The 112544-nt window shown below is 55.8% G+C and carries 117 protein-coding genes (1 of these 117 running past the window's edge); 55 read left to right on the plus strand and 62 right to left on the minus strand.

Translation table 11 applies throughout. The features are described 5' to 3' along the window. On the plus strand, window positions 1–203 hold a 203-nt coding region (locus tag D6851_RS17920), incomplete at its 5' end, for a hypothetical protein (RefSeq protein ID WP_210210359.1). Between the two features lie 71 nt (window positions 204–274). On the opposite strand, the gene D6851_RS13310 is transcribed toward D6851_RS17920, so the two are convergent. The 5 genes from D6851_RS13310 to xseA form a co-directional block, all read right to left on the minus strand. Then, window positions 275–1357, minus strand: coding sequence for a transposase (locus tag D6851_RS13310; RefSeq protein WP_210210360.1), 1083 nt, complete (start codon window positions 1355–1357; stop codon window positions 275–277). A gap of 226 nt (window positions 1358–1583) precedes the next feature. Then, on the minus strand, window positions 1584–4649 hold the full coding sequence (locus D6851_RS13315) for a TonB-dependent receptor domain-containing protein (RefSeq protein ID WP_120325396.1): 3066 nt from the start codon (window positions 4647–4649) through the stop codon (window positions 1584–1586). A 379-nt stretch (window positions 4650–5028) separates the two neighbouring features. Further along, the gene (locus D6851_RS13320) at window positions 5029–5985 is read right to left on the minus strand and encodes a M23 family metallopeptidase (protein WP_238474101.1); all 957 of its coding nucleotides are present in this window, start codon (window positions 5983–5985) and stop codon (window positions 5029–5031) included. Next, window positions 5985–6191 (minus strand): DUF2093 domain-containing protein, encoded by a 207-nt coding sequence (locus D6851_RS13325; RefSeq protein WP_120325397.1) that lies wholly within the window; start codon window positions 6189–6191, stop codon window positions 5985–5987. Before D6851_RS13325 ends, D6851_RS13320 begins: the two co-directional genes overlap by 1 nt. Window positions 6192–6238: 47 nt before the next feature. Beyond that, a complete protein-coding gene (gene xseA, locus D6851_RS13330) occupies window positions 6239–7768 on the minus strand; it encodes an exodeoxyribonuclease VII large subunit (protein ID WP_120325398.1) in 1530 nt (509 codons plus the stop codon). On the opposite strand from xseA, the gene purD reads away from it, so the two are divergent. Then, window positions 7767–9056 carry a phosphoribosylamine--glycine ligase gene (gene purD, locus D6851_RS13335; protein ID WP_120325399.1) on the plus strand — a complete coding sequence of 430 codons (1290 nt, stop codon included), beginning with the start codon at window positions 7767–7769 and terminating at the stop codon, window positions 9054–9056. The genes xseA and purD overlap by 2 nt on opposite strands. A 67-nt stretch (window positions 9057–9123) precedes the next feature. Here the strand turns inward: purD and D6851_RS13340 are convergent, their stop codons facing one another. Continuing rightward, complete coding sequence (locus tag D6851_RS13340; RefSeq protein WP_120325400.1) at window positions 9124–10119, minus strand: adenosine kinase; 996 nt, start codon at window positions 10117–10119, stop codon at window positions 9124–9126. Between the two features lie 71 nt (window positions 10120–10190). Here D6851_RS13340 and D6851_RS13345 point away from each other — a divergent pair, with 71 nt between their 5' ends. Both D6851_RS13345 and D6851_RS13350 read left to right on the plus strand, forming a co-directional pair. Further along, window positions 10191–10895 (plus strand): EI24 domain-containing protein, encoded by a 705-nt coding sequence (locus D6851_RS13345; protein ID WP_120325401.1) that lies wholly within the window; start codon window positions 10191–10193, stop codon window positions 10893–10895. After that, window positions 10885–11316, plus strand: a complete 432-nt coding sequence (locus D6851_RS13350; RefSeq protein ID WP_120325402.1) for a hypothetical protein — start codon at window positions 10885–10887, stop codon at window positions 11314–11316. Before D6851_RS13345 ends, D6851_RS13350 begins: the two co-directional genes overlap by 11 nt. 6 nt (window positions 11317–11322) lie before the next feature. Here D6851_RS13350 and D6851_RS13355 read toward each other — a convergent pair whose 3' ends face one another. Beyond that, window positions 11323–11784, minus strand: a complete 462-nt coding sequence (locus D6851_RS13355; RefSeq protein WP_183030098.1) for a cupin domain-containing protein — start codon at window positions 11782–11784, stop codon at window positions 11323–11325. A gap of 96 nt (window positions 11785–11880) precedes the next feature. On the opposite strand from D6851_RS13355, the gene D6851_RS13360 reads away from it, so the two are divergent. After that, window positions 11881–12777 (plus strand): LysR family transcriptional regulator, encoded by an 897-nt coding sequence (locus tag D6851_RS13360; RefSeq protein WP_120325404.1) that lies wholly within the window; start codon window positions 11881–11883, stop codon window positions 12775–12777. 67 nt (window positions 12778–12844) lie between these two features. After that, complete coding sequence (locus D6851_RS13365; RefSeq protein WP_147395483.1) at window positions 12845–13780, plus strand: hypothetical protein; 936 nt, start codon at window positions 12845–12847, stop codon at window positions 13778–13780. A 27-nt stretch (window positions 13781–13807) separates the two neighbouring features. On the opposite strand, the gene D6851_RS13370 is transcribed toward D6851_RS13365, so the two are convergent. The 8 genes from D6851_RS13370 to D6851_RS13405 are packed head-to-tail and all read right to left on the minus strand — an operon-like array spanning window position 13808 to window position 19720. Continuing rightward, the gene (locus D6851_RS13370) at window positions 13808–14167 is read right to left on the minus strand and encodes a HesB/IscA family protein (RefSeq protein ID WP_120325406.1); all 360 of its coding nucleotides are present in this window, start codon (window positions 14165–14167) and stop codon (window positions 13808–13810) included. Further along, complete coding sequence (locus D6851_RS13375; protein WP_120325407.1) at window positions 14164–14673, minus strand: SUF system Fe-S cluster assembly protein; 510 nt, start codon at window positions 14671–14673, stop codon at window positions 14164–14166. Before D6851_RS13375 ends, D6851_RS13370 begins: the two co-directional genes overlap by 4 nt. After that, entirely contained in the window at window positions 14670–15884 is a 1215-nt protein-coding gene (locus D6851_RS13380; RefSeq protein ID WP_120325408.1) for an aminotransferase class V-fold PLP-dependent enzyme, read from the minus strand. Before D6851_RS13380 ends, D6851_RS13375 begins: the two co-directional genes overlap by 4 nt. Then, window positions 15881–16639, minus strand: a complete 759-nt coding sequence (locus D6851_RS13385; protein WP_120325409.1) for a SufD family Fe-S cluster assembly protein — start codon at window positions 16637–16639, stop codon at window positions 15881–15883. The genes D6851_RS13380 and D6851_RS13385 overlap by 4 nt, the downstream gene beginning before the upstream one ends. After that, complete coding sequence (sufC, locus tag D6851_RS13390) at window positions 16639–17382, minus strand: Fe-S cluster assembly ATPase SufC (protein ID WP_120325410.1); 744 nt, start codon at window positions 17380–17382, stop codon at window positions 16639–16641. Before sufC ends, D6851_RS13385 begins: the two co-directional genes overlap by 1 nt. 30 nt (window positions 17383–17412) lie before the next feature. After that, window positions 17413–17784: a hypothetical protein gene (locus tag D6851_RS13395; RefSeq protein WP_120325411.1), complete on the minus strand. Its 372-nt coding sequence runs from the start codon at window positions 17782–17784 to the stop codon at window positions 17413–17415. Next, a complete protein-coding gene (sufB, locus tag D6851_RS13400) occupies window positions 17781–19292 on the minus strand; it encodes a Fe-S cluster assembly protein SufB (RefSeq protein ID WP_238474102.1) in 1512 nt (503 codons plus the stop codon). The genes D6851_RS13395 and sufB overlap by 4 nt, the downstream gene beginning before the upstream one ends. Then, window positions 19289–19720, minus strand: coding sequence for an SUF system Fe-S cluster assembly regulator (locus D6851_RS13405; RefSeq protein ID WP_120325412.1), 432 nt, complete (start codon window positions 19718–19720; stop codon window positions 19289–19291). The genes sufB and D6851_RS13405 overlap by 4 nt, the downstream gene beginning before the upstream one ends. 487 nt (window positions 19721–20207) lie before the next feature. Between D6851_RS13405 and D6851_RS13415 the strand changes: the two genes are divergently transcribed. Both D6851_RS13415 and D6851_RS13420 read left to right on the plus strand, forming a co-directional pair. Beyond that, entirely contained in the window at window positions 20208–21239 is a 1032-nt protein-coding gene (locus tag D6851_RS13415; RefSeq protein ID WP_183030099.1) for a quinone-dependent dihydroorotate dehydrogenase, read from the plus strand. 136 nt (window positions 21240–21375) lie between these two features. Next, window positions 21376–23178, plus strand: a complete 1803-nt coding sequence (locus tag D6851_RS13420) for an AMP-dependent synthetase/ligase (protein ID WP_120325415.1) — start codon at window positions 21376–21378, stop codon at window positions 23176–23178. Between the two features lie 32 nt (window positions 23179–23210). On the opposite strand, the gene D6851_RS13425 is transcribed toward D6851_RS13420, so the two are convergent. From D6851_RS13425 to D6851_RS13435, 3 genes are all read right to left on the minus strand, one after another. After that, the gene (locus tag D6851_RS13425; RefSeq protein ID WP_120325416.1) at window positions 23211–23744 is read right to left on the minus strand and encodes a hypothetical protein; all 534 of its coding nucleotides are present in this window, start codon (window positions 23742–23744) and stop codon (window positions 23211–23213) included. A 95-nt stretch (window positions 23745–23839) separates the two neighbouring features. Continuing rightward, window positions 23840–24832, minus strand: coding sequence for a sulfur carrier protein ThiS (gene thiS / locus D6851_RS13430; RefSeq protein WP_120325417.1), 993 nt, complete (start codon window positions 24830–24832; stop codon window positions 23840–23842). A gap of 20 nt (window positions 24833–24852) precedes the next feature. Further along, window positions 24853–25221: a MerC domain-containing protein gene (locus tag D6851_RS13435; protein WP_120325418.1), complete on the minus strand. Its 369-nt coding sequence runs from the start codon at window positions 25219–25221 to the stop codon at window positions 24853–24855. A gap of 136 nt (window positions 25222–25357) precedes the next feature. On the opposite strand from D6851_RS13435, the gene D6851_RS13440 reads away from it, so the two are divergent. The 3 genes from D6851_RS13440 (at window position 25358) to rpsI (ending at window position 27695) form a co-directional block, all read left to right on the plus strand. Next, complete coding sequence (locus D6851_RS13440; RefSeq protein WP_120325419.1) at window positions 25358–26446, plus strand: COX15/CtaA family protein; 1089 nt, start codon at window positions 25358–25360, stop codon at window positions 26444–26446. Between the two features lie 230 nt (window positions 26447–26676). Next, window positions 26677–27156, plus strand: coding sequence for a 50S ribosomal protein L13 (gene rplM, locus D6851_RS13445; protein WP_120325420.1), 480 nt, complete (start codon window positions 26677–26679; stop codon window positions 27154–27156). After that, a complete protein-coding gene (gene rpsI, locus D6851_RS13450) occupies window positions 27156–27695 on the plus strand; it encodes a 30S ribosomal protein S9 (protein ID WP_120325421.1) in 540 nt (179 codons plus the stop codon). Before rplM ends, rpsI begins: the two co-directional genes overlap by 1 nt. An 84-nt stretch (window positions 27696–27779) precedes the next feature. Here the strand turns inward: rpsI and D6851_RS13455 are convergent, their stop codons facing one another. Genes D6851_RS13455 through D6851_RS13470 form a run of 4 tightly spaced genes read right to left on the minus strand, consistent with a single transcriptional unit; the run spans window position 27780 to window position 30808 of the window. Next, on the minus strand, window positions 27780–28784 hold the full coding sequence (locus D6851_RS13455) for a tetratricopeptide repeat protein (RefSeq protein WP_147395484.1): 1005 nt from the start codon (window positions 28782–28784) through the stop codon (window positions 27780–27782). Window positions 28785–28791: 7 nt separating this feature from the next. Then, window positions 28792–29649, minus strand: coding sequence for a metallophosphoesterase family protein (locus D6851_RS13460; protein ID WP_120325423.1), 858 nt, complete (start codon window positions 29647–29649; stop codon window positions 28792–28794). Next, on the minus strand, window positions 29646–30500 hold the full coding sequence (locus D6851_RS13465; protein WP_183030100.1) for a diacylglycerol kinase family protein: 855 nt from the start codon (window positions 30498–30500) through the stop codon (window positions 29646–29648). Before D6851_RS13465 ends, D6851_RS13460 begins: the two co-directional genes overlap by 4 nt. Before the next feature lie 41 nt (window positions 30501–30541). After that, window positions 30542–30808, minus strand: coding sequence for a hypothetical protein (locus tag D6851_RS13470; RefSeq protein WP_120325425.1), 267 nt, complete (start codon window positions 30806–30808; stop codon window positions 30542–30544). Between the two features lie 218 nt (window positions 30809–31026). On the opposite strand from D6851_RS13470, the gene D6851_RS13475 reads away from it, so the two are divergent. Further along, complete coding sequence (locus tag D6851_RS13475) at window positions 31027–31335, plus strand: UrcA family protein (protein WP_120325426.1); 309 nt, start codon at window positions 31027–31029, stop codon at window positions 31333–31335. Between the two features lie 74 nt (window positions 31336–31409). On the opposite strand, the gene D6851_RS13480 is transcribed toward D6851_RS13475, so the two are convergent. From D6851_RS13480 to D6851_RS13495, 4 genes are all read right to left on the minus strand, one after another. After that, window positions 31410–31724, minus strand: a complete 315-nt coding sequence (locus tag D6851_RS13480; protein WP_120325427.1) for a hypothetical protein — start codon at window positions 31722–31724, stop codon at window positions 31410–31412. Beyond that, window positions 31721–32461, minus strand: a complete 741-nt coding sequence (locus D6851_RS13485; RefSeq protein ID WP_238474103.1) for a LytR/AlgR family response regulator transcription factor — start codon at window positions 32459–32461, stop codon at window positions 31721–31723. The genes D6851_RS13480 and D6851_RS13485 overlap by 4 nt, the downstream gene beginning before the upstream one ends. Further along, window positions 32461–33720, minus strand: a complete 1260-nt coding sequence (locus D6851_RS13490; protein WP_120325428.1) for a sensor histidine kinase — start codon at window positions 33718–33720, stop codon at window positions 32461–32463. Before D6851_RS13490 ends, D6851_RS13485 begins: the two co-directional genes overlap by 1 nt. Window positions 33721–33817: 97 nt before the next feature. Then, the gene (locus D6851_RS13495; protein WP_120325429.1) at window positions 33818–35344 is read right to left on the minus strand and encodes a fumarate hydratase; all 1527 of its coding nucleotides are present in this window, start codon (window positions 35342–35344) and stop codon (window positions 33818–33820) included. Window positions 35345–35471: 127 nt separating this feature from the next. Here D6851_RS13495 and D6851_RS13500 point away from each other — a divergent pair, with 127 nt between their 5' ends. The 5 genes from D6851_RS13500 to D6851_RS13520 all read left to right on the plus strand — a co-directional run bounded on the left by D6851_RS13500 (window position 35472) and on the right by D6851_RS13520 (window position 40774). Continuing rightward, entirely contained in the window at window positions 35472–36080 is a 609-nt protein-coding gene (locus tag D6851_RS13500; protein ID WP_238474104.1) for a protein-L-isoaspartate O-methyltransferase family protein, read from the plus strand. Window positions 36081–36162: 82 nt separating this feature from the next. After that, window positions 36163–37566, plus strand: coding sequence for a TolC family outer membrane protein (locus D6851_RS13505; protein ID WP_238474105.1), 1404 nt, complete (start codon window positions 36163–36165; stop codon window positions 37564–37566). 31 nt (window positions 37567–37597) lie between these two features. Then, window positions 37598–38137: a DUF2497 domain-containing protein gene (locus D6851_RS13510; protein WP_120325430.1), complete on the plus strand. Its 540-nt coding sequence runs from the start codon at window positions 37598–37600 to the stop codon at window positions 38135–38137. Between the two features lie 109 nt (window positions 38138–38246). Beyond that, on the plus strand, window positions 38247–40397 hold the full coding sequence (locus tag D6851_RS13515) for a S9 family peptidase (RefSeq protein ID WP_120325431.1): 2151 nt from the start codon (window positions 38247–38249) through the stop codon (window positions 40395–40397). Further along, the gene (locus D6851_RS13520) at window positions 40382–40774 is read left to right on the plus strand and encodes a (2Fe-2S) ferredoxin domain-containing protein (RefSeq protein ID WP_120325514.1); all 393 of its coding nucleotides are present in this window, start codon (window positions 40382–40384) and stop codon (window positions 40772–40774) included. Before D6851_RS13515 ends, D6851_RS13520 begins: the two co-directional genes overlap by 16 nt. A gap of 6 nt (window positions 40775–40780) precedes the next feature. Here the strand turns inward: D6851_RS13520 and D6851_RS13525 are convergent, their stop codons facing one another. After that, window positions 40781–41065, minus strand: coding sequence for a hypothetical protein (locus D6851_RS13525; RefSeq protein ID WP_120325432.1), 285 nt, complete (start codon window positions 41063–41065; stop codon window positions 40781–40783). 131 nt (window positions 41066–41196) lie between these two features. On the opposite strand from D6851_RS13525, the gene D6851_RS13530 reads away from it, so the two are divergent. The 3 genes from D6851_RS13530 to xth all read left to right on the plus strand — a co-directional run bounded on the left by D6851_RS13530 (window position 41197) and on the right by xth (window position 42828). Then, the gene (locus D6851_RS13530; protein WP_120325433.1) at window positions 41197–41628 is read left to right on the plus strand and encodes a CBS domain-containing protein; all 432 of its coding nucleotides are present in this window, start codon (window positions 41197–41199) and stop codon (window positions 41626–41628) included. A 31-nt stretch (window positions 41629–41659) separates the two neighbouring features. After that, complete coding sequence (gene erpA / locus D6851_RS13535; protein WP_120325434.1) at window positions 41660–41989, plus strand: iron-sulfur cluster insertion protein ErpA; 330 nt, start codon at window positions 41660–41662, stop codon at window positions 41987–41989. 65 nt (window positions 41990–42054) lie between these two features. After that, window positions 42055–42828 carry an exodeoxyribonuclease III gene (gene xth / locus D6851_RS13540; protein ID WP_120325435.1) on the plus strand — a complete coding sequence of 258 codons (774 nt, stop codon included), beginning with the start codon at window positions 42055–42057 and terminating at the stop codon, window positions 42826–42828. Between the two features lie 53 nt (window positions 42829–42881). Here the strand turns inward: xth and D6851_RS13545 are convergent, their stop codons facing one another. The 10 genes from D6851_RS13545 to D6851_RS13590 form a co-directional block, all read right to left on the minus strand. Continuing rightward, window positions 42882–43583 (minus strand): cell wall hydrolase, encoded by a 702-nt coding sequence (locus tag D6851_RS13545; protein ID WP_120325436.1) that lies wholly within the window; start codon window positions 43581–43583, stop codon window positions 42882–42884. 212 nt (window positions 43584–43795) lie between these two features. Then, the gene (locus D6851_RS13550; protein WP_120325437.1) at window positions 43796–44128 is read right to left on the minus strand and encodes a DUF1491 family protein; all 333 of its coding nucleotides are present in this window, start codon (window positions 44126–44128) and stop codon (window positions 43796–43798) included. A 2-nt stretch (window positions 44129–44130) separates the two neighbouring features. Then, window positions 44131–44610, minus strand: coding sequence for a PaaI family thioesterase (locus D6851_RS13555; protein WP_120325438.1), 480 nt, complete (start codon window positions 44608–44610; stop codon window positions 44131–44133). Next, window positions 44597–45058 (minus strand): PTS sugar transporter subunit IIA, encoded by a 462-nt coding sequence (locus D6851_RS13560; RefSeq protein ID WP_120325439.1) that lies wholly within the window; start codon window positions 45056–45058, stop codon window positions 44597–44599. Before D6851_RS13560 ends, D6851_RS13555 begins: the two co-directional genes overlap by 14 nt. A 118-nt stretch (window positions 45059–45176) precedes the next feature. Continuing rightward, window positions 45177–45743, minus strand: a complete 567-nt coding sequence (gene hpf, locus D6851_RS13565; RefSeq protein ID WP_120325440.1) for a ribosome hibernation-promoting factor, HPF/YfiA family — start codon at window positions 45741–45743, stop codon at window positions 45177–45179. 55 nt (window positions 45744–45798) lie between these two features. Further along, a complete protein-coding gene (dnaQ, locus tag D6851_RS13570; RefSeq protein ID WP_120325441.1) occupies window positions 45799–46485 on the minus strand; it encodes a DNA polymerase III subunit epsilon in 687 nt (228 codons plus the stop codon). 50 nt (window positions 46486–46535) lie between these two features. Further along, window positions 46536–47126, minus strand: a complete 591-nt coding sequence (gene coaE / locus D6851_RS13575; protein ID WP_120325442.1) for a dephospho-CoA kinase — start codon at window positions 47124–47126, stop codon at window positions 46536–46538. Further along, entirely contained in the window at window positions 47123–47995 is an 873-nt protein-coding gene (gene aroE, locus D6851_RS13580) for a shikimate dehydrogenase (protein ID WP_120325443.1), read from the minus strand. Before aroE ends, coaE begins: the two co-directional genes overlap by 4 nt. Then, entirely contained in the window at window positions 47992–48576 is a 585-nt protein-coding gene (locus tag D6851_RS13585; protein ID WP_120325444.1) for a Maf family protein, read from the minus strand. The genes aroE and D6851_RS13585 overlap by 4 nt, the downstream gene beginning before the upstream one ends. Next, window positions 48573–49418 carry a pyruvate, water dikinase regulatory protein gene (locus tag D6851_RS13590; protein WP_120325445.1) on the minus strand — a complete coding sequence of 282 codons (846 nt, stop codon included), beginning with the start codon at window positions 49416–49418 and terminating at the stop codon, window positions 48573–48575. Before D6851_RS13590 ends, D6851_RS13585 begins: the two co-directional genes overlap by 4 nt. A gap of 320 nt (window positions 49419–49738) precedes the next feature. On the opposite strand from D6851_RS13590, the gene hemE reads away from it, so the two are divergent. The 3 genes from hemE to rho all read left to right on the plus strand — a co-directional run bounded on the left by hemE (window position 49739) and on the right by rho (window position 52722). Next, window positions 49739–50764, plus strand: coding sequence for a uroporphyrinogen decarboxylase (gene hemE / locus D6851_RS13595; protein ID WP_120325446.1), 1026 nt, complete (start codon window positions 49739–49741; stop codon window positions 50762–50764). Window positions 50765–50796: 32 nt separating this feature from the next. Then, a complete protein-coding gene (locus D6851_RS13600) occupies window positions 50797–51240 on the plus strand; it encodes a CopD family protein (RefSeq protein WP_120325447.1) in 444 nt (147 codons plus the stop codon). A 225-nt stretch (window positions 51241–51465) separates the two neighbouring features. Next, window positions 51466–52722, plus strand: coding sequence for a transcription termination factor Rho (rho, locus tag D6851_RS13605; RefSeq protein WP_120325448.1), 1257 nt, complete (start codon window positions 51466–51468; stop codon window positions 52720–52722). Window positions 52723–52829: 107 nt separating this feature from the next. On the opposite strand, the gene D6851_RS13610 is transcribed toward rho, so the two are convergent. Together D6851_RS13610 and D6851_RS13615 are read right to left on the minus strand one after the other, a co-directional pair. Then, on the minus strand, window positions 52830–54452 hold the full coding sequence (locus tag D6851_RS13610; protein ID WP_120325449.1) for an FMN-binding glutamate synthase family protein: 1623 nt from the start codon (window positions 54450–54452) through the stop codon (window positions 52830–52832). An 18-nt stretch (window positions 54453–54470) separates the two neighbouring features. Next, on the minus strand, window positions 54471–55169 hold the full coding sequence (locus D6851_RS13615) for a dienelactone hydrolase family protein (protein ID WP_120325515.1): 699 nt from the start codon (window positions 55167–55169) through the stop codon (window positions 54471–54473). A 102-nt stretch (window positions 55170–55271) separates the two neighbouring features. On the opposite strand from D6851_RS13615, the gene D6851_RS13620 reads away from it, so the two are divergent. From D6851_RS13620 to D6851_RS13645, 6 genes are all read left to right on the plus strand, one after another. After that, entirely contained in the window at window positions 55272–55565 is a 294-nt protein-coding gene (locus D6851_RS13620; protein WP_120325450.1) for a DUF6489 family protein, read from the plus strand. Window positions 55566–55602: 37 nt separating this feature from the next. After that, on the plus strand, window positions 55603–56877 hold the full coding sequence (gene mnmE, locus D6851_RS13625; RefSeq protein ID WP_120325451.1) for a tRNA uridine-5-carboxymethylaminomethyl(34) synthesis GTPase MnmE: 1275 nt from the start codon (window positions 55603–55605) through the stop codon (window positions 56875–56877). An 88-nt stretch (window positions 56878–56965) separates the two neighbouring features. Then, window positions 56966–58828: a tRNA uridine-5-carboxymethylaminomethyl(34) synthesis enzyme MnmG gene (mnmG, locus tag D6851_RS13630; RefSeq protein ID WP_120325452.1), complete on the plus strand. Its 1863-nt coding sequence runs from the start codon at window positions 56966–56968 to the stop codon at window positions 58826–58828. After that, a complete protein-coding gene (gene rsmG, locus D6851_RS13635) occupies window positions 58825–59463 on the plus strand; it encodes a 16S rRNA (guanine(527)-N(7))-methyltransferase RsmG (RefSeq protein ID WP_238474106.1) in 639 nt (212 codons plus the stop codon). The genes mnmG and rsmG overlap by 4 nt, the downstream gene beginning before the upstream one ends. Next, the gene (locus tag D6851_RS13640) at window positions 59460–60239 is read left to right on the plus strand and encodes a ParA family protein (RefSeq protein WP_120325453.1); all 780 of its coding nucleotides are present in this window, start codon (window positions 59460–59462) and stop codon (window positions 60237–60239) included. Before rsmG ends, D6851_RS13640 begins: the two co-directional genes overlap by 4 nt. Next, the gene (locus D6851_RS13645) at window positions 60236–61255 is read left to right on the plus strand and encodes a ParB/RepB/Spo0J family partition protein (protein ID WP_120325454.1); all 1020 of its coding nucleotides are present in this window, start codon (window positions 60236–60238) and stop codon (window positions 61253–61255) included. Before D6851_RS13640 ends, D6851_RS13645 begins: the two co-directional genes overlap by 4 nt. A 51-nt stretch (window positions 61256–61306) precedes the next feature. Here the strand turns inward: D6851_RS13645 and D6851_RS13650 are convergent, their stop codons facing one another. Then, entirely contained in the window at window positions 61307–61855 is a 549-nt protein-coding gene (locus D6851_RS13650) for a hypothetical protein (protein WP_120325455.1), read from the minus strand. Window positions 61856–61927: 72 nt separating this feature from the next. Continuing rightward, on the minus strand, window positions 61928–62410 hold the full coding sequence (locus D6851_RS13655) for a GAF domain-containing protein (RefSeq protein WP_120325456.1): 483 nt from the start codon (window positions 62408–62410) through the stop codon (window positions 61928–61930). 63 nt (window positions 62411–62473) lie between these two features. Here D6851_RS13655 and D6851_RS13660 point away from each other — a divergent pair, with 63 nt between their 5' ends. Next, window positions 62474–63940 carry a PQQ-dependent sugar dehydrogenase gene (locus D6851_RS13660; RefSeq protein ID WP_120325457.1) on the plus strand — a complete coding sequence of 489 codons (1467 nt, stop codon included), beginning with the start codon at window positions 62474–62476 and terminating at the stop codon, window positions 63938–63940. 48 nt (window positions 63941–63988) lie between these two features. Here the strand turns inward: D6851_RS13660 and D6851_RS13665 are convergent, their stop codons facing one another. Next, window positions 63989–64816 carry a DUF815 domain-containing protein gene (locus D6851_RS13665; protein ID WP_120325458.1) on the minus strand — a complete coding sequence of 276 codons (828 nt, stop codon included), beginning with the start codon at window positions 64814–64816 and terminating at the stop codon, window positions 63989–63991. Between the two features lie 26 nt (window positions 64817–64842). Here D6851_RS13665 and D6851_RS13670 point away from each other — a divergent pair, with 26 nt between their 5' ends. Then, window positions 64843–65784 carry an L-threonylcarbamoyladenylate synthase gene (locus tag D6851_RS13670; RefSeq protein ID WP_120325459.1) on the plus strand — a complete coding sequence of 314 codons (942 nt, stop codon included), beginning with the start codon at window positions 64843–64845 and terminating at the stop codon, window positions 65782–65784. 6 nt (window positions 65785–65790) lie between these two features. Here D6851_RS13670 and D6851_RS13675 read toward each other — a convergent pair whose 3' ends face one another. From D6851_RS13675 to D6851_RS13700, 6 genes are all read right to left on the minus strand, one after another. Next, window positions 65791–66429 carry a head GIN domain-containing protein gene (locus D6851_RS13675; RefSeq protein ID WP_183030101.1) on the minus strand — a complete coding sequence of 213 codons (639 nt, stop codon included), beginning with the start codon at window positions 66427–66429 and terminating at the stop codon, window positions 65791–65793. A gap of 231 nt (window positions 66430–66660) precedes the next feature. Then, window positions 66661–67194: a CarD family transcriptional regulator gene (locus D6851_RS13680; RefSeq protein ID WP_120325461.1), complete on the minus strand. Its 534-nt coding sequence runs from the start codon at window positions 67192–67194 to the stop codon at window positions 66661–66663. 240 nt (window positions 67195–67434) lie between these two features. Beyond that, window positions 67435–68313 carry a YihY/virulence factor BrkB family protein gene (locus tag D6851_RS13685; RefSeq protein ID WP_238474107.1) on the minus strand — a complete coding sequence of 293 codons (879 nt, stop codon included), beginning with the start codon at window positions 68311–68313 and terminating at the stop codon, window positions 67435–67437. Between the two features lie 45 nt (window positions 68314–68358). Beyond that, entirely contained in the window at window positions 68359–68697 is a 339-nt protein-coding gene (gene fdxA, locus D6851_RS13690; protein WP_120325462.1) for a ferredoxin FdxA, read from the minus strand. A gap of 26 nt (window positions 68698–68723) precedes the next feature. Then, window positions 68724–69014 carry a S4 domain-containing protein gene (locus tag D6851_RS13695; RefSeq protein ID WP_120325463.1) on the minus strand — a complete coding sequence of 97 codons (291 nt, stop codon included), beginning with the start codon at window positions 69012–69014 and terminating at the stop codon, window positions 68724–68726. Beyond that, window positions 69014–71524 carry a helicase-related protein gene (locus tag D6851_RS13700; RefSeq protein WP_120325518.1) on the minus strand — a complete coding sequence of 837 codons (2511 nt, stop codon included), beginning with the start codon at window positions 71522–71524 and terminating at the stop codon, window positions 69014–69016. Before D6851_RS13700 ends, D6851_RS13695 begins: the two co-directional genes overlap by 1 nt. 235 nt (window positions 71525–71759) lie before the next feature. Between D6851_RS13700 and D6851_RS13705 the strand changes: the two genes are divergently transcribed. The 5 genes from D6851_RS13705 to D6851_RS13725 are packed head-to-tail and all read left to right on the plus strand — an operon-like array spanning window position 71760 to window position 75907. Beyond that, a complete protein-coding gene (locus D6851_RS13705; protein WP_120325464.1) occupies window positions 71760–73427 on the plus strand; it encodes a M23 family metallopeptidase in 1668 nt (555 codons plus the stop codon). A gap of 50 nt (window positions 73428–73477) precedes the next feature. Further along, window positions 73478–74473, plus strand: a complete 996-nt coding sequence (gene hemB / locus D6851_RS13710) for a porphobilinogen synthase (RefSeq protein ID WP_120325465.1) — start codon at window positions 73478–73480, stop codon at window positions 74471–74473. Continuing rightward, entirely contained in the window at window positions 74466–75053 is a 588-nt protein-coding gene (locus D6851_RS13715) for a GNAT family N-acetyltransferase (protein ID WP_120325466.1), read from the plus strand. The genes hemB and D6851_RS13715 overlap by 8 nt, the downstream gene beginning before the upstream one ends. A 28-nt stretch (window positions 75054–75081) precedes the next feature. Beyond that, complete coding sequence (locus D6851_RS13720) at window positions 75082–75648, plus strand: gamma carbonic anhydrase family protein (RefSeq protein ID WP_120325467.1); 567 nt, start codon at window positions 75082–75084, stop codon at window positions 75646–75648. Beyond that, window positions 75629–75907: a DUF167 domain-containing protein gene (locus D6851_RS13725; RefSeq protein WP_120325468.1), complete on the plus strand. Its 279-nt coding sequence runs from the start codon at window positions 75629–75631 to the stop codon at window positions 75905–75907. The genes D6851_RS13720 and D6851_RS13725 overlap by 20 nt, the downstream gene beginning before the upstream one ends. Before the next feature lie 64 nt (window positions 75908–75971). On the opposite strand, the gene D6851_RS13730 is transcribed toward D6851_RS13725, so the two are convergent. Continuing rightward, on the minus strand, window positions 75972–76631 hold the full coding sequence (locus D6851_RS13730; protein WP_120325469.1) for a YoaK family protein: 660 nt from the start codon (window positions 76629–76631) through the stop codon (window positions 75972–75974). 285 nt (window positions 76632–76916) lie between these two features. Here D6851_RS13730 and D6851_RS13735 point away from each other — a divergent pair, with 285 nt between their 5' ends. Further along, window positions 76917–78047 carry a Fic family protein gene (locus D6851_RS13735; protein WP_120325470.1) on the plus strand — a complete coding sequence of 377 codons (1131 nt, stop codon included), beginning with the start codon at window positions 76917–76919 and terminating at the stop codon, window positions 78045–78047. Window positions 78048–78120: 73 nt separating this feature from the next. On the opposite strand, the gene D6851_RS13740 is transcribed toward D6851_RS13735, so the two are convergent. From D6851_RS13740 to D6851_RS13760, 5 genes are all read right to left on the minus strand, one after another. After that, on the minus strand, window positions 78121–79716 hold the full coding sequence (locus tag D6851_RS13740; protein ID WP_120325471.1) for a cisplatin damage response ATP-dependent DNA ligase: 1596 nt from the start codon (window positions 79714–79716) through the stop codon (window positions 78121–78123). Continuing rightward, window positions 79716–80720 carry a ligase-associated DNA damage response exonuclease gene (locus tag D6851_RS13745; RefSeq protein ID WP_120325472.1) on the minus strand — a complete coding sequence of 335 codons (1005 nt, stop codon included), beginning with the start codon at window positions 80718–80720 and terminating at the stop codon, window positions 79716–79718. The genes D6851_RS13740 and D6851_RS13745 overlap by 1 nt, the downstream gene beginning before the upstream one ends. A 113-nt stretch (window positions 80721–80833) precedes the next feature. Beyond that, complete coding sequence (locus D6851_RS13750; RefSeq protein WP_147395485.1) at window positions 80834–82567, minus strand: M1 family metallopeptidase; 1734 nt, start codon at window positions 82565–82567, stop codon at window positions 80834–80836. A 158-nt stretch (window positions 82568–82725) separates the two neighbouring features. Next, window positions 82726–85098, minus strand: a complete 2373-nt coding sequence (clpA, locus tag D6851_RS13755) for an ATP-dependent Clp protease ATP-binding subunit ClpA (protein ID WP_120325474.1) — start codon at window positions 85096–85098, stop codon at window positions 82726–82728. Window positions 85099–85269: 171 nt separating this feature from the next. Then, entirely contained in the window at window positions 85270–85476 is a 207-nt protein-coding gene (locus D6851_RS13760; RefSeq protein WP_120325475.1) for a DUF1192 domain-containing protein, read from the minus strand. A gap of 107 nt (window positions 85477–85583) precedes the next feature. Between D6851_RS13760 and D6851_RS13765 the strand changes: the two genes are divergently transcribed. Further along, window positions 85584–86582: an NAD(P)H-quinone oxidoreductase gene (locus D6851_RS13765; RefSeq protein ID WP_238474108.1), complete on the plus strand. Its 999-nt coding sequence runs from the start codon at window positions 85584–85586 to the stop codon at window positions 86580–86582. A gap of 139 nt (window positions 86583–86721) precedes the next feature. Here the strand turns inward: D6851_RS13765 and D6851_RS13770 are convergent, their stop codons facing one another. Genes D6851_RS13770 through D6851_RS13780 form a run of 3 tightly spaced genes read right to left on the minus strand, consistent with a single transcriptional unit; the run spans window position 86722 to window position 91120 of the window. Next, a complete protein-coding gene (locus D6851_RS13770) occupies window positions 86722–88113 on the minus strand; it encodes a TolC family protein (RefSeq protein WP_120325477.1) in 1392 nt (463 codons plus the stop codon). Further along, window positions 88110–89396, minus strand: a complete 1287-nt coding sequence (locus tag D6851_RS13775) for an HlyD family type I secretion periplasmic adaptor subunit (RefSeq protein WP_120325478.1) — start codon at window positions 89394–89396, stop codon at window positions 88110–88112. The genes D6851_RS13770 and D6851_RS13775 overlap by 4 nt, the downstream gene beginning before the upstream one ends. After that, a complete protein-coding gene (locus tag D6851_RS13780) occupies window positions 89396–91120 on the minus strand; it encodes a type I secretion system permease/ATPase (RefSeq protein ID WP_120325479.1) in 1725 nt (574 codons plus the stop codon). Before D6851_RS13780 ends, D6851_RS13775 begins: the two co-directional genes overlap by 1 nt. A gap of 290 nt (window positions 91121–91410) precedes the next feature. Here D6851_RS13780 and D6851_RS13785 point away from each other — a divergent pair, with 290 nt between their 5' ends. The 4 genes from D6851_RS13785 to D6851_RS13800 all read left to right on the plus strand — a co-directional run bounded on the left by D6851_RS13785 (window position 91411) and on the right by D6851_RS13800 (window position 96093). Further along, window positions 91411–93039 carry a cadherin domain-containing protein gene (locus D6851_RS13785; RefSeq protein ID WP_183030102.1) on the plus strand — a complete coding sequence of 543 codons (1629 nt, stop codon included), beginning with the start codon at window positions 91411–91413 and terminating at the stop codon, window positions 93037–93039. Between the two features lie 228 nt (window positions 93040–93267). Continuing rightward, the gene (locus D6851_RS13790) at window positions 93268–94176 is read left to right on the plus strand and encodes a UDP-2,3-diacylglucosamine diphosphatase (protein WP_120325481.1); all 909 of its coding nucleotides are present in this window, start codon (window positions 93268–93270) and stop codon (window positions 94174–94176) included. After that, window positions 94173–95222, plus strand: a complete 1050-nt coding sequence (locus D6851_RS13795) for a glycosyltransferase family 4 protein (protein WP_120325482.1) — start codon at window positions 94173–94175, stop codon at window positions 95220–95222. The genes D6851_RS13790 and D6851_RS13795 overlap by 4 nt, the downstream gene beginning before the upstream one ends. 160 nt (window positions 95223–95382) lie before the next feature. Further along, window positions 95383–96093, plus strand: a complete 711-nt coding sequence (locus D6851_RS13800; protein WP_120325519.1) for a DUF1013 domain-containing protein — start codon at window positions 95383–95385, stop codon at window positions 96091–96093. 83 nt (window positions 96094–96176) lie between these two features. Here D6851_RS13800 and D6851_RS13805 read toward each other — a convergent pair whose 3' ends face one another. Both D6851_RS13805 and D6851_RS13810 read right to left on the minus strand, forming a co-directional pair. Then, window positions 96177–96548: a bactofilin family protein gene (locus D6851_RS13805; RefSeq protein WP_238474109.1), complete on the minus strand. Its 372-nt coding sequence runs from the start codon at window positions 96546–96548 to the stop codon at window positions 96177–96179. A gap of 7 nt (window positions 96549–96555) precedes the next feature. Continuing rightward, window positions 96556–97590 carry a M23 family metallopeptidase gene (locus D6851_RS13810; protein WP_238474110.1) on the minus strand — a complete coding sequence of 345 codons (1035 nt, stop codon included), beginning with the start codon at window positions 97588–97590 and terminating at the stop codon, window positions 96556–96558. Window positions 97591–97990: 400 nt separating this feature from the next. On the opposite strand from D6851_RS13810, the gene D6851_RS13815 reads away from it, so the two are divergent. From D6851_RS13815 to wecC, 12 genes are all read left to right on the plus strand, one after another. Next, window positions 97991–99265: a glutamate-5-semialdehyde dehydrogenase gene (locus D6851_RS13815; protein ID WP_120325484.1), complete on the plus strand. Its 1275-nt coding sequence runs from the start codon at window positions 97991–97993 to the stop codon at window positions 99263–99265. Window positions 99266–99360: 95 nt separating this feature from the next. Next, window positions 99361–100401 carry an aldo/keto reductase gene (locus D6851_RS13820; protein WP_120325485.1) on the plus strand — a complete coding sequence of 347 codons (1041 nt, stop codon included), beginning with the start codon at window positions 99361–99363 and terminating at the stop codon, window positions 100399–100401. Further along, a complete protein-coding gene (locus tag D6851_RS13825; protein ID WP_238474111.1) occupies window positions 100385–101098 on the plus strand; it encodes a nicotinate-nucleotide adenylyltransferase in 714 nt (237 codons plus the stop codon). The genes D6851_RS13820 and D6851_RS13825 overlap by 17 nt, the downstream gene beginning before the upstream one ends. Window positions 101099–101285: 187 nt before the next feature. After that, complete coding sequence (rsfS, locus tag D6851_RS13830) at window positions 101286–101651, plus strand: ribosome silencing factor (RefSeq protein WP_120325522.1); 366 nt, start codon at window positions 101286–101288, stop codon at window positions 101649–101651. Window positions 101652–101659: 8 nt separating this feature from the next. Next, window positions 101660–102082 (plus strand): 23S rRNA (pseudouridine(1915)-N(3))-methyltransferase RlmH, encoded by a 423-nt coding sequence (locus tag D6851_RS13835; RefSeq protein WP_120325486.1) that lies wholly within the window; start codon window positions 101660–101662, stop codon window positions 102080–102082. 65 nt (window positions 102083–102147) lie between these two features. Beyond that, window positions 102148–103323, plus strand: a complete 1176-nt coding sequence (locus tag D6851_RS13840) for a murein hydrolase activator EnvC family protein (RefSeq protein ID WP_120325523.1) — start codon at window positions 102148–102150, stop codon at window positions 103321–103323. Window positions 103324–103398: 75 nt separating this feature from the next. Further along, window positions 103399–104739: a S41 family peptidase gene (locus tag D6851_RS13845; protein WP_120325487.1), complete on the plus strand. Its 1341-nt coding sequence runs from the start codon at window positions 103399–103401 to the stop codon at window positions 104737–104739. 25 nt (window positions 104740–104764) lie between these two features. After that, window positions 104765–105232 carry a disulfide bond formation protein B gene (locus D6851_RS13850; RefSeq protein WP_120325488.1) on the plus strand — a complete coding sequence of 156 codons (468 nt, stop codon included), beginning with the start codon at window positions 104765–104767 and terminating at the stop codon, window positions 105230–105232. Continuing rightward, window positions 105229–105747: a demethoxyubiquinone hydroxylase family protein gene (locus D6851_RS13855; protein ID WP_120325489.1), complete on the plus strand. Its 519-nt coding sequence runs from the start codon at window positions 105229–105231 to the stop codon at window positions 105745–105747. The genes D6851_RS13850 and D6851_RS13855 overlap by 4 nt, the downstream gene beginning before the upstream one ends. A 99-nt stretch (window positions 105748–105846) precedes the next feature. Continuing rightward, on the plus strand, window positions 105847–106434 hold the full coding sequence (locus tag D6851_RS13860) for a hypothetical protein (RefSeq protein ID WP_183030103.1): 588 nt from the start codon (window positions 105847–105849) through the stop codon (window positions 106432–106434). 35 nt (window positions 106435–106469) lie between these two features. Beyond that, window positions 106470–107600, plus strand: a complete 1131-nt coding sequence (wecB, locus tag D6851_RS13865) for a non-hydrolyzing UDP-N-acetylglucosamine 2-epimerase (protein ID WP_120325490.1) — start codon at window positions 106470–106472, stop codon at window positions 107598–107600. 59 nt (window positions 107601–107659) lie between these two features. Further along, window positions 107660–108934 carry a UDP-N-acetyl-D-mannosamine dehydrogenase gene (gene wecC, locus D6851_RS13870; protein ID WP_120325491.1) on the plus strand — a complete coding sequence of 425 codons (1275 nt, stop codon included), beginning with the start codon at window positions 107660–107662 and terminating at the stop codon, window positions 108932–108934. A 58-nt stretch (window positions 108935–108992) separates the two neighbouring features. Here the strand turns inward: wecC and fabI are convergent, their stop codons facing one another. The 3 genes from fabI to D6851_RS13885 form a co-directional block, all read right to left on the minus strand. Beyond that, on the minus strand, window positions 108993–109799 hold the full coding sequence (fabI, locus tag D6851_RS13875; RefSeq protein ID WP_120325492.1) for an enoyl-ACP reductase FabI: 807 nt from the start codon (window positions 109797–109799) through the stop codon (window positions 108993–108995). Window positions 109800–109829: 30 nt separating this feature from the next. Beyond that, a complete protein-coding gene (locus D6851_RS13880; RefSeq protein ID WP_120325493.1) occupies window positions 109830–110846 on the minus strand; it encodes a YihY/virulence factor BrkB family protein in 1017 nt (338 codons plus the stop codon). Between the two features lie 75 nt (window positions 110847–110921). Further along, a complete protein-coding gene (locus D6851_RS13885; RefSeq protein ID WP_120325494.1) occupies window positions 110922–111887 on the minus strand; it encodes a DnaJ C-terminal domain-containing protein in 966 nt (321 codons plus the stop codon). Between the two features lie 127 nt (window positions 111888–112014). Between D6851_RS13885 and pdxH the strand changes: the two genes are divergently transcribed. Continuing rightward, window positions 112015–112544, plus strand: the 5' portion of a protein-coding gene (gene pdxH / locus D6851_RS13890; RefSeq protein ID WP_120325525.1) for a pyridoxamine 5'-phosphate oxidase. It continues 73 nt past the right edge of the window; only the first 530 of its 603 coding nucleotides appear in the window; it begins with the start codon at window positions 112015–112017; the stop codon falls past the right edge of the window.

The raw sequence follows: 112544 nt of genomic DNA on the forward strand, positions 1-112544 counted from the left end.
GCTCAACCGGTCCAGGTGCTCCGTCAGAGAAAACAGGCTGCGTGGCTGCATCGAAACTCTCCATCCAATGCCTCCACAGAATCACAATCCGCTACTCAAAGCGAGGGGTTATTGCCGGTGTCCAGCTGGACACCCGCAATAACCATGGTTTCGCTGTCACTTTTATGAAGGGCGACGACCTTGCAAGCAGATCGGCTATCTGAGCGCCTGATTGGCGGCGCCTGTCGGTTAGGTTCTGGTCATTTCCTGCCTCGCCCGTAGGTTCCGGGCGTACTTATCCTGTGGCGGCCCGACGCTCATGGAAGATCAGGCGGTTGAAGTTGTAGGCCAGGTTGCAAAGGGTCAGTTTCGCCTCAGCGCGGGCCAGGCCGATGGTGCGGATGAACAGGTTGAACCGGTTCTTCTGATGCGCGAAGACATGTTCGACATGGGCCCGGATCGAGGATTTGGCGGCATTGGCCCGCGCGGTTGCCCTCGACATCGGCTTGCCCATGGGTTTGCGCCGATGAATGCGGGACGTGAGCATCTGATCCGACAACCACTTCTCGTTGCGCCTGGATCGATAGGCACTGTCAGCCCAGACCTCGGAACTGGTATTGTCCGTGCTGACGACCTGCCGGAGAAGGCGCCCGTCCGCCGCTGACGCCGAAGTCACCGCCATGCCTCGGATGAAGCCGAAGCGTCGGTCGATGCTAATGTGGGATTTGTAGCCGAAGACCGGCAGGGCGATCATGGGGAGCGGCGTTCCATCCGCCCGATACCGGACTTTCCCGCCAACCTTGAGGGTCCAGCGGGCGTCGGTATCTTTCTGTGCTGCCTTGTTCGGCTCGTCCGGCCAGATATCCTTGGCGCTCTTGCCCGACTTGATCGCTTCGCGTTCGCCCTCGGTGTTCCGCTGTCTTGGCGCAGGCACCAGCGAGGCGTCCACGATCTGCCCCGACATCGGAATATAGCCCTTCTTCTGGAGTTGCCAGTCAAAGGCCTTCATCACCCGCTTGAGCGTTCCCGTCTCGGTCAGGCGATTGCGAAAATGCCGGATCGTGTTCTCGTCCGGCGTCCGGTCCCCAAGCGACAGCCCCAGAAACCGCAGCCAACTCAGCCGATCGCGGATCATGAACTCCATCCGAGCGTCTGACAGATTATGCTGCGCCTGCAGGATCAGAGCCTTGAACATCATCACCGGATCGAATGGTGGACGCCCGCCTTTGGCTCCATCGCCATAGCCAAGGCCTTCGACCAGCCACGCCTGGAAATACTCGAAATCCACAGTCTTCTGCAAAACCTCGAGCGGATCGCCCTCCTTACTCAATGCTTCAAGGCGATCGCTCAAACTGAACAGGGACTTGGGATCCACCACGGCTCTCCATCATCGCGCCCGATCAGTGAATCACCATAGCCCCCTAAACGCTACCGGTTTTTGCGGGTCTCCAGCTTGAACAACCAACCCGCAGACGATCCACTTATCAAACGTCAAAGGCTGTTCAGACAAACCGAGCCACTTCTCAAGGAAGACTGTCTCATATCTGGAATACCATTGAGAAAAGCGCGAGTCGAAGTTCGCGCCTTTCTGTGTTTAAAGAAAATTAAAAGTTCAAACGAACACCACCATAGTAGCGGCGCCCAAATATATCATACACATCAGCTGCAGTATTAGCTCCAGTAACATTAAAAGTAGTTCCGCTAGGGATTAATGGAGCGTTATTATCCAACAGATTATCAATTCCAAAATAAATCTGGAACCCCTCTATAAATTCATAGCTCACTTGAGTATCCAAATAAAATTGTGAGGATACCCCAATGCACTTTGGATTCGCTCCCAATGAACTACACAATTGATCATCTTCATAAGAACGGCCGATAAATGTACCAGTCATACTCCAACGGAAGTCATCGTTGGAATAGACGCCTTTAGTAGTGAAACGATCCTTAGCAGTACCGATTTCCCCAGCCGACCGATCAACATCTTCACCACCTTGGATAGGATAGTAATCATTCTTAAACACATGGGTGTATGAACCACTAAGCGTGAGCTGATCACCACTAGTGATACCGACCGGCATCTGATAATTCAGTGTAAAATCGATACCGTCTGTTTTCATTTGGGCTGCATTCACATCAAGCGCATTAATATACTCGATCGATCCGGCACTGTTAGTCGCCGTTGCACTTGGACGGCGTATAATTAGGTCACAAAAATTAGAAGTGCCCTGACCATAACACTGGTCCAGAATAAACTGACGCGGAAAAGATGCTATAACATCGTCAATTTTGATATTATAATAATCAATTGTAAGCGTCAGATTACGCAGTGCATATATAGAACGTGGATTAACAACAGCACCAATTGTCCAGGAATCAGCTGTCTCCTCGTGCAAATCAGGATTGCCACCGTTAAAGCCACTAATCCCCTGCAGATCTGATTGACTAGCTACAAACGAACCATTTTGAGCAATGTTTTCACTAACACCAGCTGCTGCACGGCAATTATCTCCAATTGCACCGCCGCCACTAGCACCCACTCCTACACATGGATCAGTAAGTCCCGAAGGAAATGTTTGCGACATGCCTGCATATAGTTCGCCAATATTCGGCGCACGAACAGCACGTGCAAAGGTTCCGCGGAAACGCAAATCATCGATCGGCTGCCAAGTGCCTGTTACGTTGTAGCTCGTAGTGGTTCCTACTGTGGAATAATCTGCAACGCGCACGGCACCACCAACTTCCAGCAACTTAAAAAAGGGCTGATCAGCTATAATCGGGACACGCAGCTCCATATAACCTTCAAGCACATCGAACGAACCGCTTGTATCAGGTAACAAGTTGCCTGCATTCAAACCCTGATTTGTCAGAGCATCCCAGTCTTCATTGGAGGATTCTTTACGGTACTCTACCCCGGTCGCCAAACCCACAGAACCAGCTGGCAAATCAAACAATGAGCCAGAAACATTTGCCTGAAGGACTTGTTGTTCCAGTTTTGTCTGCAAGGAACTTGGTGCCTGAATATAAGCCACAGCATCGTCAGAGATATTTCCCGCACCGAATATATTGGCAGGCACGCATCCGTTAGCGCGCGCCTCAGCGTTAATGCAAACCATGTCATCGGTTGCGCCATCACCATCTACATCGTTAACATCCTGCATTACCGCGAGAGCGTTGCGGAAATTGGCAACATTAACTTGGCCACTTGATCTTTGGCTTTCATCCACACGGCCATAATTGTAACTGGCATCCCAATGAAATCTGTCGTCTAGAATCTCTCCTTCGAAACCAACCACAAAACGGTAGAAGTCGCGATCGGTAGAACCTGTGCGGTTACCAAATTCTAGCAAGCGCCGAGCAAAGCCAATATCACGTAGACCATCTCCATCCGTATCCGTAGCCGCTGCGGCTATTGCAGAGGGAACCAGAGGATTCGATACAATCGAAGCCACACCATTTTGAACAACATAATTTTCAATCGGCATCACACCACTGTCAGGATAAACACCTGTTGAACCATCACTCGATAGAGCAAATGGTTCGATAATGCGAGATGAAGTCGTCTTGTTGTACGTTCCTTCAAAAATGAAACTCAAATTGTCGTTGAGCTCATAATTGCCGCGAGTAGCGAAGAGATAACGCTTAACCGGGACAGCTAAGGTACGATAGTTTTGTCGGTTGAAGCCATTGGGCCCAACCCCATCGGTCCCACAGCTATCGCCATTTGTTGTAAAGCAATCTTGAAGGTTGCCATCTGGGCTATAGGTGAATTGTGTATCGCCACCGTCGACAATAAAGCGACCTTGAGTTGGATAGGACGAATAATATGGTGTGTATTCGGTATAGAGATCACTGATATTGCCGTTCAAACGTCCCAGGCTAAACGCATCCGTCTGCGTTCCCTTACGATCCCTTGAAAGAAGACCATCTTCCTTCGAATAGCCGAAGTGAACCATGATGTTGCCGGAATTATCCGCGAAGTTCGACCCGACAGTTACGTTAGCCTGATAGCGATCAGAGTCACCCTCTTCGGTCGCCCCATACTGAGCATTGGCGGTGATACCTTCGAAGTTCTTTTTGTAGACGATGTTCACTACACCCGCGACAGCATCGGAACCATAAAGCGAAGATGCACCACCAGTCAGGACATCAATGCGATCAATGAATTGCGTAGGCATTACATTGAGATCGACAGTCTGTGAGCCCGGCACACTGGCAACCACGCGGCGACCATCAATAAGCACAAGCGTGCGATTTGAACCAAGATCGCGCAAGTCGATCGATGTTACGCCGGTACCACTGGTTAGAAATGCGGAATTCGTACGGCTAAGAGCAGGAGTGCCAAACACAGGATTTTCAAGAAGAGTTTCCTGAACATTTACTGATCCAGCATCTGCTAGCGTTTCACCGGTAAGTACCTGCAACGGAGCTTCTGATGTGATTGTAGAAGACGCGATGCGCGATCCAGTCACAATGATTAAACCTTCATCAGAACCGGTGGAGTCAGTAGCGAGCTCTCTATCCGAAAGACATTGACCAGATTCATCTTGCTTGCACTGATCAACGTCACTTTGTGAACTCTGCGCAAAAACGGGTGTGGCTATTAACGCAACACCCAAGGCAAGTGAGGCAGCCCCCGAACGCAGCGCAATGTTTTTGGAATAGGTCAAAATTCAGTCCCCCTAAAGCCGAAGACCCACCATCTAAAAATGGCAGGACCGTTCTTAATTATCCGGATGGTCAACTTTCCGGAAAAGGTCGCATCAGCAAATGATAGGGCACAACCAAATTTATTCCGGCGCGCTGGTAAAGTAGCTGTTTCATTGCAGCACTCATTCGCCCCGAGACTGTGGCATTTAAGACACAAAGGCGAAATTAGTCAAAAATCAAAAGCCTGTGAAAAATAACAACTTTATTTCAACTTACACAAGTGAAAGTAATTTTTTGTTGCTAAAATGGTACTATTGTACCATGGGCGCACCGTGTTGAAACTACTCCGCTCAACATTCCAATAAAACGCCTCGAAACACTTTGTAACAAAGGCAGTGCTTACATCGATGGTAAAAACAGGAGCGGATCGAGGCGCGCATCGCGCCATTTGATGCTCCAGTGCAGGTGCGGTCCGGTTGCGCGGCCTGATGAACCGATTCGACCGATCATCTGCCCCTGCTTGACCTTCTGGCCATCTCTCACGTCGATTTCCGACAAATGCAGAAACGCACTGTTCAAGCCCATACCGTGATCAATCATCAACAAATTGCCTTCGAGGCTGAAGGGCTTTTCGGCAGCGAGAACCACTACGCCATCCGCCGGAGCGACGATGGGCGTGCCGCTTTCGCCCGTAGCTATATCGAGCCCAGTATGGTAGCTTCCTGGTTCGCCCCGATAGATACGCTGGGAGCCAAAACGCCCTGAAATCCGGCCTTTGACCGGCCAGATGAAGCTTTGAGTCCAACCATCACTCTTTGCCAGAACCGCTCGCGCTGCGTAAATCTTTTCAAGTTCCGGCCGCCGCCGTTTCATAAATGAGGCGCTTGGACCACCGGAATGCTTGGCAACATTCACATGCTCGATATTCCATTTGCGTGGCGCAATCTCGAGAGGGCTCTCCACTGTCTGACCATCGCGCAATGTTGCAACCAGCATAGCGCTGGCGCCTGCATCACGATCAAATGCAGCGAAGAACGCCCCATCGTTGCTCAATATCAGGTCCTGATCGTCCAGCTTTGCCGAAACAGTACCAGCCGGAACCTGGCCTCGAATCCAGCCACCCTGTGTCAGTTCACCCGTATAAACAAAAGTTGTCGGCCCCGCGGGTTCAGGAGGTGGCGGGGGAGGCGCGGTGGGCGTCGGGCTCGGGACGGGAGTCGGTAAAGGCTGCACGACTTCCACATTATCATTATCGCTGCCCTCACTGGCCGGAACCACGGCGCAAGAAGCCAATGCCAGCATTCCGTAGCCGACGAGACCATATCCCGCAGCACGACACAGCGAAAGCAATCGCATCAAGCTTCGCCGAGAATACGCCGCGTCGCAATCTGCGCGCTGGCATAGGGTTCCTGTTTTTCAACGCTCCAATAGCGTAATTCTTCAAGCGGTATCGCCTCACCCGTCACAGCACAGGTGACGAAATCGCCAGATTTGACAACACGAAAGCCGCTTGGGCCATAAATGAGGGTTGCGGCACGCTGGCCGCCAGAAGACATCAACATTCTTTCCATTTATGCTCTGAGGCGCGAAGGGGCAAGAACCGAACCATTCAGAACAGGTCACCCTGCTCGGGAGGCGAGGCAGACGGTGCGCGCGCAGGCTTGCGGACCGAAGCTGAGCCGGTGGCAACCTCCATTTCCGCATCATGGAATTTAAGCCTCAAGAGGGTTTCCCTGACTGCCTGAGCCTGCGATGTGATTGTCTGACCGTCAACTGACAAAACGCGTGCAAAACCGCGCTCCAGAGGTTTTTCCGGGTCAAGTTGCGGAAGCACTCGGGCGAAACTGTCAAGCCGGCCACGTGACCGTTCAATTCTTGCGCGGATCAGAGCAGGGCGTAAACCAGCCCCCGCACGATCAAGCCGGCCATTCCCGTGCTGAACCGCCTGCCTGAATCCCGTTCCTAAACGGCCACCCAATGCCTCCAGACGCAACCGCCCTTCCTGTACCGGACGCTCCAACATATGCACCGCTAGTCGCGCGGGATCACTCTGTAACTGGCTCCGCGCCTGCGCCGCTCTGTCAGCCAGCCCACGCCTCAACCGTTCGCCCAGATCGTCAAGCCGCTGGACTGGTTGCTGCAGAAGAGATTCGGGTTTCGGCAAACGTCCTGCACGCGCCTCCAGTCGCTCACGCCCGAGATCAACCGGACGAAGTGCACATTTTTTCTGCCGCAAAGCGAATTCACCGATGGTGGCAGCCAGATCGCGCAGCACCGGTACAGCAATTTCGGCTGCAGCCGTCGGCGTCGGCGCACGCTGGTCAGCAACGAAGTCAGCCAGTGTCGTATCGGTTTCGTGTCCAACAGCGCTGATCACCGGTATAGAAGATTCAGCGATGGCCCGTATGACGATCTCTTCATTGAAACTCCAGAGATCCTCGATCGAGCCGCCGCCTCGCGCCACAATCAGCAAATCGGGTCTGGGAATCTTACCGTCTTCAGGCAGAGCGCCGAAACCTCTGACAGCCTCTGCCACCTGTTCTGCCGCCCCCTGCCCCTGCACCATGACCGGCCAGACCAGCACATGGCTTGGGAAGCGATCTGCAAGGCGATGAAGAATATCACGTATCACGGCCCCGGTTGGCGAGGTCACCACGCCGATCACCTGCGGAATGAAAGGAAGTCGACGCTTCCGTTCCGCTGCAAAGAGCCCTTCGGCTTCCAGCCGTTTGCGGGTCTTTTCAAGTAGAGCGAGTAACGCGCCTTCGCCGGCAATCTCCATCTGATCAATGACGATCTGATATTTGGAACGTCCGGGATAGGTGGTGAGCTTACCACTGGCGACAACTTCTATCCCGTCTTCAGGAAGAAAAGAAAGGCGTTGCGTGCTACCGCGCCACATTACGCCATCAATCACTGCTTTTTCATCTTTTAGTGCGCAATAGAGATGGCCGGAAGCGGCACGCTTCACACCGGAAAGCTCCCCCCGCAACTTCACATGTCCAAAACGATCCTCCACTGTTCGCTTCAGCAGACCGGAAATTTCGGTGATGGAAAGCGGTGCAGCGTTGTCGCCGTGCGAACCCTTGGCTACCAGCCCACCAGAAGACCTATTATCATCGAAGGGAAAGCCGGGCATGAATATCCTTTTGCTGGGTTCAGGTGGACGCGAACATGCACTGGCATGGAAACTGGCGCAATCACGCGTAATTGCCAAGGAAGGCCGTACGCTTTTTGCCGCTCCGGGCAATCCGGGGATCGCTAACCATGCCGAACTGGTCGCGCTTGATGTCACAGATCATGCGCAAGTTGCACATTTTTGCAATGAGAAGTCTGTGGGTCTGGTGGTGATCGGGCCCGAAGCACCTCTGGTGGATGGACTCGCAGACTCGCTACGTGCCGAAGGTATCGCTGTATTCGGACCGTCGCGCGCGGCAGCGCAACTTGAGGGTTCCAAAGGCTTTACCAAGGATTTGTGCGAGCGCGCCAACATACCGACTGCTGGCTATATTCGCACAACGAGTCTCGACGAAGCGATATCCGCACTCTCGCGCTTCTCTGCTCCATATGTGCTCAAGGCCGATGGTCTGGCAGCGGGCAAGGGGGTGGTAATCGCAGCCGATCGGGAAGAAGCCGAAGCAGCGTTGGAAGATATGTTCGGCGGTCGGTTCGGTGCGGCCGGTGCAGAAGTTGTGGTCGAGGAATTTCTCGAAGGAGAGGAAGCTAGTTTCTTCGCTCTAACCGATGGAGCTTCAGTCATGGCATTCGGGACTGCACAGGATCACAAGCGGGTAGGCGAGGGTGATACCGGGCCGAATACAGGCGGGATGGGTGCTTACAGTCCAGCCCCGATCCTGACACCGGAGATCCGTGCACAGGTGATGCAGCGGATCATTGCTCCGACTGTGAAGACACTGGCCGACGAAGGCATGCCTTATTCTGGTGTACTCTACGCCGGGCTGATGCTGACAGAAGAAGGACCCAAGCTGATCGAGTATAATTGTCGCTTCGGTGATCCTGAATGCCAGGTGCTGATGATGCGATTTCAGGGCGATCTGGCCGATTATATGCTGGCATGCGCGGAAAGCCGCCTTGGCACGATGGAACGCGCAGATTTCGCCCGAGAAGTGGCGCTTACAGTTGTTATGGCCGCAAAAGGTTATCCCGATGCACCCGAGAAAGGCGGCAGCATTTCAGGTATCGGGAAAGCCGAAGCAGAAGGGGCTAAAGTCTTTCATGCAGGTACGAAACGCGCGGAAAATGGCAATCTCATCGCCAATGGAGGGCGTGTTCTAAACGTGACCTCAACCGGCGACAACACGGCCACAGCGCAACATAACGCGTACCAGGCAGTCGCAAAGATCGACTTCCCGAGTGGCTTATACCGCCGCGATATCGGCTGGCGGGAAATCGCCCGCAAAAAATAACTATTTCACGATGATCGTCACTGCGAGGGCACAGAACAATCTGCAACCCTCGCAGTGGCAAAGCCTGTCAGCCCAGTTTCTTTTCCGCCAGCGCCTGCAAATCCACTTCCGGGCGCGCACCGTAATGGGAAATGATTTCCGCTGCAGCAATAGCACCGAGGCGGAGACACTTTTCCAGCGGCTCCTCACGGACAAACGCATGAAGGAATCCGGCCGCGAAAAGATCGCCTGCGCCGGTTGTATCGACAACTTCCTCAATGGGTTCAGCTGAAACTTCGGCGCGTTCCTCTCCCCGGACAACGACGGCACCTTCCGGGCCACGCGTTACCACCAGAGTCGGCACACGCGGGGCAAGGGCAGCAATACCTTCCTCGAAATCTTCCTTATCGGTCAGTGCAGCCAGTTCGAGATGGTTGGCAAAGATGATATCGATCTTGCCCTGATCGATCAGTTCGTGAAAATCCTGCCCGTGACGGGAAATCACGAAGGGATCGGACAGGGTGAAGGCCACTTGCCGGCCCGCTGCCTTGGCGGCGTCAATCGCTTTGCGCATAGCCGCGCGCGGTTCTTCCGGATCCCACAGATAGCCTTCGAGGAACAATACAGATCCGCCTGCAATCACATCGAGATCGAGCGCTTCGGGCGGCAGATATTGCGTCGCGCCGAGATAAGTATTCATAGTGCGCTGCCCGTCGGGCGACACAAAGATCAGGCAGCGGGCAGTCGGCGGATCACCAGCGCGTGCAGCCGTATCGAAATCGATACCGACAGCGCGAATATCATGAGCGAACACATCGCCTAACTGATCCTGCGCAACCTGACCGATAAAAGCGCATTGCGACCCCAGCGCTGACAGGCCGGCCAGCGTATTGGCCGCTGATCCGCCCGAAATTTCGCGGGCCGGGCCCATAGCATCGTATAATTCTCCGGCGCGGTCGGTATCGATCAGGGTCATGCCCCCGCGCACCATATCCAGCTCTTCGATCAATTCGTCTTCGCAGGGTGCCATTACGTCGACGATGGCATTGCCGATTGCGACCACATCATATCTGGGCTTACTCATGAAATTCCTCTTTTATGGGCAAGTCATTCGGACGTTGACTTGGACCCGCAGGCACGTAATCGCAACCATAGATGCCTGTTATCGTCACAAGTCTGATGCTTGCTCTCGGTCAACTCACCGGACCGAAGCTGTGGCGCATCCTTGCCAAAAGCGTCACTTTGACGGCGCTGATCGTTGCCGTTCTGGGAACGGGTGTATGGTACGGTCTCGACTGGATACTGGCCAGAGCCGGTCTGTCAGACACTTTATTTGCAGGTTCCGCAGGCTTGCGCGAAACGGCAAGCCTGGTGCTTTCCTTCATCGCAATATGGCTGATCTGGCGAATTGTCGCCATGGCAGTGATCCAGTTCTTTGCCGGAGAGATCATCGAGGCCGTCGAAACACGATATTACCCGCGAGCTGCACAACAGGCCCGCAACCTGTCTTTGAAACAGGAATGGTCGGTCGGCCTTGCTGCCTCAGGCAGGGCGCTGCTCACCAATATAATCGTTCTTCCCTTCGCTATCCTGCTGTTGTTCACCGCAATCGGCCCGGCCATTTTGTTCTGGGCCGTCAATGCCCTGTTACTGGGCCGCGAATTGCAGGACATGGTATGGCTGCGCCACTGCCATACACCCGACGCGCCTGCTCCGTTTTCGCGAAGCGAGCGCTTTATGCTAGGCGGCATTGTAGCGGCGCTTCTTCTTGTGCCCGTCGCCAATTTTCTTGCCCCTGTGCTCGGTGCAGCGGCAGCCACTCACCTTCTTCATCGCAAGAGAGATAATCATGCGGCTTAATCCGGCTTTATGTCTGCTTCCCCTGCTCGCAGCCTGCGCCAGCAGTGGCGGCATCACCGGCAACAGCACACCACCGCCCAGTCGCGACAAGCCGATCCGCGTGCCACCGACGAGACCCGCTCCGCCGCCACCGGCCAAACGCGGCTTTGAGGCCCCGCAGGTACTGCGCATGGCGGGGCTGGAAGATGTTATTCTAAAGGACAGTAAGGCGCTTATCCGCCTGTTCGGCCCGCCGCGCCTCGATGTACATGAAGGCGACATGCAGAAGCTGCAATTTGCCGGTTCTTCCTGTGTGCTGGACATCTATCTCTATCCCACACGGGAAGGCGCAGAGCCGGTCGCCACCTATGTCGATGCCCGCCGCCAGAGCGACGGACTCGATGTCGACCGCGCTGCCTGCGTCAAAGCTTTGCGACGATAAGGAAAATCAGGGCTGCACAACAGGCCCGACAATTGCCTGTTCATAGCGCTCGCACACCGCCTGCACCTCTTCGGGCCGATGGGGTAAAGGCAGACTGCCCATTGCCTGAAAAAAGCGATCATGCCGTGCCGGGGTCGCGACAAGCATCATACAGGCGCTGCCATCCAGGGCCGAAAAACTATGCACATCGCCTTGGGGCACAAAGACCGAGGCGCCGCATTCCGCCAAAAAACGATCATTCCCGACGAGAAACAGCAAATGCCCGCGTGTAACGGTGAACAGTTTGTCTTCGGTGAAGGATATATGAGCCGGAGCGCCAAGTGCAGGCGCGACAGTCAACGCCATGGCCGTCAGGGGCGCCGCCTCTCCGCCCAGCAATATCTCGGCATGGATGCCCGAAAAATCTGCTGTGCCACATGTCGCAAGCAAGCCACGCGGTATATCCGGACCGGTATCTGTTTCAGTCATAATCATTCCTCAAATGGTTCACTTGGCTTTAGCACTTGCGCCACTGCCTGATTATCCGGCAGATAATGGACAGATAATCCTAAATTCTGGACAATAATGGTGAAGCTCGATCCTCTTCAGGCCTTTGTTGCGGTAGTGCGCGCAGGAGGCTTTTCCGCCGCTGCTCGACGCAGCGGAACACCGCGTTCAACACTCAGTCTTCAGGTTCGTTCGCTCGAACAATCTCTTGACCTCCGGCTCCTCAAGCGCTCGACCCGCTCCATCACACTGACCGAGGACGGACAGCGCCTGTTTCAGGAAGCCGATGGTCTTCTGGACAGGCTGGACCGCACCATGGAGAGCCTGCGTGGCCATTCCGGTACTTTGCAGGGGCTGATCCGCATTACTGCACCCAGCGATTTCCCAGGCCTGTTTCTGGCTGAGGCGGTAGCCGGCTTCACCCGCCAACACCCGGAAGTGCGTTTTGCGATCACGCTCACCAATACCAAGATCGATCTTGTCCGCGAAAATATCGATATCGCAATCCGTGCCGGCCGCAATCATGCGCCGGATGCAGTGGAACGGCCCTTACTCGACATGGAATGGACCTTTTGTGCAAGCAGCGAATGGGTCGCACATCACGGACAGCCGCGCGCAATAGCCGACATCACGCAATTTATTGCTCCGCCTGTCGCTTTGCGAAACTATCTCAAGGGTGTCGTTCTCGGTGGAGCAGAGCTTCCCGAACCCGCAATCGAAGTGGACAACCACTTTATGGCCCGGGATCTTGTGGTTTGCGGCTTCGGCGTCGGCCTGTTGCCGACCGGACTGTGCCGCGAAGCGCTGGCAAACGAACAAATGCAGCAGCTGTTGCCCGATAGCATCCAGGGCAGCACCAGGCTTACACTGACGTTCCCTTCCCGCGCCGATATGGTCCCGCGCATACGCGCATTCGCCGATTATTTGTGCGGCACCTTGCAGAACAGACAACTATTGCAAAAAATCCCTCGGTAACATTGATTTAAACCTCTGCGCACACAATGCCGACCGGACACGGAAAGGGCTTCTCCGGGGCATGAATATGCAATTCGAGAAAATTGCGCAGTCAATTGCGGCAGACGGGATCATTGCCTCTTCAGATATTCTGGCCTTGCGGCGCACAGGCTGGTCCGACGGAGAAATTACACCGTCTCAGGCCAAAGCGATTTTCGATCTTAACGATGCACTGACCGAACGGCCCGAAGAATGGGTAGACTTCTTTGTCGAAGCGATTGGCGACCATGTGCTGAACGGCATCGATCCGAAAGGCCATGTCAGCGAGGAACAGGGATACTGGCTCATTTCCCGGCTTAGCGACTCGGGGCATCTGAACAGTATGGCCGAGCTGCATCTGCTTACCCGGCTGGTCGAGCAGGCTGACAGCGTACCCGAAAATCTGAGGTGCTTTATTCTGGAAGAATTGGAGCGGGCGATCCTCACCGGTACTGGCCCCACACGCTGCGGAGGTGAACTGGCCGCAAACCATGTAACATCAGCCGAATGCACGATCTTGCGTCGTGTGATTTTTGCTCCGGCGAGTGACCGGCCGGCCGCTGTCAGCAAGCGCGAAGCGGATCTGCTGTTCCGCATCAAACAGGCGACGCGCCATGCTGAAAATGCGCCCGAATGGGAGCAGCTCTTCGTACAGGGCGTAGCCAATTATCTGCGGGGCTTTTCGCCAAGTAACGCGCAATTATCGCGTAAAAAGGCCAAAGCACTGGACAAATTCATGAGCGACCGGAATCATCATGCAGGTCGCTTCTTGGGCCGTATGGCGCAGGAAGCTCCCAATAGTATGGGGGTGGTTTTCGGCAGAAAGCGCACAGATTCCACTGTCAGCCTCGATAAGCAGGTGGCACGGGCTGCACAGATTTCCACTACCGAACAGAAATGGCTCGACGACCATCTCGGTCCCAGGGGTGAGCGAGACGATTATGACTGCGCCTTGCTGGCTTTTCTCTCAGAAGAGCGGGGCTGACCCTATTCACCAGCCAACGCGCAACTATCAGACCATAAAGCTTTCACCGCAACCGCAGGCACCTTTGGCATTGGGATTATCAAACACGAAACCGGCAGTGAAATCATCCTCCTGCCAGTCCATGACCGATCCCACCAGATAAAGCACCGAAGCGCCGTCAATATAGAACAGGCCGCCGGGGGTTTCGATCTTCTCATCGAAATTATTCTCTTCGGTCACATAATCGACCGAATAAGCAAGGCCCGAACAGCCGCGACGAGGCGTGGAGAGTTTGACACCGATCGCCCCTTCCGGTGCTTTCGCCATCAGATCGGCAATGCGTTGCTCAGCCGCAGGAGTGAGAGACACGGCAGCGGGGCGAGTGCGGGTTTTGGTTTCAGCCATCATAGCATTCCCAGTTCGAGACGCGCTTCATCGCTCATTTTGGCAGGATCCCATGGCGGGTCCCAGGTTACATTGACCTGTGCATCGCGCACGCCCGGAATATTGCCGATCCGCAATTCGATTTCGCCAGGCATGGTCTCAGCCACAGGACAATGCGGTGTGGTCAGAGTCATGGTGATCGCGACATCGGCATCGTCGGTGACATCGACACCATAGATGAGACCAAGATCGTAAATATTCACCGGAATTTCCGGATCGTAAATATCCTTCAGCGCTTCGATCACCGCCTCATAAAGCGGGCCGCCCGGCTCCCCGGCGGATATCCCTTCAGGGGCTTTTGCAAGGAAACCATCGAGATAATCTTTCTTGCGTTCGCCGTTTTCCTCGGACTCCTCCGTCGGGGACGGGATATCCGAGACGCGTGCACGCGGGGGCTTGTCCACGCCAATCACTTGCTCCGTGGGCGGCGGTGCAGCGACATATTCCTTCTTTTCGCTCGTCTCGCTCATCCGAAAATCCTCTTGGTACGCTCGATGCCGCGAATCAGTGCCGCCACATCCTCTTCATCACTATACAGGCCGAAGCTGGCGCGGGCCGTGGCGGGAACGCCGAGATGCTCCATCAGCGGTTGCGCGCAGTGATGACCGGCGCGAATCGCAACATTCTCTTCATCCAATATGGTGCCGAGATCATGCGGGTGAACCCCCAGCATGGCGAAACTGACGATTCCGGCCGAATCTTCCGGCCCGAAAACGGTCACATCATTCATGCCGCGCAAAGCCTCCCGCGTCTGCGCAACCAGCCGCGCTTCATGGGCATGAATTGTATCGAGCCCGGTATCTGTCACATAGTCGCAGGCTACGGCCAGACCGATAGCCTCGACAATAGCCGGCGTCCCGGCTTCAAAACGCTGCGGGGCCGGGGCGTAGGTGGTCTTTTCAAAAGTCACCTTGTCGATCATCGACCCACCGCCCTGCCAGGGCTTCATACTGTCGAGAATATCCGCTCGGGCCCACAGAGCACCAATCCCGGTGGGCCCGTAAAGCTTGTGACCGGAAAAGGCGTAGAAGTCGCAATCAAGCGCCCCAACATCCACTGAAATTCTGGGAACGGCCTGACAGCCATCAAGCAGCAGCTTGGCCCCGACACAATGGGCCAGCCCGGCTGCCCGCTTCACATCGAGCACCGAACCGAGCACATTCGAAATATGCGCCAGCGCCACCAGCTTGTGCTGTGGTGTCAGCATCTGTTCCATCGCATCGAGATCGATCGCTCCGTCAGCCGTGAGCGGGCAAACATCGATTTCAATTCCTATCCGGTCGCGCAAAAGTTGCCATGGCACGATATTGGAATGATGCTCGAGCTGCGACACGAGGATACGATCCCCGGCTTTCAGCCAGTTTTCTCCCCAGCTATAAGCCACCAGATTGATCGCTTCAGTGGCGCCGCGGGTGAAAACGACTTCCTCTTCACGGCCCCCGATAAATTCAGCCACCCGGCGGCGGGCGGCTTCATAACCCAGCGTCATTTCAGCCGAGCGCCCATAAACACCGCGATGCACAGTCGCATAGTCGGAGCCTATCGCCCGGGAAACCGCGTCAATCACCGCTTGCGGCTTCTGCGCTGTGGCCGCAGTATCGAGATAATGCCAAGGTTGCCCTTCGGCATTCAACATGCCTGGGAAATCAGCTTTGCGGGTCAACAGAGCATTCTCGCTCATAAGGCGTCTCCCAACGCTTTCAGCGCATGATCGAGCAACTCGCCCTGCTGCACTTCATCATCCAGCGCCGCGAAGGCGTCCGCCAGAAAAGCGCGAACCAGCAGCTTGCGAGCTTCCTCGGGCGGCAAGCCACGAGCGGCCATATAGAAGCGCGCCTGTTCATCGAGTTGGCCGACCGTTGCGCCATGCGCGCATTTCACGTCATCGGCAAAAATCTCGAGCTGCGGCACGGCATTGGCAGCAGCGCCGCGCTCCAGCAACAGGCCCTTAAAGTCCTGCGCTGCATCGGTCTTCTGCGCGTGGCGAGCGACATCGATCCGGCCGAGAAAGTTGCCCACGCCCTTGCCCCAGTGAACAGCGCGAACCGTCTGATTGGAAGTCGCTTCCGGTTCGGCATGGATCACATGCGTCACAAATTCACGTGTCGTCTGCTCACCACCCAGCGTCACACCGCCAAATTCGAAATGGGCGCCCCTGGCCAGCTTAATATCTAGTTCGATCCGCGCAAATTGACTCGCGGCATTAACGGCGAAGATTTCGCATCGCCCGCCTTCGCCAACCGATACACGCAATCGCCGCAAATCGACGTCGTCGGAGCCATCGAGCAGAAAGACGTCACGATAGGTGTCACCGGGCGCAATGGCGATTTCCTGCCAGTCATTGATCGCCGCAAGATCAAGCGTATGGAGCGCATCCACATCCGAATAGCGCCATTCTTCCGCTTTGCGGGTCGGATAGGTTGCTGCCTCAACCATCAGGCCGCCACCGCTTCATAGCCTTCGCTTTCGAGTTGAAGAGCCAGATCCGGTCCGCCCGTCTTCACAATGCGCCCCTTGGCCAGAACATGCACAATATCGGGCTTCACATAATCGAGCAGGCGCTGATAATGGGTGATTAGCAGAACACCCTTGTCGGGTGCACGCATGATCGTGTTGATGCCTTCGCCAACAATTTTCAGCGCATCGATATCGAGGCCGGAATCCGTCTCATCCAGAACGGCGAATTTGGGATCGAGAATGCCCATCTGAACCATTTCGGCGCGCTTCTTTTCACCGCCTGAAAAACCGACATTCACATTGCGCTTGAGCATATCCATATCGAGCCGCAGCAAACCGGCCTTTTCCTTTGCCAGTTTGAGAAATTCACCGCCGCTCAGCGGTTCTTCCCCACGATATTTGCGCTGCGCATTCAAAGCTTCACGCAGAAACTGCACATTCGATACGCCAGGTATTTCAACCGGATATTGAAAGCCCAGAAATGTCCCGGCAGCAGCACGCTCATGTGGCTCCATCGACAACAAATCCTCACCGTTGAAAGTCACTGTCCCCTGAGTCACTTCATAGCCAGGGCGACCACCCAGCACATAAGCGAGGGTGGATTTGCCCGCGCCATTCGGCCCCATAATGGCATGCACTTCACCGGCATTTACTTCGAGATCGAGCCCCCGGAGGATTTCTTTGCCGTCAATTTCGGCATGAAGGTTTTCGATTTTAAGCATATCTGTCTCTTCTGTATGAGCGGACTGGCGTTAGCCTTCAGGGCAGCGCATCCGCTTGAAACTATAGGTATCGGTGGATGTAATGAGGGTCTGTCCATCACCGGAAAGCTGATAGCGCGCCGTCGATTCCCAACTTTCTCCTTCGCCGCTATAGCTGGCGGTAATCAGGATCTCTCGCGGACCGACAGTTTCAATCTGTGTGATGTTGCCTGTGGCCTCCCAGCCACGCAATGCATCACTTTCGATTGTCAGCGTCGCATCGCTTGGTTGCTGGCAGAATTGCGCCGCTTCCTCCCAACGACCCTGAAAAGCCTGCGGCACCTGTACATTGCTTTGCGCCGTAACAGTGACGGGAGCAGCCGCAAAAAGCAGTGTCAAAAGGCCAATCCGCATCCTCATCATCCAACGCTTCCTTCCAGCGAAATCGCCAGAAGCTTCTGCGCCTCAACGGCAAATTCCATCGGCAGCTCTTTCAGGACTTCTTTGGCAAAGCCATTCACGATAAGCGCTACAGCCTGCTCTTCATCCAGCCCTCGCTGCATCGCATAGAACAGCTGGTCATCACTGATCTTGGAGGTGGTCGCCTCATGCTCAATCTGCGCGGTGGGATTCTTCACCTCGATATAAGGCACCGTATGCGCACCGCTCTGGTCACCGAGCAGCAGCGAATCACACTGCGTGAAGTTGCGCACATTCTCGGCATTGGGTCCAACCCGAACAAGACCGCGATAGGTATTGTTACTGTAGCCAGCGGAAATACCCTTAGAAATGATCGTCGAGCGGCTGTTCTTGCCGTTATGCACCATCTTGGTGCCGGTATCGGCCTGCTGACGATTATTGGTTACCGCCACCGAATAGAATTCGCCGACCGAATCCTCACCATTGAGCACACAGCTCGGATATTTCCAGGTCACCGCACTGCCGGTTTCAACCTGCGTCCAGCTGATCTTGGATCGGGCGCCCTGACACAGACCACGCTTGGTGACGAAATTATAGATCCCGCCTTTGCCCTCAGCATCACCGGGATACCAGTTCTGGACAGTCGAATATTTGATCTCTGCATCATCAAGCGCAACCAGTTCCACCACAGCGGCATGGAGCTGATTCTCATCACGCATCGGCGCTGTGCAGCCTTCCAGATAGGACACGTAAGAGCCCTTTTCGGCTACGATCAACGTCCTTTCGAACTGTCCCGTATTTTCCGCATTGATACGGAAATAGGTTGAAAGCTCCATCGGGCAGCGCACCCCTTCGGGAATGTAAACGAAGGTGCCATCCGAAAAGACCGCGCTGTTTAGTGTGGCGAAGAAATTATCACGCTGCGGCACGACCTTGCCCAGCCATTTCTTCACCAGATCGGGATATTCGCGCAATGCTTCGCTGATCGACAGAAAGATGACGCCTGCTTTTTGCAGTTCATCGCGAAAAGTGGTGGCAACCGATACGGAATCGAACACGGCATCGACCGCGACCTTGCGCGCACCTTCCACTCCGGCGAGGACTTTCTGCTCCTCAATCGGAATGCCCAGCTTTTCATATACAGAGAGGATTTCGGGATCGACCTCATCAAGGCTTTTCACCGCGTCCTTCTTTTTGGGCGCAGCGTAATAATAAGCATCTTGATAATCGATGGCAGGGTAACCCAGCTTCGCCCAGTTGGGCTCTTCCATAGTCTGCCATAAACGAAACGCCTTGAGGCGCCATTCGAGCATCCAATCCGGCTCCTGCTTCTTGGCCGAAATGAAACGAATCGTATCTTCGTTGAGACCTTTGGGCGCAAATTCCTGCTCAATATCGGAGGAAAAGCCGAACTCGTAGGTTTCCAGCCGTTTCGCGGCATCGCGAGCGGACTGATCCTGAATTGTAGTGCCCTGTTCGGGTGTATCTGCGGTTTTCATCTCTTCACTCATGCAGGCTGTTCCATTGGAGCCGGCTCCAGCCGGGCGAGGCGACTCAGCGGCACGTCAGCAAGCGCACCGCGCAATGCCTCATTTACGATTGGCCAATGCGGGCGCACCGTGCAGCTTTTTTCCAGCGCGCAATCATGACGCGAGGATTCGACACAGGCGGTCAGCGCAATCGGCCCTTCAACTGCTTCGACAATATCGGCCAGACTAATGGCTGCGGCCGGCCGGGCGAGCTGCAACCCCCCCTTCACACCGCGCACCGAATGCAGCAAGCCAGCTGCGCTGAGCAGGCTGACCAGCTTCTGTACCGTAGGAATGGGGAGACCGGTTTCTTCCGCCAGCTGGGTGGCAGAAACGCGCGTGGAGCCGCAATGGCGCGCGGCGGCGCTCATTGCTACGACAGCGTAATCTGCCATACTGCTCAATCGCATTTCATTTCCGTTTCCGGCCCTGCTGCGGGCCTGTCCCATATGACCCGTTAAAACGCTCTATCTTAAATCGGAGCGATTTTCTCCGGTTTCACCTAGGAGCCTTTCCCCCCCTTTTCAATCGTTGCAACATATGGAAATCGATAGAAATTCTAATGAGTGACGAAGAGATAAGAAAACGAAGCATCCGAATCGTAGGACGACTCACAAACCTGCATCTGCAAGGCAATTGCGATTAGCAAAATTTCTTGCAGCAACTCTCTGATTTGCATAAAAAAAGGGCGACAGCTTCTGCTGCCGCCCTCTAAGTCGAGAACTCGTTGCATTCCTGCTCCGAGCCCTTCGGGTCGCAAGTTGAGTTTTGCTATATCCCTATCGAAATAATTGTAGGAAGACGACAAAGACCTGCAAAACATATGCGTGTGCATAATTTTTATGATGCGACTCTGAGCGAGTGACAGCATACAATCCCTCTGGCATGGCTTGCCCCATGCTTTACGAGCTTGTGAAAAAGGCTGTTTTCGCCATCGATCCCGAGCGAGCCCATGGGCTCGCTCTGCGTAGTTTACGTCTTTTGCCCGGTAAAATTTCCGGCTCCTCCGATAGCAAATTGACTGCCACTGTAGCGGGACTGTCTTTTCCCAATCCTGTTGGCCTTGCTGCCGGTTTCGACAAGGATGGAGAAGTTCCGGATGCCATATTGCGCCTCGGTTTCGGATTTGCCGAGGTCGGCTCGATCACACCGCGCCCTCAAACCGGCAACCGCAGGCCACGCCTGTTCCGTCTGGAAGCAGACCAGGCTGTTATCAACCGGATGGGCTTCAATAATGGAGGCGCCGAAGCTGCCGCACGCCGCCTGAGCAAACGTCACGGCAAACCGGGTATTGTCGGCATCAATATCGGCGCGAACAAAGATTCTAACGACCGGGTGGCCGATTATGCTGAAATGACTCGCATAATGGCACCGATCGCCTCCTATCTCACAGTCAATATTTCGAGCCCCAACACACCGGGTCTGCGCGCCTTACAGGATGAAGCGGCACTCACCACACTGCTTGACGCCGTGATTGAAGCACGTGGTATCCACCATGTCCCGATTTTTCTGAAAGTCGCGCCCGACCTTGAACCCGCCGATATCGATGCCATTGCCCGGATCGCACTCGATAAAAAGCTCGGCGCCCTGATTGTCAGCAATACCACCATTGCCCGTCCTCCGCTAAATTCACCGCATGCCAGCGAAGCCGGCGGCCTTTCAGGAGCACCTTTGAAGGAACTTGCGCTCACCCGCTTGCGCGAGTTCCGTAAGGCAACCGGCGGCGCACTTCCGTTAATCGGTGTTGGCGGTATCGCAACAGCAGAAGATGCCTGGGAAAGAATTCGCGCCGGAGCGAGCTTAATTCAGCTTTACAGCGCCATGGTCTATGCCGGACCGGGCATTGCCCGCCAGATCACGCGCGGGCTGGAACAACTGATGGAGCGCGACGGTTTCTCGTCTATCACGGAAGCGGTAGGGAGTGAATGACGATCCGATTGCATCAAAATAGATTGCAACGAGATGCTGACAGCAGCAATGGCCTGCTTGTCTACGGTTTATCATGCCCCTAACGCCTTGATTGTAACGGGCCGGCCGACCGGCACCGCATGGAGGATGTCGCAAAGTGCAGCTTTCAGACTTTGCCGCGGCGAACAATCTCGTTCGCCTGTTTCTTGACCGCGCCGATGCGCTGGGCGATGCGCCTTTTCTGACTGCTAAGCGGGACGGAAAGTGGCAATCCCTGAGCTGGACACAAGCAGCGCAAAAGGTGTGTCTGCTGGCGGAAGGTTTGCGACGCATGGGCCTGCAAGATGGTGACCGGGTGGTTCTGGTTTCCGAAAATCGCCCCGAATGGTGCATTGCGGATCTTGCTATCATGGCAGCCGGCTGCATCACCACACCAGCCTATATTACCAATACAGAACGAGACCACGTCCATATCCTGTCCGATTCCGGCGCGAGGGCAGTGATCGTATCGACCGCGAAGCTTGCCAAACCGCTGTTGCCTGCGATCACACGTACAGGAATCGCAGAACATGCGATTGGCATGGAAAAGTTACGCAGCGCCCAGTCGGGCAGCTTTTCCTGTCATCAGTGGGACGATCTCCTGCAGGGCGATCCCACTGCTGCGCGGTCAGCGGTGGATCAGCGGATCGCCACCATCAAACGTGAAGATACCGCCTGTATCATCTATACAAGCGGTACAGGCGGTGCTCCCCGCGGCGTTATGCAGCATCACGGCGCGATCCTGAGCAATGTTGATGGTGCAGCAACTTTGCTGGACGAAAATTTCCACGCCTGGGATCATCGCTTCCTGTCTTTTTTGCCATTGAGTCATGCCTATGAACATACGGCGGGTCAGTTCCTGCCCATCGGATTGGGATCGGAAATCTGGTATGCTGAGGGTCTCGACAAGCTGGCTGGCAATATCGAGGAAGCAAGCCCGACATTAATGATTGTGGTGCCGCGCCTGTTCGAAGTGTTGCGTACCCGAATGATGAAGCAGATTGCCAAACAAGGTAAAGTACCCGGTTTTCTGCTCGACAAGGCGATCGCACTGGCCGAACGGCAATCCAGCGGTAAGACGCGACCGGGCGACAGACTACTTGATCTGCTGCTCGAAAAGACACTGCGTCCGAAAATCCGCGCCCGTTTCGGCGGACGGATGAATGCGCTGATTTCCGGCGGTGCCCCGCTCAACCCCGATGTGGGGCGTTTCTTTCAGGCGCTTGGTCTTATCATGCTGCAAGGCTATGGCCAGACGGAGGCCGCTCCAGTTATCAGCTGCAACCATCCCGGAGCCGGAATCAAGCTCGACACGGTGGGCCCGCCGCTCAAGGATGTAGAAGTCAGAATTGCCGACGATGGCGAAATTCTGGTGCGTGGCGAGCTGATTATGCATGGCTATTGGCGCAATCCAGCAGAAACCGCACGCGCATTGCAGAATGGCTGGCTCCATACAGGCGATATTGGCCATTTCGACGATGGCGGACGGATCAAGATTACCGACCGCAAAAAAGACATGATCGTTAACGATAAGGGGGACAATATAGCCCCGCAGAAGGTTGAAGGGATGCTGACTCTGCAGCCTGAAATCGGACAGGCGATGATCGCGGGCGAACAGAAGCCTTATGTTGTCGGCCTGATCGTGCCCGATGAAGAATGGGCTATGGAATGGGCCTCTGCCAATGGTGCGCCCAAAGATCTTGCTGCTCTAAAAGATGATGCGAACTTCCGTCAGGCCATCCGCGATTCCATCGACCGGGTTAATCGCGAATTGTCCGTCACAGAAAAAGTACGCCAGTTTGTTTTTGCGGATACGCCCTTTACGATCCAGAACGAGCAATTGACGCCGAGCCTTAAAATCCGTCGGCACAAGATTCGTGAACAATATGGTGCGCGAATGGACAGTCTCTATCGCAGCTGAACAAGCTTTGCCTGAATTATAAACAAAAATCGCTAAGCAACTGCGTCATCGAGATGACCGGGATAGAAGCGTGGTTCATCATCAGACCAGGCTGGGGCAGTTGCGGCCGCTTCACTGAGAGACCGGAGCAAGATCTTACGCCGTTCTGGGCGGATCTGCGGCAAAGCAGCCGCAGCACAAAAGACCGAAGGAAGCCAAGGGCGCGCAGCCGCTCCCATAAGCCGCTCATAAAGAAAGCGAAACGAGCCGAAACTCTCGAGCCTGTTCTGCGCCAGATCGAATGCTGCCATGCATAAAAGTGGTGCCAGAAAGATATCTATATCTTCGGCGCAGGGACCGGATAAAAGCATTTTCCGAAGAGAGGGCAAGGCGTGGTAAGCGTTGCAATGCTCGCGCAACATAGCCCGATCACCAGCGCCACGCGCCCAATAATGGATAGCATCGCACCGGGCCAAACCAATATCCAGCGCCCGTTCAATATAATCCTGCTCGGCCACTGTAAAACCGGCGAATTCGCGCCATTCGGCGATTGTCAGTGACACAGTTGCTGTATTTCCCACGATCATCCCGTTCATTGTCCCGAACAGAAGGATCGCAGATTAAGATTAGCAACCGGTAAAGCCGGCACTCCGCTATCCGCAAAAGCGAGGTCTATACAGTCTCAGATCAAGCCGGAAAGAGGACTGGACGGATCAGCATATTTGCGCGTCCCCATTCGCCCGGCAAGATAGGCGTCACGCCCGGCCTGTACAGCATATTTCATCGCTCGTGCCATACGGACCGGATCTTTCGCTTCGGCAATTGCCGTGTTCATCAGCACACCATCGCACCCCAGCTCCATCGCCACTGCTGCATCGCTCGCCGTGCCGACACCCGCATCGACCAGCACCGGAACATTGGCGCCTTCCACGATCAGGCGAATAGTCACTCGATTCTGGATACCAAGCCCCGATCCGATCGGTGCACCGAGCGGCATTATGGCGACTGCACCGGCTTCTTCCAGCTGCTTGGCGGCAATGGGATCATCCGTGCAATAAACCATCGGTTTGAACCCTTCGGCAACCAGCGTTTCGGTAGCCCGTAAAGTCTCACGCATATCGGGATAAAGCGTGCGCGCTTCACCCAGAACTTCGAGCTTCACTAGATCCCAACCGCCTGCTTCACGCGCAAGCCGCAAGGTCCGTATGGCTTCCTCTGCCGTGAAGCAGCCTGCCGTGTTAGGCAGGTATGTAACCTTCTGCGGATCGATATAGTCAGTCAACATAGGTGCCTGTGGGTCCGACACATTCACCCGGCGAACCGCCACGGTGACGATTTCGGCTCCGGCAGCTTCCATCGCCGCAGCATTCTGTGCGAAATCCTTATATTTGCCTGTTCCGACAATCAGCCGCGACGTAAAACGATGCCCTGCTACTTCCCAGCTATCGTCATCGACAGATGCCGCATCGCCACCTCCCACGAAATGAACGATTTCCAGCCTGTCGCCATCGACGAGCGGAGCGTCTCCCAATGTGGAGCGCGGCACGATTGTGCCATTGCGCTCCACAGCCACTTTTTCAGGCGTGAGATCAAGCTCCTCAACCAGCTTGGCAATAGTGGAGGCTTCGGTGCGGCGGGTTTCACCATTAACGGTGAGTGTGAGCGGTGCAGTCATGCCCTGCGAGATAGCGAGTGTTACGCCGGGCGCAAGTTGAGCAAGTGCCCCAATGCAACAAGAAACACTCCTGCCACTGTCAGTACAGCTTCTTCTACCCCATGGCCGACAAAGAGGGCGACGGCCATACAGGACAGGCCGGCGGTCGCCACAAGAAGCGGCAAACGGCGGCGATGGCGCATCGTGCCAAGACCGATGGCCAAGCCAGCGATCAGCGTCGCCGCCGCCAGACCATAACGATGAATTTCAGGTGCCAGTAAAAGACCCCCGCCGAGACCTAAAACGGCCACCACCACCACGCCGGCAACACAGTGCACAGCGCACAGCGCAGAAAGCATGACACCGAGACGATCGAGCCGATGACGAATCGAAGGAGGACAACTTGCCATAGAACTCCTCTATGTGACAGTATAACATTGCGCAAGAGCTGAAGTGGGCTCTGCCCGGTTGAAAGGGGGTTGTGATGCGACGAAACAGGCTTGCATTACTTGCGATTTGGCGATTTCCGTCGCAAGCACACGAGCCATGATTCCCGTGTCTTCCCATAAAGCCGGTTCAATCGGCTCACATATCGGCCCTCTGCGTCCGCTGGCTCTCGCCTATTGGCTGCTGGCAGTCGCGGCACTGGTGGTTGTGATGGTGGCAGTCGGCGGCATTACCCGCCTGACGGAAAGCGGCCTGTCAATCACAGAATGGAAACCGGTAACGGGAGCGCTTCCGCCCCTGACCCATGCGCAATGGCAGGCGGAGTTTGAAGCCTATCGCCAGATTCCCGAATATGTGCAGATCAACGGCCCTGCAGGAATGACACTGGCCGACTATAAGTTCATTTATTTCTGGGAATGGTTTCATCGCCTGCTCGGGCGATTGATTGGACTGGCCTTTGCCGTACCGCTGGTGTGGTTCTGGATGCGACAGGCCATCCCTCCAGGCTATAAACGGCGACTGCTCGCCCTGCTTGCTCTGGGTGGCCTGCAAGGCGTGTTCGGCTGGTTAATGGTGGAATCGGGCCTGACAATCCGCACTGATGTCAGCCATTTCTGGCTTTCCATTCATTTGCTGACGGCGCTGTTCACGCTGGCTGGTCTGGTATGGACAGCGCTAGACTTGCGCGATCTTGAAGCCAGCCCGATGGCCCGGCCCGCACGGCTGACATGCCTTCCGGCCCTTGCTGCGCTGGCTCTCTTTATTCAGCTTTTGCTTGGTGCTTGGGTAGCGGGGCTCAATGCCGGCCTGGCTTCCGATACATGGCCATTGATGCAGGGGCGCTTTTTCCCCGAAGTCAACTGGAGCCATGGTGTTTTCTGGGCCGTCACCCACGATCCGTTCTTGATTCACTTCATGCATCGCTGGTGGGCCTGGGTGGCTGTCGCCGCGTTAATCATGCTCGGCCGGCTTGCGCGCAGCGAAGGGGACCGCCCCGCTTCCATTGCAGTCCATAGCGCTTTTGGCATCCAAATCCTGCTCGGCATCACCACAGTGCTGACCGGTGTTGCCCTGTGGGTGGCAGCGCTGCATCAGCTTGTCGGCGCTCTGCTGGTATGCGCCACCACCTGGGCAGCGCATTCGGCAGGCCGCCGGATATCGACCGGTCCACGTCTGCGCCCTGTCTGACAACGCGTTTCCTGGCGGGAGCGAAAGGCGCAATTCGGACACCACCTGATGCAGAGAGGTATTATTTTACCTCTCTGCTAACCCCCGGATTTGCTTGACTTACACACTATAAAGCGACAAATGACGCCCACTTAGTGCTGGCGGACCGGCTTTGCGATTCTTCCTGTTTGAGAATCTTCGGCATGGCATACCGTAAGCCTGACATTCAAAATGCAAGGACTTGAACAGCCATGAAGGCTTTGACCAAGACCACACAGTCGATCAAGCCGGCTGATGTGGAAAAAAAATGGCACATTATTGATGCCGAAGGGCTGGTCGTCGGCCGCCTCGCCAGCATCGTTGCCAACATCCTGCGCGGCAAGACCAAGCCAAGCTTCACCCCACATGTCGATTGTGGCGATCACGTGATCGTCATCAATGTCGACAAGGTGGCGTTTACTGGCAAGAAGCGCAACGAAAAGACATATTACAAGCACACCGGCTATGCAGGCGGTATCAAGGAAGTGACTGCGGACAAAGTTCTCGACGGTCGTTTTCCTGAACGTGTGCTGGAAAAGGCTGTTGAGCGCATGATCCCGCGCGGCCCGCTCGGTCGTCAGCAGATGAAGGCTCTGCACCTCTACACCGGCACTGAACACCCGCATGACGGCCAGAAGCCGGAAGTGCTCGACGTTGCTTCGATGAACCGCAAGAACAAGGTTGGCGCATAATGGCTGACGAAAAGAACACCGTTTCCGACCTCGCCGATCTGAAGAATATCGCGAGCGATGCTCCGGCAGCCGACACTGCCGTTGCTGTTGATGAAAATACTACAGCTCCGGCCGCACCGACCACACCGCTGCGTGAACAGGAACTGGACGCCCAGGGCCGTGCCTATGCAACCGGTCGGCGTAAAGACGCTACCGCTCGCGTGTGGATCAAGCCGGGCACCGGCAAGGTCACAGTGAATGGCCGCGATCAGGAAGTCTATTTCGCACGTCCGACGCTGCGCCTGATCATCAACCAGCCTTTCGAAATTACTGAACGTGAAGGCCAGTATGACGTCGTTGCCACGGTAACGGGCGGTGGCCTGTCTGGTCAGGCTGGTGCAGTGAAGCATGGCATCAGTCAGGCGCTGTCGAAATACGAACCGGCGCTGCGCGCAACCGTGAAGTCAGCCGGCTTCCTGACGCGTGACAGCCGTGTGGTTGAACGTAAAAAGTATGGCCGTGCCAAGGCACGTCGCAGCTTCCAGTTCTCGAAACGCTAAGTTTCGCAATATATCGATACGAAAAGGCGGCTCTCTGGGGCCGCCTTTTTGTTACATCGCACTTCTTGTCTGTGCATGTGCATGTCAGCAATTCAGAGCGGCTATTCTCTCTGCTATATCCGGCTCACTCTTTAACGCCCCCAAACTCTCAATCATGTCACGATCAGCGGGTGTGCAATAAAGATGCGTTGCGAGCACTTCAAAACGTTCGTCCAGAAGATTAGCAGCGGTACTTTTATCATTCCTTCCCGCAACGAAGTGAAGTTTAAGTGCAAGTGCATCAGCATAGCCAAACCGCATACCGGACGGCGCCTGACGGACATAATCGAGATAACTGTCGAGAATGTCTTCTCCATAAGCCAAATCGTTTCGCTCTATAGCATCTTTTACCAGTATTTCCGTCATTTCGGCGAAGGGCCAGCCTGTTGCTGCACCATTCGGTCCGGACAATAGAGGGCGCGCACTCTCAAGCGTTTTGCGGGCCTCATCATAATTCTCCAGTTCCAGAAGATATTCAGCTCTCTGCCGTAAGGCAAAAGCCAGTGCAAAATCATCTTTGCGAATACCAGCTTCTTCAATTATCTGAATCTGCTTGTCTTTCGCTTTGACGGCTTCTGTCCACTCCTTCGCATCAGCACGTACATGAGCCTGTGTGCGATAAGCCTGCATCAATATGGTGCGTTGCAAAGGAAAACGCGGCGTGCCGATCAGGGTAATAATTTTCCGGCCAAGTGCGAGCGCTTTACGATGTTGTGTTTTCGAATCGTAAGTGGGTTCCTCTGCCGCGAAGTCCTGCCGGATAAGCAACTGCAAAGGCTGCAACAACGGCCAACAGGTGCTGGCAGCCTCCAACAGATGTGATTCCCGCATTTCATTACAACTGGTAATATCTCCACGATCTTCGCGCGGAATCCGATGGCCGAGAATAGGAATATTGGCCCATTCCAGCAAAGTCTGACCATCTTCGGGTGGCGTATCAGGATAAGTAATATCCCATTGCGCCATGGCAGACTGTGGCAAAATCATCGCCGCGAGCACGACAACCGAACCGCCCAGACAAAAACGCCGGTTTATGCCTGCTTTTGCCATATGCACTCTAATGAATCGGTGGATCGGTACGCGGAACGGTTCCGATCGGCGCCACCGGATCTTCAGGATCCCGCGGCGGCGTTGCATCATCAGGCACATCGCGGATCATCATCTGACGTGAATCGATATCGTCAATATTACGCACTATAACATCCAGGGTTTCGCCATCCCAGCGAATCTCGTTGAAACTCTGCGGTGTGGACCGGATACGTTGCGACAAAGTGCCGGCACCAATCATGCGCACCGGGCCGCATTCCGTATCATGCGTCAGGTCGAAAGCATCATGCACATGGCCGCTCAAAACGGCGAGAACATTCCGGCGAGCCAGCTCTGTCAGTGCTTTTTGCCCGCCATGGGTCAGCGCCGTCCCATGGGTACCCACCTCTACCAATGGATGATGCACCGCCACCAAAGCCCGCGTCGTATCAGGCAAGTGATCGATAGCCTTGAGACAGCGCTCCAGCGCAGCCTTCCCAACCCAGCCTTTCGACCAGTTCAGCCGCGGCTGTGCACGCGCCGTGGTTTTAAGCGGAATGATCGCAAGATCGGGTAAATCGATTTCCCGCTCGACCAGTTCCTGGATCGCATGAAACCGCTTATAGGGAGTGAGAAACCGCTCCAGCAGATTAAAATAGGGCAGATCATGATTGCCCACCTCAACCGTCACCGGAACGTCGAGCGAACGTATCCAGTGACAGGCGGCATTGAATTCCCGATGTCGGGCCCGCATTGTGAGATCGCCCGTAATGGCAACGGCATCCGGTCGATGAGCAGCTATTTCCTGCCTTACCCAATCGAGCGCACGATTGTCTTCCAGACCGAAATGAATATCGCTGATATGAAAAAGATGAGTGCTTTTAATCATTCAGGAATCGTCGCTAACAGATCGACCTCACATAGAACCAGCAGGAATTCAGCTTCTTTATCCGTCGCACTGACCGGTTCCCCATCAAGCAACAAGTGTAAAGGTTCCCCTGAAAGATCACGCAAACGCAAACGACCAACTTTGCCAAGATCGTCATGCGGTCCTTCGCGGAAATTATGTTTCAGCAAAGCCACACCCTGAGCAACATACTCATCAACCGTCTCGGAATGATAGGCCGCTACAGCGATTCCATCATCCCATGGTGTCAGCATAATGAGCGGATAACCTTCGCGCTTTCCCATGGGCGGGTCTGTGCAGATTACGGTGGGGGCAGAAAGCGATTGCTCCAGCGCTTCTGCGGTTCCTTCCATCATTGCCTTGAGATCGTTCTGCCGCATGGCTTCGCGCACGTCGTTCCAGGCCGTCGCCGGGCCAACTAGCAGACCAGCCAATGCATCGCCCCGGGAACAACGAACGATACCGGGGCGCACAGTGCGAGCCTTGCCGCTTGCTATTTTCTCCAGAACCTCTTCCGTTTCGGCATATCCATGCAACCGGTTATAGAGAATGTTCATTGTCCCACCCGGCAGGACAAGCACATTGCCTTCCCAGCCATACAACCGGGTAATCAAGGCATTGGTCGTGCCGTCTCCGGCAAAGACTGCAACGGTCTCAATTCCGGCGGAACGAAGATCGGCTATCTTTGGCAAATCTTCGTCAGGAAAATGAATATGGCGAGCGACCATGAAGCCGGCATTACCGCAGCATCGCTGCAACAATTCCACCGTACCGTCATCATTGCTGCCGCTTGCAGAATTGGTCACCAACCAAATGGTGCGTGTCTGATCCATATCGTTGTAGTGCTTTTCAGGCGGTAGAAGTTCCCGGAGATTCATATTCGATGGGAAAGAATAAGCCAGCCAGCAAGACCATTCACCGCACTATAGCCGATATAGGCCCAGATCCAGCCGGCAAAGCCATTGGCTACCAGCAGCAAAGCACACAGCAGGACGAGAAACTCCACGAAAAGGCTGAAATTCTCTCCTAGCTTTTCCGTCAGCCATTGACGTTGCCAGATCATGGGATGGCGACTTTCCAGTACTGCTTTGTGAAGAGCGAAATTGCCAATGCCGAGCAGAAAGATCACTAAAATGGCCATGGTAAGAGAGTGTGCCTTAACATTCGTCGATTGCCAATTGCACTTCGCCGGACCCATCGCGGATTTCGTCGGAATGGCACATCCTTTGTCGGGCAACGACCCATGCTAATCGAAACTTGCGCGAAAGGCAGGATCAGCTGCCCTAATCATACTCCTGCGTCACGGTTCTCGTAAACAGTCCCGCGAGGATCGTGGCGTACAAACCGAAGGAGGAGATTATGATTTTTCGTACATTGATTTTCGCTGCCGCCGCCGCATCCACAGGCGCGATTGCTACCCCGGCGATGGCACGTCCCGTCGAATATGTGAAGGTAAGCGACCTACAACTTACCACCGCTGAAGGGCAAGCCGAACTGCAGCATCGACTGGATAGGGCTACACGCCATGTTTGCCGTTTCGACGATCACGGAAGCCTTCGCAGCGCCCGGGAAGAAAATGCCTGCTTTCGCAAAACGAGACAGGAAACAAAGATTCTCGTGGCAGAGCTCGTTTCCGAAAAGAAGAGCAAGCAGCAGCTCGGTGGTTAATAGTATGAAATTCGGCAGTCAGGGTGCCTGAAAGAAAAAGCAGGCACCCAACAGCCTCGGACATTCGGCATGAATCAACGTCGTACAAGATTGATGCGGGCTGCCACCGTCAGAATAGTAGGCCATATCAAAGTATTAATGATATCCATCAAACTTTGTCTGTAGGAAAACTGAGCGGAATGGGCGGATATATATAGAAAATCGAGAATTTCTCCTGAAACCGCAACTATAAACACCGTAATCCAGAGGCTTTTATCGCCCATACGGCCTCGGATAATAATCTGGACGATGAGAAATGTCAGCAGGCCAGCATGAACATATAAGGCATCACGGGAAGTTCCTGAAATCGCCATGAGCCAGACTTTACTGTCGTGAAACGCTTCAATCATCGTCCTGCCATTGCTTTAACCTTGCGAAGATAGGTTCGCCCAATTCGCAAGGCCTCACCATTTTCCAATTCTGCGCACCACACGCCCAACCCTTCATGTCGCAAGCCTCGAATGAAGTCTTTACGTAGGATCGTCGAGCGGTGAATACGTATGAAACGGGCAGGATCGAGCCTTTCCTCCAGTCCGGCGATAGTCTGCAGCAGAAGGTAGCTGCTATCTCCCACATGCAGGCGAACATAATCGCGCTCGGCATCGATCTGATCGACCTGTTGTGCTTCAATACGCAGCAATTCCGAGCGATGGGGCACCCAGAATTCATCCAGCCAGGTACTTTGCGCAGAGTGGCGCTTTCCTCTTTGCGCAACAGCCCGGCCAATTGCTCGTTTCAATCGTTCGAGCCCGACCGGTTTGAGAACATAATCCACTGCTTCCAGATCGAAGGCCTCGACAGCAAAATCGTCATGCGCAGTGACAAAAATAATCGCCGGATCGCTCTCGCTCTTGCCCAGTTCGCGGGCCACACTCAACCCATCCATACCGGGCATAGTCATATCGAGCAGCAATAGATCGGGCTTCAGCTTTTCCGCAAGACGCATAGCCGAGGATCCGTCGCTTGCCGTGCCGATCACCGAGATACCGTCCAGCTCTGCACAGATCACTTGCATCCGTTCAATTGCTAATGGTTCGTCATCCACAATCAGCGTGCGCAACGGTGCTTCTTTGCCCATATCGTCCATCAGTTATACCCCTCCACCCCGATCAGAGGAATTCGTATATGTGTGGCATAACCGCTATCCGTTGGCCCTGATACAATACTTGCCTGCTTGCCAAATCGCGCTTCAAGCCGTTCACGTACATTGGCAAGGCCAATGCCATGCCCTGCGCTGGAGTAGCTATTCGCCCGTAAAGCAGTTTTGCCATCATCTTCTACAGTCAAAACAAGCCGACCATATTCTTCCCGCGCAGACAGGGTCAGCGTTACGGTGCCGGAGGAAGGTGCAATGGCATGTTTTACCGAATTTTCTACCAGCGGCTGGAGAATCATGCCGGGAACTTTTGCTTCTGCCAGTGCGTCAGGCAGATCATAATGTGTCGTCAGACGCGTCGGGAAACGCACAGATTCGATATCGAGATAGAGTCGTTGCAAAGCGAATTCATCGCGCACCGAAACATCTGCTGTGGGATCTTCGGCCAGACTGTGCCGATAGAAGGTTGAGAGCATCTGGATCATCCGCTCTGCCTGTTGTGTCTTGCCTGTCAGCACCAGTGCTGAAAGCGAATTAAGCGTATTGAACAGGAAATGCGGATTCACCTGATAGCGAAGGCTGCGCAATTCTGCCGCCTTGGCCGCCCGGCGATACGCTCCCTCCCGCCGCTCCGCCGCCCGTGCTTTCTCACCAGTTAGCAGGGCCAGATAAAGCGCACACCAGGTCAACATCATAAAGTACCGGCCGAAAGCGGTTTCCATCAATTGCTGTGTCGCGCTTTCCGCTCGTTTCTGCTGATCAATGGTGATCGCCCCTCCCGGCGGCGCTTCTCCCGGCATTCCCGAAGAGCCACCCATAGCCGATCCGGGAAGGTAAAGCATGATATCACCCGCTTCATTGCGACGCATTTCAAGCCCCTGTTGCTCGGCAACGCGCTGCATGATGCGGTCTTCCATATCGGCAAAAGCCAGGCGATTGCTTTCGGCAAGAACCAATGCCACCGGCGCTGAAACAATCAGCGCGACCAGAATTTTAGTCCAGAGACTCCTGCCGTCAAACAGACGAAGAATCAGCCACAAACCAAGAGTAGTGACAACGCCTGCAACGCTAGCCAGAGCACGCCGCAAGAGCAGTTCCTGAGCATAGCCCAGATCGAACATTTCAGCGCGAAGTGTGGTGAGCAGAAAATAACAGAGCCAGAGCCCGCAAATCGAGGCGAGTACTGTCTTGAAAGGGACTCTGACAATGCTCTCGTCAGACGGCAGGTTCTTTTCCATGAGCTTAAGCATAGCGCGCTCTTCCCTTGCAGCGCCATAGCTGCCGTCGACATGGATAAGCCATTGGTCGAAGGGGGAAGATAGCTCTCCCCCCTCCCTTTCGTGTCATTCAGGCCTTTTCGAGCAGATGCTCTTTGGCGATTTTATCACGCCAATGAAGCGGCGCGAGCGTATGGACATTCTGCCCTTCACTATCGACAGCTACGGTCACCGGCATATCTTTAACGGTGAACTCATAAATAGCTTCCATGCCCAGATCCTCGAAACCGACAACCTTGGCTTCCTTGATAGCACGGGCAACGAGATAGGCCGCGCCGCCAACCGCCATAAGATACGCACTTTTATGTTTTGCAATAGCATCGACCGCTACCGAGCCGCGCTCTGCCTTGCCAATCATCGAGAGCAGGCCTTGTTCGAGCATCATTTCGGTAAACTTGTCCATGCGGGTGGCAGTGGTTGGGCCGGCAGGACCAACCACTTCATCGCGCACCGGATCAACAGGACCGACATAATAGATAACGCGTCCCTTGAACTCGACGGGCAATTCCTCTCCCTTGGCAAGCATATCCTGAATACGCTTGTGAGCAGCATCACGCCCCGTCAGGATCGCTCCGTTAAGCAACAAACGGTCCCCCGCTTTCCAGCTCTGCACAATTTCCGGCGTCAATTCATCAAGATTGACTCGCCGGGCATTGGCATCGGGGGCCCAGCTCACCTGCGGCCATTCGTCCAGATCGGGCTGCGGGATAAAGCTCGGGCCGGACCCATCCAGCGTGAAATGCGCATGGCGAGTCGCAGCACAATTAGGAATCATCGCAACCGGCTTGCCCGCTGCATGGCATGGCCAGTCCTTGATTTTCACATCGAGCACGGTGGAAAGGCCGCCCAGACCCTGCGCACCGATTCCCAACGCATTCACCTTGTCAAAGATCTCGATGCGCAGCGCTTCGATATCATTTTGCGGCCCGCGCGCTTTCAGCTGCCCCATATCGATCGGGTCCATCAGGCTTTCCTTAGCGAGCTTCACACAATGTTCTGCCGTACCGCCAATGCCAATGCCAAGCATACCAGGCGGGCACCAGCCGGCACCCATTTGCGGGATCATTTCGAGAACCCAGTCGACAATATTGTCTGACGGATTCATCATCCTGAACTTGGATTTGTTCTCCGAACCGCCGCCTTTGGCTGCAACATCGATAGAGATCGTATTGCCCGGCACCATTTCGACCGACAATACACAAGGCGTATTGTCGCGTGTATTGCGGCGAGTGAAAGCCGGATCGGTAAGAATCGAAGCCCGAAGCCGGTTATCGGGATTGGTGTAAGCGCGGCGCACCCCTTCATCGACCACTTCCTGAAGCGGAAGTTTCGAATCGAGCCGGCAATCCTGTCCCCATTTAATGAAGATATTGACGATCCCTGTGTCCTGACAGATCGGCCGATGCCCCTCGGCACACATACGGCTATTGGTCAGAATCTGCGCAATTGCGTCTTTGGCAGCCGGATTGGCTTCCGCATCATGCGCCTTTCCGAGGGCTTTGATATAATCGATTGGGTGGTAGTAGGATATATATTGGAGGGCATCGGCGATGCTCTCGATCAAATCATTTTCACGGATGGTCACCAAGTCGCTCATCGAAGCAGCACTCCTCCTAGTCGATTTGGAAGCCCCATAAGCCTGCTTTGGCCATATGGTCAAAGCGCTTGGCCTCGATGGCTTGAACGCTTAAAGCGTCAGCGCCAGCCAAAAAGAGAGTTTTACAGTGACTATTGTCGAAGAAAGCCCGAAAAACACTGAATTCACCAAGGCCCGCAAGGCCATGATTGACAGCCAGTTGCGTACCAGCGGGGTCAGCGCGGAATTCGTGCTGAAACGCATGGGCGCTGTCGCACGCGAAGATTTCGTGCCCGAAAAAGCGAAAAGCGTGGCCTATATGGATCGTTCCATACCGCTTGGCGACGGCCAGTATCTTGCTGCGCCGATCGTTCAGGGCCTGATGCTGCAGGAAGCCCGCCCTACCTCGTCAGACAAGGCGCTGGTCGTGGATGGAGGCAGTGGGTACCTTACAGAATTGCTGCGCCCGCTGGTAAATTCACTCGATAGTGTCAGCCCGGCAGATGCGGTCAAAGGCAAAACACCATCTCAGAATTACGATCTGATAGTGATCGATGGCGCCGTGGAATATCTCCCCGATGCACTGATCGCACATCTCGGCGACCATGCGCGTGTTGTCACCGGCTATTGCATGAACGGTCTAACTCGCGTGGCCACGGGCCGGAAGGCAGCCGGTGAAGTATCGCTTCTGCCGCTCGCCGAGTTCGGCATGCCGGTTCTGGATGCGTTTAACAAGCCGACCAGCTGGAGCTTCTGAAATTATGAATGGGGGAGGGTGTCTGAAAAAACGGAAAGGAAAGCTGTGGCTCATTTTCAGCCTGATCGGGGCAGGAATGACCATGACATCACCAGCCCGTGCGGATACGCTCGAAGACGCTCTCATTGCGGCTTATAAAACCAATCCCACTTTGAAAGCGGCTCAGGCAGATTTACGAGCCACGGATGAGGATGTTCCGATCCAGAGAGCACAAGGTCTGCCCTCCCTCGATGGAACCGGCCAGTATATCGAATTTCTGAAACAATCCTCTGCTTCCTTTACCGCCCCCGACCGGTCAGCCAGCGCCAGTGTGGATTTGTCCGTGCCGATCTATTCAGGCGGTGCTGTAAAAAATTCGATCAGGGCCGCTAAAACCCGGGTTGTGGCAGGTAGGGCCGATTTGCGCGGATCGGAAAGCGGGCTCTTCAGTCAGGTTGTCGCTGCCTATATGGACGTGATCCTGAATGAAGCGCTGGTCAGCCTTTCGCGCAACAATGTCGATGTCCTCACAGTCAATCTCGAAGCGACAAGTGATCGCTTCGAGATCGGCGATCTGACCCGCACCGATGTTGCTCAATCACAATCCCGGCTTGCTCTGGCACGCGGCGATCTGGAAACCGCACAGTCCAATCTCATCAACGCCCGGGAAACCTATATTCAGCTTGTCGGTAAGGCTCCGCAGGATCTGCAACCCCCGCCCCCGCTGCCCAATCTGCCCGCAGACACTCAAACCGCCGTCACGGTGGCACTGAAGAATAATCCCGATCTTATCGCCGCCCGTGAAAGAGCGAGAGCGGCAGGATATGACATCGATGTGGCCGGCGCAGGGCGAGCACCACGTCTTTCGCTGTTTGCCGGCGGGAATTATACCAATTATCTTGATACACTTGGCGGAGTTGTCGGGGCAGGGCCGATTTCACAGGCACAGACATCCGCCCAGGCCGGTGTTCAACTCACTATACCGCTTTTTCAAGGTGGTCTTCCTGCAGCCCAGCAGCGTCAGGCTCAGGCGCGCGCTTCGCAAGCTCTGGAGCAGACGGTTGCCACCGAACGCGATATTATCGCTCAGACACGCGCGGCCTATGCAAGCTGGCGAGCCGCCGCCGCTATTATCGAATCCAATCGTAGCGCAGTTTCAGCAGCACAACTCAGTCTTGAAGGGGTCAGGGCTGAAAATACAGTCGGCAACCGTACCATACTCGATATTCTCGATGCTCAGCGTGAATTGCTGACCGCGCAGATCGACCTCGTGACCGCCCGACGCAATGCTTATGTTGCAGGTTTTTCGCTTCTCGCTGCGATGGGACAGGCAGAGGCGCGCGATCTCGGGCTGGGTGAAGAGGGGCTGTTATACGACCCCGTTGCCAATTACGAACGCGTGCATGATCGGATCTGGGACTGGGATCGCGATCCCGATCCCACTGCTGAATCGACTCGCACCGTTGACATACCGGCACAGGACGGTGACATTCCCGACAATCAGTAGTCTTTTACGCAGTCAGATAGGGTCCGGATTGATGAGGCATGAGGGCGAACCCTCGGTCGAGGAGATTCTCGCATCGATCAAAAAAGTGATCGCCCGGGATAATCCGGGTCGTATCCCCGCGCCTCCGAGACACAAGCTATTTGACAATAAAGCGGATGAACCGGATGAAAAAGCGGAGAGCGAAACACTGACAGTGTCGGATTCCGCTTCCGGAAATATCCTTGCGGATGATGATGAAGTTCTCGATCTCTCGGAAGCTGAGGAATATGCTGAGGATCAGGACAATGCTTCCGAATCAGTAGAAGAAACAGCGGCCACCGCCCCAGCAGACCCTCCTCTGACCAAACCCGAAGCAGCCAGTTCCATGCGTGAATCGCTTGCCGCTCTGGCAATGCTGTCGCAACCTGGCGCAGGTTCGTCCGCATCCCGTCAGAGCGAAACGTCACTGGAAGAACTGATCCGTTCCATGCTCCGCCCGATGCTGGCGCAATGGCTCGACAGACATCTTCCCGCTATTGTTGAACGACTGGTTCAGGACGAAATAGATCGCATTGCCGGTAAAAAGAGCTGACCACATTCCAGTTCCGCTTCACGTCCTGGCAGCCGAAGCGAAAGCAGTTTTTCCTATTTAAGATGTAAAACGGTTCCCTCCGGCGCCGGATTTGCATTAGTGTCCAGCTATGACAGTTTCTCTTTCCGGCAGAATTTTGGGGCTCGCCACCCTGTCACTGGCTTTCGCTGCTACGCCTGTTTTCGCTCAGACCACCGCACCAACCGAAACCCGGCCGCAATTTTCCGCGCAGGATCTCGTCACCATGCCGCGGCTCGGGTCACCGGCCGCATCTCCCGACGGGACATGGGTTGCCTACACGGTCACGACAACCGATCCGAAAACATATAAACGCACCACAAAGATTCTCCTGCAACACAGCACGGAAGGGCCGGGAACCAGCATAGCGCTTCGTTTCGACGGCTCTGCCTCCTCCCCCTCCTTTGCCTCTGACGGCACATTATATTTCACTGCCGCAGGCAAAGGATCGGAAGGCGAAAATGCTAATCAGCTCTGGCATCTCGCCATTCCCGAATCGTGGAAGGGCCGGGCCGGTCGTCTCCCTCACGCCCGGCAGATCACGCATTTCGCCCGTGATATAGCAGGCTACAAGATTTCCCCGGATAGCCGGAAACTGCTCGTCTGGGGCGATGTTGCCCGTGAATGTCCTTCGCTGGATTGTACAATAGAAGGCGATCGTAGCAGAGCTGAACGCGGCTCTGGACGGATATATGATTCTACCGATGGTTTCGTACGCCATTGGGATCAGTGGGAAACGCCGGGTGAATATAGCCGGGCCTTTGCCTATACCCTGACATCAAAAGGAGTGTCCGACCCGGTCGCTATCGATGGTCCGAATGGAGAAAGCGCTTTTGTCGGCGACACACCCAGCAAACCTTTCGGCGGCGGTGAAGAACTGAACTGGAGCGCAGATTCGGCCAGCGTCTTTTTCACTGCGCGCCATTCCGACATTTCTGAACCTACCTCCACCAATCTCGATATTTATCAGACCTATCTGGCGACAGGTGAGCCGGTCAATCAGACAGGATATAACCGCGCCACAGACACGCAGCCCACTCCATCGCCGGATGGCAAATGGTTAGCATGGCTGGCCATGAAGCGGCCCGCTTATGAATCGGATCGTCTGGTCATTTATCTCCGCAATCTCCAAACTGGCGATAGTCGCGCACTTACCGGAGATTTCGATCGCAGTTTTTCGTCGATCAGCTGGACACCCGATTCACAGGCCATCATAGCAACAGCCGCCGATACGCTGGACGTTCCCGCTTTCCGTGTTAATCGCGATAGCGGGAAAGTGGAAAAGCTCGATCTTGTCGAAGGTGATGAAGCCCATATCGGCAATGTAATTCCACTTGCCCGCAACAGCCTCATATTCACGCGCGATTCCATCGCCGACCCAGCCGAACTCTACATTACCCATGGGCAAGATAAGGCGATGCGTATCACCGATATCGCGCATAGCACTATGGCTGCTCTTGCGCCGGTGCAAACCAGACGTTTCGCCTTTAGCGGTGCCGGTGGCGATACAGTCCATGGCCAGATCACCAAGCCGGCCAATGCGTCTGGGAAGCTGCCTGCCATTCTTTATGTTCACGGCGGTCCGCAAGGCTCTTTCAACGATAGCTGGTCAAGCCGCTGGAATCCGGCAGTTCTCGCCAGCCAGGGCTATGCAGTGATCTCCGTCGATTTTCATGGTTCCACCGGATACGGACAGGCCTTTACCGATGCAATCAATCAGGATTGGGGCGGCAAGCCGCTAAAAGATCTTCAGCTTGGCCTGGCTGCAGCTCTGAAAGACGATCCGCAGATCGACGGAAACCGGGCCTGCGCTATGGGGGCTTCCTATGGCGGCTTTATGATGAACTGGATCGAAGGGAACTGGCCCGACCGGTTCAAGTGCATCGTTCAGCATGATGGCCTCTTCGATATGCGCAGCTTCTACTATGTTACTGAGGAAAGCTGGTTTCCACGCTGGGATTTCGGCGGTTCCTACACTGAAAATCCGACGCTTTATGAGAAATGGAATCCGGTCAACTATGTCAAGAACTGGAAAACCCCGATGCTGGTTGTCACCGGTCTGAAGGATTTTCGGGTGCCGCATGGACAGGCTCTGGCCGCGTTTACAGCTCTGCGTGAGAATGACGTTCCCGCAAAATTGCTGGTCTTCCCCGATGAGAATCACTGGGTTCTTAAGCCGGAAAACTCTTTACAATGGCATAAGACCGTCTTTTCATGGCTCGATAAATGGCTGAAGCCGTGAGCCGGTCCGATCTGGCCAAAGCCGAAAGGGCACTGGCCAAGATCGGCGGTGCGTCGATCGAACGCCATATTTTCCTCTGCGCGCTCTCCGAAAAGCAGAAATGCTGTTCGCGGGAGTGCGGAGAGCGCTCCTGGAAATATCTCAAGAAACGGCTCAAACAGTTGGGACTGTCAGGCCCGAGAACGGAGCAGAGCTGCGGTGTTCAGCGAACCAAGGCCGATTGCCTGCAAATCTGTGCGGCTGGACCGATCGCGGTGATCTGGCCAGACAATGTCTGGTATCACCATTGCACCGAAAGCGTGCTGGAGGAAATCATTCAGCAGCATCTGATCGGTGGCCGGATTGTCGAAAAATATCGCCTTCATCCGGCAGAATGATACCGATCACCGGTCCTCGGTCAGGTCTGAAACAGAATCATCGTGACCAGTGCCATTGGATAGAAAAACCAGCCCCATAAGCGCCGCCATCAGCAACATAGCAACCGTTATGCCAAGCGCGGTAGCAATGTAGAAATGAATCGAAATCGCACCAAAACGCCAGTAAAGACCGCTTAGAGCAATCAACACAAAAACCAGAGTAAAGATCGCCATAAACCGCATAAGCCGCTTATAGCGCGCCCAAGCATGCGCCGAATTGAGTGGATTTTCGAGGGGCGATTTAGGAATCATCACAGTATTTTGCGCTCCTTCGTACCGCTACGCAAGGCATCGTCGATCATGATTTGGTCCGACTCTCTTTTCATGGCATGATTGACGTCCGGACAAAAAAGACATGATCGTCCGGGTAAAGGGAGAGAATAATGACCATTGGGAAGGTGATAGAAGGCCATCATCAGAATATCGTTTTCTGTCTTGAGACGGATACAGTGCGCGAAGCGGCAGGCAAACTTGCCAATAAGCGGATCGGCGCTTTGCCGATTTTCGATGAAACGGGGTCGGTGACAGGAATTTTTTCCGAACGTGATCTGCTTTATTCAATAGCCCGCGACGAGCTGGCCTCGCTCGATACGCCTCTGCGCGAAGTGATGACTGCACCGGCCATTACGGTAACCCCGCAAACCGAGGCAATTGAAGCGCTTTCGCTTATGACAAAAAGGCGCATCCGCCATCTTCCGGTTCTGGAACAGGGGGAACTTATTGCCTTTGTATCGATCGGCGATCTGGTGAAATACCGGCTTGGTCTGGTGGAAGCAGAAGCTGAACAATTGCGCGAATATATTCAGACCGCTTGAGCCAGCCCCTCAGCCATCCTACATGGAGAGCATGGCTGACATGCTCACACTAACCGAAGCCGCCGCCAAGCGCGTCGGCTGGATTGCCGAAAAACAGGGGAAACCCGCTATCCTGCGCCTTTCCGTAGAAGGGGGCGGCTGTTCGGGCTTTCAGTATAAATTCGATCTGGCCGAGAAAACAGAGAGTGACGATCTGGTCAGCGAGACGGCGGGAGTCAAACTGGTGGTCGATCCTGTCAGCCTCGATCTGGTAACCGGATCGACAGTCGATTTTGTCGAATCGCTGGGCGGTGCGGCCTTTCGCGTCGAAAATCCCAATGCTGCCGCCGGTTGCGGGTGCGGTTCCAGCTTCGGTATCTGACAGTCTTTCCCTCTTAACGCAGAAAACGGTTTCCCTTTCGCACCTGATGCGTAGGTTGCGCAGCCATGCGTATCGCTTCTTTCAATATTAACGGTGTCAAAGCACGTCTTCCACGTCTTCTCGAATGGCTGGAGGAGCGGCGCCCCGCCATTGCCTGTCTGCAGGAAATCAAAAGCCAGAATGATAGCTTTCCGGCCGCTGATTTCGAGAAAGTCGGCTATCATGTGGCCACACATGGGCAAAAAGGGTTCAACGGGGTGGCTTTGCTGGTTGACGGTCAGGCTCCCGAGAATGTCACAAGAGGGCTGCCGGGCGATCCCGAAGATGTTCAGGCACGTTTTATCGAAGCCGATGTGAACGGCCTCCATATTGTAAATCTCTATCTTCCCAACGGAAATCCACAACCAGGCCCCAAATTCGACTACAAGCTGGCCTGGATGGAGCGTTTACGGCACCGCATGAAAGAATTGCTCGAGAGCGAACAGCCTGTCGTGGTGGTCGGGGATTTCAATGTCATTCCCGAGGATAAAGATGTCTGGTCGGTCAAAGCAATGGAGAAGGACGCTTTGATGCAACCTGAATCGCGTGATGCCTACAGGCGCCTGCTCAATGATGGCTGGACAGACGCTATCGATACTCTCAATCCGCGTGGCGGTGTCTGGACGTTCTGGGACTATCAGGCCGGCGCATGGCAACGTGATCACGGCTTCCGCATCGACCACCTGCTCTTGTCACCGGAATGTGCGGACAGGCTGGAAGCTGCCGGGGTCGACAAGGAGTATCGTGGCCGGGAAAAAGCCAGCGACCATGCTCCCGTCTGGGTTGAATTGCGCAACTGACCCTTCGGGTGCCCGTTCTTCAGGAAGAAGGACACCGCAAAGGCCGGACTGTTTCAACGGTAAAAAATGTGGCTGTCAATCGTTGCGCGCGCCACTTTGCGGCGTGCCCAGCCGGGGCGCACATATTTGGCGTGGAAGAACAGCGCATCATCCGCTTTGCTTTCCCACAAGGCCTGATGAGCAATTTTGGCGATCGCTTTGGCCCGCTTCCATGCCGGAGAGGACCGATTGACCGACGGGATATGTCCGCCACGTACAAAAGAAAACTGTTTGCGCTGCGTGACGACACCGCAATAATCGTCAGGAAACATATCGGATTCCGCGCGATTAACGATCACCTGCGCTACAGCAAGCTGACCGTCCAGCGGCTCACCACGCGCTTCGAAATAGACTGCCCCGGCAAGACAGTACATTTCCCGCGACAATGCCGGCTGTACCGGCATAGCGCCAACCAGCTGGCGGAGACTGGACGCGTCGGAAACCGAAGGAGAAGGTGAGGGCAGGGGAAGCTTTCCATCTGGAGACTCAACCTGCTTATCTGCAGGAAGCGGTTGCACCACTTCTTCCGCCACAAAGCGGACACCTGAAGCTTTATCTGCTCCATCGTCCCGACCCAGCGCTGCTGCTGCACCGGACGGATCGGTAGCCTGAACCGCATTTTGCGCAAAAGCGCCGGAACCCTGGACACCAAAAACCGTAATTACAATAAGAATAGCAGCAATTAGGCCGGTGTTACGATAGTTGAAACGACTCATTCATCCTGTGCTCAAGGCAGTGGACGAGCCTGACACGAAGATGGCGGACTGTCGGTTTTACTAAACCATTCGCACAGTCCGGCGCAGAGCCCCGCCGGTCGCCCCCCGTCTGCGCGCAACCATCTCGGCATCAATGCCGAGTCCCGTGGCTACCAGCGCTGTTTCGGAAGTTGCGCGCCATCTAAGGATGCTAAATGGTAAGTCAACACCCTCTAAGTTTGATTACTGAGGAAGCGAGCGGCATTTGCGATGTCCAGCTCCACCACCCAAACATCCGGGTCCTGGTGAACACGCTTTTGCCAGTATTCCATAAATTCTAACGGTTTTTCAGTATCTTGGGACTTTATCATCGTCCATTCCCGGCCCCCTTCAAGAGTAGGCATACGGTCATACAGACAAGCATTTGTGCCCTTTTCGCAACAGATAACCAGCATTGTACCGGCATCTCGTTCGCCCTTATGCAGGACCGTTCCAAAGCCTCCAGCCTCTTCAACAGCCCGAATCAATCCGCTGATTTCGATGTGAGTCGGAAGACGGCTATCCATAATCAGGCCCGTTCGAAAGTGTAGCCCGGCAGGCCGGACAATGGGATGCGTGAACGCATGAAGGTGCCGGTTCCACGACCGATTTCAGCCCCTTTTCGATCCACCAGACGCGATTCCGCGACGAAGACCCGCCGGTGTCCGCTAATCCAGCGGCCTTCCGCCGTAACAATTCCTTCAGTTACAGGTTTGGTAAAGTGAAGATTGAACCCGGTGGTTAACAGGAAACGATCGGTAACGAGCGTATTGGCTGCATAAAAGGCCGCATCGTCAAGCATCTTGAAATAGACTGTTCCATGCGCCGCCCCGGCTGCGTGGTAGAAAGACGGCTCAATGGTGAATGTAATTCGCGCCTGACCTTCTCCGGTAATGTCCAGCCTTGAATCGAAAAGCCGGTTTATCTGTGCTGATGCATAAAGCGATTCAAGCGCCCGGTAATGCAATCCCGCCCCCGATGGTGCTTCCCGATCTTCACGCTGCGTCACGGTCTATCACATTGGTCAACAGCGCATAAATCGCTTCAGCATTGGGTGCTTCGCACAAGGCTTCATGCATCTTTTCATCGCGTACCATTCGGGAAATAGCGGCCAGCGCATGGAGATGGCTGACACCTGAATTTTCCGGCGACAGCAGGCCGAACACAATATCCACCGGCAAACCGTCGGACGATCCAAAATCGACAGGTTCCTCAAGGCGCAGCATGGCAACGGTTGGACGCTGCAATCCTTCAATTCTGGCATGCGGAATCGCGACATTGCGCCCAAAGCCAGTGCTGCCCAGATTTTCACGCTCTTCAAGGCGCTCCAGCACATCGACAGCGTTCAGGCCGTAGCTCGCGGCAAACCGGTCTGCCAAGGCTTCCAGAATGGCCTGCTTGCTATCGGCACGCAGACATTCCACAGCATTGGGTTTGAGAGAAAAAAGCGCAGTCATTTTACACAGTCTATCATTGTATACATTTTTCCGAAAAATCTAGTATCACCGGCGGAAGTCTCCACCGGTGATACTGCTGAAATCATCGGATAAATGAGATAACGGTAAGAAAAAGCCGTTATCTGGCAGGTTCAACCCAGCCGATCATTCCATCTTCGCGGCGATAGACCATATTATGTCGTCCACTGCCAGCATTTTTGAAAAACAGCGCGCTTGTATCCCGAAGGTCCAGCAACATGACTGCATCGGAGACACTGACTTCAGGGATATCGATCCTTGTTTCAGCTACAACGGGCGGCGCATCAGCCACATCCTCCGCTTCGGGTTCTTCAACCGCGAAAACCGTATAAGCCGCTTCTTCAAGTTCAGCAGCATGGTTTGTTTGTTCGTGTCGCGCTTTGAGGCGACGCTTGTAACGTCGGAGTTGTTTTTCGATCTTGTCGGCTGCCTGATCGAAAGCCAGATACACATCCTGTGCCTGACCGCGACTCTTAAGGATGAGTCCGTTGAGGACATGCATCACGATGTCGCATGAAAAGGCAGAAGCCGGCGCCTTGCCGAAAGTGACGGTGGATGAGAGCGCTCGGCTAAAATACTTCTCGATAATGGCATTGAGACGGTCGGAAACATGCTCCTGCAGAGCAGCACCGGTTTCCATCTGATGGCCCGAGACGCGAATATCCATCGAATCTAACTCCTGTTCTGATTATGTGTCCTCCCCCGGAAAGCCGATCTCCCGATCAGCTCGTCCAGAGCGGTGAATCCAACGTTTCCACGAAGGCTTTGTGCCGGGCCAGTTCCTCCTCACTGGCCGAATGCGGGCGGGGTGTACGAAATTCACGGTGGAGCGGACGGTCAGCAGCGGTCGTTACAACGTCGCGCACCGGCTCGACCGCTGCAAGCTCAAGTCCGATCTGTCTTCCGCCCGTAAGCTCCACATAGACTTGTGCCAGCAATTCGGCATCGAGCAATGCGCCATGTTTCACACGGTGGCTGCGATCCACACCGTAACGACTACACAGGGCATCGAGTGTATGTTTAGCGCCGGGATGACGGCGGCGGGCAATACTCAACGTGTCGACCATCCGGTCAAGCGGCACGATCGGCAATGAACACATAGTCAGTTCGGCATTGAGAAAGCCGAAATCAAACTGGGCGTTATGGGCAATCAGCGGAGAGTCACCGATAAAATCGAGCAGATCCTGCACCGTATCGCGAAAAAGCGGCTTGTCGGACAAAAAAGCCTCAGACAATCCATGCACTTGCTCTGCTTCTGCGGGCATCGATCGTTCCGGGTTGTAATAAGCGTGGTAACTATTCCCGGTCGGAACCCGGTTGACGAGTTCTACACATCCCATTTCCACCAGCCGATCGCCGCTTTTCGGATCGAGCCCGGTCGTTTCTGTATCGAAAACAATCTCTCGCATGCTGGCAGTATCGTCTCACCCGATGAGACTGGCAAGGGGGCCTGTCTCGATTATCCGGTCAGAGATTGCACGAGATTGGCAACAATCTCTTTAGTCTGGGTCAAACTGCATCCGGTATCGATCAGATAGTCAGCCTTTTCGCGTTTCTCCTCATCAGGCATCTGCATGGAAAGAATTTCGGCAAACCGTTCCGGAGTCATGCCTTGCCGGGCGAGCACACGGCGACGTTGTATCCCGGCATCTGCAGAAACGACCGCAACGGCATCGACATTTTTATCGCCGCCTTTTTCGAACAGAAGCGGTACATCGAACACGACCAGTGGCTGACCTGCATGTTCAAACAAAAATTCTTCACGCTTCACATGAACTGCTGGGTGGATGATCGCTTCCAGCCTGGCAAGAGCTGCAGAATTCCCAAAGACACGGTGACCCAGTTCCGCCCGGTCAACACCATCCGCTCCGGTTGTACCGGGAAAAACACGTTCGATCGCAGAGACACAGGCTCCGCCAGGCCCCTGCAGTTTATGCACCTGTGCATCCGCATCGAAAACCGGCACCCCCAATTCACGAAACATCTCGGCAACGGTCGATTTGCCCATGCCAATGGATCCGGTCAGTCCAAGAATGAAAGGATGGCTCATGCTGTCAGAATCGTTCGCAATTCGGCATCGTGCTCGTCCCGCAAAGGACGCTGCCCGAAGAAATGTTCAAATGCCTCGGCAGCCTGCCCGATCAGCATATTCAACCCGTCGATTGTCGGAAAACCCGCTTTCCGCGCCGCTTTAAGCAACGGTGTATCAAGCGGATGCGTCACGATATCGTAGAAAATACTGCCTGGTGGTGCATGGCTGAGATCAAATTCAAGAGGCGGCTGCCCTGCCATACCGAGCGGGCTGGCATTGACGACCAGATCGAAAATGCCTTGCCGGTCATCGAATGCGAAATCCGTCCGATCGCCGAAATGGGCAAGAGAGACGACATGATGCGCGCCCTTCGGGTCCAGTTCATCGAGTAAAGCACGGGCCTTGTCAGGATTGCGTCCTGCCACAACCAGCACGGTATTTTCCCGCGCCAGAGCGGCAATAATGGCTCGCGCCGCGCCACCTGTGCCAAGGACACGCGCCATACGGAAAAGATGCTGCCTTTCCAGGAAGGGCTTCAAAGGTTCGAGAAACCCACCTGCATCGGTATTGTAACCTATGAGAGATCCGTCTTCTCTGCGAACGATCGTATTTACAGCCCCAATGTCGCGGGCCAGAGGATCAAGCTGGTCGAGCAGAGGGATAACCGCCTGCTTATGCGGCATTGTCACATTGCATCCGCGCCATTGCGAATCCTGCCGCCGTTTAGCGAGATAAGCTTGCAGCTGATCACTAGGTACATGATGCGCACGATAATCAGCCTGAAGGCCAAGCTTGCCGATCCAGTAATTATGAATCGCTGGTGATTTAGACTGAGCAATCGGGTCGCCAATGACTTCGGCATAAATCCTGTCCGCCGGGCGGTTCATTGTAGCAGTTCTCCAAAATCACGCAGGGCACTCAGGACAGCCAAAAGGGGCATTCCCAGAACAGTGAAATGATCGCCTTCGATCCGCTCGAACAACTGAACGCCCAGCGCCTCTATTCGAAAAACCCCGACGCAATAGGAAACCTGTGGCCATTCCGCATCGAGATAAGACGATATAAATGCATCGGACAATTCGCGACAATGCAGGCGGGCAAGTGCATGATGACTCCACACGATATCATTGCCGCGCGCTAAAGCCGCAGCGCTGTGCAATTCCATGACCTTTCCCGAAAAGAAGCGCAGGTGATCCTCTGCCTCCTCCCGGCTCGCAGGTTTATCGAACCGCCGTCCTTTGACGCTGACCAGTGAATCGCTGCCCAAAACGAGCGCTTCCGGTTTGTTTGCAGAGACAGCCAGCGCCTTGGCTTCTGCCAGCATCAGCGCAATTTGCGGCGGCTCGGCCTGTTCAAGCGATTCTTCGAGCGCGCGTTCATCGAGATGGGCAGGACATGCCTCGAAGGAGACACCGGCCGCTTCCAGCATCGCCTTCCGCGATCCGCTCTGAGAAGCGAGAATAATCATATCGGTTTGGGTCCAATCCGCGGCGGAATATCGCGCGCTTCGCGTTCATTATAGAGACGGATAATCGCCGCTGCCGTTTCCTCGATCGAGCGGCGTGTCACATCAATCACCGGCCAGCCATTATCGGCAAACATACGGCGAGCGAAAGCCACCTCTTTTTCCACCCGGTCTTCATCGACATAAGCCGTTTCGGTGCCTTCATTGAGAGAGAGCAAGCGGTTCCGGCGAATCTGCACCAAACGGCGCGGCGCTGTCGTCAGGCCAACGATAAGCGGATGCCGCAACTGGAATAGCGAACGCGGCGGCGGACTTTCCACCACCAATGGAATATTGGCCACCTTATAGCCACGATTGGCGAGATAGATGGAAGTGGGCGTTTTCGAACTCCGCGATACGCCGGCAAGCAGAATATCGGCCTCTTCCCACTCTTCCCAGGCAATTCCGTCATCATGGGCGATAGTGAACTGGATTGCATCCACCCGTCGGAAATAGGCGTCATCCAGCGCATGCTGCCGCCCTGGCCGGCCGCGTGCTTCCTGCCCGAACAGTTCTTCCAGTGAAGAAGTCACGGCATCGAGCGCGGCAACATGCGGCAAGCCAAGCGCCCGGCATCGTTCTTCAAGCCGCTGGCGAATTTCAGGATTGACCAGAGTGAACAGAACGAGCCCCGGATTGGCAGCCAGTTCCTCAATAATACGATCGAGATGCTGATTGGAGCGAACCATGGGCCAGAAATGACGAATGACATCGGCATTTTCGAACTGGGCCAGCGCTGCTTTTACGACCATTTCCAGCGTTTCGCCGGTCGAGTCAGAGAGCAAATGAAGATGCAGTCGGCTCATGGAGCCCCTTTGTGCCGCTTGTGGATAGTCCCGGTCATAAACCACGGCATAGAGCTGCGGACAAGTTCGGGGATAGATTCAATACCCACTCCTGAATGATTCGCCCGGCGCTTTCTGGACAGAAGAGGCAATCTTTCGACAGGGGGAGAACAGTGGGGATAAGAGTCGTTTGACTCAGTACGAATGCAGAGTCGCAGACTGGACTCCCCCTGTTCACTCAGGGAGAAATCGGGCAAGGCACCACGATCCCCAGTTTCCACAGGGCCAACAGACTCCAGAATCCTTTTTAAAGACTCATTATATTTTGATTGGACCACCCGATGCCCGGCCTTCTTCTCGACACTTTAAACGGACAAAAATCCAGACAACGCCCGATCTGGCTCATGCGGCAAGCTGGCCGGTATTTGCCCGAATATCGTGAGTTGCGTGCCAATAAGGGGGGCTTTCTTGAACTGGTCTATGACTGCTCGGCCGCGGCTGAAGTAACGATACAACCCGTCCGGCGTTTCGGTATGGACGGGGCTATTCTGTTTTCGGACATTCTGATCGTACCTCACGCTATGGGCCAGAATCTGGCGTTCCTGGCAGGTGAGGGACCCAAGCTCTCGCCAGCGCTGGTTGATCACGCCTTGAGTGAGCTTGAAATGGTGCCTGAACGCCTTGCCCCGATTTACAGGACGGTTTCGCTGGTTCGTGACCAGCTCGGACCCGAAACAACCTTACTAGGCTTTGCCGGCAGTCCCTGGACGGTCGCAACTTATATGGTTGCAGGCGAGGGCAGTCGCGATCAGCATGTAGCCCGCAGTATGGCCTATCGCGATCCAGCTGCTTTTCAGGCTATCATCGATTCCATTATCGAAGTGACCGTCGATTATCTGAGTGGGCAAATTACAGCCGGTGCCGAAGCGATCCAGCTATTCGACAGCTGGTCCGGCACACTGGCACCGGACGAATTCGAACGCTGGGTTATTGGTCCCAATGCCGCGATCACTGCGCAAATCAAGATTCGTCATCCCGATATTCCGGTCATTGGATTTCCGAAAGGTGCGGGCGCCAAACTGGTTTCTTATGTGAAAGAAACCGGAATCGATGCGGTGGGAGTAGACGAGACTGTTGACCCGCTCTGGGCTTCCCATGCATTGCCTTCCGATCTGCCGGTTCAGGGCAATCTCGACCCGCTTTTATTGCTGGCAGGCAATATGGAGCTGGAAAAACGGGCCACCTACATTCTTGAAGCTTTCGCCGATCGCCCGCATATCTTCAATCTCGGCCATGGAATCGACCGTCACACCCCCATCGCTCATGTCGAGCGCCTGCTTGCGACGATCCGAGATTGGCAGGGATGACTTACAGCGATTAAAGGCCTAAGGCGCGTTTCATGCAGGACATGCTTTCCATGATTTATCTCTGGCTGAAAGCCGGTCACATCATTTTCGTCATTTTCTGGATGGCGGGGCTCTTCATGCTTCCGCGCTATTTCATCTATCATCAGGAATGCGCGCCGGATTCGCCGGAGAATGATCTTTGGATCGAGCGGGAAAGCAAACTGCGTAAAATCATCCTGACGCCGTCGCTGATCGTAGTCTGGATTCTGGGTATCGCCCTGGCTTCTTCCATCAATGCGTGGAGTGAGGGATGGCTGCATGCCAAGCTGGCTCTGGTTCTCCTGCTCACCGGCTATCACGGCTGGATGGTGTCCTATTCGAAAAAGCTGGCTGAGGGAAAACGGACTCTGTCGGGTAAGACATTGCGGATGCTGAACGAGATTCCCGGTGTGACCGTTGCGCTTATTGTGATTCTGGTTATCGTGAAGCCGTTCTGAATTCAAAACCGGTAATCGGGTTTTCTGGCAGTCCTGTCATGCGATCCGTTCAGCGTGTTTTCGGCCCGATCGGAAACTGAAACGGCTTCTTGTGAATTGACCTCGATCCAAGACATGCCTATTTAAGAACTGATCCGGCTGATGGTTGCCATTCACGGCAACCAGGCCTGCTTTCCCCAAGCCCATAGGTCCGCCGGCACCTCTTCCTTTTAGTGGATACCCACAATGCATTTGAAAGAACTTAAGAAACGGGCGCCGGCTGAGCTGGTGTCCATGGCTGAAGAAATGGGCGTTGAAGCCGCCTCGACCATGCGCCGCCAGGACCTCATGTTCGCCATTCTCAAGGAAGTGGCGGATGACGGGGAGGAAATTCTCGGCGTGGGAACGATTGAAGTCCTGTCTGATGGTTTCGGCTTTCTGCGCTCACCTGAAGCGAATTATCTCGCTGGTCCCGACGATATCTATGTCTCTCCCAATCAGGTCCGTAAATGGGGTCTGAGGACCGGTGACACGGTTGAAGGAGAAATCCGGGCCCCCCGGGATGGGGAGCGGTATTTCGCTCTCACGAAGCTTCTGAAGGTCAATTTCGATGAACCTGAAGCAGTCCGTCATCGGACCAATTTCGATAACCTCACACCACTTTATCCTGAAAACCGCCTGAATCTCGATACGGTCGATCCGACTGTGAAGGATAAGTCTGCCCGGGTGATCGATCTGATTTCACCTCAGGGCAAGGGGCAGCGTTCGCTTATCGTTGCGCCGCCACGCACTGGTAAAACGGTATTGTTGCAGAATATCGCCAAGGCGATCACCGATAATCATCCGGAAGTTTTTCTGATCGTGCTGCTCGTTGATGAGCGCCCGGAAGAAGTTACCGACATGCAACGTTCGGTGAATGGTGAAGTCATTTCCTCTACATTCGACGAACCGGCACAGCGCCATGTGCAGGTCGCCGAAATGGTGATCGAGAAGGCCAAGCGTCTTGTCGAACACAAAAAGGATGTGGTGATCCTGCTCGATTCCATTACGCGCCTTGGCCGCGCCTATAACACCGTTGTGCCCAGTTCGGGCAAGGTGCTGACCGGCGGTGTCGATGCCAATGCACTTCAGCGCCCGAAGCGTTTCTTCGGTGCAGCGCGTAATATCGAAGAGGGTGGGTCGCTCTCCATCATCGCTACCGCACTGATCGATACAGGCAGCCGTATGGACGAGGTGATCTTCGAAGAATTCAAGGGCACCGGTAACAGCGAAATCGTGCTCGACCGTAAGGTGGCCGATAAGCGTATCTTCCCGGCTCTCGATGTCGGCAAGTCCGGAACGCGTAAGGAAGAGCTTCTGGTCGGTAAGGATCAGCTCTCCAAAATGTGGGTGCTGCGCCGTATTCTCATGCAGATGGGCACAGTGGATGCAATGGAATTCCTGCTTGATAAGATGAAGGATTCAAAGACCAATGAAGACTTCTTCACCACAATGAATCAGTAAATCCGGTTCAGACCGGGGATGAAAAAAGCCGCTAACTCATATGGAGATAGCGGCTTTTTATTATCTTTATAAAACAGATGTTTACCGCACTATATGCTGCACAAAAATTATGGAATAACGGGTCGAAAACTGGCTGCCTGAGCGGCTTTCCAATGCCGGGAATACTGAGTGCTGTCCGCATCCTTCAGCAATGCTCCCCTCGTCAGGAATTCATAGAACTGGTCGATGGAATCGGAGCGCACAGTGTTCCAGCGTTGTCCGATATGAGTGGGTTTGATTTCCCAGGGTGTATCGAGACCCATAGCAACGACGATCTGATGCAAACCTCTCAGAGTTTCTTTCTGATAGCGGGCCACACGAGACGCTTTGTCTTCCACCACCAGTCCTCGCTGCCGTGTCATATCCTGTGTGGCAATGCCCGTCGGGCAGGTATCGGTGTGGCAGCGCATCGACTGGACGCAGCCCAAGGCGAACATGAAAGCGCGTGCGGCATTGCACCAATCCGCACCCAGACCCATTTGCATCGCCATATCGGCTCCGGAATGGACTTTGCCACTGGCAGCGATTTTGACCTCATCCTTGAGATCGCAACCGATCAGAGCGTTACGCACCATAATCACACCTTCGCGCAAGGGGAGGCCCACACGGTTTGAGAGCTCTACCGGAGCGGCCCCTGTACCGCCTTCCGCTCCGTCGACCGTGATGAAGTCCAGACGAATGCCTGTTTCGAGCATTGCTTTCATCACAGCAAAAACTTCATGGGGTTGCCCGACACAGAGCTTGATACCTACTGGCTTACCACCGGACAAATCGCGCAGACGGGCGGCCCATTCGACCATTTCTATCGGTGTCCCAAAGGCCGAATGGCCAGCCGGTGAAACACAGTCCTTTCCTTTGGGGACTTGCCGGGCATCAGCGATTTCCTGTGTCACCTTGCTGCCGGGCAGCATTCCGCCATGACCCGGTTTGGCACCCTGGCTGAGCTTGATTTCGATCATGCGTACCTGATCGTTTTGTGCGGTCTCCTGAAAACGATCCGGACAGAACTGGCCATCATCGGTGCGACAGCCGAAATAGCCGCTTCCTAGCTCCCAGACGAGATCGCCGCCATGGGATTTGTGGTAACGTGAAAGCCCGCCTTCGCCGGTATCATGATAGAAGTTACCGATCTTTGCACCTTTATTGAGCGCCATAATGGCATTGGCAGACAGCGCTCCGAAGCTCATGGCAGAAATATTGAGCAGGGAGGCGTTATAGGGCTTTGTGCATTGGGTCGACCCGACCTTTGCTCGCCACTCCTTGGGCAGATCCTCTTTCGGTTTGATGGAGTGATTCAGCCATTCATATTCGTCGGAATAAACATCCAGCTCGGTGCCAAAAGGATGTGAATCCAGTTCACCCTTGGCACGGGCATAGATTAGCGCTCTTTCATCATGATTGAAGGGGCGTCCTTCCAGATCGCTTTCAACGATATAGCTGCGTAAAAAGGGCCGTAAATCTTCCATCATCCAGCGGAAGCGTGCGATCAGGGGATAGTTTCGTCTGAGCGTGTGTTTCTGTTGGAAGCTATCCCACAGGGCGATGCCCAAAAGCGGCAGCAATATTATCAGCGACCACAGGGCGTGGCCTGCATATAGCAGTGCTGCCAGAGACAGCACTGCCAGAACCGCAAGAGGTATGAAACGGCGAAACAGGTTGGCTGATGAGCGCCAGTTAGCATGGTTATGCATGGTCCATCGCTGCCTGTGTCAGGCGAGGTGAGTGGCGAAAAAATCTGCGGTTCGCTTATCGGCGAGCTGGGCGGCTTCCTCGCTCCGGCGTTTGCCGAATTCGGTAGCGAAGCCGTGATCGAGCCCCTGATAATCGTAGAGCGTGACGCGCGGATGATCGGCGAGGCCCTCATGCATTTTAGCCTGGGTTTCCTTATCGACGAATCCGTCCTCCGTCGGAATATGAAGCAGAAGAGGTTTGGCGATGGATTCCTTTTCGCCCAGCAACCCGTCGATCCCGACACCGTAATAACCCACTGTGGCATCGCAATCGGTGCGCGATGCCGTCATATAAGCGAGGCGTCCGCCGAGGCAGTAACCTACGGCGCCAACCTTGCTGCATCCTTCCTTGTCGCGCAGATATTTGATCGAAGCCTCGATATCGCGAATGCCCTGATCCTGATCGAATTTTCCCATCAGATCGAAGGCTTGCTGCAATTCCTGTTCGATGTCGGGATCGAGCTCGATACCGGGTTCGAGGCGCCAGAACAGATCCGGTGCGAGTGCAATATAACCTTGTTCTGCCAGTTTATCGCATTTGCGGCGAATGCCTGCATTCACGCCGAAAATTTCCTGAATAACGATAATGGCGGCTTTAGCTGTGCTGTCCGGTCGCGCGATATAGGCGGAAAATTCAGCCGATCCATCAAGGGTGGAAATGTTGATATTGGCGCTCATATAAGAATCTCCCGGAAAGGTTTTCGGTTCAAGGGTCCTTTTAATCATACGCCGCTTAAAGGGCCATGTTCCGATGTGCCGCCCGTGGCAGGAGAGATAACCATGAAAGTGAATATCGAAATAGATTGCACCCCAGAAGAGGCGCGCCGCTTCATGGGTCTGCCCGATGTCGAGAAGGCCAATGAAGTCTATCTGGAACATATCGCCAAGGCGATGAAAGGCGTTTCCAATGCCGATCAGTTGCAGGAATATGCTAAACAGCTCGCGCCAATGGGGCAGTTCGGGATGAAGTTGTTCCAGAATCTGATGGAGAACAGCACGGCGTTCAATGAAGGAATGAACAAGTCCGGAGCGACCGGACAGCGCCCGAAGAATGACGATGCAAAGAAGGATTGAAGCTGACGGGCTTTGCTCTCGGAGCTAAAGCCTCACTATGGATACTATTTTTGCATTGTCGAGCGGTGCTCCACCGGCCGGAATCGGTGTGGTCCGGATTAGCGGATTGCGAGCAGGGGATGCGCTTAAGGAGCTTTTCGGACGGTTGCCGGTTCCGCGTAAAGCGGCCTTCGGTCCACTGGTATCACCTGATGGAACGGTGCTCGACGAGACTCTGGTTCTGTGGTTTCCGGGGCCGGGGACGGTAACCGGAGAAGATCTGGCGGAATTGCATCTTCACGGTGGACGTGCCGTTATTGCTGCGGTGCAAAAAGCGCTCGGAGATATAAAAGGTTTACGCGCAGCGGAGCCGGGCGAATTCACCCGGCGCGGTTTTGCCAATGGTCGGATTGACCTTTCCGAAGCGGAAGGGTTGGCCGACCTGCTTTCCGCCGAGACCGAGATTCAGCGACAGTCTGCGATTACTATGGCCGGTGGCGAATTTTCGCAAAAAGTAAGCCACTGGCGGGATCGAATTTTGCTCTTTTCGGCGCAGGTCGAGGCCGTACTCGACTTCGATGACGAAGACGATGTCTCGTCTTTGCCTGAGAGTTTTTACAATGATCTGGCCAGTCTTCGGTCTGAAATGGAAGAATGGCTTACTTTACCTCATGCTGAAACCCTGCGTGAAGGATTTCGAGTGGCTCTGGCCGGTCCACCTAATGCCGGCAAGTCGACTCTGTTCAATGCACTGATCGAAAGCGATGCAGCAATTATCGCGGCGATTGCCGGAACGACCCGCGATGTTCTTTTGCGCTCTGTCGCATTTTCAGGGATCCCGTTCACTTTTGTCGACATGGCTGGCCTGCGCATTGATGCGAGCGATGAGATTGAAACGATCGGAATCAATCGTGCGCGTGAAGAGATTACCCGGGCCGATCTGGTCTTATGGCTTGGTGCTGAAGGAGAAGGGCCGGACGGCGCCTGGGAAATCGATGCTCAATGTGACCGGCAGGATAGGATAGGCAAGGAATCGGCGCATATGCGCCTTTCTGCCGTGACCGGGGAGGGGATGGCTGAGTTGAAGCAAGCACTGATTGCGGAAGCTGGTAAAGTGATGCCAAAACCCGGTCAGTCAGTGCTGAATAACCGGCAGAGGCAATTGCTGCGTCAAGCGGTCGAGGCCTTGAATCTTGCCGACGAAAATCGTGATCCCTTGTTGCTCGGCGAAAGTTGCCGCCTTGCCCGTCTCGCTTTCGACCGACTGATCGGGCGTACTTCTACGGAGGACGTCTTAGACACGTTGTTTGGCCGCTTTTGTATTGGTAAATAGAGGCAATGATCCGGGAAGGGCCGCATGTTCCACGTGAAACATGTGATGGCGCTTTGACCGTGTGATACGGAAAGCCTATTATAACGCTATGCATGAATTCGATATTCTGGTCGTGGGTGGCGGTCATGCCGGCTGCGAAGCGGCTTCGGTTGCTGCCCGTATGGGCGCGCGAGCCGGACTGATAAATTTTGATCTTACGACATTGGGAGCAATGAGCTGCAATCCGGCTATTGGTGGATTGGGCAAGGGGCATCTCGTGCGCGAGGTCGATGCGTTTGACGGGTTGATCGGGCGAGCGGCCGACTTCGCCGCAATCCACTATCGAATGCTTAATCGCTCCAAGGGGAGCGCTGTATGGGGGCCTCGTGTTCAGGCTGACAGGGAGCTGTTCCGGGAAGCCGTACAGCGCATGCTGAAGCAGCAAGGTAATCTCGCTCTGATAGAGGGAGAGGTTGCCGAACTGGTTTTCGAAGGTGAGCGTGTCGCTGGTTTGAAGCTCGGTGACGGTCAGAAGCTCGTCGCCCAGGCTGTGATATTATGTACCGGCACTTTTCTCGGTGGTACACTCTTCCGCGGCGAGGAGCGCTTTACTGGCGGACGTATTGGAGAGAATTCTGCCCAGCGTCTCGCCGAACAGTTGCGCGAAACGAATCTGCCGATGGCGCGCCTGAAAACCGGCACGCCACCGAGGCTGGACGGACATACGATCAATTGGGCTGTGCTCGATGAACAGCCCTCCGATAGCGACTTCTGGACGATGTCGCCAATGAGCCAGGAACGTGTCAATCCGCAATTATTCTGCGCAATTTCACGGACTAATCCGCGTAGCCACGATATCATTCGGGCCAATCTCGATCGGTCCCCGCTATTCAGCGGAGCGATAGGTGCGGCCGGTCCGCGTTACTGTCCGAGTATCGAAGACAAGATACATCGGTTTGCGGACAGAGATGGACATCAGATTTTTCTCGAACCGGAGGGCCTTCGAACCCATCTGGTCTATCCGAATGGTATCAGCACATCACTACCTGTCGATGTGCAACTGGCCATGTTGCGAAGCATGAAGGGGCTGGAGCAGGTCGATATGGTCGTGCCGGGCTATGCAGTGGAATATGATCACATCGATCCTCGATCATTGTCTGCCGGACTGGAAGTACGGCAGATTCCCGGTCTTTATTGCGCCGGTCAGATCAATGGAACCACCGGCTATGAAGAGGCTGCGGCGCAGGGGCTTGTTGCTGGTATGCATGCAGCGGCAAGGGCACTTGGCCGCGATCCTGCAGCGTTGGATCGGTCAAACAGCTATATGGCGGTGATGATCGACGATCTTACTTTGCACGGGGTAAGCGAACCTTATCGTATGCTGACTTCCCGCGCCGAATATCGTCTGCGTTTGCGAGCCAATAATGCCACGACCCGATTATCGCCTTTGGCTGATGCTACCGGATGTCTGTCACCTGCTCGTCAAAAGTGGTTTGCGGAACGGAGGAAAGCGCAGAGTCGGTGGAATGAGGCTCTGGATCGCAAGGTCCATTCGATCGATCTTGCTGATGCCGGTTTGCCGGTTCGCCGGGATAGCGGCGCCTTGCCGTTGCGTGAATGGCTGCGTTTTGGGGGTGTAACTTTGGAAAGTCTGGCCGACTGGTTGCCGGAAGAGTGCGATTCAAACAGTGATGTTGGGCAGGAGGCGGCTGAAGATTCTATCTATGCACCTTATCTTGCTCGTCAGAATGCTGAGTTACGGGACTTAAAGGCCAGCGATCAGCTGACGCTGCCGCACGATTTCCCTTATGATCGTGTTCCAGGCCTTTCGAATGAGATGATCGAGCGATTGCAGGCGGCTCAGCCTGAAACTCTGGCGGTGGCAGGGCGAGTGAGAGGAATCACACCTGCCGCTTTGGCAGCTCTTCTTGTCCATGCAAAACGAATTCAGAATGTGACAGACGCTGCATGACTATCGAGTTTGAAGATGAAGCCCGTGCTTTCTGTGCCACTCTCACAGATTCTGCAGGGATGGAGCGGCTTGAACGACTGGTTGTTCTTTTACGAGAGGAGAATCAGCGACAGAATCTGGTGGCGGAGAAAAGTCTCGATTATGTTTGGCAGCGTCATCTGGCCGATAGTGCGCAATTGCTCGATTATGTTCCACGTGAAACACAGCCATGGCTCGATCTCGGAACAGGCGCTGGATTTCCAGGTCTTGTGATCGCGGCGATGAATCCTGATTGGGACGTTGTTCTGGTCGAATCGCGTAAACGACGCGTCGAATGGCTTGAATCAGTTTGTGCGGACCTGAAGCTAACAAAATGCTGTGTGAAGGGGGCGCGTCTGGAGCAGGTGGTTTCTTTTCCGGCTGCTGTTATTTCAGCTCGTGCTTTCGCACCTTTGCCTAGGCTGCTAAACTTGGCAGCAAGATTTTCAACGCCGAACACAATTTGGGTCTTGCCCAAAGGGCGTTCTGCAGCGCAAGAATTGTCTGAACTCAAAAAATCGGCACAATCGATGTTTCACGTGGAACAGTCAGTCACGGATGGGGAGGCCGGCATTATTGTTGGTCGATACCGTCATAAACCGAGGCGAAAAGCATGATTCGAGTAGCCATCGCCAATCAGAAAGGCGGAGTAGGGAAAACGACCACTGCGATCAATATTGCTACGGCGATGGCTGCTGCAGGTTGGAAGACCTTGCTGGTCGATCTTGATCCTCAGGGAAATGCATCGACAGGTGTCGGCATTGCACCTGCTGCGCGTGAATATTCGAGTTACGACCTCTTGGTCGATCAGGCCGATATGGCCGATTGTATATTACGCACATCGGTACCTGGGCTCGACGTTATACCTGCAACAGTTGATCTTAGTGGGGCTGAGGTGGAACTGGTTGGAGTCGATGCGCGAGCAGAGCGGCTGCGTAAGGCGATGCAAAACGATGCCGATTACGATATCTGTTTTATAGACTGCCCCCCCTCTCTGGGCCTTTTGACACTGAATGCCCTGACGGCAGCGGATACTTTGATGATCCCGCTACAATGCGAATTTTTTGCACTGGAAGGCCTGAGCCAGCTTTTGCAGACCGTTGAGCAGGTTAAGCAACGCTTCAATCCGGAGCTCGGTATTGTCGGCGTGGTCCTGACGATGTTTGATCGCCGCAACCGATTGACAGATCAGGTGTCGGAGGATGTGCGGGAAGTGCTCGGAAGTCTGGTATTTGAATCTGTCATTCCGCGCAATGTCCGGCTTTCCGAAGCACCGAGTCATGGTTTACCGGCACTGGTCTACGATCATGCCTGTGCGGGAAGCCGGTCTTATATGGCTTTGGCTCGTGAATTGATTTCCCGCCTGCCGCCAGAAGAAAGGAAAGCTGCATGAGTGGCAAGAACAAAGCCGCTGCGGCAAAGGATGCTCCCGCTTCCATAAAGTCCGTTCCAGCCAGCAAGCGCAAGCTGGGCCGCGGGCTGGGTGCTCTGCTTGGTGAGGTCCGTCAGGAAGAACCGCTCACCCCGGCGCCGCAATCCGGTCTTCATGGTAAAGAAGAGCGCGGCAGTGCTGGATCGACTGTGTCTAATCCAGTGGAACGGCCTGCCGGATTGACCAATTTGCCGGTCGCATCGATCGAACCGCATCCACAACAGCCTCGCACGCATTTCGATGAGGAAGCACTTGAGGAACTGGCTGCATCTATCGCTCAACGCGGGGTGATACAGCCGGTTATCGTGCGCAGACTCGATAATGGCCGCTATCAGCTGGTTGCTGGCGAGCGGCGCTGGCGGGCCGCGCAAAAGGCGCAGCTACATGAGATTCCGGCGCTCATTCGCGATCTCGAAGAGCGCGAGGTGATGGCACTGGCGCTGATCGAGAACATTCAGCGCGAAAATCTCAGTCCGGTGGAAGAGGCGCGAGCCTATCAGCGGCTGGCGGATCAGGAAAAAATGACTCAGGCGGAGATTTCCCGACTGGTCGAGAAGTCCCGCAGCCATGTGGCAAATCTTCAGCGTTTGCTGGCTTTGCCCGAAGAAGTTTTGGCCCATATTGAAGCCGGACAGCTCGATATGGGGCATGCCCGGGCGTTGATAGGGCAGGAAAATGCAGCGGAACTGGCTAAAAAGGCCATTGAGAAGAAGCTTTCGGTTCGTGAAGTTGAAAAGCTCGTGCGCAAGCAGGCCCGCGAGGCCAGCGGTGATGCGCCGGCAAAACGCCATGCACGTAAACCGCGCGCTGAAGATGCTGACATTATTGCCGTGCAGAAACAGCTGGAAGAGTTTCTTGGCCTGCCTGTCAAAATTGAATCTGACGATGATCCGCGTTCGGGTACGGTGGCGATCAAATATCGCACGCTCGATCAGCTTGATCTGATCTGTCAGCGGCTGAGCGGTGGCGATATCTGATCTTAAAAAAAGGAGCAGTTGGGGGGTAATGAACCTCCCTGTTTTGCTTGTTTACTGCTGGTAGGTGACAGTCCCGCTGTCAGTGACATCCTGTGCGGCAATGCGCCTGTCCTCTCGACGGCGAAGGGCTCTCATTCGCGGTACACGGGATTGAGAAGCGGAGGATTCGGGAAGAGGATATTGTGGGCGTGAATAGGCGGCTTCATAGCTCACCAGATAGCGCTCACAGCGATCCGCTATATGCGCTCGCGCCGAAGCCTGATCGATCACCATCCCTTCCAATGATCGATTATTCAGCAAACGGTGGCGACATTCGGACAACCAGGCAGAGCGCTGCGGTTCGGGATAATGGAAAAGCTCACTTTTCGTCACAGGCGGGGAGGGAGGAGGCAGGCGCTCCATCTCCGCTTCGGGATCGTATCGATAATAGGTACCAGACCAGACACCATCGAAATTACCATCGGCGTCCCAGGCGCCTTCCCAGCCTCCGCGATACTCTCCGCCGCCATGGGGGCGATCGGCATTGCGGGCCTGTGCTGGCGCAAGAGCAACACCAGCACAGAATAAAGCGGCAGCCATAGAACCGATATGCGCAAACATAAGGTTTCCTCCGAATAGGAGCCGGAATTAACCTTTTATTTACTATATTAACAGGGGAAAGGAAGAAAAGGTTCAGATTCGTCCGATAAGCATGCTGGCCAACGCTTCAATGCCGTTTTTGTCCTCTGCGTCGAAGCGTCCGGGGGAGGGGCTGTCGAGATCGATCACCGCTACCACCCGATCCTTTTCGATCACAGGCACGACGAGTTCAGATCGGCTTTGTGCATCGCAGGCAATATGGCCGGGAAAGGCATGGACATCGGGTACCAGCTGCGACTCACCGGTCTCCGCAGCTGCACCGCAAACGCCCCGCCCAACCGGGATACGGATACAAGCCGGTTTGCCGCAAAAGGGGCCGAGCACCAATTCGTCTTTCACCATTCGATAAAATCCTGCCCAGTTCAGATCAGGCATCAATTGGTACAAAAGCGCTGCAATATTAGCCATATTGGCGATTTTATCCGGCTCACCCTCCGTCAACGCACGGGCGGCGGACAGAATATCCTCATATAATTCGGATTTGGGCTGATCGGGGTTGGGTGTGAAATCGAACATGAATGCCGATCTAGCGATCCTTCCGATTGCCGCAAGCGTCTGCCTCGCTTAAAACATGGCGCTATGAACATTTGGAAAAAGATCGCGCTAGGCGTCCTTGTCGTCATTTTGGTGCTGGTGGCTATTGGCTGGTGGCTGACCCGGGGTGTTCCGGCTCAATATTCGGTGGAGGATGTGACCGGTGACGATCCCGTGCTCGCCGAGCCCGATCCGCAGACTATTCCCACGGTGGAAATAGCGAAGCCGGTTGGCTGGCCGGATGACAAGGCTCCCGAAGCGGCAGAGGGATTGCAGGTCAATCGCTATGCCACCGGGCTCGACCATCCGCGCACGATGTACACTTTGCCCAATGGCGACGTGATTGTGGCCCTGACCAACTCACCGCCGCGCGATTTGCCGGGTGGGCCGGAAGGCTGGATCATGGGTCTGCTTTTCCGTCAGGCCGGTGCTGACGTTCCCTCCGCCAACATGCTTGTTTTGTTACGCGATGAAGATGGGGACGGAACGGCCGAGAAGCGCTACATGCTGCGCGACAATCTTCATTCACCTTCGGGTATCGCCTATGCTGATGGCAAACTCTATGTCGCCAATCACGATGCGGTACTCAGCTATGATTACGAACTTGGCGATACCAAGCTGACCGGCAATCCCAAGAAGCTGATGGATCTGCCGCCCGGTGGCGATCACTGGATGCGCAATCTCTATCTCAGCCCGGATTCCACACGCCTTTATGTTGCGATCGGTTCGGCGTCCAATATCGGTGACCGGGGCATGGAGGCGGAGAAGGGCCGTGCCTCGATTTATGAAATCAATCTCAAAAGCGGGTCCCATCGTCAGTTTGCCGGAGGTTTGCGCAACCCCAACGGGCTGGCATGGAATCCCTGGGCGGATGAGCTTTGGGTGACGGTGAATGAGCGTGACATGCTCGGTTCCGATCTGGTGCCGGACTATCTCACCAATGTACCGGTCGGCGCGCAATATGGCTGGCCGTGGCTTTATTGGGGCGACATTGTCGATGAGCGTGTGACCGCACCCATGCCGAATTTCCTCAGTGAATATACTCGGCGCCCCGAATATGCGCTGGGTCCGCATGTTGCTGCGCTTGGTCTCACCTTCACGCAGGAAGGTGCCCGTATGCCGGAGACATTCTCCCACGGTGCCTTCATTGCCCGGCACGGTTCCTGGAACCGCAAGCCGCCGGCAGGCTATGATGTGATCTATGTCGCATTCGATGAGCGGGGGAATCCGGTTGGCAAGCCGATCCAGGTGCTGAGTAGCTTTCTGGACCCCGACGGTGGCACATATGGTCGTCCGACATGGGTCGCATGGGACAAGACGGGGGCTCTTCTGGTGAGCGATGACACAGCCGGAATCATCTGGCGTGTCAGTGCACCGGATGCCGAGCCTGCGCCTGCGCCGGTGCGGATAAAATCGCGTTCTTTACCGCCTCAGCGCGAACTGAATGGCGATCCGTCACGGGCTTTCGAAAATCCGCCGGCGGATATTCAGCCGGGATCGATCGGCAATTGATACGAAGCCCCGCTCCCGTGAAGGAGCGGGGCTTCGGCGGTATGATTGTCAGAACTGCTTGCCTGCGCGTCCGGCCAGCTCGGTAATGAAGTGCCGGGCGATGCGGCCTGAACGGGCACCCCGGCGGCGCGACCATTCCAGCGCTTCGGCCTGATCCCATTCCAGGCCGAGCTTGCGGGCATAGCCATCGATAATGGCGAGAAATTCATCCTGCGTGCAGGCATGAAAGCCAAGCGAAAGGCCGAACCGGTCGGCCAGTGCCAGATTGTCGTCCACCGCATCGCGGGGATTGAGCGGATCGTCCTGCTCGGAAGCATGGCGATCGACAATGGCCCGGCGGTTGGACGTTACTGCCAGACGGACATTATGCGGGCGAGCCTGTACGCCGCCTTCCAACCAGCTGCGCAGATGACGCGGCCCGGCAGTATCTTCCGCCCCGAAACCGAGATCGTCGATAAAGACGAGAAAATTGCGTGCTACCTCTCCCAGTTCGGCGAAGAGCGAAGAGAGGGTCGGCAGGGCATCGGTTCCGACCTGTACAAGCGCGAGACTGCCCGGATAGGCTATCTGGCTGTCGAGCACCGAAGCCCGGACCAGAGCGGATTTGCCCATGCCGCGCGAGCCCCAGAGCAGCATGTCATGCGCGGCATGACCGCCCGCCAGACGCTGCACATTGGCGACCACCGCTTCCTTCTGGCGGGTAATGCCTTGTAGCAATGCCAGATCGGGAGCGTCCATCGTCGAAACGGCAAGTGCGCCATTTTCTGTCCAGATATAAGCGGGCGACGCAAGCCAGTCGGTCCGGTTGCGGGGAGGGGGCGCGAGCCGCTCCAGCGCAGCCGCGATCCGTTCGAGCAGTTCAGGTTGGTCTTTCATGATCGTCTGCCCTATAGCGCCGCCTCATGGGCGGCAAGCACACAGCTGACATACTCCCCCCGGATGCGGGCGGTATTGCGCAAGCGGCAGAATTGTTGCGGGCAGGGCGGCTTGTCGCTGTTCCCACAGAGACAGTGTACGGACTGGCTGCCAGAGCCGACCGTGTCGAAGCGGTGGCCGCGATTTACCGCGCTAAGGGTCGCCCCGATTTCAACCCGCTGATTTCCCATCTGGCACAGATAGAGCAGGCTGAGGCACTGGCGATGCTGGATGAGCGGGCGATGCGCCTGGCTGACGCTTTCTGGCCGGGTCCGATGACGCTTGTTCTGCCTGTCAGAGAGCCTTTGGGTGTCGTACCAGCTGTCACAGCCGGGCTGCCTACGATTGCATTACGCATGCCCTCTCATCCGGTCATGCGGGCCTTATTGCAGCAGTTCGATTTTCCGCTGGCCGCGCCATCGGCCAATCGCAGCGGTTTTATCAGCCCCAGTCGCCCCGAACATGTTCTGCAATCGCTCGGTAACAGGGTGGATGCGATTCTCGATGGCGGTCCCTGCGTGCAGGGGGTGGAATCGACCATTATCGCTTTGCGACCCGATGGATGGCAGATTCTGCGCCCCGGACCGATTACGCAGGAGGATGTCAGCGCTTTGCTCGGGCCGCCTTTGCAGGTTGAAACGGACACGATAGAAGCGCCCGGCCAGATGACGAGCCATTATGCACCGGGAAAACCCGTCAGGCTTCATGCTGAACAGGCACGCAGCGATGAATTCATGATCGGTTTCGGCCTGGTGGCAGGCGATGTCACTTTGTCGGAAACCGGCGATCTCGCGGAAGCGGCTGCACGCCTCTATCAGTGTTTGCATGAAGGAGCCGCCGCTTCACAGCCGGTCATTGCCGTTGCACCGATTCCGCAGCACGGTCTCGGTGCAGCGATTAATGATCGTTTACGGCGCGCCGCAGCCTGATATCTTTTAATCCCCGCCGCAGCGTAAACTGCCCGATCCGGCAGACTTAACCGAACACTGAGCCCGCCCGCGAACATCCACATCGCCCGATCCGGCAATCGATCCTTTAACGTTACCATTGGAATAGATCTTCACGTCGCCCGACCCGGCAATGCTGATATCGGCATTATCGGCTTCGAGCTTATCCAGGTCGATATCCCCGCTGCCGGCAATTTTCGCATCGAGCGCCCGTACGTGGCCGCCGCCACGAATATCGCCTGATCCTGAAATCTTGATTGCCAGACTGCCACTTTCGATGGAGTCGACATTCACATCGCCCGATCCAGACAGCGCAATCTGAGTGGCATCGCCGCGCATTTCGGTTGCGGCGATCTTACCCGATCCGCTTAGTTTCAATGCCGAAGGAGGAGGCATCGTCAATTTGATCGCGGCAGTTCCTTCTGCCTCGCCACCTGGATCGTTGCGGCCGACCACAAGCTGGTTATCTTCGAAGCGGAAGCGCAAGGCTTTTTGAGCCGATTCACTGCCCGATACCGAAATGGCGGGAGTACCGGTCTCGATAGTGAGATCGTCAGGACCGGCCAGTTTAACCGAATCAAAAGGCTGGCTGCGCAGGTCCAGCTCGCCGAGAGTCTGGCCATCCATCTTCATCCCTCCGTTGAATGATGAACAGCCTGTGAGTGCGACCAAGCTGAGCCCGATGAGGGCGAATAAGGGTTTTCGGGTGCATCGCATGAATCTTCTCCTTGCTGCATTGCTGTTATAATACAGCGGTGCGGGGCAGCAGCAATGACACCGGTCGATCCCTGTCGACGCTTCACAAAAAAGGCCGCCCCTTTTCAGAGGCGGCCTTTTTATCCCGGAACGGATGAAGAATCAGGCTTCTTCGGTGTTCTCGTAATATTGCGGTGCATGTTCGTTGAGCACAGCGAGAATCTTTTGCAGCGCTGCAGGCTCATCGGTCTCTTCCATAGCAGCCAGTTCGCGCGCCAGACGGCTGGAAGCCGCTTCGAAAATCTGGCGTTCGGAATAGCTTTGTTCGGGCTGATCGTCCGGACGGAAGAGATCGCGGGTCACTTCGGCAATCGAAACCAGATCGCCGGAATTGATCTTCGCTTCATATTCCTGCGCGCGGCGGGACCACATGGTCCGCTTGATCTTCGGTTTGCCTTTCAGCGTATCCATCGCTTCTTTCAGCGTTTTGTCGCTGGAAAGCTTGCGCATGCCGATGGATTCGACCTTGTTGACCGGAACGCGCAATGTCATGCGTTCTTTTTCGAAGCGAAGCACATAGAGTTCAAGCTGCATGCCGGCGATTTCCTCGCTCTGCAGCTCGATGACGCGACCCACGCCATGCTTGGGGTAAACGACATAATCTCCGACATCGAAGGCGGGCGCATTGGCAGCCATTTACTTTCCTTTCCTAGCCGGGCAGACTACCCCTGACCGAAAAACGACCCATGCCCCGCAACAGAAATCGGTTGCCGGATTGCACTTTTCGGACGTGAGTAGGGAGCCTGCCTTCCTGTTCAGGCTGTCACCCGGGGGATATAATAGGCGACAGTTGGCGCATTATATAGCATATCGGTAATAAAATTACCACCCTGCAACTGTCTGACAAAAAAGGCCTCTGTTTTCCGAACCGGTTTTTCAGCTTCGGCCGTGTTCGGGACTTTCCAGAACAGCGTCCAGTTCTGCGCCGAAAAGCAGGACATAGGCCGAGAAATAGAGCCAGGTCAGCAGCACGATCACCGCGCCGAGCGATCCATAGGTTGCATTGTAATTTCCGAAATTGGAAACGTAATATCCGAAGCCATTGGTGAGAATCATCCAGCCTATCGCTGCCAGCAATGCACCGGGTGTGAACCACCGGGCGGTTGAACGGTCGCCCGCCGGGCCGAATCGGTAGAGCGCTGAAGCGCCGATGATTCCGGCCAGGAGCAGGACGCCATAGCTGACGCTTTTGCCGAGAAAGGCGGAGGAGCCGGAGATATCGGGCACCATGGATGTGAGGGCAGACAGCAAAGTGGTTGCTGTCATGGCGATTCCGGCGCCCAGAATGCCGCAAACCGTCATTCCCAGCGCGAGCAGATTGGAATGGAAAAAGCCGCGCTTCTCTTCGCAATTAAAGGCGATGTTGAGCGCGATAACGACCGAATTGGCAGCCTTGCGCGCCCCGAACAGGGCGATGCCGAGCGCGATGGCGAGGCCGATCCCTTTCTTGCCCGAAGAACTCTGCACCACCGCTTCGAGCTGGCCGCTGATAAGCTGCGTGCCGGGACCGGGTGCCATTTCGGCCAGCGCCTGAATATGCCGGGTGACTGTCTGCGTATCGACGATCAGCCCGTAGGACAGCACGACAGCGCCCAGCAACGGCACGATGGCGAGGAAGATGAAATAAGCGACGCCGGCCGAGACGATCCCGACATTATCCATTCCCGATGCCCGGAAGGCTCCGAAAATTGCCGATCGGGGTGTGGCAGCGAGACTTTTCCAGGGGGAGAAGCCGGCTGTCGGATCATCGGTCACGCCCAGCCTGCTCCTTTATTGCCCATGAGAGAGTGAAAGTGGCGATCAGTCGCCTTCGCCGGGTTCAGGCGAGAAGAACTTATCGAACTTGCCCTCTTCATTCTGCATCTCGTCCGCGTCTTCGGGCGGATCCTTGCGCTCGGTAATATTGGGCCATTCGGCCGAATATTTGGTGTTCACCTCAAGCCATTTTTCGAGATCGGGCTCGGTATCGGGAAGAATCGCTTCTGCCGGGCATTCCGGCTCGCATACACCGCAATCGATGCATTCGCTGGGGTTGATGACGAGCATATTCTCGCCCTCATAGAAGCAATCGACCGGGCAGACCTCGACGCAGTCCGTATATTTGCAGCGGATACATGCGTCGGTGACGACATAGGTCATGGCTGCTTCATCCCTTTCTTAAATTATCAAAAATGCGAATCACGGCCTGCTATGGCGATTGTCCCGCCAGCGTCAAGTTCCTCATAACAGGAACGGGCCTCCGCCGGCGGGCCGCGTCGTGCCGGAAGGGCAGTCAGCCGCACCACCAGAACCCGCTTTGCCAGTGGCAGAGTTAGAATATCGCCGATCGCCATGGGCTGATCGAGCCGGGTGACCCGTTTGCCGTTGCGGCGAATATGGCCTTCCGAAATCCAGCGCTGTGCTGCGCCCCGCGATTTCGCGAAGCGCAGAAAACACAGCAACCGGTCGATCCGCATTAACGGACGAGATCCGCCAATGCCGCGAAAGCATTGCCTTCGCGCGGTTTCGCGGGCTGATTGTTGCGGCGCGGGGCCTTGTCCTTGCGGATCGGGCGCCAGCTCCACAGCACCGGAGCGGGTGGACCATAGGCGCCCTCGGGCAGTTCCTGCGCCTTACCGGGCCGGAAGCCCGCATCGCGCATCAAGCCGGTGAAATTTTCTGGCAAAAGACCCATGGAAGTCGGCAGAGCCATATCGACGGGAAAATGCTTGCCACCGGCTTTGGCGCGGCTTTCATGCGCGGCGCGGAACAGCTTTTCAGCCATATCGACGCGAATAGCCTGCCGCCCGGCCCGGCGATAACCGGCCGGGGCCTGCTTGGCACCGGGAATCACCGCTTCCATCGCTTCGCGCAAAGGCCGGCGGTCCACGCCGAGGCCACGCAAGAGCTTGCGCGGGCCGGGTTTGAGCAGCATCGGTACATAAACGTCGAGCGAACCGATATTCACCCCCAGTTTGCGCAGAAAGGGGCGCTTTTCTTTCGGAATCTGCGCAAGACCGGCAGCTTCGCGATGAATCGTGCCGGCCTTGTCGGCCAGAGTGAGCAGCAGCGCGCGCACTTCGCTCCCCGCTTCGGGATCGCCCGCCGCTTCTTCGATCTTGCGCAGCGGCGCGAGCGTGGCGAGCTGATTTTCCAGCCATACTTCCAGCGCATTCTGCAACTGAGCCTTATGGGCGGGCTCCAGTGCATCCATTTCGCGCGCCAGAACGAGCCGCGGTCGGCTGGCGGTTCGCCCCTTTTCGAGCGTGGCGATGATCTGGCCGTCGCGCCAGATTTTGCCCTTTTCGATCGTGAGCGATCCCAGTTCGTTTTCGATCATGACATTGGCCTTTTGCCCCAGCAATTGCGGCAGATGTTTTTCCGCCGCCGCCAGCATGAGGCGCCGGTCCTCATGATTAGCCGAGGCATCGACCACGAAGCGGAAGCCTTCGAGATGGCCGATCGGCTCATCTTCTACTGTCACGATATTCTCGTCGGTCAGCGCTACGCGCATCAATCCTGAATCCTTAGCCATGGTCTTCATCAATATAGCAGTTCGCCGGTTGACGAAACGCTCCTTCAATCTTCCGTGCAGCGCGTCGGACAGACGCGCCTCCACAGCCCGTGCACGGGCTGCCATTTCATCGCGCGCCAGTACCCAGTCGGGGCGCTGGCAGATATAAGCCCAGCTGCGAATGGCAGCGATCCGGCCCTGTAGCGTGTGAATGTCGCCCTGAACACGGTCAAGCTCGGCAATTCTTGCCGCAACGAAATCCGCCCCCAGAAAACCTTCGCGCAGATCCTGCCACAAACGGGTAACGAAACGCGAATGGGTTTCGGCCCCCTGCTGGCGAAAATCGGGCAACTGGCACACTTCCCAGAAGCGCCGCACCAGGCCTGAGCCTTTGACCGAACGGGCAATATCGGGAAATTCGGCAAGCCTCTTCAGCACGGCGAGATCGATCGCCTCGGGCGCAGGCGCCAGCTGCGGATGGTCGGGCCTTTCTTCGAGATCGGCAATCAGCGCGCCGAGTGAATGGATATGCGGTTCGGCCTCACGCCAGAATAATTTGGTAACCGGCGCAAAACGGTGTTCCTCGATGGCGAAGATTTCTTCTTCGGTGAACTCCGCCCCGTCGGCGCCCTTGGTGCCCGCAAGGGTGCCGAAGGTCCCGTCGCGCTGATGCCGTCCGGCACGTCCGGCGATCTGGGCCATTTCGGCCGGTACCAGACGGCGCAGCCGCGTCCCGTCGAATTTGGAAAGACTGGCGAAGGCCACATGGGTGACATCGAGATTGAGACCCATGCCGATAGCATCGGTGGCGACGATATAATCCACTTCGCCCGACTGGAATAATTCGACCTGCCGGTTGCGCGTTTCCGGGCTTAGCGCGCCCATCACCACCGCCGCGCCGCCGCGAAAACGCCGCAGCATCTCGGCCACCGCATAAACCTGCTCTACCGAGAAGGCGACAATTGCCGAGCGTGGGGGCAGGCGCGACAATTTGCGCGACCCTGCATGGGTGAGCGTGGAAAAACGCGGCCTTTCGGTAATCTCCACGCCAGGGATCAGCGCCCGGACAATAGGTTCCATCGTTGCCGAGCCGAGCAGCATGGTCTCTTCACGGCCGCGTGCATGGAGCAGCCGGTCGGTGAAAATATGGCCACGTTCGTGATCGGCCGAAAGCTGCACTTCGTCCAGCGCCACGAAAGCACGTCCGCCGCCATCGCGCGGCATGGCTTCGGCGGTGCAAAGCAGATAACGGGCATTGGGCGGTTCGATCCGCTCTTCGCCGGTAATCAGCGCAACTTCGCTGTCCCCCTTGATCCTGCGGACCTTATCGTAGACTTCGCGCGCCAGCAGACGCAACGGAAAGCCGATGGCTCCGCTCGAATGGCCGCACATACGCTCAATGGCGAGATGGGTCTTGCCCGTATTGGTGGGCCCCAGAACGGCGCGCACCCGACTGTCGGAAGCTGCGGACATCACAATGCCTGCGAACTTGGCGATTTCGAAGCGCTCCCGCAAGGTGGTTCCGGCAGTTTGCCCCAAAATGGAGGGGATTTGTCGTGTTTAAGGACAAATTTACTTTATTCCCTGACGGCTCATGGCATGGATAAGAGGCTTTGCGGCCTGGGCAGGATAATATGACAGGTCTGGCGGGCGCGGATTATGGACGAATGAACCGGATGGATCGAACGGATCGCAGGGGAGGGCTGTAATGCTGGATCGTAACGATCTTGCAGGCCTGCATCATGCGGGCGACAGGACAACGGGTTATCGCTCGTCCGGTAATGAAGAAGCCGATCATGAATCGACCTTTCGTGACGAGGCACCGCAAACGCTGCATCTTCGCCGTTCGGATGCTCATCCGATTCAGCATCGCCGCCGGCAGGATACGTCCTGGGGCGAAGCTTTCCGCCACTGGCGCGATTCGCTTTCCGACCGTTTCGAAAAACTCGATCTGGCGCCCGATCTGGCGCAGAATATCGGTTCCGCCCGCTGGCTGCGCGGGCTGGCTACGCTGATCGTATTATGCATGATTGCGTTTTTGTGCTGGCCCGATTTCGCACCGGTGGAAGCGGCCCCGGCGATGAAAATCGATGATCGCGCGCGCGATGAATTTCGCAGCCAGATGATTATGCCGCTGGCGCTTGGCGGCGATAGTGGCCGCCATATGGGCGCGACCCGTTCGGTCGTTCCGCTGGCAGCAGCGCCTGAACGCCCGAGCCTCGAATTTGTCGCCACACTGAGTAAGGGAGACAGCTTTGCCCGCATGTTGCAGCGGGCCGGAATCGGCAAAGAAGAGGCCGGGCACCTGGCCGATATAGTCGGGAAGGCCATGCCGCTTTCCGATATCGAGCCGGGAACGCAGGTGGATATCGTGCTGGGTCGTCGACCGGCGAAAAATATGCCGCGCCTGCTCGATTCGCTGTCTTTCCGCGCCCGTTTCGATCTGCAACTGGCGGTGGAACGGCGCAACGGGCGGCTGCAGCTCGCACCGCATCCCATCCGGGTGGACGATACGCCGCTGCGGGTGCGCGGCGAGGTGGGGGCGAGCCTCTATCGCTCGGCCCGTGCGGCCGGGGCACCGCCGCGGGCGATTCAGCAATATCTGCGCCAGATGGGGCAGGAACTGAATATTCAGCGGGATATTAAAAGCACCGATCAGTTCGATCTGATGCTCGATTACAAGCGCGCTGCCACGGGCGATGTAGAGCCGGGCGATCTGCTATATGCGGCGATCATCCGCGATGGCAAACCGGTGAAGCAGTTAATGCGCTGGGGAGAGAAGGACCGGTTCTTCGAATCCTCAGGCGAAGGTGTCGAACAAAACGGGCTGATGGCGCCGGTTCCGGGATATGTGACCTCGCGCTATGGAATGCGGCGCCATCCGATCCTCGGCTATAAGCGGATGCATGCAGGGATGGATTTCAAGGCGACCTATGGCACGCCGATCCATGCGGCGAGCGATGGCAAGGTCGTCTATGCCGGGCGCCATGGTGGCCATGGCAATTTCGTAAAGCTCGATCATGGCGGCGGGCTGGCCACCGGCTATGCACATATGAGCCGGATTGCAGTGCATGCCGGGTCCTATGTCAAACGTGGGCAGGTGATCGGTTATGTCGGCTCTACCGGGCTCTCCACCGGGCCGCATCTTCATTATGAAATGTATCGTAACGGGCATACGGTGAATCCCGCTTCGGTGAAATTCGTCCAGCGCGCGCAACTGGCGGGAAGCGAACTGGGTTCTTTCCGGGCCGAAATGGCGAAATTGCAGACCATACCGGTCGGTGCCGCGCTGGAAAGCCTGCCGCCCGATCCGGCCATGCAGGGCGGGGCCGAAAGGGAAATCGACCGGGTCGAACAGCCGCAAAAACTCGATTGAGGCAATTCACCCGATTGAAGCCTTTCCTTCCATAGGGCAGGAAGGCCGGCATGACTCAGAGCTATCCTGCAACCCGCCTTCGCCGGTCCCGCGCCACGGCCTGGAGCCGTGCCATGCATCGCGAAACCTGTCTCACTGCCGATAATCTCATCTGGCCGCTTTTCGTGACCGAGGGGGACGGCGTGGAGGAGCCTGTTTCCTCTCTGCCCGGCGTTTCGCGCTGGTCGCTCGACGGGATTGCCGCAAGGGCGCGCGAAGCGGTGGAACTGGGCATTCCCTGTCTGGCACTGTTTCCCAATACTCAGCCCGAACGGCGCAGCGATGACGGGGCCGAAGCGCTCAATCCCGATAATCTGATGTGCCGTGCCATCCGGGCGATCCGCGATGCCTGCGGCGATTCCATAGGTATTCTTACCGATGTCGCGCTCGATCCCTATACTGAACACGGGCAGGACGGGCTGATGGATAATGGCGGCTATGTGATGAATGACGCCACGGTTGAGGTGCTGGTGAAGCAGAGCCTCAATCAGGCGCTGGCCGGAGCCGATATTATTGCGCCGTCCGACATGATGGATGGTCGCATCGGTGCGATCCGGCAGGCGCTGGAAGATGATGGCCAGCACAATGTTCAGATCATGTCCTATGCGGCGAAATATGCCTCGGCCTTTTACGGTCCTTTTCGCGATGCCGTGGGGTCGCGCGGCCTGTTGAAGGGCGATAAGAAGAATTACCAGATGGACCCGGCCAATGCGGAAGAGGCTTTGCGCGAAGTCGCGCTCGATCTCAGCGAGGGGGCCGACAGTGTGATGGTCAAGCCGGGCCTGCCCTATCTCGACATCGTGGCCCGCGTGAAAGAGCGGTTCGAAGTGCCGGTCTTCGCTTATCAGGTGAGCGGCGAATATGCGATGATCGAGGCCGCCATTGCCGCCGGTGCGGGCGATCGCGAGGCGCTGGTGATGGAAACGCTCACCTGTTTCCGCCGTGCGGGCTGCGCAGGCATCCTCACCTATCATGCGCCGCTTGCGGCCAGGCTGCTCAATGGCTGAATTCCGCCTCGAAACCGAACGGCTGGTCCTGCGTGACTGGCGCGAGGAGGACTGGGTGCCGTTCTATCGCCATACCAACACGCCCGAAGTCATGCGCTGGCTGGGCGGGGCAATGGATGCGGAAAAATGCGCGGCGCAGCGGGCCCGGCTGGAATCCTATCGCGCCGATCACGGTTTCACTTTCTGGGCGGTGGAGCGCAAAGCGGATGGCGGCGATCTTGCCGGTGAACTGCTCGGTTTCTGCGGGATGAAACGGAGCAATCAGGAAGGCGCGCCACTGGGCGATATGGAAATCGGCTGGCGGTTCCGGGAGGATAGCTGGGGCAAGGGCTATGCCCGCGAAGCGGCGCAGGCCTGCATGGATGCCGGGTTCAAACGTTTCGGTGCGCCGCATATCGTCGCTCTGACGGTGGCAGGTAATAAAGGCAGCTGGGGGCTGATGAAGCGCCTCGGCATGATCCGCCGCGAAGATCTCGATTTTCCGAGTGAGGATTTCGAAACTCATGGGACGATTATCGTCTATTCTATCACGCGCGATGAATGGCAGCGGGGCAAAAGTGCCGCTGCCGCGGTGCAATGAGGCGTTATTGTAAACGGAGAGAGTCAGTATGACCCAACATCCCGGAGCCCTGATCCTGCCCTTCGAAGGCAAGGTACCCGATATTCATGAAAGCGCCTTTATCGCGCCGGGTGCGCGGATCATCGGCGATGTCACGATCGGGCCGGACGCGTCCATCTGGTATAATTGCGTGCTGCGCGGCGATATTAACCGCATCGTGGTCGGTGCGCGCAGCAATGTGCAGGATGGCACGGTGATCCATGTCGAAGGTCCGCGCCCCGATACGGAGGGCAATCCCACGCTGATCGGCGATGATTGCCTGATCGGCCATATGGCGACGGTGCATGGCTGTGTGCTCGATAATCATGCCTTTGTCGGCATGGATGCGGTGGTGATGGACGGCACGCGGATCGCCCCGCACGGTATGCTGGCGGCTGGCGCATTGCTGGCGCCGGGCAAGACCATTCCCGAACGGGAAATCTGGGCTGGCCACCCGGCGGAAATGATGCGCGAATTGTCGATTGCCGAGGCCGAGAAGATTGCTTTTCAGAGCCAGCGTTATGTCGAACTTGCCCGGCGGCACAAGGCGGCGCTCCATGGCCAGACCGAAGCCTGATTTCCCGCCCGCCGAGGCCATTCTGGCGCTGTGCGACGGGGAAGGGCGGCTGGCGCTGCGCGTTACTCCCGGCGCGAAGGTGGAGGGGATCGAGATTGCGGCGGGCCGCCTGACGCTCAAGACCCGCGCCAAGCCCAAGGATGGCGAGGCTAACGATGCGGTGGTGGCGATGCTGGGCAAGGCGCTGGGCCGTGCCCCTTCGCGCATCCGTCTGATCCGGGGCGAAACCGGGCGCGAGAAGATGGTGCAGATTCAATAGGGCGCAGATCCGGCTGGTGGCCTGACGGCAGGGCTTGTGCCGAGCCTGGCGACCGGAATCCGCCTTATTCGCCCTCGTGATGAATGGTCGGATCGGGGCCGATGCGGATCGCGGCGAGCATGGCGATGAGCGAAAGGGCGCAGGCCAGTGCCACGGCCCGCCCGCCATACTGGCTGTAAGCGAGCGCGCCCGCTACCGCGCCGCTCGACAGGCCGAACCACAGCGCCAGCAGCCCGCCGAAACCGGGCACCTCCTTGCCGCACAGCCAATAGGCCAGCCCCTGCCCGAAGCGGACCAGCGCGCCGGTCATATAGGTAAGGCCGAAAGGGCTGCCGCCATCGCGCTGAAAACTGTTATTGAGCGCCCCCATGGCGAGCACCATGCAGCCGACCGACAGCGCCACCGAGCCGAGCGCATAGGCCAGTGCCCCGGCAAGCAGCAAAGCGGTGACGAGAATCAGCACATTGCGGGTCTGCTGCATCCCGCTTTTCAGTGCGACCACGCCGCCCCCCAGCACGCCGAGCACGAATCCGCCGATCAGAAGCGCCGGAATCCGCGCCATGGCGGTATCGGTAATCAGATCGACCGCCAGCCTTGTCGTATTGCCCGACATGAAGGAGACGAAATAGCCATTGGCGGAGAGAAACCCCACGCCATCCACAAAACCGGCCAGACCCGCCAGCCCGATAGCCAGGCGGCGCTGCGGAGGAGAAAGACGCTGCATGGGAAGAGGTCTTAGCCCGCAGTGAGGTGAGGCTCAATCGGGGTTGGAAGGATTAGTTTCAGCACAGGTTGGTCTACCATAGTTTATGAAAAGCAGCATAGGGATTGACCTTTCACAGGCAGAGTAATGAAAAGTCTACTTTCCACTGATTGATTCGTGAAAGGCAAACAGTCTTTTGAGGAATCTTTAACAAGCGGCTTAAAGCTCACTTTACACAAAAATTTTGTGTAAATAAAAATGCGGCTTTACTTTACACAAATGGCGGCACTGAGCTAGAGATGAGCAATGCTTCCTTGCGTACCAGACAACCTGCCGCTCTTAGACCTCCGCTGGCGAGAGGTGCTTCCTCTTGTAGGAAGAGCAAACGCTGCGCTTGCTCGCTATGACGGAATGCTTCAGACATTACCTAATTCAGCGATTTTACTCTCGCCTATTACTGCAAATGAAGCCGTCTTATCTTCGAAAATTGAAGGTACACAAGCTACTCTGGATGAGGTTCTTGAGGCGGAAGCGGGTCTGATTACGTCGGAAACGCGGCGAGGAGACATCGAAGAAATTAACAACTATCGCGCTGCTGTGGGTATAGCTGAAGCTGCTTTGGCAGACCGGCCGATAACCTTGTCGCTCATCCGCGAGGTCCACCAACAACTTCTTCGAGGAGTTCGAGGGCGAGACAAAACGCCAGGAAAATTTCGGGATGACCAAAATTGGATCGGCCGGCGAGGGGACACGATCGACAAGGCTCGCTTTGTGCCTCCTTCTCCAGTCACTTTGTTTGGTGCGCTGGAGAACTGGCAGGATTATATCGGTTTAGAGTCGGAAGATCCTGTACTCCAAACGGCGGTCGCTCATGCCCAATTCGAAATTCTTCATCCGTTCAAAGACGGAAATGGTAGAATCGGACGTATGCTCATCCCACTCATATTGTACCAGCGATGCGCACTCTCCCGACCGATGTTTTACATGTCGGAATACCTAGAGGCTCACCGCGAAGACTATTATGACCGCCTATTAGGTATTACCGATTACCAAGATTGGCATGGATGGATCACATTTTTTCTACAAGGAATGATCGAGCAAGCAGAGGCCAATCTCCGGAAGGTGAAAAGCATTCGTGATTTATATGAAGAGAGCCGTAGAACGGTCGTTGAGCTGACGCATTCTCAGTTCGCGATGGCCGCTGTCGATGCCTTTTTCACTCGACCTATTATTTCAGGAACTGCGTTCGCAGATGCTGCAGGCTTCAATAATAGAGTGACCGCAAACAATATGCTTCGACAGCTTGAGACCAATAGTCTCATCACTAAAATCCGCGATGGTAGCGGAAGAACGCCTGCGATCTATGCGTTCCCGCAGCTCATTAATATTGCAGAAGGAAAGCCTGTTTTTAAGGAGATTGAGCCTCGCCTTCTCTGATTCCTTGCCTTCTCAGGTTATAAATTTTGGGAATTACACCAAGCGCTGATTACATAGATCCACCCCAAAACTCTCAATCCCGCACCATCGCCCTGAGCGTTGCAATCCGGTCCGCTTCATGCGGCGGTTTGTCTTTGCGGATGCGGTGGATGCGGGGGAAGCGCATGGCGAGGCCCGACTTGTGACGTTTGCTCGCATGGACGGAATCGAAGGCCACTTCGAAGGTGAGGCTCTTATCGGTCTCGCGTACCGGGCCGAAGCGGTTGACGGTGTGCTGGCGGACATATTTGTCGAGCCATTTCAGCTCGGCATCGGTGAAACCCGAATAGGCCTTGCCCACCGGCAGCAGTTCGGCGCCTTTATCCGGATCGCCATCCCAGCAGCCGAATGTATAGTCCGAATAGAAGCTGGAGCGTTTGCCACTGCCGCGCTGGGCATACATCAGCACGCAATCAATCAGCAGCGGATCGCGTTTCCACTTATACCACAGGCCCGTCTTGCGCCCCGCGACATAGGGGGAATCGCGGCGTTTGAGCATCAGCCCTTCAATCGCATCGGCGCGGGTGCCTTCGCGGATCTGCGCCAGATGGGCAAAATCGCGTGCTTCCACGATCTGCGACAGGTCGAAGCGGGTGGCGGGCAGGCGGGGCAGAAAGGCCTCCAGCCTCTCCCGCCGCCGTTCCCAGGGAAGCGCGCGCAAATCCTCCCCCTCCAGACCCAGCGCATCATAGAGCCGCACAAAGGCCGGCAATTCGCTCAGCATCTTTTTGCTGACATTTTTGCGCCCGAGCCTTTGTTGCAGCGCGTTGAAACTGGCCGCGCCGCCTTCCTTCCCGCCCTGATGGCCGCCCTGTACCAGCAATTCGCCATCGAGCACGGCAGGGATCGTCAGCGCTTCGGCCATTTCGGGGAAAGTGGCGGTGATATCGTCGCCGGACCGCGAATAGAGCCGGGTTTCACCGCCTGCATGAACAAGCTGCACGCGAATCCCGTCCCATTTCCACTCCGCAACGTAATCGGACAGATCGACCGTGCCGTCTTCGAGCGGATGGGCCAGCATGAAAGGACGGAACAGCGGCATATTCTCTGTATCGGGCGGGGCTTTACCATGGGCGGCCCAGTCGAACAGCTCGGTGTAAGGCGGGGCGATGCCGTGCCAATATTCCTCCACATCATCGACCGACACGCCAAAGCTCTGCGCAAAAGCCACTTTGCCAAGCCTTGCCGAAATGCCGATCCGCATGGCTCCAGTGGCCAGCTTGATAAGGGCATAGCGGCCCGACACGTCGAGCCGGTCGAGCAAGGCGGGAAGGTCGTGCTGTACGGTGGCGCGGGTCATGCCCTGCAACAGAGCGACCGTTTCGGAAACGGTGGGCGCGGGCGGGGTTTCGCCCGGCGGATCGGGCCAGAGCAGGCTGGCGGTTTCCGCCGTATCGCCTACGAAATCGCGGCTTAGCGACCATAGCAGCGGGTCTACCCGTTCTGTCATCAGATTGCGGATAGTGCTGGCTTTGACTGCCTTGAAATCGAGCCCGTCGGTTAGCGCGGCGAGTGCCCAGCCCCGGTCCGGATCGGGCGTTTCGCGCAGATATTCGCCAATCAGCGCCAGTTTGGTATTGCGCGAGGAAGTATAGACCAGCGCATCGAGCAGGGCGGCGAAACGCTCCATCAATCGTCCTCATCCTCATAGCCCACCAGCGCCAGCGCGCGGGCACGTCGCTGATGGAGCTGGCACCAGCGCAGCAAAGCCTCTTCCCGGCCATGGGTGATCCAGCTTTCCTGCGGGTTCACTTCCTCGATCGTGCGGGTGAGTTCGGCCCAGTCGGCATGGTCGGAAATAATCAGCGGCAATTCCACATTGCGCTGCCTTGCACGCTGGCGCACGCGCATCCAGCCAGAAGCCATGGCGGTGATCGGATCGGGCAGGCGGCGGCTCCAGCGATCATTCAGGGCCGAGGGCGGGCTGATGACGATATGGCCGCGCATCTCCTCCTTGCTGTGGTCGGATACGAGGCGAAGCGGGCCCAGTTCCACGCCGAAATCCTCATAGAGGCGGCACATTTTCTCCATCGCACCGTGGAGATAGATCGGCTGATGATGGCCGGCACGGCGCAATTCGGCGATCACCCGCTGCGCCTTGCCCAGCGCATAGGCCCCCACCAGCACGCAGGAATCCGGGTGACTGGAAAGGCGGGCCAGCAGCCTGGCCATTTCCTCCTCAATCGGGGGATGGGTGAAAAGCGGCAGGCCGAAAGTCGCTTCGGTGATGAAGATGTCACAAGGGGTGACTTCGAAAGGGGCGCAGGTGGGATCGGGGCGGCGTTTGTAATCTCCGGTAATGACCACGCGTTCGCCCGCATGTTCGAGCAATATCTGCGCCGAGCCGAGCACATGGCCCGCCGGGATATAAGTGGCGCGAACATTGCCGGGCAGGGTGATCGTCTCGCCATAATGCACCGGCTGCGCGCCCTGATCGGTATTGTAGCGCAGTTTCATGATGGCCAGCGTTTCGGGCGTGGCCATAGTGGAGCCATGCCCGCCGCGCGCATGATCGGCATGGCCGTGCGTCACCAGCGCCCGCTCCACCGCGCGGGACGGATCGACCCAGCAGTCGGATGGCACAATATGGATCCCATGCGGCTCGGGCCGGATCCATGAAAAGGGCGCGCTCATAGGGTATGAAATGGTCGGAAGGGGAGCAGAGTTCCCCAATTGTTCCACGCGCTGTAACCCTCTGTCACCGGTCTTCGCGCCTCAACGCCTCCTTGCGCGGCCAGTGGCCCCGTTCAGTCGCTTTCTGGCCCTGTTCGGGCGCGTTCAGCACCCTCTTGCTTTTGCCATGCCGCAATATCCGGATCGAAACGCAGAATTTTCGTATTGGGATCGATAATATAATGTGCATCGGGTGAACCGAGGTCGATCCGGCCCTTGCCGCCCGTCATCGTCACCTGTTCGATCCGATTCCCGATCTGCACCTCGACCGGCAGAATAAATGGTTGTTTTGCGCCACTTTTCCAGCGCAATCGCAAAATCTGTCCATCCTGTTCGGATATCAGCTCCGGCAAAGCGGCATGGCGAAAATAGGCATCCACGAACCAGCTAAGGTCCAGACCTGTAACTTCCTCCATAACATGCTGAAAATCCTCAGTATCTGCCAGTTGCCAGCGGAATTGCCCGGGTTTCGGATCACTTGTGCCATAGACCAGCTTGGTGGTTCCGGCGAAAAATGCCTCATCGCCGATATATTCGCGCAAACTGTGCAGAATCCAGGCGCCCTTATAATAGATATCGCCGCCCCATCCGGCCTCCTCATCATTGTAATAAGCGCTGGAAATCGCGCTTTTCGGGGCCAGCGGAACCCGGCTGATGATTTTTTTGCGCGAATCCCAAAGGGCTGCCCGATAGGCCGTTTCGCCTTTGCTCCAGCGCAGATAAAGCGGCTGCATATAAGTACCGTAACCTTCATGCAGCCACATATCCGCCACAGTTCGGTCGGTCAGTTGATTGGCGAACCATTCATGGCTGAATTCATGATGCATCAGCCAGTCATAGCCTTCCGGTGCCAGCCTGAAGCCGTTGCCATAAGCATTGATTGTCTGATGCTCCATGCCCAGATGCGGCGTCTCGGCCAGACCGGCCTTCTCATCCGAAAAAGGGTAAGGACCCACGGTTTTCTCGAAGAAATCGAGGAAATCATGCATTTGCCCGAGCAGCTTTTCAGCACCCTTTTTATGGCCGGGCAAATACCAGAACTTGATCGGAAAGCTGTTGCCGAAGCGACTGCGATAGGTCTTTTCAGCCAGCTTATACGGCCCGATTTGCAGTGACACACCGTAGCTTTGCGGCCAGTGCGCCTGCCAGCGATAGGTATTCCAGCCGTCCTTTTCCGTCACTTGCTGTAAAGTTCCATTGGCTGCCACGACCAACGGAGCGGGTACGGAAACGGCGAAATCGAGCCATTCCACACGCTTTGTCGGATGATCGATACAGGGCCAGAACAGATCGCAGCCATTGGTCTGCACAGCGGTGGCAATCCAGGGAGAGCCATCCTGTGTTTCCGACCAGACAAAACCGCCATCCCAAGGCGCTTTCGGTGCTATGCGTGGCTTGCCGCTATAGGCGATGCTGACCTTCGCTGTGTCTCCAGCGTCCAGCACATGCGGCAGTTTGATCGTCAGTAAGCCATTGTCATTACCCCATAGGTCCGGAGCAAGAGCAATGTCGTTCAGCTCAATTGCACTGACTTCAAAGCGCGGATCGAGATCGAACTCCACATGTGTGAGCTGCCGGTCCGACCGAATCGTGTAGCGGGCGATACCGGCGATGCTTTTACTCTTCGGATCGACCGACAGCGAAAGGGCCAGATAAGGAAGTGCCATTGCTTGCTGTGTAGTGTCGAGCGACGCTCCGCTTTCCTCAGTATGCTTAGCGAGCGGAGATTGCCCTGTTTCGTCAGCCATAGCTGAGGGAGAAAGGCCCAGTGACCATATGAGCCCGCCCATGATTAGAATTTTATGCAAGAAAACTGCCCTGAAACTACGCTTCTGCGGGGCATCCTAGAGGCTTTCTCATTTCAATGACATTGCTGGAATGGGCCTGGCTGCTATAAAGAAGCGGTCCGAGAATAACCCTCGAACCGCTTCTTTTGCCTTATGATCGATTTGCAAAAGGCTGAACGTCAATCCTGACTTTCTTCGCCTTTCGCATCATCCTTGTTCGCCTCTGGCTTTTTCTTCGCCGCCGGCTTTTTCCGTTTTCGTGCCTTGCTGACCTTGGGCGGGGCCGGTGTGAGTTCAAAGGCGAGGGTATCGTCTTCCTTCACGCTCACATGCACTTCGCCGCCCTGAGCGAGCTTGCCGAAGAGGAGTTCTTCCGCCAGCGGCTGCTTGACCTTCTCCTGAATCAGGCGGCCCATCGGACGGGCGCCATAAAGCCGGTCATAACCCCGCTTGCCGAGCCATTTACGCGCATCGCCATCGAACTGAATATGCACGTTCTGCTCTGCAAGCTGCAATTCGAGCTGAAGAATGAACTTGTCCACCACCCGGCTGATCGTATCCGTACCCAGATAGCCGAAAGGCACGATGGCATCGAGACGGTTACGGAATTCAGGGGTGAACATCCGTTTTACAGCTTCGTCACTGGCATCTTCCTTCGAAACATCGCCGAAACCGATACCCTGACGTGCCATGTCGGCTGCACCGGCATTGGTGGTCATGATAAGCACTACGTTACGGAAATCGACCGTCTTGCCGTGATGGTCCGTCAGGCGACCATTATCCATCACCTGCAGCAGAATGTTAAACAGATCGGGATGAGCCTTCTCGATTTCGTCGAGCAGCAGCACGCAATGCGGTTGCTGATCGACCGCATCGGTGAGCAGGCCGCCCTGATCGTAACCGACATAGCCCGGAGGCGCCCCGATCAGCCGGGATACGGAATGCCGCTCCATATATTCCGACATGTCGAAACGCTGCATCGGAATGCCCATGATGCTGGCAAGCTGTTTCGCCACTTCGGTCTTCCCGACCCCGGTGGGGCCGGAAAACAGAAAGGAACCTATCGGCTTATCCGCATCGCGAAGCCCGGCGCGCGACAGTTTCATCGCTGTGGACAGCACTTCGATGGCCTTGTCCTGGCCGAATACCACGCGTTTCAGATCGCGTTCGAGATTTTCGAGCGCCTTTTTGTCATCCTTACTGACCGATTTGGGCGGGATGCGGGCCATGGTGGCGATCACCTTCTCGATCTCGCGTGCGGTGATTGTCTTGCGGCGGCGGCTCGGCGGAACAAGCATCTGCATCGCGCCGACCTCGTCGATCACGTCAATGGCCTTGTCGGGTAGCTTGCGGTCATTGATATAGCGGCTGGAAAGTTCCACCGCGGTCTTGATCGCATCGGGTGTATATTTGACCTTGTGATGCTCTTCGAAAGCCGAGCGCAAACCTTTGAGGATTTTCACCGTGTCTTCCACTGTAGGTTCATTCACATCGATCTTCTGGAAGCGGCGCAGCAAGGCGCGATCCTTTTCGAAGTGATTGCGGAATTCCTTATAAGTGGTCGAACCGATACAGCGAATCGTACCGCCTGACAGAGCCGGTTTGAGCAGGTTGGAAGCATCCATTGCTCCGCCGCTGGTAGCGCCGGCGCCGATCACTGTGTGAATTTCGTCAATGAACAATATTGCTTCGGGCATCTTTTCGAGTTCCGAAACGACCTGTTTCAGCCGCTCCTCGAAATCGCCACGATAGCGTGTACCAGCGAGCAATGCCCCCATATCGAGCGAATAGATGACTGCATCCTGCAAGACTTCCGGCACATCGCCTTCGATAATCTTACGCGCCAGACCTTCGGCAATTGCCGTTTTACCGACACCGGGATCGCCCACATAAAGTGGGTTATTCTTGGATCGGCGGCAGAGAATTTGCACCGTCCGGTCTACTTCTGATCCACGACCGATCAGTGGATCAACCTTGCCGGCCCGGGCCTTGGCATTGAGATCGACGCAGAACTGGTCGAGTGCTGAATCCTTCTTGTTCTTTTCGGCTTTTTCTTCGCTCTTTTCAGAAGTTTCTTCTGTTCCTTCAGGTGTACGGCTTTCAAGCTGCCGACCACCTTTGCCGATTCCGTGGCTGATATAGCTGACCGCATCGAGACGGCTCATATCCTGCTGCTGAAGGAAATAGACTGCATAGGAATCGCGTTCAGAGAAAAGGGCCACAAGAACATTACCACCCGTCACAGTGTCCTTGCCCGAAGACTGGACATGCAGGATGGCGCGCTGAATCACGCGCTGAAATCCAGCTGTCGGTTGCGGATCGGATCCATCGTCGGTTTTCAGAGACTGATATTCCTGGTCGAGATATTGCTTCACGACGCCGCTCAGTTCTTCCAGATCCACACCGCAGGCCGTCATGACCTCACTGGCATCGGAATCATCCACCAACGCGAGCAGAAGATGCTCGAGCGTCGCATATTCATGCGAACGGTCGCTGGCATTTTGCAGAGCCGCATGGAGGGTTTTTTCGAGATTCTGGGCGAAACTAGGCATATCAGATGTCCAATGGCGAAAGGATACGATCCGAAGGCAGTGTTATGGTCTGCCGAGGATGAGGTCCCGGATGTGAACCGGAATATAATGAACGGCTCAGCACTTTTTCATAATATCTATATGGTGCGCTGCCGCGCGATTGCGAGAGGAGAAAGAGGGGCGGCCGCCCAATCAATCGGTTTCTCTTGGACTGAACAACCTCTCGGCTGCTTCACGATGCGCACCGGCTTTAGTGTGATGCGCCTTGACCCGCTCGATTTCTCTTTCCAGCAAATGAATGCGGGACGTTAGCTCGTCTTGCGAATAGCTATCCAGGCTCTCGGAAGAGAGTCTGCTTGCGGCATCTCCGCGCATCCGGGGGAGATCGTCGTCATCCATTCAAACAACATCGGTCTCTCCTGCCTTGCTGTCAATGGGGTCGATGATTAGACGTGAGCATCCCCGCCGGAATATGGCGTTAGGCAGCGATGGGCAGGAAGGCGAAAATGATACCAGAGACAATGACTGCAATCGGTTTTGACACGCCGGGCGAGGCAGATGTGCTCTATCCAACGATTGTATCTGTGCCTGAGCTTGCTGCGGGAGACGTGTTGATCAAGGTCTCCCATGCCGGGGTCAATCGGCCGGACGTGATTCAGCGGCAAGGCAATTATCCGCCGCCTGAAGGTGCGTCACCTATTCTCGGTCTCGAAGTGGCGGGCAGTGTTGTCGCCGTCGGAGAAGGTGTGGACGATTCCATGCTGGGCCAGAAAGTTTGCGCATTGGTGCCGGGCGGTGGCTATGCTGAATATTGTGTAACACCTGCCGGACATTGTCTGTCGATTCCTGAGGGGCTTTCTGCCGCTGAAGCAGCGGCTATGCCTGAAACGACCTTCACTGTCTGGCATAATGTATTTGAACGTGCCTGGGCTACGGAGGGTGAAACGTTGTTGATCCATGGCGGAACCAGTGGAATCGGCACAATGGCCACCAAGCTTGCAAAACTATTTGGTCTCAAGACCATCGTGACCTGCGGCAGTGAGGCGAAATGCGATGCCGCGCGGGTTATTGGCGCGGATCATGCTATCAATTATCGCAAAGTCGATTTTGTCGAAGCAGTGAAGGATATTACTCATGGTAAGGGTGTGCAGATCGTGCTCGACATGGTTGCAGGCGAATATACACCACGCAGCCTCAAATGTTTGGCCCCTGACGGACGGCTGGTAACGATTGCTGTTCTGGGCGGTGCGAAAGCCACTATTAATATGGCGCAGGTCATGGTGCGCCGTCTGACTTTGACTGGATCAACGCTGCGGGCGCGATCGGATATGTTCAAGACACTTCTGGCGCAGGAAATCAGTCGGAATGCCTGGCCTTTTGTGGAAAGCGGTCAGCTACGTCCTGTGATGGACAAGGTTTTCCCGCTTCATGAAGCCGCTAAAGCGCATGAACGGATGGAAGCCGGCCAGCATATCGGTAAAATTGTGCTTGAAGTGAACCAGTAATCTGCCGTCATTCAGGAAATATTCGGTCGCGAAAAGAGCTATTTCGGCATTTAAGGATTATCGTTTCATGAGATGTTCTGACGTATAGTCTATGCGGTTAGGCTACATTCAGAACACCTCATGGAAACATTGGATCGGATTAATGCATCTTGGCAGGCAGCAGGCCTAACAGGGCGAGCACCTGCAAACGCTCCCGCAAGGCGGCATAATGTGCTGCAATACTGGATACTTCGGACTGGGCCAGGTCGGCTTCGGCTCTTTCATAGTCCTGATAGGGGCGCAGACCGCGTTCAAATTGTTCGCGCACGGCAGCCACTTCATCGCGTTGGGCCGCTACTGCTTCATCTCTTGCGGAAGCCACGTCCCCCAAGGCGTGAATACGTTGAATACCCTGTTCGAGCTGGCGACGATAATTGCGTGTCAGTCTTTGAATATCGCCTGCCGCTGATGCGGCACGGGCGCGCGCCTCGTCCCGTTCGCCACCATAGCTGCCACCTGAATAAAGCGGCATTTCAATATCGAGACCGATTTTTTTAGCGAATTCCCATCGTTTTAGAAGTTCATCATATTGATAAGCGCCTATGCCCTTAATGCTGATAACCGGCCTTTGCAGACGACGTGATGTTTCGAGATCCGCCAGCGCTGCATCGCGCATGGCCATTGCGGCCTTCACGTCAGGAGCCGCCATGGCGGCACTGAGAGAATCGAACGGACCATGCATTACGACCGGAGGCAGGTCGAGCGTCTTGTTCACATCGTCCGTTTTCCCGCAGAGAGATTGAGTGTTGCCGGTTAGCAGACCGATTTCGATTTGCGCAGTTTCCATGGCCAACTCCACTTCGACTCTCTGAGCCGATGCGGAAGCGGCTTCGGCGAGAATACTGCTGGCCGTGGCCTTCGTGATGAGACCGGTTTCAAGCCGGCGATCGACACCGTTCGATAATTCGGTAAAACGGGATTCGCGCCGCCTGGCCGCGGCCAGTCTTTCGCGTGCTTCCAGAATATCGAGATAGGTTTCGCCGGCTTTGATACGAGCTTGCGTGGAGGCATCAACAATCTTGAACAGCGCGGCTCTTGACCGTTCGCGAGCGGCTTTCATACGAAAATGCCCCTGATCGAAATCGAAAATGCGCTGTGAAGCAATCAGGCCGCTTTGCGTGTTGGTCCGACCATCGACCAGCCCCGTATCGCCATCTGCTGCCCTGGCATAGGCAGAAAGGCTGGGCAATCCGGTTCCCCTTTCCTGCTTTAGTCGGGCACGGGCAATCTGCTGTTCCGCCTGCGCCAATGTACGCTCAGGGCTGTGCCCTGTTGCAAGGCGCAGAGCAGTTGTAAAAGACAGGCAATGGGTTGAATCGAGGCTGGATGGGGAAGGTGCATGTAAAGTCGGGCCAACAGGCTCTCGAACACTTGGTACACCCTCTTTATCTGTCACTACGACGGGAAGGGGTGCGATCATTTGCGCCTGTACAGGCCAGCAAAGCGATGTGCCAATGAGCATGGCAAAAGCCGTAAAGGAGAAGCGGATCATGAGCGCGCGCCCCTTCTGATCGTATTGTTGAGTGGCTCGAACAGATAATCGATCAAGGTCCTGCTGTTGCCTGACCGGATAAAAGCTTCGATCGGCATGCCAGGGATGACTTCAGTATCGAGTCGATCGAGCTCCTCCGAATTCATCCGAATGCGTGCCTCGTAATAGCTGTAATCGCCTGACTGGCTGGTTTTTAAATCGGCACTGACCTGTGCGACTTCGCCGTCAAGACTCGGTGTGCGCCAGCCAGCGAGGCCCGAAAGGCGGGTGCGCACTGCGAGGCCGCCATAGACGCTTTCGATATCGGACGGGCGCACCTGCACTGTTGCAATCAGAGCGTCATTGCTGGGCACGATTTCCATAATCGGTTCGCCTGCCCGAACGACTCCGCCCGTTGTGTTCATAGTGAGATTGAGAATCGTTCCGGCAACCGGCGCCGTGATAACCGACCGATTGACGACATCTTCCATAGCCAGTAATTTCTGGGCGAATTCTGACCTTTGGCTCCTCGCTTTGACCAGATCGGCTGCCACTTCTCGCGCAAATTCGGCTCTGGTTTGAGCGATTTGCTCGGTCAGTTCCGCCACTTCTGCTTTGGCTGTAGCTTGCGCAGTGGTCAGTCGGCCGATTTCAGCTGTTAACGTCGCTTCGTCCCGTTCAAGTGCTGTTACTTCGGCGGCGGCAATCAGCTTTTCGCTCAGTAATTGGCGCTTTTCTTTCAATTCTCGCCGAACAATTTCCAATTGGTGTTGATTGCTTTCAATTTCGGTCTCGCTGTTTTCGACTCTTTCCTTCAATCCCAGCCGGCGCGCTTCCAACACGCTGACATCCGCTGCCAGTTTGCGATTTTGCTGGGCAAAGAGATCCTTTTGTCGTTGGACGATCTCCTGTTGTGTTTCTTTATCGATGTCTCCGAAATCGAAACCAGACAGGTCGAGCGTCTTGTCCTGAGCGGATAAAGCTGCGAGCCGGGCGATCGTTGCCCGGATATCGGCATAGTCGATGGCAACCTGCGTACGGCCCGATATCGCCGACACATCGCGCAGGATCATCAATTGTTGCCCCGCTTCGACCATGTCGCCTTCGCGCACCAGAATCTCGTCGACGATGCCGCCTTCGAGATGCTGCACGACCTGACGGTCCATATCGGCCGCTACCTTACCATAGGCGGTAACGCCTTCGGCAAGTGGGGCAAGACTTCCCCATAGAAGGAAACCGCCAAAGGAGACGCCGCAAAAGATGGCTGCCCGACGCAGCCAGCGATCTTCTCGTAAAAGGGACATTATTCCGCTCGCTTTGCAAACTGGGAGGATGTGGAAACCGGCTCAGCGACTGGTGCCGCCAGATAGTCTTCCGGACGGGCAGCTGCGACTCGCTGAGGTGACATGAGGATCACACGGTCGCACTGTTCGATCAGGCGCGGATCATGCGTGGCAAGTACGATGATTGTACCGCGTTCGCGCATGCCTTGCAGAGCTGTAAAAAGAACCTGATGGAGGTGTCGGTCCAGATTGGCGGACGGCTCGTCGAGTAACAACAAGGCAGGACTTCCGAAAAAGGCCCGCGCCAGACTGATAAGCTGTTTTTGCCCCGCGCTTACATGCGTGCCACCAGGACCGACAAAGGTGTCATAACCATCCGGCATGGCCATGATGGTGCGGTGAGCGCCCGCGGAGCGGGCAGCATTGATAACGTCGTTGGAATCGGCTTCGCCGAAACGGGCAATATTCTGTGCGATCGTCCCGGAAAGTAACTCTGCATCTTGCGGAACATAGCCGATATATTGTCCGCGATCCGCGGAGGGCCAGCGATGAATGTCCCTTCCCCCCAGATGAATTGTGCCGGACATGGCAGGCCAGGCGCCGGCTAGTGTTTGCAGAAAGGTCGTTTTGCCCGAACCGACGCTACCGACGAGTGCCGTCAGATTACCTTCCTCGAAGGAAATGCTGAATTTGGGTACGATAGGTCGTTCACTGCCGGGAACGCCGATTTCGAGATTCTTCGCTTCCAGAAACGGATCCGGGCGAGGTAATGGAATGAAGTTACTCGGAGTCTTTTCGCCCAGAAGGCGCTGGCCCAGCCTGCGCCATGCTGTCCGGGCATTGACCACCTGACGCCACATGCCGACCGACTGATCGATCGGAGCAAGGGCACGACCCAGCAGAATGGATCCCGCGACGATCGTCCCCGGGCTGGTGCGCTGATCCAGGACCAGAACTGCACCAATGGCTAACGCAGCAATTTGCAAAACCATACGTAATCCGCGCGTGGATGAGCTGTAGGCTGCATTCTCGCTGGCATTGTTGAGCGCGCGCGTATCGGCTGTGTCCTTCTGTTTTTTCCACGCATGGAAGGCCGGAACAACCATACCCATGGCTATAATGGCCGAGCGTTGCCTTTCGAGGCCGCTGGCATAGATCCTTGCGGCATTTTCCGCCTTCTGGGCCTCTTCGACCCGGTTTCGGGTGAACTTTTCACTGCTGAAAGCAATGCCGAGCAGCAGCACCGCGCCACCCAACGCCAGAAAACCGAGTATCGGATGAACCAAGAACATCACCAGAATGAAGAACGGGGTGAAGGGCAGGTCCATGAAAGGCAGAATCATGCCATGCGAAAGGAATTGCTGCATGGTTGACAGGTCGGTCTGATCTCCCAGCAACCGGCCCGGCTTCAGGGATTGTAGCCCTTGTGCGAACTCCTGCTCATCATAAAGGGATTGAAGGCGACTGGATGCCAGAGCCATGGTGCGCCGCCTTGCGGCTTCCGCCACTGCATAGACAAGTAAAAGTCCCAGAGCGAGCAACGTAATCAGAATCAGCGTTTCGATCGAGCCCGATGTTAGCACCCGGTCATAGACCTGCAGCATGTAAAGCGGAGCTACCAGCAAGGTCAGATTGACCACGACAGTGAAACCGGCTGCTGTCAAAAAATAGGGATTTAAAGGGCCGTTGGTGCCCGGTATTTTTGTCCAGGGCGAAGTTTCGCCCGCGGACATATCATTTGCCATGTTCTTTCCCCTTGCGTCGCGTGTCCCGAAGGGCGGGTCATGCGCGGAATGAACACAGCATATTTAAACAGACCAATAAGCGACTACCCGTAATAACCTCCATTTCGGAGCATAATAAGGTATGTTAGAATATAAGGTACGTAAGAAAATGCATATTATTGAACTGAGAGAGTGAAATTCCTATTTCAATAAAAAGATCTATTTTGGCTTTATAAGATATAACCCCTAATTGCTGTGGATCCCTATCTGCGGGAGTGTGTCTGGCGATGACACCGCAGATAGGAAATAGCATGAAAATCAGACAGCATATGCGCAGCAGCGCTTCGGCTCTTCTCGGGCTGATTAGTCTGGGGTTGGCTTCGGAAGCGCATGCCCAATCTGGTGCGGAAGCTGTGGCGGTGGATGACATTCAGGGAGCAGAAGCTTTCGACATACTCGCTAACGGGTCTCTTCAGATCACCATGTCAAACGGCTTCACAGTCATCCTGCCCCCCGATCAGTTCTATGTTTCGAAGGGGCAGACTTACGTTACGCCTGCTGCCATGGCTTTGAACGGGCTTGTTCCGGGAGCAAGTGCACCGCTTTCACTGGGAACGATAGCGCTTGGTACAGTTGCCGTAGGCGGTGGTGCGGCGGCGGCGATTATTGCGTTGGATAATGATAAGTCGAGTGATGGAGGCGATGAATCCGGAGGCGACGATAATGCTTCCGACGGTGACGATACCGATTCTGGCGATGGAGGCAGCAACAGTTCCAATCGCGCACCCGTCATTTCCAGCGAGACAACCCATTCCGTTTTTGAAAACCAGTTCGAAGCCTATCAGGTCGAAGCCAGCGATCTTGATAATGACACGCTTACCTATTCCATATCCGGTACGGACTCCGATCTCTTCGATATCGATTCTGAAAGCGGTGCGATCACATTCAAAACCAGTCCGGATTATGAAGCACCGCTCGATAGCAATGAAGATGGCATCTATATCATCAACGTCACGGCCGATGATGGGACCGAGACTGTGTCGCAAACCGTTGCCATCGTGGTGAAAAACGCCAATGATGCACCGAATTTTACCAGTGATGCAGCAGTGAGCATAGAAGAAAATCAAACACTGGCTTATCAGACAATAGTTGATGATTTCGAGGGCGATGACATCACATTCAGCCTGTCCGGCGATGATGCGGCTCTGTTCACGATCAATAGTGAGACAGGTGAAGTCCGCTTTACCGAAGCGCCTGATTTTGAAGATCCGCAGGATGACAGCGGCGCAAATGATTACAATATTACTGTGACGGCCGATGATGGGACCAGCATGTCCAGTCAGGATGTGACTATTATCGTGACGGATGTGAATGAAGCTGCGGCAATCACGACCGCTACTTCTCTGGATGTACCTGAAAATCAGACCTCTGTTGTCACCATAGATGCAGAAGACCCGGAAGGAGATGTTCTCAGCTATTCACTGACTGGCGGTGCCGATCAGGCTTTATTCGCGATAGATTCTTCAACGGGGGAGCTGACATTTCTGACGGCTCCCGATTATGAATCACCGGCATCGAACGCTGGCACCAATAGCTATGAAGTTCAGGTTACCGTCAATGACGGCATTCAGGATTCGGTTCTCGACCTGACGGTCAATGTTACTGATGAGACAGAAGCTGTGGGTTTACCTCCTGAAGCGGATTCTTTGGCCAGTGTTTCTGCTTTTACTCTGCTGAACGATATGCCTTCAGTCGATCTGGATGTTTTTGATAATCCAGTTGACATTGTACCTCTTATGCCCGTCGAAGCGGACGGAATGGGTGTGGACGAGAGTGGAGTGGCATTTGCCGATACAGTTGCATCGGTAACGGCGGATGTTCTCGATCTGACCATGCAACAAATGGCAGAAAGCGACCATTCGGATATGATCACGACCTGATACAGCTATGAGGCTGTTTCCATGCATTTCAGGCAGGTTTATTATAACAACTGATTGCTCTCCCATTTAACAAGATCAGGAATAAATACCTCGATATTTTACTTATTTGGGTGGTTAATTTCAATGAAGATGTAGTTTAGTCATTGTATTGTCTCGAAAATGTTCTTCCTGTGTAACATTCCCTGTTTAGGCAAAGGCTGCCGAGCTGAATAAACCGGGGCCTCGACCATGCTGGACGAATTTGACAAGAAGGGATCGCATCAGGGAGCGATCATCTCCGCCTTTCCACAAGTTCATAAACCTTCCCGACCTGAACCTTCTCTGGAAGGCCGTCGGAAATATCGGACAATCTGGATCAGTGACGTTCATCTGGGCACCAAAGGGTGCAATGCCGATTTACTGATAGATTTTCTCGACAATGTCGATTCAGAAACAATGTATCTTGTTGGTGACATTATCGACGGCTGGCGATTGAAAAAGAAGTTTTATTGGCCGGCCGCACATAACGATATTGTCTGGCGGATTTTGAAGCGTGCCAAACGCGGTACGCGGATTGTTTACATACCTGGCAATCATGACGAAATGTTCCGGCAATTTACTGGCCTGAACTTCGGGGGCGTGGAAATTCGCCGCGCCGCTTTTCATACTACTGCGGATGGCCGCCGCCTAATGATCCTGCATGGTGATGAATTCGATGCTATTATGCTGGCCCATCGCTGGCTCGCCTTTGTGGGAGATGCGCTTTACCATCTGATGATGGGGCTCAATCGCTGGGTTAATGCGGTTCGGCGCAAGTTTGATCTACCTTATTGGTCGCTCAGTAAGATAGCCAAGCATAAGGTAAAGAATGCTGTAGAGTTCATCTCGCGCTATGAAGAGATCGTGGCACGTGCCGCAGGTGAACGGGGTGTGGATGGCGTTGTTTGCGGCCATATCCACACTGCGGAAATGCGTGAATTCAATGGTATCGAATATTACAATGACGGCGACTGGGTCGAAGGCTGTAATGCACTGGTCGAGCATTTCGATGGCCGCATGGAAATTCTCCACTGGGCCGATGAAGTTATTAAACGCGCTGCTGATCGGGAGGTTGCCGAAGTGAATGCGGAAAGCACCCGCAAATCGGCAGCCGCATGAAAATTGCCCTGATTACTGATGCCTGGGTTCCTCAGGTTAATGGTGTGGTGCGCACCTTGCAGACTGTAACCGAAGCGCTGATGTGTCGCGGTCACAAAGTGATGACGGTTTCACCCGACCAGTTCAGGTCTGTGCCCTGTCCGACTTATCCGGAAATCCGCCTGTCCTTTGCCGGTCAGCGCCGCATTGCCCGTCAACTGGATGCCTTTTCTCCCGATGCCATCCATATTGCCACTGAAGGGCCGCTAGGGCTGGCGGCGCGGCGCTATTGCGTGAAGAACGGCAAGCCTTTTACCACAGCTTATCATACGCAATTCCCTGATTATCTTGCCCGCCGCACCAAGCTACCTGCCTCTGTCTTCTGGCCGTATATTCGCTGGTTCCACCGGCCTTCAGCCGGTATTATGGTCGCCACTGAAACGGTACGCCGTCAATTGCGGGAGCAGGGGCTGACACAATTGCGCCATTGGAGCCGCGGAGTCGATCTGGCGACATTCCGCCCTGATGTTGCGCCTCCCGACCTGTTTTTCGAACTACCTCGCCCAATTCAGATTTATGTTGGCCGGGTGGCGGTAGAGAAGAATGTTGAGGCATTTCTGTCCAATAGTCATCCGGGTTCCAAAGTGGTGGTGGGTGACGGACCGGCTCTGACTCGCTTGCGGCATGAATTTCCCGAAGCATATTTTCTTGGAAAGCAGAGCGGTGCTGCACTGGCTGCCTGTTATGCCGGGGCTGATGTATTTGTTTTTCCGAGCCGAACGGATACTTTCGGTCTGGTCATGATCGAAGCGCTCGCATGTGGGACGCCAGTTGCCGCCTATCCGGTGACAGGGCCTCTCGACGTGCTCGATGCGCGTAGCGGCGCCATGGATGAGCGGCTGGAACAAGCCATTGCCCGGGCCTTGCAATGTGATCGGGAAGACTGTCTGGCCCATGGGCAGCGCTTCAGTTGGGATGCCAGCACAGACCAGTTTCTGGCAGCGCTGGAACCTGAAATATCGGAACCAACTCTCTCCGCCATGACCTGGGCAGCACTGGCCGAATAAGCGTTCCGCCTGTCCGCAAACGCTAAATCCGTTTTGTTATGCGGCTTTATCTTGCCGAAAAGGGGGCAATAGCCTAAATAGAGTGCGAAAGGCCGCTCCGGTAAGGGGCGGCCCTTATATTTTCCGCTCCGAAACAGGAGCCGAGACATCGGAGATTATCGTGGCCCAGCCCACCCCCCTGATGCCGCATGCGACAGCTTCCTGGCTGGTCGATAACACCGCGCTCAGCTTTCCCCAGATTGCGGAATTTTGCGGTCTGCATATTCTTGAAGTTCAGGCCATGGCCGATGACCTGGCCAGTGTTAAATATACCGGGCGCGATCCCGTGCATTCGGGCGAATTAACGCATGAAGAGATCGAACGTGGTCAGGCCGACCCCGATTATCGACTCAAGATGCAAAAGGCTCCGGTCGAAGTCAGCCGTACCAAGGGGCCGCGCTATACGCCGGTTTCCAAGCGGCAGGACAAACCCGATGGTATCGCATGGATTTTGCGTAATCATCCGGAAATGTCCGATGCACAAATTTCGAAGCTGATCGGCACCACCCGTACCACCATTGCTGCGATTCGTGACCGGGAACACTGGAACATCCAGAACATTCAGGCGAAGGATCCGGTAACGCTCGGCCTGTGTTCGCAGCGCGAACTCGATGCTGCTGTTGCTAAGGCTGCGAAGAAGAGTGGGACCGACGACACGACCGAAGAACAGGTTGTGGATGAAGGCGGCGACGAAAAGCAGAAGCTGATCGATGAGTTGCGTGCCGAGCGCGAGGATCAGGCTCGTGCTGCTTCGGAAGCCGCACAGGAAGCCGAAGCTGCCGCATGGCTTCAGGCCAAACGTGCGGCTGAAGCCGGTGAGAATCAGGACTGATTTCACCTCAATTGATCGAAAATTGAAAAACCGGCTCTGCTAAAAAGCAGGGCCGGTTTTGTTTGGTCTGCGGGTAAGTCGGTCTAATTGGCGAGAGCGAGGTCAGGCTTCTCGCTGTTTTCATCTACCGACGTGTCATCGCGTTTCTGGCTGAAACGGCCTTCCACACAGGCACCTTCTTCAATGGTGAGGGCTTTGTAGAACACATCGCCCTCGACCACGGCGTTACGTAGAATTACCAATTCGCTAGCGGTAATCGACCCTTTTATCCGGCCTGACAGACGGGCACTTTGTGCATGGACCGAACCTTCGATCACGCCGCTTTCGCCTTGTACCAAAGCAGCGCAGGACAGATCCCCTTCGATTCGTCCGTCGAGATGCAGATCGGCGCTGGCGGTGAGGTCTCCGGCAATCACTACATCTGCCCCGATGACCGAGAATGTACCCTTACTCATTCGCGAATCAGCTCGCGACAAGGGTGCGAGAGTGCTGGGCTGCGCGGATTTTTTCGAGAACATGTGGAGCGGTCTCCAGAAAAGGGCGCGGATTGACTGCGCGATTATGGATGCGCACTTCAAAATGGAGGTGAGGCCCTGTTGAGCGTCCTGTACTCCCCATTGCGCCGATAATACTGCCTGCTTTGACAGCCTGTCCGCGTTTGGACTTCCAGGCGGACATATGCGCATAGCGGGTGATTATACCGTTGCCGTGATTGATCTCTACGACTTTACCATAGCCAGATCGATAACCGACAAAGCTAACTGTTCCGCTGGCTGCTGCATGTATTGGTGTTCCCCGTTTTCCGCGGAAATCGATGCCTTTATGCATTGCACCGCCGCCCGTAAAAGGATCACTGCGATAGCCGAATCCTGATGAAATCGAGGCGGTGCCGACCGGCATGACCTGTGGAACGCCGGCCAGGGCCTGACTATAGGCTGCAAGCCGGGCGAGGGCGAGGCCGAGCCGTTCGAAACGCGGATCAACCGAACCGTCCCGGCGGGTTGAGAGCTTTTCCAGTGGCCCACCCTGTGCGTTGCGGGCGCTTGCAAGCATCACAGCCGGGCTGAGACCCAGCGCACGAATAGCAGTTTCGGCCTTTCGGTTGCGTTGATTGACCAGACGGGTCAGACGATCAACAAAGGCAAACTGACGCTGATCGAGCCGGGCAAGGCTGGATGCTTCGGGAATGGCGGCACTGATCTTGGCTGCTGTGTCGAGCAGGTGCTGTTCGTTTTTCGGCGTACCGGTTTCCACTGCGGGCTTTGTCTCTGCTGTTTCCTTACCCTGACCATTTGCGTCTTTGCGCAGATCGTCGGGCAGCATATCGACCATTTCTTCGAGAAATGCCTGCCGCCGGGCAAGATCATCGGCCAGCTCGCCAAGGTCATCGCGATAATGGGCTACGCTCTGTTCCGCATTGGCGACTTGTGTTTCACGCTTGGCCAGAGCTGTCCGGTCATGCTGTGAACGATATTGGCTAAAAGCCATGAGGGCCATGGACAGAATCCATGCCATCAAAAGAGCCGCAACGATTCCTGCCGCGGCCATCTGGACACGTGACGTCAACGTAACAAAGCGGACCTGCCCTCGTGAACGCATAAACAACTCACGATCAGGAAAACAGCTCCGCAGGCGATCCCAAAGCCTGCTAGCATTCATAAGCGGTATTCGAACCCCGAATCCCTATTTCCGTCCAAGAAGTCGGGTAACATAGAACGCAGGGATCACCAATTTGCATTTGTTATAATAGGTGAAAAGACCATACAGACGGAATGAATCGCTGCTGAACATACGGGAAATCGCTGAATATCTGGGAACTAAACCGGATTCATCCGAGTCGGTGAGGTGAACCAAGCGATAAAATGACAAGCCGCTTTGCCGGTGTTAGGAAACCGACATGTCTACACAAGCTGAACTTTCCGACGATTGCACCACGCTGGTGCATGATCTGGCCCGTGATGCGCGTTCTGCGCAGCGGGTGCTCGCCCGCATGAGCGATACTGAAAAGGCGGATGCACTGCATGCGGCTGCCGCTTCACTACGCGATGATGCACCGACCATCCTTAAAGAAAACGCCAAAGATATCGCGGCCGGTGAATCCAATGGTCTGAGCAAGGCTATGCTCGACCGGCTGAAACTCGATACGGACAGGCTTAATGGGATAGCCGATGCCGTGGATGCGGTAGCCGATCTGCCCGATCCGGTCGGCCAGGTGATCGATCAGAGCACGGCGCCGACTGGCCTCAAATTGCAGCGTATCCGTATTCCGATCGGCGTGATCGGGATCATTTATGAAAGCCGTCCGAATGTTACGGCCGACGCTGCTTCTCTGTGCGTACGGGCAGGCAATGCCACGATCCTGCGCGGAGGCAGCGAAGCGGTTTACTCCAATCGCGCTATTCATGCGGCGATGGTTAAAGGGCTGGCCACCAAAGGAGTCCCTGAAGCAGCCGTGCAGCTCATGCCGACACAGGACCGTGCCGCTGTTGGGGCCATGCTGCAGGCATCGGGTCTTATCGACATGATCGTGCCGCGTGGCGGTAAGGGACTGGTCGCACGGGTACAGAGCGATGCACGTGTACCGGTTCTGGCCCATCTCGACGGAATCAATCATACCTATATTCACGACAAGGCTAATCCGGAGATGGCTCGTGCTATTGCGCTTAATGCCAAAATGCGCCGGACCGGCATTTGCGGAGCGATGGAAACGCTGCTGATTGATTCAAAATTCCCCAACGCAGCCGATGTGGTGGGCGATCTGATCGATGGTGGATGCGAAGTGCGGGGTGACTCGCGCGCCCGTGCACTCGATAAAAGGATCGGTATGGCTGGCGCGAATGACTGGGACACCGAATATCTTGATGCGGTCGTTTCGCTGAAAATCGTGGATGGTCTCGATGATGCGCTCGACCATATTGCTCGCCATTCTTCAGGCCACACCGATGTCATTATTACCGATGACGATGAAGCGGGTGAGCGGTTCCTTACCGAGGTCGACAGTGCCATCGTGATGCGTAACACGTCATCGCAATTTGCCGATGGCGGTGAATTTGGCCTCGGTGCGGAGATTGGCATTGCGACGGGCCGCATTCATGCGCGTGGACCCGTGGCGCTGGAAGGCCTGACAACCTATAAATGGCAGGTTCGCGGCGAAGGGCAGACTCGTGCCTGATTAGCCATGACAGGCAGACTGACCGCATAATTCATAACGAACGGGCGGGAACGAAGTGTTCCGGCCCGTTTTCGGTTGGAAGCAGGAGATAGCAGATGAAATATAAGCAACTGGGCCGCACCGGCCTGTTCGTATCGGAACTCTGCTTCGGCACCATGACTTTTGGCGGCGAAGGGATGTGGACCAAGATCGGTTCGCTCGATCAGCAAAGCTCTACCGCTCTGGTCAAAACTGCCTTTGATGCCGGCATCAATTTTATCGATACGGCGAATGTCTATTCAGGGGGCTTGTCCGAAAAGATTACGGGGCAGGCTTTGCGCGATCTCGGTCTTGGTCGGCAGGATTATGTTCTTGCCACCAAGGCAATGGGGCCGATGGGCGATGGCGTAAATGATCGGGGAACTTCGCGTTATCACCTGATGGATCAGATCGACGCGAGCCTCACCCGTCTGGGGCTTGACCATATCGATCTTTACCAGATTCACGGCTGGGATCCGGCAACGCCGATGGAAGAAACGCTGCGCGCTCTCGATGATATCGTGCGCTCGGGTAAGGCGCGTTATATCGGCGTGTCTAACTGGGCGGCCTGGCAAATTACGAAGGCTTTGGGTGTGTCGGAACGCCGGAATTGGGAGCGTTTTGCATCTTTGCAGGCTTATTATTCGCTGGCCGGGCGTGATCTTGAGCAGGAAATCGTGCCGATGCTGGAAAGCGAGGGGCTGGGCCTGATGGTATGGAGCCCGCTTGCCGGCGGTTTTCTTTCAGGAAAGTACACACGTAATGGCGAGGCTGAAGGCCGCCGGGCTGAATTTGACTTCCCGCCGATCGACAAGGAAACCGCTTATGATGCGGTGGATGTGATGCGTGCGATTGCTGAGGAAAAGGGGGCCAGCGTGCCGCAGATCGCTCTTGCCTGGCTGCTGGCCAAGCCGGCTGTAACGAGCGTCATCCTCGGGGCCAAACGCCCTGAACAGTTGACCGACAATATCGGTGCTGCCGATATAGAGTTGAGCGATGAGGATATGGCGCGGCTAGATTCTGCCGCTCCGCCTGCCAGTACCTATCCGGGCTGGATGCTTGAGCGCCAGGGGGAATATCGCAAGGGCGGGGTTGCTGGCGGTGATCCCCAGAAGTAAAACGCACCGGCGGGTCTGCAATCGCCGAGGGCTTCTGATCGGCCTTCTGGGCGGCAGCTTCAATCCCGCGCATAATGCACATCGAAGGATCACGCTGAACGCCATGGCGGCACTGGGACTTGATGAAGTCTGGTGGCTGGTTTCACCCGGTAATCCGCTCAAGCCGAAAGCGGGCATGTCGCCGCTCTTCAGCCGGGTCAAAATGGCCAGGCGCTTAGCGCGAAGGGCACCGATACGGGTCAGTGCGATTGAACGGGAACTGGGCTCGCCCTATACGGTCGATACGCTGAAAGCCTTGCGGCACCGCTATCCCGGCCATCGTTTTGTATGGCTTATGGGTGCGGATAATCTTGCCGAGTTTCACCGCTGGCGCGACTGGCGGGGGATCGCTGCAGAAATGCCGATTGCGGTTATCGCCCGTCCGGGTTATGACAGGCATGCCCTCGCGAGCCCCGCGATGGCCTGGTTGCGGCGTTTTCGGTTGCCCGCAGGCAGGTTGAAAAACCGGAATGAATGGAGCGCACCGGCGCTGATAGAATTGCGTTTTGATCCCGATCCGCTTTCGGCAACTGCTATTCGCCGAACCGATCCGGACTGGGCTAGCCGCCTTGTCGGCGCGCCACCCAGAGACGATTTGACGCGCTCGCTCATTCATGAACCCACCACCAAACGGGCCGACAGGACAAAGGGCGCATGATACGGCCTCTGTCACATGAGCCCGTGCCAATGCAGGAGCTTGAAACGCTACGATGAATCAGGTGCAGAACTCGTCCGAACAGACCCCGAATCGGGGGGATGTGTCTGGACAGCCCTATTCTGGCCGGAATCCATCGATACCTTTCATCATGGCCGACACATCAGAAAATCAGACGCCCGCCGGAGAGATGCCCAGAGGAGAACCGGGTAGTATCCATGCTCTTATTCTTGAGAGCCTCGAAGACGATCAGGCACAAGACGTCATCTCGATCGAGCTGGAAGGCAAATCGAGTATCGCTGACCATATGGTGATCGCATCGGGGCGCTCCACTCGCCAGGTAGCTGCTATGGCCACCAAGATGGCCGAGCGTATCAAACAGGCTGGTTACGGCACGCCACGAGTGGAAGGCTTGCCTGCCGCAGACTGGGTGCTGATCGATTCGGGCGATGTTGTCGTCCATCTCTTCCGCCCCGAAGTGCGCAGCTTCTATAATCTCGAACGTATGTGGGGTTTCGGAGACGAAGCACCGCTGAGTAGCAGCGGACAGGCCTGAACGGAGCCATGCTGCTCCATATTATCGCGCGCGGTAAGATCGGGCGTTCGCCCGAAGCTGAACTGGTGAAGCGCTATGAAAAACGTATCGGCTGGCCGACCCGTCTGACCGAGCTTCCTGAAACGGGCGGGAAAATTCCCGATCCGCAAACGCCGTTTCGCACCGTGCTGCTCGATGAGAAGGGGCGGCAGATGGGATCGGAGGAATTTGCCCTTTGTCTGGGGCGCTGGCGCGATGACGGAATTCGTGAAACGCGTTTTGTGATCGGGGCTGCAGATGGCCATTCGGATGAAGAGCGGCAGCAGGCCGATCTGTTATTCGCCTTCGGCGCGGCTACCTGGCCGCATCTGCTCGCCCGCGCAATGCTTATGGAACAGTTGTTCCGTGCAACCAGTATTCTGGCAGGCCACCCCTATCATCGCTCGGGCTAGGAGCGGTTTATATGCGTTCGGCGTGGCTTTTGACCATCTTTTGCGTCCTTTCCGTGCCTGTGAGCATGTGGGCTATAAGTGCCATAGGTCAGAATACTGAATCCCATAATGTTTCCGGGAGCCTGCGCGAAGATCTGCAAAGGGCGCTTGCCGAACAGGACGCGGCGCAGAAGCGCAGCGCGCAATTTGAAGAAAAAGCGCAGAAATCGAAAGCTGAGGCTGATAAAGCCGCCAATCGTATGGCTGCGCTTGCTGCACATATTCAGCAGGCCGAGGCGGGGCGCGCAGCAGCGCAGGCACGCAGTGCGCTGATTGGACGCGAGCGCCGTCGGCTCGATGCCAGACTGGCGGAAAAGCAGCGTCCGATCGTACAATTGACCTCTGCCTTGCAGCAGATAGGCAGACGCCCGGTTGCGCTCAGCGTGTTGCAGCCCGGCTCGGTGAAGGACATGGTTTATTTGCGCGCCATGTTGTCGGCCGCCATGCCGCGAATTCATGACCAGACATCTGATCTGCGCAGTGAAATCGCTCACAGTCGCGCTCTTCGCAGGGAAGCAGAGGATGCCGCCCGCTTGCTGAAAGCACAGGAAGACCGGCTCTTAAAGCGCCGTCAGTCACTTGCTGCGCTCGAACTGCGTCAGCGTGATGCGGCAGAGCAGGCGAAGGGCAGTGCCAGCCGCGAGGCAAACCGGGCACTCGCTCTGGGCGAACGGGCACGAGATCTCGATATGCTGGTCGGTGAGCTGGACCGCGCTGGCGCGTTGCGTCGTCGTCTTGCAGCTTTGCCGGGGCCGGTGCTGCGTCCCGCGCACCCCTCGCAGGCGCGGTCACCTGCACAAACCGCGCCGCCTTTTGAACAGGCCGCACTTTCGGCGCCAAAGCCGTATATGCTGCCTGTCGATGGCCGGCTGGTCAGTGGATTTGGAGCAATGGGTGATGCCGGAAGGGCGCGCAACCTCACTCTTGCGCCGCATGAGGGGGCGCAAATTGTGGCTCCTGCTGCGGGCCGGGTCGGCTTTGCCGGTCCCTATCAAGGTTATGGCCGGATCGTGATTATCGAACATGCGGGCGGATGGACCAGTGTTGTTACGGGCCTTGGCCGTACTGCAGTGCAGGTTGGTGACCGGGTGAGAGCCGGAATGCCGTTGGGAACCGCGCCTTCGGGTCATGACCGGCATATTTCAGTGGAACTGCGGCGGGACGGCGAAGCGGTCAATCCGCTGCGTTTCGTCAGCCGATAAAGCAGCTATGTCTGCATCATCTGGTATTCAGGGCCGAGGCTCTATACATTCGCGCGAAATGAAAGGCCTTTCTCGATGAAATTCGCTCCCGTAATGCGCGCTACCGCCTTGCTGACAGCTGTTGCGATGGTACCCGTAGCCACTGCTGGTCTGGCGCAGGTTGATGGCAAAGTATCGCCTGAATTCAACAAGCTTTTTGCCGTCTATCAGCGGATCAAAAGCAGTTATGTTGAGCCGGTGGATGACGATACACTTATCCGTGGAGCCATCGATGGCATGCTCTCTTCGCTCGATCCGCATTCCTCTTATCTCGACGGGGCGGCGCTTGACCGTCTCGAAACCATGATCGACGGTAATTATCAGGGCCTTGGTATTTCGGTGCAGATGGATGACGGGGCGGTGAAGATCGTCTCACCCTTCAAAGGCAGTCCGGCGGATAAGGCAGGGCTCAAGGCCGGCGATTATATCACTCATATTGACGGCAAACTGATTTACGGTCTCGAACTCGATGAGGCCGTGGAAAAAATGCGCGGAGAAGCGGGAACGTCGATTACATTGTCGATTTTCCGGCCGGGACGCGACGAACCGTTCGATGTAGATGTTACACGCGGGGTGATTGAGCTGGAACCGGTGACTTATGAGCTTCAGGACGGTAAGATCGGTGTGGTCAGTGTCAATGAGTTCAGCCGTGATGTCGGTAAGGATGTCCACGATGCTCTGAATGATCTTCGCCAGCAGGCGGGTGGTTCGCTGGAAGGTCTGGTGCTCGATCTGCGGCGCAATCCGGGTGGTTCGCTTGATGAAGCGGTGGCACTGTCCGATCTGTTTCTCGACGATGGACAGATCGTATCGCAACGCGGCCGCACGAAGCGCGATACGATCTATTACGATGCCGAAACGGTCTATCCCGGCGATGCTGCGGAAGGTCTGCCGATGATTGTGCTGATCGATGCCGGCTCTGCGTCTGCCAGCGAAATCGTTGCCGGGGCGCTGCAGGATCAGCATCGTGCACTGATTATGGGCGAACGCAGTTTCGGCAAGGGCAGCGTTCAGTCGCTCCTGCCGCTGACGCGGGACAGTGCGCTTAAACTGACCACGGCACGTTATTATACACCCTCGGGCCGTTCTGTTCAGGAAGGCGGAATCGATCCCGATATCAAAGTGCCGCAACTCTCCGATCCGGATGCTGCGAAGCGGGCGAAATATTCCTATCGTGAATCCGACTTGCGGCGCCATCTGGTCAATGAGGCGGGGCTGGAAGATAAGGATCTCGAAACCGATTCCAAACCGGATCCACGTTTCACCGCGACGCCTGAAGAATTGAAAGAGCAGGGGATCGACGATTTCCAGCTTCACTATGCGGTGAAAACGCTGGAGCGTACGGGCGGCGGCACCGCTCTTGCCGCCCGTAAATAAATCTGGCTGACGGATATATAGAAACGTGATTCCTTCGGACAAACTGGCCCAGCGGCTGGCCCTCGCTCTTCCGGCGCTTCTGCTCGCCGGAGCCTATATCGGCCAATATGCTTTCGGCCTTTACCCTTGCGAGATGTGCTGGTGGCAGCGTTATCCGCATTTTGCTGCGCTGGTTCTGGCGCTTGTCTCTACTGTCATACCGCCCAAACGGCTCTGGATCGCACTGGCAGCGCTGGCCATTCTGATCTCCGGCCTGATCGGCGGATATCATGCCGGTGTTGAATATGGCTGGTGGGAGGGGTTGACCACCTGCTCGACGGTGCCGTCCGGTGGGGAAGATCCCCTGATGGCGATTCTCAATGCGCCTTTGGTACGCTGCGACGAGGTTCAGTGGAGTCTATTCGGCATTTCGCTGGCCGGCTGGAACTTCCTTATTTCGACAGCCGGCGCCATAGTGATCGGAGTTCTTCTGAGGAGAAAGGCACGCGCATGACATCTGACCGCTCTTCGATGATCCGGGTGGATCAAGCTGGCGAATATGGTGCGACACGGATTTATGCCGGTCAGCTGGCGGTCATGGGGGACCGGGCCGATCATTCGACCGAGATTCGCGGTATGGCTGTGCAGGAAGAACGCCACCGGATCGCTTTCGATGCCTTGATAGCAAAGCGCGGTGTCCGCCCTACAGCTTTGCAACCAGTCTGGTCGGTTGCCGGTTTCGCATTGGGGGCGGCTACGGCCCTGATCGGTCCCAAAGCTGCGATGGCCTGTACGGCAGCGATCGAGGAAGAGATCGATATTCACTATACCCGGCAACTGGAAGAGCTGGAAAAGGACGGTGACGATCCTGAGCTCACCGCGCTGGTCGAGGATTTTCGCGATGAAGAGCGCGAACATCGTGATGCGGCACTGGCTGCCGGGGCGGAAGATGCACCGGCCTATCCTTTGCTCCATGGAGCGATTCGTCTGGGATGCCGGATGGCAATCCGGCTTTCGGAAAAAATCTGAAGCGTGAAACGGACAATCGGTTTATCGGTTTCAGAGAATATTCACGGCCGTTGCCGAAAAATATATGTTGATGGGGATGATCCCCGTGGAAGGAACGTCATGAAACGCCAGATTGCTTCGTTTGTCGCCTCCGCGCTGACGCTTGCAGGCCTCGCTTGCCTGTCCACGCCAGCGGCTGCCCAGGATAAGGGCGGAGATAAAGTCAATCAGGTGATTGTCTATGGTGATGATCCGTGCCCCGAATCGAGTGACGGAACCATCACTGTCTGTGCGCGGCTGGATGAGAGCGAACGCTATCGCATACCTGAAGGTCTGCGGCATAGTGATGACCCGGCCAATCAAAGCTGGACGGACCGTGTCCGCTCCTATGAAACGGTAGGTGATTTCGGGGCCCTGTCCTGCACGCCTGTCGGAGCGGGCGGCGATCTTGGCTGCACGCAGAAACTGATAGATGCCGCTTATGCTGAAAAGCGCACCGGCTCCTCGGTTCGTTTCAAACAATTGATCGAGGAAGAACGGGCGAAACGTCTTTCCAAGATCGATGAGGAAGCGGCTGAAACGCAATCGCGCGTCGAAGAAATCGAGAAGGAATATCTCGAACGGCAGCGGCGCGCTCAGGAAGAGCAGACCCCGGACGAAAAGGATGCGTCCGAAGCGCCTTTGCCCAAGCCTGATGATAATCAGTAAAGCCGGTTTAACCAGACTCTTGTAGGGTTTTTGCTATGAATAGCCCTCAAGTGATTCTCTCGGTCTTCGGCACCCGGCCGGAAGCGATCAAAATGTTTCCGGTAATCCGCGGATTGGCGGCCGATCCCCGGCTGGAATCGCGCGTGTGCGTCAGTGGACAGCATCGCGCTATTCTGGATCAGGTGCTGGAGATTTCCGGCATAAAACCTGATCACGATCTGGCCGTCATGCAGCCCGATCAGACGCTGGATGCGCTGACTGTCAATCTGCTGACTGGTCTTGGTCAGGTTATGGATGAGGAAAAACCGGACTGGGTTCTGGTTCAGGGGGATACTGCCACAGCCATGTGCGGAGCACTGGCGGCTTATTATCGTAAGATTCCGGTGGCCCATCTCGAGGCGGGGCTGCGATCGGGCAATATCCATCACCCCTGGCCTGAAGAGGTCAATCGTAAGATTATCGGTACGATTGCCGCGCTGCATTTTGCGCCGACTGAAACCGCACAGCAGGCATTGCTGCGCGAAAATGTGAACCCATCGACCGTCCATGTTACCGGCAATAGCGTGATCGATGCGCTGCACTGGATCACTGGAACGATCAAGCAACGACCCGAACTCGTGGCGGGTCTGGCCGATGTCGAAAAGCGTTTTGCGGGCAAGCGGATTATCGGCGTAACCAGCCACAGACGGGAGAATTTCGGCGGCGGGCTGGAAGCGATTGCCGAAGCTATACGTCGTCTGGCTGAGCGCAATGACGTCGCGATGATTTTCCCGGTCCATCCCAACCCCAATGTTCGCAAGGTGATGGAAACGGTGCTGGGCGATTGCGCCAATGTGGCTTTGATAGAACCGCTAGATTATCCGCATTTTGCCCGGCTGCTCGATATTTCGACACTGATTCTGACCGATAGCGGCGGCGTGCAGGAGGAAGCGCCTGCTCTCGGTAAACCTGTGCTTGTAATGCGTGAAACCACTGAGAGGCCCGAAGGGGTAGAGGCGGGAACCGCTAAACTTGTCGGAACCGATACGGATCGGATTGTCTATGAAACTGAACGTCTGCTCGATGATGAGGGTGCCTATGCCGCGATGGCGCGTGCGCATAACCCCTTCGGTGACGGCCAGACCGCACAGCGCATTGTCGATCTTTTCGCGCAAACGGACTGCTGATTACCCTTATTTTACGCTCCTGCGCCTAAGCGTCGGGAAACGGTATGGAAAGGCGACAGATGCGGGGCACAGAACAACCCAGAGTGAGTGTAATCGGTCTTGGATATATTGGTCTGCCCACGGCGGCAATTATCGCACGGGCAGGTATGCCGGTGACGGGAACCGATGTTTCGCAAAATGTCGTCGATACAATCAATCGCGGTGAAATCCATATTGAGGAAGTCGATCTCGACGGTCTCGTGCAGGGTGTTGTCCAGCGCGGATTGCTGAAAGCATCTCTGGATATCGCGCCGGCGGATGTCTTCGTCATTGCCGTTCCGACCCCTTTTCTGAAGGATGGTCAGCACACGCCGGACGATTCATATGTTCTCGAAGCGGCGCGGCATGTTTCGAAAGTGCTCAAACCTGGAGACACCGTCATTCTGGAGTCCACCTCTCCAGTGGGCACGACCGAGAAGATGCGCGATCTGATAGCTGAAATGCGGACCGATCTCGCTATGCCGGGCCTCACCAGCGGAACACCCGATATTTCGATCGCTTATTGTCCGGAACGTGTGCTGCCCGGCCGGATTTTGGAAGAGCTGACCAATAATGACCGTTCGATCGGAGGCATTACGCCGCGCTGCGCGCGCAAGGCGCTGGCTTTCTACAAGCGGTTTGTACGCGGAACTTGCGTCACGACCGATTCACGTTCAGCCGAAATGACCAAGCTGGTCGAAAATGCCTATCGCGATGTGAATATCGCTTTCGCCAATGAGCTGTCCATGGTCGCCGATGCGATGGATATGGATGTGTGGGAAGTAATCCGTCTGGCAAATCGCCATCCGCGGGTAAATATCCTTCAGCCTGGGCCAGGTGTCGGAGGGCATTGTATCGCCGTGGACCCCTGGTTCATCGTGCATGGCGCACCCGAACAGGCGCAGATGATCCGGACGGCAAGACAGGTAAACGATGCCAAGATTCATCATGTCATCGCTGAAGCGTCGGAGCTGGTCGAGGCTAATCCCGATGTGAGCGTTGCCTGTCTGGGGCTGGCTTTCAAAGCCAATATCGATGATTTCCGCGAAAGTCCCGCCCGGCTGGTGGCTGCGTCCCTCGCGCGCCGGTTCGGGGACCAGATTCATGTCGTCGAACCCTATGCTGCCGAATTGCCGCTTGAATTCGAAGGCACAGGAGCGAGCGGTATCGATATCGACACGGCGCTGGAAGATTGCGGCATTCTGATCGTGCTGGTGGATCACGATGTGTTCAAGTCCGTGCCGCTGGCCGAACGGGCCGACAAGATCGTCTATGATACGCGTGGCATCTGGCCGGATCAGCCCAAAGGCCGCTAAGCGGTTCTGAAAGGCCGCCCCGGCAAAGAAGCGGTAGCGGCCTTCAGACAGATTGCGCTCAGGCGAGCGAGATATCCGGCGCGTCTTCCTGTTTCATGCCGACCAGATGATACCCGGCATCGACATGATGCACCTCCCCGGTCACACCCGATGCCAGATCGGACAGGAGATAAAGCCCCGCGCCGCCGACATCCTCGATGGTCACATTGCGGCGCAGCGGTGAATTCAGCTCATTCCATTTGAGGATATAACGGAAATCGCCGATCCCGCTGGCGGCCAGTGTCTTGATCGGGCCGGCGGAAATCGCATTCACCCGAATATTCTGCGGGCCGAGATCGTTGGCGAGATATTGCACGCTGGTTTCCAGCGCGGCTTTGGCCACACCCATCACATTATAATGCGGCACAACCTTTTCCGCCCCGTAATAGGTAAGAGTCAGTACTGAGCCACCCGCTTCAGGCATCATCTCGATGGCTCGCCTGGTGACGGCCACAAGGCTGTATGCCGAAATGTTCATCGTCATGAGGAAATTGTCGAGGCTGGTATCGACATATTTCCCGCGCAATTCGTTCTTGTCGGAAAAACCGATGGCGTGAACGATGAAATCGAGATTGTCCCACTGACTTTTCAATTCATCGAAAGCCGCGTCGAGTTTGACCATATCGGACACATCGCATTCGATCAGAATGTCCGATCCCAGGCTCTCTGCCAGCGGTCTGACCCGCTTCAGCAATGCGTCGCCCTGATAGGTGAAAGCCAGCTCCGCGCCCTGTTCGCGCAGCTTCTGTGCGATACCCCAGGCCAGCGATTTATCGTTCGCCAGCCCCATTATCAGGCCCCGCTTGCCCTCCATAAGACCGCTCATCAACGTGTTCCTCCGTATACTCTTCAATTCTTAAGCTTTTGTGCGGGCCCGGTTATCCGCCTGACCGATCCAGTCGGTTTCTTCGGGGGTTTCTGCCAAAGCCGCATTCAGCTCCGCACCCATTACCATCCCTAAGCCGACGAGCCAGAAAAAGAAAAGCGCGATCATCATTCCGGCAAGCGATCCATAGGTCAGATCGTAGCTGAACATGCTGCGCAGAAGCGGCGGCAAGGCCAGCGTCACCAGCATCCACCACAAGGTGACCAGCAAAGCCCCCGGCCATTTGGGATAACGTTTGTGGCGATAGGCGGCCGGCGTAAGCGTGTAGAACAGCAGATAGATCGATCCGAACAGCCCGAAAGCGGGAATAATGCGGGAAAAAGAAAGCCTTCCCAGCCAGGCGCTGAACTGTGGAAAAAAGGCTTCGATCACTTCCTGTGCGGCGCCGATCAGCACTTGCAGCACCAGCGATGTCATCAGCAACACGACCGCACCGATAATGATCCCGGTCGACAGCAGGCGGTATTTCCAGAAAGCGGCTGTTGCCTTTGTGCCATAGGCACGGCGCAAAAGGTCCCGGATGGTTTCGATAAGACTGCCAACCGTCCACAGGCCGAACAGGCCGCCAGCCCAGAGCAGCCATCCGCTGCGATTTTCGACCACGCTCCGGGCTACCGGTTCGATCACATTGCCGACAACCGGGGGCAAGGCATAGAGCACAGCATTGATGGAGGCCATGCGTTCGCTGTCCTCGCCGATCAGAGCGAAGAGAGCTGCGCCAGTAATGAAAAAGGGAAAGATCGCCAGCATGGCCATATAGGCCAGATTGCCGGCATGGATAAAACCGTCATTATAAGTGCCCATGAAGACACGCTTCATGACTTCGAAAGCGCGCGTTCCCGGCCCCATATGGCGATGCACGCTGCTGCGAATATCGTGCCTTTGATGCAGGGCTGCGCGGCGCCGGGCCTCAGGCGAATAGTCACGAACGGGCGGTCCGCCTTCGGGCAGACCATTCTTATCTGTCGGGATGTCCGATCGTGCCATCCGGTCTTTCGTTTCTGCCGCTATAGAATTGACCCCGCAGTCGTTTCAGCGGGGCCAAAAAGGGGGACACAAACGTCAAACGCCCAGATCGGCCCGCGGGTTTCCGGAATCTTTCCAGTCGCCAAGTCTGTTGGACAATGCAGCCATATCTTTGGGCAGATGAATTTCCAGCCGGACAAGCTGGTCTCCGCGTCCGCCGCCCTTCTTCGAGAAGCCCTTGCCGCGCAGGCGCAAAATTTTGCCGGAATCCGAACCTGCTCCCACGGTCAGCATCACTGCGCCATCTACTGTGGGCACTTTGACCTTTGCGCCGTTTACCGCTTCGTCCAGGGTAATGGGCAAGTCGAGCCGGACATTGTCGCCTTCGCGTTCGAAAAAGCTGTGCGGCTGAATATCGATCGTGACCAGAGCATCGCCGGCACCGCCAGGCCCTTGTTCGCCCTTGCCGGACAGACGCATCTGCGTCCCGTCCTCAACGCCGGCCGGCAGCTTGAGATCGATAGTTTTGCCATCGCTCAGCGTGATGCGCTGGGGGGAAAGCGTCGCTGCATCTATAAACGGGACTTTCAGGCGATACTGGACATTGGCACCTTTCGGGGGAGGGCGGTGAAAGCCACGCGATCCGCCTCCGCCCATTCCGCTACCCATGCCGCCCCTGGCCCGGCCGCCGCCGAACAGGCCTTCGAAAATATCACCGAGATCTTCGGCCGCAAAGCTGTTCTCATGGCCGCCAAAGCCCTGAGAGCTCGCGCGCGACCCGCCCCGAAAGCCGCCCGCATGTCCGCCACCACCCCCCATGCCGAAAGGCATTGTCGGGTTTCCCTCCGCATCGATCTCGCCCCGGTCGAACCGCGCGCGCTTTTCCTTATCGGATAACAGGTCATAGGCCTGCGTCACCTGAGAGAAACGCTCTGCAGCCTTGGGATTATCCTTATTGCGGTCGGGATGGAGTTCCTTGGCCAGCTTGCGATAAGCGGATTTGATGTCTTTTTCGTTCGCTGACCGCGAAACGCCAAGGGTTGTATAGGGATCTGCTGCCATGGTGTATTAGCTAAGTAATGCAATGTAACTGTGCAAGCTCAAGACTTCCTTCTTTTGCGCGCACGGGATAGGTGCTTGAGCATTACTGACCCTTGCGGTCAATCCTTTGCCAGGCGGAGCGCAGATGATGAACCCCGAACAGGATGCTATTCCCGACAGCGATCCTTTTGATCTTTTCGAAAACTGGTTTGCCGAAGCGCAGGCCAGCGAGCCGAATGATCCCAACGCGATGGCGCTTGCCACCTCTACGCCCGACGGGGCGCCATCGGTACGTATGGTGCTGCTGAAAGGCCATGATCGCGACGGCTTTGTCTTCTATACCAATGCGCAAAGCCGCAAAGGGGAGGAGATTCTTGCCAATCCTCAGGCTGCGCTGCTGTTTCACTGGAAATCGCTTCGCCGTCAGATTCGGATCGAAGGACCACTGGAGGAAGTCAGTGCCGGGATGGCGGACGATTATTTTCACAGCCGCCCTTATGTCTCGCAGATCGGTTCGGCGGCGTCCGATCAGTCGCGTCCGCTCGATCATCGGCAAACCTATCTCGACCGGGTGGAGGTGCTCGACAAACAACATGCCGGGCAGAACATTCCGCGCCCTGCGCACTGGACAGGTTTTCTTCTTACCCCTTCGGCCATGGAATTCTGGACCGACCGTCC

The organism is Altericroceibacterium spongiae, from assembly GCF_003610805.1.
Taxonomy (GTDB): Bacteria; Pseudomonadota; Alphaproteobacteria; order Sphingomonadales; family Sphingomonadaceae; genus Altericroceibacterium; species Altericroceibacterium spongiae.

Excerpts from the sequence above, each read along its gene's own strand:
- D6851_RS13320 (WP_238474101.1), bottom strand. The coding sequence starts at position 5,985 with ATGCGATTGCTTTCGCTGTGTCGTGCTGCGGGATATGGTCTCGTCGGC.
- D6851_RS13325 (WP_120325397.1), bottom strand. The coding sequence starts at position 6,191 with ATGTTGATGTCTTCTGGCGGCCAGCGTGCCGCAACCCTCATTTATGGC.
- purD (WP_120325399.1), top strand. The coding sequence starts at position 7,767 with ATGAATATCCTTTTGCTGGGTTCAGGTGGACGCGAACATGCACTGGCA.
- xseA (WP_120325398.1), bottom strand. The coding sequence starts at position 7,768 with ATGCCCGGCTTTCCCTTCGATGATAATAGGTCTTCTGGTGGGCTGGTA.
- D6851_RS13340 (WP_120325400.1), bottom strand. The coding sequence starts at position 10,119 with ATGAGTAAGCCCAGATATGATGTGGTCGCAATCGGCAATGCCATCGTC.
- D6851_RS13345 (WP_120325401.1), top strand. The coding sequence starts at position 10,191 with ATGCCTGTTATCGTCACAAGTCTGATGCTTGCTCTCGGTCAACTCACC.
- D6851_RS13350 (WP_120325402.1), top strand. The coding sequence starts at position 10,885 with ATGCGGCTTAATCCGGCTTTATGTCTGCTTCCCCTGCTCGCAGCCTGC.
- D6851_RS13355 (WP_183030098.1), bottom strand. The coding sequence starts at position 11,784 with ATGACTGAAACAGATACCGGTCCGGATATACCGCGTGGCTTGCTTGCG.
- D6851_RS13360 (WP_120325404.1), top strand. The coding sequence starts at position 11,881 with ATGGTGAAGCTCGATCCTCTTCAGGCCTTTGTTGCGGTAGTGCGCGCA.
- D6851_RS13365 (WP_147395483.1), top strand. The coding sequence starts at position 12,845 with ATGCAATTCGAGAAAATTGCGCAGTCAATTGCGGCAGACGGGATCATT.
- D6851_RS13370 (WP_120325406.1), bottom strand. The coding sequence starts at position 14,167 with ATGATGGCTGAAACCAAAACCCGCACTCGCCCCGCTGCCGTGTCTCTC.
- D6851_RS13375 (WP_120325407.1), bottom strand. The coding sequence starts at position 14,673 with ATGAGCGAGACGAGCGAAAAGAAGGAATATGTCGCTGCACCGCCGCCC.
- D6851_RS13380 (WP_120325408.1), bottom strand. The coding sequence starts at position 15,884 with ATGAGCGAGAATGCTCTGTTGACCCGCAAAGCTGATTTCCCAGGCATG.
- D6851_RS13385 (WP_120325409.1), bottom strand. The coding sequence starts at position 16,639 with ATGGTTGAGGCAGCAACCTATCCGACCCGCAAAGCGGAAGAATGGCGC.
- sufC (WP_120325410.1), bottom strand. The coding sequence starts at position 17,382 with ATGCTTAAAATCGAAAACCTTCATGCCGAAATTGACGGCAAAGAAATC.
- D6851_RS13395 (WP_120325411.1), bottom strand. The coding sequence starts at position 17,784 with ATGATGAGGATGCGGATTGGCCTTTTGACACTGCTTTTTGCGGCTGCT.
- sufB (WP_238474102.1), bottom strand. The coding sequence starts at position 19,292 with ATGAGTGAAGAGATGAAAACCGCAGATACACCCGAACAGGGCACTACA.
- D6851_RS13405 (WP_120325412.1), bottom strand. The coding sequence starts at position 19,720 with ATGCGATTGAGCAGTATGGCAGATTACGCTGTCGTAGCAATGAGCGCC.
- D6851_RS13415 (WP_183030099.1), top strand. The coding sequence starts at position 20,208 with ATGCTTTACGAGCTTGTGAAAAAGGCTGTTTTCGCCATCGATCCCGAG.
- D6851_RS13425 (WP_120325416.1), bottom strand. The coding sequence starts at position 23,744 with ATGATCGTGGGAAATACAGCAACTGTGTCACTGACAATCGCCGAATGG.
- thiS (WP_120325417.1), bottom strand. The coding sequence starts at position 24,832 with ATGACTGCACCGCTCACACTCACCGTTAATGGTGAAACCCGCCGCACC.
- D6851_RS13435 (WP_120325418.1), bottom strand. The coding sequence starts at position 25,221 with ATGGCAAGTTGTCCTCCTTCGATTCGTCATCGGCTCGATCGTCTCGGT.
- D6851_RS13440 (WP_120325419.1), top strand. The coding sequence starts at position 25,358 with ATGATTCCCGTGTCTTCCCATAAAGCCGGTTCAATCGGCTCACATATC.
- rplM (WP_120325420.1), top strand. The coding sequence starts at position 26,677 with ATGAAGGCTTTGACCAAGACCACACAGTCGATCAAGCCGGCTGATGTG.
- rpsI (WP_120325421.1), top strand. The coding sequence starts at position 27,156 with ATGGCTGACGAAAAGAACACCGTTTCCGACCTCGCCGATCTGAAGAAT.
- D6851_RS13455 (WP_147395484.1), bottom strand. The coding sequence starts at position 28,784 with ATGGCAAAAGCAGGCATAAACCGGCGTTTTTGTCTGGGCGGTTCGGTT.
- D6851_RS13460 (WP_120325423.1), bottom strand. The coding sequence starts at position 29,649 with ATGATTAAAAGCACTCATCTTTTTCATATCAGCGATATTCATTTCGGT.
- D6851_RS13465 (WP_183030100.1), bottom strand. The coding sequence starts at position 30,500 with ATGGATCAGACACGCACCATTTGGTTGGTGACCAATTCTGCAAGCGGC.
- D6851_RS13470 (WP_120325425.1), bottom strand. The coding sequence starts at position 30,808 with ATGGCCATTTTAGTGATCTTTCTGCTCGGCATTGGCAATTTCGCTCTT.
- D6851_RS13475 (WP_120325426.1), top strand. The coding sequence starts at position 31,027 with ATGATTTTTCGTACATTGATTTTCGCTGCCGCCGCCGCATCCACAGGC.
- D6851_RS13480 (WP_120325427.1), bottom strand. The coding sequence starts at position 31,724 with ATGATTGAAGCGTTTCACGACAGTAAAGTCTGGCTCATGGCGATTTCA.
- D6851_RS13485 (WP_238474103.1), bottom strand. The coding sequence starts at position 32,461 with ATGGACGATATGGGCAAAGAAGCACCGTTGCGCACGCTGATTGTGGAT.
- D6851_RS13490 (WP_120325428.1), bottom strand. The coding sequence starts at position 33,720 with ATGCTTAAGCTCATGGAAAAGAACCTGCCGTCTGACGAGAGCATTGTC.
- D6851_RS13495 (WP_120325429.1), bottom strand. The coding sequence starts at position 35,344 with ATGAGCGACTTGGTGACCATCCGTGAAAATGATTTGATCGAGAGCATC.
- D6851_RS13505 (WP_238474105.1), top strand. The coding sequence starts at position 36,163 with ATGACATCACCAGCCCGTGCGGATACGCTCGAAGACGCTCTCATTGCG.
- D6851_RS13510 (WP_120325430.1), top strand. The coding sequence starts at position 37,598 with ATGAGGCATGAGGGCGAACCCTCGGTCGAGGAGATTCTCGCATCGATC.
- D6851_RS13515 (WP_120325431.1), top strand. The coding sequence starts at position 38,247 with ATGACAGTTTCTCTTTCCGGCAGAATTTTGGGGCTCGCCACCCTGTCA.
- D6851_RS13520 (WP_120325514.1), top strand. The coding sequence starts at position 40,382 with ATGGCTGAAGCCGTGAGCCGGTCCGATCTGGCCAAAGCCGAAAGGGCA.
- D6851_RS13525 (WP_120325432.1), bottom strand. The coding sequence starts at position 41,065 with ATGATTCCTAAATCGCCCCTCGAAAATCCACTCAATTCGGCGCATGCT.
- D6851_RS13530 (WP_120325433.1), top strand. The coding sequence starts at position 41,197 with ATGACCATTGGGAAGGTGATAGAAGGCCATCATCAGAATATCGTTTTC.
- erpA (WP_120325434.1), top strand. The coding sequence starts at position 41,660 with ATGGCTGACATGCTCACACTAACCGAAGCCGCCGCCAAGCGCGTCGGC.
- xth (WP_120325435.1), top strand. The coding sequence starts at position 42,055 with ATGCGTATCGCTTCTTTCAATATTAACGGTGTCAAAGCACGTCTTCCA.
- D6851_RS13545 (WP_120325436.1), bottom strand. The coding sequence starts at position 43,583 with ATGAGTCGTTTCAACTATCGTAACACCGGCCTAATTGCTGCTATTCTT.
- D6851_RS13550 (WP_120325437.1), bottom strand. The coding sequence starts at position 44,128 with ATGGATAGCCGTCTTCCGACTCACATCGAAATCAGCGGATTGATTCGG.
- D6851_RS13560 (WP_120325439.1), bottom strand. The coding sequence starts at position 45,058 with ATGACTGCGCTTTTTTCTCTCAAACCCAATGCTGTGGAATGTCTGCGT.
- hpf (WP_120325440.1), bottom strand. The coding sequence starts at position 45,743 with ATGGATATTCGCGTCTCGGGCCATCAGATGGAAACCGGTGCTGCTCTG.
- dnaQ (WP_120325441.1), bottom strand. The coding sequence starts at position 46,485 with ATGCGAGAGATTGTTTTCGATACAGAAACGACCGGGCTCGATCCGAAA.
- coaE (WP_120325442.1), bottom strand. The coding sequence starts at position 47,126 with ATGAGCCATCCTTTCATTCTTGGACTGACCGGATCCATTGGCATGGGC.
- aroE (WP_120325443.1), bottom strand. The coding sequence starts at position 47,995 with ATGAACCGCCCGGCGGACAGGATTTATGCCGAAGTCATTGGCGACCCG.
- D6851_RS13585 (WP_120325444.1), bottom strand. The coding sequence starts at position 48,576 with ATGATTATTCTCGCTTCTCAGAGCGGATCGCGGAAGGCGATGCTGGAA.
- D6851_RS13590 (WP_120325445.1), bottom strand. The coding sequence starts at position 49,418 with ATGAGCCGACTGCATCTTCATTTGCTCTCTGACTCGACCGGCGAAACG.
- hemE (WP_120325446.1), top strand. The coding sequence starts at position 49,739 with ATGCCCGGCCTTCTTCTCGACACTTTAAACGGACAAAAATCCAGACAA.
- D6851_RS13600 (WP_120325447.1), top strand. The coding sequence starts at position 50,797 with ATGCAGGACATGCTTTCCATGATTTATCTCTGGCTGAAAGCCGGTCAC.
- rho (WP_120325448.1), top strand. The coding sequence starts at position 51,466 with ATGCATTTGAAAGAACTTAAGAAACGGGCGCCGGCTGAGCTGGTGTCC.
- D6851_RS13610 (WP_120325449.1), bottom strand. The coding sequence starts at position 54,452 with ATGCATAACCATGCTAACTGGCGCTCATCAGCCAACCTGTTTCGCCGT.
- D6851_RS13615 (WP_120325515.1), bottom strand. The coding sequence starts at position 55,169 with ATGAGCGCCAATATCAACATTTCCACCCTTGATGGATCGGCTGAATTT.
- D6851_RS13620 (WP_120325450.1), top strand. The coding sequence starts at position 55,272 with ATGAAAGTGAATATCGAAATAGATTGCACCCCAGAAGAGGCGCGCCGC.
- mnmE (WP_120325451.1), top strand. The coding sequence starts at position 55,603 with ATGGATACTATTTTTGCATTGTCGAGCGGTGCTCCACCGGCCGGAATC.
- mnmG (WP_120325452.1), top strand. The coding sequence starts at position 56,966 with ATGCATGAATTCGATATTCTGGTCGTGGGTGGCGGTCATGCCGGCTGC.
- rsmG (WP_238474106.1), top strand. The coding sequence starts at position 58,825 with ATGACTATCGAGTTTGAAGATGAAGCCCGTGCTTTCTGTGCCACTCTC.
- D6851_RS13640 (WP_120325453.1), top strand. The coding sequence starts at position 59,460 with ATGATTCGAGTAGCCATCGCCAATCAGAAAGGCGGAGTAGGGAAAACG.
- D6851_RS13645 (WP_120325454.1), top strand. The coding sequence starts at position 60,236 with ATGAGTGGCAAGAACAAAGCCGCTGCGGCAAAGGATGCTCCCGCTTCC.
- D6851_RS13650 (WP_120325455.1), bottom strand. The coding sequence starts at position 61,855 with ATGTTTGCGCATATCGGTTCTATGGCTGCCGCTTTATTCTGTGCTGGT.
- D6851_RS13655 (WP_120325456.1), bottom strand. The coding sequence starts at position 62,410 with ATGTTCGATTTCACACCCAACCCCGATCAGCCCAAATCCGAATTATAT.
- D6851_RS13660 (WP_120325457.1), top strand. The coding sequence starts at position 62,474 with ATGAACATTTGGAAAAAGATCGCGCTAGGCGTCCTTGTCGTCATTTTG.
- D6851_RS13665 (WP_120325458.1), bottom strand. The coding sequence starts at position 64,816 with ATGAAAGACCAACCTGAACTGCTCGAACGGATCGCGGCTGCGCTGGAG.
- D6851_RS13670 (WP_120325459.1), top strand. The coding sequence starts at position 64,843 with ATGGGCGGCAAGCACACAGCTGACATACTCCCCCCGGATGCGGGCGGT.
- D6851_RS13675 (WP_183030101.1), bottom strand. The coding sequence starts at position 66,429 with ATGGATGGCCAGACTCTCGGCGAGCTGGACCTGCGCAGCCAGCCTTTT.
- D6851_RS13680 (WP_120325461.1), bottom strand. The coding sequence starts at position 67,194 with ATGGCTGCCAATGCGCCCGCCTTCGATGTCGGAGATTATGTCGTTTAC.
- fdxA (WP_120325462.1), bottom strand. The coding sequence starts at position 68,697 with ATGACCTATGTCGTCACCGACGCATGTATCCGCTGCAAATATACGGAC.
- D6851_RS13695 (WP_120325463.1), bottom strand. The coding sequence starts at position 69,014 with ATGCGGATCGACCGGTTGCTGTGTTTTCTGCGCTTCGCGAAATCGCGG.
- D6851_RS13700 (WP_120325518.1), bottom strand. The coding sequence starts at position 71,524 with ATGTCCGCAGCTTCCGACAGTCGGGTGCGCGCCGTTCTGGGGCCCACC.
- D6851_RS13705 (WP_120325464.1), top strand. The coding sequence starts at position 71,760 with ATGCTGGATCGTAACGATCTTGCAGGCCTGCATCATGCGGGCGACAGG.
- hemB (WP_120325465.1), top strand. The coding sequence starts at position 73,478 with ATGACTCAGAGCTATCCTGCAACCCGCCTTCGCCGGTCCCGCGCCACG.
- D6851_RS13715 (WP_120325466.1), top strand. The coding sequence starts at position 74,466 with ATGGCTGAATTCCGCCTCGAAACCGAACGGCTGGTCCTGCGTGACTGG.
- D6851_RS13720 (WP_120325467.1), top strand. The coding sequence starts at position 75,082 with ATGACCCAACATCCCGGAGCCCTGATCCTGCCCTTCGAAGGCAAGGTA.
- D6851_RS13725 (WP_120325468.1), top strand. The coding sequence starts at position 75,629 with ATGGCCAGACCGAAGCCTGATTTCCCGCCCGCCGAGGCCATTCTGGCG.
- D6851_RS13730 (WP_120325469.1), bottom strand. The coding sequence starts at position 76,631 with ATGCAGCGTCTTTCTCCTCCGCAGCGCCGCCTGGCTATCGGGCTGGCG.
- D6851_RS13735 (WP_120325470.1), top strand. The coding sequence starts at position 76,917 with ATGCTTCCTTGCGTACCAGACAACCTGCCGCTCTTAGACCTCCGCTGG.
- D6851_RS13740 (WP_120325471.1), bottom strand. The coding sequence starts at position 79,716 with ATGGAGCGTTTCGCCGCCCTGCTCGATGCGCTGGTCTATACTTCCTCG.
- D6851_RS13745 (WP_120325472.1), bottom strand. The coding sequence starts at position 80,720 with ATGAGCGCGCCCTTTTCATGGATCCGGCCCGAGCCGCATGGGATCCAT.
- clpA (WP_120325474.1), bottom strand. The coding sequence starts at position 85,098 with ATGCCTAGTTTCGCCCAGAATCTCGAAAAAACCCTCCATGCGGCTCTG.
- D6851_RS13760 (WP_120325475.1), bottom strand. The coding sequence starts at position 85,476 with ATGGATGACGACGATCTCCCCCGGATGCGCGGAGATGCCGCAAGCAGA.
- D6851_RS13765 (WP_238474108.1), top strand. The coding sequence starts at position 85,584 with ATGATACCAGAGACAATGACTGCAATCGGTTTTGACACGCCGGGCGAG.
- D6851_RS13770 (WP_120325477.1), bottom strand. The coding sequence starts at position 88,113 with ATGATCCGCTTCTCCTTTACGGCTTTTGCCATGCTCATTGGCACATCG.
- D6851_RS13775 (WP_120325478.1), bottom strand. The coding sequence starts at position 89,396 with ATGTCCCTTTTACGAGAAGATCGCTGGCTGCGTCGGGCAGCCATCTTT.
- D6851_RS13780 (WP_120325479.1), bottom strand. The coding sequence starts at position 91,120 with ATGGCAAATGATATGTCCGCGGGCGAAACTTCGCCCTGGACAAAAATA.
- D6851_RS13785 (WP_183030102.1), top strand. The coding sequence starts at position 91,411 with ATGAAAATCAGACAGCATATGCGCAGCAGCGCTTCGGCTCTTCTCGGG.
- D6851_RS13790 (WP_120325481.1), top strand. The coding sequence starts at position 93,268 with ATGCTGGACGAATTTGACAAGAAGGGATCGCATCAGGGAGCGATCATC.
- D6851_RS13795 (WP_120325482.1), top strand. The coding sequence starts at position 94,173 with ATGAAAATTGCCCTGATTACTGATGCCTGGGTTCCTCAGGTTAATGGT.
- D6851_RS13805 (WP_238474109.1), bottom strand. The coding sequence starts at position 96,548 with ATGAGTAAGGGTACATTCTCGGTCATCGGGGCAGATGTAGTGATTGCC.
- D6851_RS13810 (WP_238474110.1), bottom strand. The coding sequence starts at position 97,590 with ATGGCCCTCATGGCTTTTAGCCAATATCGTTCACAGCATGACCGGACA.
- D6851_RS13815 (WP_120325484.1), top strand. The coding sequence starts at position 97,991 with ATGTCTACACAAGCTGAACTTTCCGACGATTGCACCACGCTGGTGCAT.
- D6851_RS13820 (WP_120325485.1), top strand. The coding sequence starts at position 99,361 with ATGAAATATAAGCAACTGGGCCGCACCGGCCTGTTCGTATCGGAACTC.
- rsfS (WP_120325522.1), top strand. The coding sequence starts at position 101,286 with ATGCCCAGAGGAGAACCGGGTAGTATCCATGCTCTTATTCTTGAGAGC.
- D6851_RS13835 (WP_120325486.1), top strand. The coding sequence starts at position 101,660 with ATGCTGCTCCATATTATCGCGCGCGGTAAGATCGGGCGTTCGCCCGAA.
- D6851_RS13840 (WP_120325523.1), top strand. The coding sequence starts at position 102,148 with ATGTGGGCTATAAGTGCCATAGGTCAGAATACTGAATCCCATAATGTT.
- D6851_RS13845 (WP_120325487.1), top strand. The coding sequence starts at position 103,399 with ATGAAATTCGCTCCCGTAATGCGCGCTACCGCCTTGCTGACAGCTGTT.
- D6851_RS13855 (WP_120325489.1), top strand. The coding sequence starts at position 105,229 with ATGACATCTGACCGCTCTTCGATGATCCGGGTGGATCAAGCTGGCGAA.
- D6851_RS13860 (WP_183030103.1), top strand. The coding sequence starts at position 105,847 with ATGAAACGCCAGATTGCTTCGTTTGTCGCCTCCGCGCTGACGCTTGCA.
- wecB (WP_120325490.1), top strand. The coding sequence starts at position 106,470 with ATGAATAGCCCTCAAGTGATTCTCTCGGTCTTCGGCACCCGGCCGGAA.
- wecC (WP_120325491.1), top strand. The coding sequence starts at position 107,660 with ATGCGGGGCACAGAACAACCCAGAGTGAGTGTAATCGGTCTTGGATAT.
- fabI (WP_120325492.1), bottom strand. The coding sequence starts at position 109,799 with ATGAGCGGTCTTATGGAGGGCAAGCGGGGCCTGATAATGGGGCTGGCG.
- D6851_RS13880 (WP_120325493.1), bottom strand. The coding sequence starts at position 110,846 with ATGGCACGATCGGACATCCCGACAGATAAGAATGGTCTGCCCGAAGGC.
- D6851_RS13885 (WP_120325494.1), bottom strand. The coding sequence starts at position 111,887 with ATGGCAGCAGATCCCTATACAACCCTTGGCGTTTCGCGGTCAGCGAAC.